The organism is Streptomyces sp. NBC_00433, assembly GCA_036015235.1.
Classification (GTDB): domain Bacteria; phylum Actinomycetota; class Actinomycetes; order Streptomycetales; family Streptomycetaceae; genus Actinacidiphila.
Window position 1 is genome coordinate 1672477 of record CP107926.1, and the last position, 115343, is coordinate 1787819.

87 protein-coding genes, 1 tRNA gene and 14 pseudogenes (1 of these 102 running past the window's edge) are annotated in these 115343 nt (G+C 71.0%); 47 read left to right on the forward strand and 55 right to left on the reverse strand.

The window, feature by feature from the left end; genetic code table 11:
- Positions 1 to 427 precede the first annotated feature (427 nt).
- Positions 428 to 1137 (reverse strand): annotated as a pseudogene (locus OG900_06650) (transposase domain-containing protein).
- Here OG900_06650 and OG900_06655 point away from each other — a divergent pair.
- Positions 1123 to 1599, forward strand: a pseudogene (locus OG900_06655) (transposase). The pseudogenes OG900_06650 and OG900_06655 sit on opposite strands and share 15 nt — an antisense overlap.
- A gap of 76 nt (positions 1600 to 1675) precedes the next feature.
- A complete protein-coding gene (locus tag OG900_06660; GenBank protein WUH89830.1) occupies positions 1676 to 1819 on the forward strand; it encodes a hypothetical protein in 144 nt (47 codons plus the stop codon).
- A gap of 304 nt (positions 1820 to 2123) precedes the next feature.
- On the opposite strand, the gene OG900_06665 is transcribed toward OG900_06660, so the two are convergent.
- Entirely contained in the window at positions 2124 to 3623 is a 1500-nt protein-coding gene (locus OG900_06665) for a hypothetical protein (GenBank protein ID WUH89831.1), read from the reverse strand.
- Between the two features lie 373 nt (positions 3624 to 3996).
- On the opposite strand from OG900_06665, the gene OG900_06670 reads away from it, so the two are divergent.
- Positions 3997 to 5415 (forward strand): glycosyltransferase, encoded by a 1419-nt coding sequence (locus tag OG900_06670; GenBank protein ID WUH89832.1) that lies wholly within the window; start codon positions 3997 to 3999, stop codon positions 5413 to 5415.
- A gap of 46 nt (positions 5416 to 5461) precedes the next feature.
- A complete protein-coding gene (locus OG900_06675) occupies positions 5462 to 6952 on the forward strand; it encodes a DUF6056 family protein (GenBank protein WUH89833.1) in 1491 nt (496 codons plus the stop codon).
- Between the two features lie 165 nt (positions 6953 to 7117).
- Here OG900_06675 and OG900_06680 read toward each other — a convergent pair whose 3' ends face one another.
- Entirely contained in the window at positions 7118 to 7552 is a 435-nt protein-coding gene (locus OG900_06680) for a hypothetical protein (protein ID WUH89834.1), read from the reverse strand.
- A gap of 253 nt (positions 7553 to 7805) precedes the next feature.
- Between OG900_06680 and OG900_06685 the strand changes: the two genes are divergently transcribed.
- The 3 genes from OG900_06685 (at position 7806) to OG900_06695 (ending at position 10229) form a co-directional block, all read left to right on the forward strand.
- A complete protein-coding gene (locus OG900_06685) occupies positions 7806 to 8315 on the forward strand; it encodes a hypothetical protein (protein WUH89835.1) in 510 nt (169 codons plus the stop codon).
- A gap of 57 nt (positions 8316 to 8372) precedes the next feature.
- Positions 8373 to 9610, forward strand: a protein-coding gene (locus OG900_06690) for an IS3 family transposase (GenBank protein ID WUH89836.1) whose coding sequence is annotated in 2 segments (ribosomal slippage) — positions 8373 to 8696 and positions 8699 to 9610 — 1236 coding nt in all. Because the reading frame shifts where the segments join, the coding sequence is not laid out codon by codon here.
- A 220-nt stretch (positions 9611 to 9830) separates the two neighbouring features.
- The gene (locus OG900_06695; protein WUH89837.1) at positions 9831 to 10229 is read left to right on the forward strand and encodes an integrase core domain-containing protein; all 399 of its coding nucleotides are present in this window, start codon (positions 9831 to 9833) and stop codon (positions 10227 to 10229) included.
- A 181-nt stretch (positions 10230 to 10410) separates the two neighbouring features.
- On the opposite strand, the gene OG900_06700 is transcribed toward OG900_06695, so the two are convergent.
- The 4 genes from OG900_06700 to OG900_06715 all read right to left on the reverse strand — a co-directional run bounded on the left by OG900_06700 (position 10411) and on the right by OG900_06715 (position 13282).
- Entirely contained in the window at positions 10411 to 10608 is a 198-nt protein-coding gene (locus OG900_06700; GenBank protein WUH89838.1) for a helix-turn-helix transcriptional regulator, read from the reverse strand.
- On the reverse strand, positions 10605 to 11183 hold the full coding sequence (locus OG900_06705; protein ID WUH89839.1) for a Uma2 family endonuclease: 579 nt from the start codon (positions 11181 to 11183) through the stop codon (positions 10605 to 10607). The genes OG900_06700 and OG900_06705 overlap by 4 nt, the downstream gene beginning before the upstream one ends.
- Before the next feature lie 563 nt (positions 11184 to 11746).
- The gene (locus tag OG900_06710; protein ID WUH89840.1) at positions 11747 to 12400 is read right to left on the reverse strand and encodes a transposase family protein; all 654 of its coding nucleotides are present in this window, start codon (positions 12398 to 12400) and stop codon (positions 11747 to 11749) included.
- A gap of 204 nt (positions 12401 to 12604) precedes the next feature.
- On the reverse strand, positions 12605 to 13282 hold the full coding sequence (locus tag OG900_06715; GenBank protein ID WUH89841.1) for a hypothetical protein: 678 nt from the start codon (positions 13280 to 13282) through the stop codon (positions 12605 to 12607).
- 605 nt (positions 13283 to 13887) lie between these two features.
- Between OG900_06715 and OG900_06720 the strand changes: the two genes are divergently transcribed.
- The 6 genes from OG900_06720 (at position 13888) to OG900_06745 (ending at position 19046) form a co-directional block, all read left to right on the forward strand.
- Entirely contained in the window at positions 13888 to 14196 is a 309-nt protein-coding gene (locus OG900_06720) for a hypothetical protein (protein ID WUH89842.1), read from the forward strand.
- 174 nt (positions 14197 to 14370) lie between these two features.
- Entirely contained in the window at positions 14371 to 16221 is a 1851-nt protein-coding gene (locus OG900_06725; GenBank protein ID WUH89843.1) for an alpha/beta hydrolase family protein, read from the forward strand.
- Positions 16222 to 16229: 8 nt separating this feature from the next.
- Positions 16230 to 16691, forward strand: a complete 462-nt coding sequence (locus OG900_06730) for a hypothetical protein (protein ID WUH89844.1) — start codon at positions 16230 to 16232, stop codon at positions 16689 to 16691.
- Positions 16688 to 17197: a hypothetical protein gene (locus OG900_06735; protein WUH89845.1), complete on the forward strand. Its 510-nt coding sequence runs from the start codon at positions 16688 to 16690 to the stop codon at positions 17195 to 17197. The genes OG900_06730 and OG900_06735 overlap by 4 nt, the downstream gene beginning before the upstream one ends.
- Before the next feature lie 199 nt (positions 17198 to 17396).
- Positions 17397 to 18488, forward strand: a complete 1092-nt coding sequence (locus OG900_06740; GenBank protein WUH89846.1) for an integrase core domain-containing protein — start codon at positions 17397 to 17399, stop codon at positions 18486 to 18488.
- A gap of 105 nt (positions 18489 to 18593) precedes the next feature.
- Positions 18594 to 19046 carry a hypothetical protein gene (locus tag OG900_06745; GenBank protein WUH89847.1) on the forward strand — a complete coding sequence of 151 codons (453 nt, stop codon included), beginning with the start codon at positions 18594 to 18596 and terminating at the stop codon, positions 19044 to 19046.
- Between the two features lie 527 nt (positions 19047 to 19573).
- Here the strand turns inward: OG900_06745 and OG900_06750 are convergent.
- The 3 genes from OG900_06750 to OG900_06760 form a co-directional block, all read right to left on the reverse strand.
- On the reverse strand, positions 19574 to 20950 hold the full coding sequence (locus tag OG900_06750; protein ID WUH89848.1) for an IS1380 family transposase: 1377 nt from the start codon (positions 20948 to 20950) through the stop codon (positions 19574 to 19576).
- Positions 20951 to 21572: 622 nt separating this feature from the next.
- The gene (locus tag OG900_06755) at positions 21573 to 21722 is read right to left on the reverse strand and encodes a hypothetical protein (GenBank protein WUH89849.1); all 150 of its coding nucleotides are present in this window, start codon (positions 21720 to 21722) and stop codon (positions 21573 to 21575) included.
- A gap of 358 nt (positions 21723 to 22080) precedes the next feature.
- Positions 22081 to 22818: a hypothetical protein gene (locus OG900_06760; protein ID WUH89850.1), complete on the reverse strand. Its 738-nt coding sequence runs from the start codon at positions 22816 to 22818 to the stop codon at positions 22081 to 22083.
- A gap of 385 nt (positions 22819 to 23203) precedes the next feature.
- Here OG900_06760 and OG900_06765 point away from each other — a divergent pair.
- Positions 23204 to 23626 (forward strand): annotated as a pseudogene (locus OG900_06765) (IS110 family transposase).
- Between the two features lie 131 nt (positions 23627 to 23757).
- A complete protein-coding gene (locus OG900_06770) occupies positions 23758 to 24846 on the forward strand; it encodes an integrase core domain-containing protein (GenBank protein WUH89851.1) in 1089 nt (362 codons plus the stop codon).
- A gap of 29 nt (positions 24847 to 24875) precedes the next feature.
- Here OG900_06770 and OG900_06775 read toward each other — a convergent pair.
- Positions 24876 to 25166: pseudogene (locus tag OG900_06775) on the reverse strand (transposase).
- Between the two features lie 317 nt (positions 25167 to 25483).
- On the opposite strand from OG900_06775, the gene OG900_06780 reads away from it, so the two are divergent.
- Positions 25484 to 26032 carry a restriction endonuclease gene (locus tag OG900_06780; protein ID WUH89852.1) on the forward strand — a complete coding sequence of 183 codons (549 nt, stop codon included), beginning with the start codon at positions 25484 to 25486 and terminating at the stop codon, positions 26030 to 26032.
- A gap of 10 nt (positions 26033 to 26042) precedes the next feature.
- Here the strand turns inward: OG900_06780 and OG900_06785 are convergent, their stop codons facing one another.
- Positions 26043 to 31634: a CHAT domain-containing protein gene (locus OG900_06785; GenBank protein WUH89853.1), complete on the reverse strand. Its 5592-nt coding sequence runs from the start codon at positions 31632 to 31634 to the stop codon at positions 26043 to 26045.
- 88 nt (positions 31635 to 31722) lie between these two features.
- Positions 31723 to 32067 (reverse strand): hypothetical protein, encoded by a 345-nt coding sequence (locus tag OG900_06790; protein ID WUH89854.1) that lies wholly within the window; start codon positions 32065 to 32067, stop codon positions 31723 to 31725.
- 587 nt (positions 32068 to 32654) lie between these two features.
- Here OG900_06790 and OG900_06795 point away from each other — a divergent pair.
- Both OG900_06795 and OG900_06800 read left to right on the forward strand, forming a co-directional pair.
- Positions 32655 to 33139, forward strand: a pseudogene (locus OG900_06795) (IS3 family transposase).
- Between the two features lie 139 nt (positions 33140 to 33278).
- Positions 33279 to 33458: pseudogene (locus OG900_06800) on the forward strand (transposase).
- Positions 33459 to 33605: 147 nt separating this feature from the next.
- On the opposite strand, the gene OG900_06805 reads toward OG900_06800, so the two are convergent.
- The 6 genes from OG900_06805 to OG900_06830 all read right to left on the reverse strand — a co-directional run bounded on the left by OG900_06805 (position 33606) and on the right by OG900_06830 (position 38754).
- The gene (locus OG900_06805; protein ID WUH89855.1) at positions 33606 to 35162 is read right to left on the reverse strand and encodes an ABC transporter ATP-binding protein/permease; all 1557 of its coding nucleotides are present in this window, start codon (positions 35160 to 35162) and stop codon (positions 33606 to 33608) included.
- On the reverse strand, positions 35159 to 37927 hold the full coding sequence (gene lanKC / locus OG900_06810) for a class III lanthionine synthetase LanKC (GenBank protein WUH89856.1): 2769 nt from the start codon (positions 37925 to 37927) through the stop codon (positions 35159 to 35161). Before lanKC ends, OG900_06805 begins: the two co-directional genes overlap by 4 nt.
- A gap of 145 nt (positions 37928 to 38072) precedes the next feature.
- The gene (locus tag OG900_06815; protein ID WUH89857.1) at positions 38073 to 38192 is read right to left on the reverse strand and encodes a class III lanthipeptide; all 120 of its coding nucleotides are present in this window, start codon (positions 38190 to 38192) and stop codon (positions 38073 to 38075) included.
- 56 nt (positions 38193 to 38248) lie between these two features.
- Positions 38249 to 38368 (reverse strand): class III lanthipeptide, encoded by a 120-nt coding sequence (locus tag OG900_06820; protein WUH89858.1) that lies wholly within the window; start codon positions 38366 to 38368, stop codon positions 38249 to 38251.
- A 70-nt stretch (positions 38369 to 38438) separates the two neighbouring features.
- Complete coding sequence (locus tag OG900_06825; protein WUH89859.1) at positions 38439 to 38561, reverse strand: class III lanthipeptide; 123 nt, start codon at positions 38559 to 38561, stop codon at positions 38439 to 38441.
- 70 nt (positions 38562 to 38631) lie between these two features.
- Positions 38632 to 38754, reverse strand: coding sequence for a class III lanthipeptide (locus OG900_06830; protein ID WUH89860.1), 123 nt, complete (start codon positions 38752 to 38754; stop codon positions 38632 to 38634).
- 656 nt (positions 38755 to 39410) lie between these two features.
- Here OG900_06830 and OG900_06835 point away from each other — a divergent pair.
- Positions 39411 to 42566 carry an AAA family ATPase gene (locus OG900_06835; protein ID WUH89861.1) on the forward strand — a complete coding sequence of 1052 codons (3156 nt, stop codon included), beginning with the start codon at positions 39411 to 39413 and terminating at the stop codon, positions 42564 to 42566.
- A 430-nt stretch (positions 42567 to 42996) separates the two neighbouring features.
- Here the strand turns inward: OG900_06835 and OG900_06840 are convergent, their stop codons facing one another.
- From OG900_06840 to OG900_06855, 4 genes and pseudogenes are all read right to left on the reverse strand, one after another.
- Complete coding sequence (locus tag OG900_06840; GenBank protein ID WUH89862.1) at positions 42997 to 43917, reverse strand: transposase; 921 nt, start codon at positions 43915 to 43917, stop codon at positions 42997 to 42999.
- Between the two features lie 434 nt (positions 43918 to 44351).
- Positions 44352 to 44576: pseudogene (locus tag OG900_06845) on the reverse strand (transposase).
- Between the two features lie 186 nt (positions 44577 to 44762).
- Positions 44763 to 45119 carry an integrase core domain-containing protein gene (locus OG900_06850; protein WUH89863.1) on the reverse strand — a complete coding sequence of 119 codons (357 nt, stop codon included), beginning with the start codon at positions 45117 to 45119 and terminating at the stop codon, positions 44763 to 44765.
- Positions 45120 to 45405: 286 nt separating this feature from the next.
- Positions 45406 to 46884 carry a condensation domain-containing protein gene (locus tag OG900_06855; GenBank protein WUH89864.1) on the reverse strand — a complete coding sequence of 493 codons (1479 nt, stop codon included), beginning with the start codon at positions 46882 to 46884 and terminating at the stop codon, positions 45406 to 45408.
- A gap of 209 nt (positions 46885 to 47093) precedes the next feature.
- Between OG900_06855 and OG900_06860 the strand changes: the two genes are divergently transcribed.
- On the forward strand, positions 47094 to 48191 hold the full coding sequence (locus tag OG900_06860) for an integrase core domain-containing protein (protein ID WUH89865.1): 1098 nt from the start codon (positions 47094 to 47096) through the stop codon (positions 48189 to 48191).
- Between the two features lie 50 nt (positions 48192 to 48241).
- On the forward strand, positions 48242 to 48715 hold the full coding sequence (locus tag OG900_06865; protein ID WUH89866.1) for a hypothetical protein: 474 nt from the start codon (positions 48242 to 48244) through the stop codon (positions 48713 to 48715).
- A 353-nt stretch (positions 48716 to 49068) separates the two neighbouring features.
- On the opposite strand, the gene OG900_06870 is transcribed toward OG900_06865, so the two are convergent.
- On the reverse strand, positions 49069 to 49455 hold the full coding sequence (locus tag OG900_06870; protein ID WUH89867.1) for a hypothetical protein: 387 nt from the start codon (positions 49453 to 49455) through the stop codon (positions 49069 to 49071).
- A 302-nt stretch (positions 49456 to 49757) separates the two neighbouring features.
- Positions 49758 to 49942, reverse strand: a pseudogene (locus OG900_06875) (sensor histidine kinase KdpD).
- Here OG900_06875 and OG900_06880 point away from each other — a divergent pair.
- Positions 49854 to 50738 (forward strand): hypothetical protein, encoded by an 885-nt coding sequence (locus OG900_06880; GenBank protein WUH96086.1) that lies wholly within the window; start codon positions 49854 to 49856, stop codon positions 50736 to 50738. The pseudogene OG900_06875 and the gene OG900_06880 sit on opposite strands and share 89 nt — an antisense overlap.
- 423 nt (positions 50739 to 51161) lie before the next feature.
- On the opposite strand, the gene OG900_06885 is transcribed toward OG900_06880, so the two are convergent.
- The 9 genes from OG900_06885 to OG900_06925 form a co-directional block, all read right to left on the reverse strand.
- Entirely contained in the window at positions 51162 to 52787 is a 1626-nt protein-coding gene (locus tag OG900_06885) for a SagB family peptide dehydrogenase (GenBank protein WUH89868.1), read from the reverse strand.
- A 110-nt stretch (positions 52788 to 52897) separates the two neighbouring features.
- On the reverse strand, positions 52898 to 55339 hold the full coding sequence (locus OG900_06890) for a TOMM precursor leader peptide-binding protein (GenBank protein ID WUH89869.1): 2442 nt from the start codon (positions 55337 to 55339) through the stop codon (positions 52898 to 52900).
- 11 nt (positions 55340 to 55350) lie between these two features.
- Complete coding sequence (locus OG900_06895) at positions 55351 to 58191, reverse strand: type 2 lanthipeptide synthetase LanM (GenBank protein ID WUH89870.1); 2841 nt, start codon at positions 58189 to 58191, stop codon at positions 55351 to 55353.
- Positions 58188 to 60401, reverse strand: coding sequence for an ATP-binding cassette domain-containing protein (locus OG900_06900; GenBank protein WUH89871.1), 2214 nt, complete (start codon positions 60399 to 60401; stop codon positions 58188 to 58190). The genes OG900_06895 and OG900_06900 overlap by 4 nt, the downstream gene beginning before the upstream one ends.
- Complete coding sequence (locus OG900_06905) at positions 60398 to 62599, reverse strand: ATP-binding cassette domain-containing protein (protein ID WUH89872.1); 2202 nt, start codon at positions 62597 to 62599, stop codon at positions 60398 to 60400. The genes OG900_06900 and OG900_06905 overlap by 4 nt, the downstream gene beginning before the upstream one ends.
- The gene (locus OG900_06910; protein WUH89873.1) at positions 62599 to 63645 is read right to left on the reverse strand and encodes a hypothetical protein; all 1047 of its coding nucleotides are present in this window, start codon (positions 63643 to 63645) and stop codon (positions 62599 to 62601) included. Before OG900_06910 ends, OG900_06905 begins: the two co-directional genes overlap by 1 nt.
- Before the next feature lies 1 nt (position 63646).
- Positions 63647 to 65122: a cytochrome P450 gene (locus tag OG900_06915; GenBank protein WUH89874.1), complete on the reverse strand. Its 1476-nt coding sequence runs from the start codon at positions 65120 to 65122 to the stop codon at positions 63647 to 63649.
- A gap of 70 nt (positions 65123 to 65192) precedes the next feature.
- Positions 65193 to 65480: a hypothetical protein gene (locus OG900_06920; GenBank protein ID WUH89875.1), complete on the reverse strand. Its 288-nt coding sequence runs from the start codon at positions 65478 to 65480 to the stop codon at positions 65193 to 65195.
- A gap of 190 nt (positions 65481 to 65670) precedes the next feature.
- Positions 65671 to 65973, reverse strand: a complete 303-nt coding sequence (locus OG900_06925; GenBank protein WUH89876.1) for a hypothetical protein — start codon at positions 65971 to 65973, stop codon at positions 65671 to 65673.
- A gap of 329 nt (positions 65974 to 66302) precedes the next feature.
- Between OG900_06925 and OG900_06930 the strand changes: the two genes are divergently transcribed.
- From OG900_06930 to OG900_06945, 4 genes are all read left to right on the forward strand, one after another.
- Positions 66303 to 69398 (forward strand): type 2 lanthipeptide synthetase LanM family protein, encoded by a 3096-nt coding sequence (locus OG900_06930; protein WUH89877.1) that lies wholly within the window; start codon positions 66303 to 66305, stop codon positions 69396 to 69398.
- Entirely contained in the window at positions 69395 to 69613 is a 219-nt protein-coding gene (locus OG900_06935; GenBank protein WUH89878.1) for a hypothetical protein, read from the forward strand. The genes OG900_06930 and OG900_06935 overlap by 4 nt, the downstream gene beginning before the upstream one ends.
- 52 nt (positions 69614 to 69665) lie before the next feature.
- A complete protein-coding gene (locus tag OG900_06940; protein WUH89879.1) occupies positions 69666 to 72662 on the forward strand; it encodes an AAA family ATPase in 2997 nt (998 codons plus the stop codon).
- Between the two features lie 306 nt (positions 72663 to 72968).
- The gene (locus tag OG900_06945; GenBank protein WUH89880.1) at positions 72969 to 73238 is read left to right on the forward strand and encodes a transposase; all 270 of its coding nucleotides are present in this window, start codon (positions 72969 to 72971) and stop codon (positions 73236 to 73238) included.
- Positions 73239 to 73273: 35 nt separating this feature from the next.
- Here OG900_06945 and OG900_06950 read toward each other — a convergent pair whose 3' ends face one another.
- The 6 genes and pseudogenes from OG900_06950 to OG900_06975 all read right to left on the reverse strand — a co-directional run bounded on the left by OG900_06950 (position 73274) and on the right by OG900_06975 (position 79107).
- A complete protein-coding gene (locus OG900_06950) occupies positions 73274 to 74026 on the reverse strand; it encodes a GIY-YIG nuclease family protein (protein WUH89881.1) in 753 nt (250 codons plus the stop codon).
- A 36-nt stretch (positions 74027 to 74062) separates the two neighbouring features.
- Positions 74063 to 74314: pseudogene (locus OG900_06955) on the reverse strand (integrase core domain-containing protein).
- A gap of 61 nt (positions 74315 to 74375) precedes the next feature.
- Complete coding sequence (locus OG900_06960) at positions 74376 to 75575, reverse strand: IS30 family transposase (GenBank protein WUH95640.1); 1200 nt, start codon at positions 75573 to 75575, stop codon at positions 74376 to 74378.
- Positions 75576 to 75642: 67 nt separating this feature from the next.
- Positions 75643 to 76440, reverse strand: a complete 798-nt coding sequence (locus OG900_06965; GenBank protein WUH89882.1) for an IS3 family transposase — start codon at positions 76438 to 76440, stop codon at positions 75643 to 75645.
- Positions 76437 to 76763 (reverse strand): hypothetical protein, encoded by a 327-nt coding sequence (locus OG900_06970; protein ID WUH89883.1) that lies wholly within the window; start codon positions 76761 to 76763, stop codon positions 76437 to 76439. Before OG900_06970 ends, OG900_06965 begins: the two co-directional genes overlap by 4 nt.
- Before the next feature lie 1105 nt (positions 76764 to 77868).
- Positions 77869 to 79107 (reverse strand): IS256 family transposase, encoded by a 1239-nt coding sequence (locus tag OG900_06975; protein ID WUH89884.1) that lies wholly within the window; start codon positions 79105 to 79107, stop codon positions 77869 to 77871.
- A gap of 140 nt (positions 79108 to 79247) precedes the next feature.
- Between OG900_06975 and OG900_06980 the strand changes: the two are divergent.
- The 4 genes and pseudogenes from OG900_06980 (at position 79248) to OG900_06995 (ending at position 82584) form a co-directional block, all read left to right on the forward strand.
- A pseudogene (locus OG900_06980) lies at positions 79248 to 79757 on the forward strand (ATP-binding protein).
- Positions 79758 to 79877: 120 nt separating this feature from the next.
- Positions 79878 to 80969 (forward strand): integrase core domain-containing protein, encoded by a 1092-nt coding sequence (locus tag OG900_06985; GenBank protein ID WUH89885.1) that lies wholly within the window; start codon positions 79878 to 79880, stop codon positions 80967 to 80969.
- 121 nt (positions 80970 to 81090) lie between these two features.
- Positions 81091 to 81357 (forward strand): helix-turn-helix domain-containing protein, encoded by a 267-nt coding sequence (locus tag OG900_06990; protein ID WUH89886.1) that lies wholly within the window; start codon positions 81091 to 81093, stop codon positions 81355 to 81357.
- A gap of 30 nt (positions 81358 to 81387) precedes the next feature.
- On the forward strand, positions 81388 to 82584 hold the full coding sequence (locus OG900_06995; GenBank protein WUH89887.1) for a site-specific integrase: 1197 nt from the start codon (positions 81388 to 81390) through the stop codon (positions 82582 to 82584).
- A 196-nt stretch (positions 82585 to 82780) separates the two neighbouring features.
- Here OG900_06995 and OG900_07000 read toward each other — a convergent pair.
- Together OG900_07000 and OG900_07005 are read right to left on the reverse strand one after the other, a co-directional pair.
- Positions 82781 to 82854, reverse strand: a tRNA-Pro gene (locus OG900_07000).
- A gap of 98 nt (positions 82855 to 82952) precedes the next feature.
- Positions 82953 to 83513: a hypothetical protein gene (locus OG900_07005; protein ID WUH89888.1), complete on the reverse strand. Its 561-nt coding sequence runs from the start codon at positions 83511 to 83513 to the stop codon at positions 82953 to 82955.
- A 253-nt stretch (positions 83514 to 83766) separates the two neighbouring features.
- Between OG900_07005 and OG900_07010 the strand changes: the two genes are divergently transcribed.
- Both OG900_07010 and OG900_07015 read left to right on the forward strand, forming a co-directional pair.
- The gene (locus OG900_07010) at positions 83767 to 86811 is read left to right on the forward strand and encodes a DUF4981 domain-containing protein (GenBank protein WUH89889.1); all 3045 of its coding nucleotides are present in this window, start codon (positions 83767 to 83769) and stop codon (positions 86809 to 86811) included.
- Positions 86808 to 87425, forward strand: coding sequence for a GNAT family N-acetyltransferase (locus tag OG900_07015; protein ID WUH89890.1), 618 nt, complete (start codon positions 86808 to 86810; stop codon positions 87423 to 87425). The genes OG900_07010 and OG900_07015 overlap by 4 nt, the downstream gene beginning before the upstream one ends.
- A gap of 28 nt (positions 87426 to 87453) precedes the next feature.
- Here the strand turns inward: OG900_07015 and OG900_07020 are convergent.
- Positions 87454 to 87747: pseudogene (locus OG900_07020) on the reverse strand (MBL fold metallo-hydrolase).
- A gap of 1 nt (position 87748) precedes the next feature.
- Here OG900_07020 and OG900_07025 point away from each other — a divergent pair.
- The 5 genes and pseudogenes from OG900_07025 (at position 87749) to OG900_07045 (ending at position 92652) form a co-directional block, all read left to right on the forward strand.
- A pseudogene (locus OG900_07025) lies at positions 87749 to 88247 on the forward strand (transposase).
- 141 nt (positions 88248 to 88388) lie between these two features.
- Positions 88389 to 88986: pseudogene (locus OG900_07030) on the forward strand (transposase).
- Between the two features lie 175 nt (positions 88987 to 89161).
- Positions 89162 to 90640 (forward strand): ISL3 family transposase, encoded by a 1479-nt coding sequence (locus OG900_07035; GenBank protein ID WUH95641.1) that lies wholly within the window; start codon positions 89162 to 89164, stop codon positions 90638 to 90640.
- Between the two features lie 37 nt (positions 90641 to 90677).
- A pseudogene (locus tag OG900_07040) lies at positions 90678 to 91358 on the forward strand (IS256 family transposase).
- Positions 91359 to 91794: 436 nt separating this feature from the next.
- On the forward strand, positions 91795 to 92652 hold the full coding sequence (locus tag OG900_07045) for an alpha/beta hydrolase (GenBank protein WUH89891.1): 858 nt from the start codon (positions 91795 to 91797) through the stop codon (positions 92650 to 92652).
- A gap of 611 nt (positions 92653 to 93263) precedes the next feature.
- On the opposite strand, the gene OG900_07050 is transcribed toward OG900_07045, so the two are convergent.
- Positions 93264 to 93437, reverse strand: a complete 174-nt coding sequence (locus OG900_07050; GenBank protein WUH95642.1) for a transposase — start codon at positions 93435 to 93437, stop codon at positions 93264 to 93266.
- A gap of 189 nt (positions 93438 to 93626) precedes the next feature.
- On the opposite strand from OG900_07050, the gene OG900_07055 reads away from it, so the two are divergent.
- Positions 93627 to 93992 carry a hypothetical protein gene (locus tag OG900_07055; protein ID WUH89892.1) on the forward strand — a complete coding sequence of 122 codons (366 nt, stop codon included), beginning with the start codon at positions 93627 to 93629 and terminating at the stop codon, positions 93990 to 93992.
- Between the two features lie 267 nt (positions 93993 to 94259).
- On the opposite strand, the gene OG900_07060 is transcribed toward OG900_07055, so the two are convergent.
- Positions 94260 to 95507, reverse strand: coding sequence for an MBL fold metallo-hydrolase (locus OG900_07060; protein ID WUH89893.1), 1248 nt, complete (start codon positions 95505 to 95507; stop codon positions 94260 to 94262).
- 374 nt (positions 95508 to 95881) lie between these two features.
- Here OG900_07060 and OG900_07065 point away from each other — a divergent pair, with 374 nt between their 5' ends.
- From OG900_07065 to OG900_07090, 6 genes are read left to right on the forward strand one after another with little or no spacing between them, the layout of a single operon-like run.
- Positions 95882 to 96643, forward strand: coding sequence for a GntR family transcriptional regulator (locus OG900_07065; GenBank protein WUH89894.1), 762 nt, complete (start codon positions 95882 to 95884; stop codon positions 96641 to 96643).
- 42 nt (positions 96644 to 96685) lie between these two features.
- Positions 96686 to 96913, forward strand: coding sequence for a ferredoxin family protein (locus tag OG900_07070; protein WUH89895.1), 228 nt, complete (start codon positions 96686 to 96688; stop codon positions 96911 to 96913).
- Between the two features lie 11 nt (positions 96914 to 96924).
- A complete protein-coding gene (locus OG900_07075; protein ID WUH89896.1) occupies positions 96925 to 98349 on the forward strand; it encodes an ABC transporter substrate-binding protein in 1425 nt (474 codons plus the stop codon).
- Positions 98346 to 99272, forward strand: coding sequence for an ABC transporter permease (locus OG900_07080; GenBank protein ID WUH89897.1), 927 nt, complete (start codon positions 98346 to 98348; stop codon positions 99270 to 99272). The genes OG900_07075 and OG900_07080 overlap by 4 nt, the downstream gene beginning before the upstream one ends.
- Before the next feature lie 5 nt (positions 99273 to 99277).
- Positions 99278 to 100060, forward strand: coding sequence for an ABC transporter ATP-binding protein (locus OG900_07085; GenBank protein WUH89898.1), 783 nt, complete (start codon positions 99278 to 99280; stop codon positions 100058 to 100060).
- A gap of 26 nt (positions 100061 to 100086) precedes the next feature.
- Positions 100087 to 102819: a fumarate reductase/succinate dehydrogenase flavoprotein subunit gene (locus tag OG900_07090; protein ID WUH89899.1), complete on the forward strand. Its 2733-nt coding sequence runs from the start codon at positions 100087 to 100089 to the stop codon at positions 102817 to 102819.
- Positions 102820 to 103485: 666 nt separating this feature from the next.
- On the opposite strand, the gene OG900_07095 is transcribed toward OG900_07090, so the two are convergent.
- A complete protein-coding gene (locus tag OG900_07095; GenBank protein WUH89900.1) occupies positions 103486 to 103740 on the reverse strand; it encodes a DUF5302 domain-containing protein in 255 nt (84 codons plus the stop codon).
- Positions 103741 to 103843: 103 nt separating this feature from the next.
- On the opposite strand from OG900_07095, the gene OG900_07100 reads away from it, so the two are divergent.
- The gene (locus OG900_07100; protein ID WUH89901.1) at positions 103844 to 104878 is read left to right on the forward strand and encodes a saccharopine dehydrogenase NADP-binding domain-containing protein; all 1035 of its coding nucleotides are present in this window, start codon (positions 103844 to 103846) and stop codon (positions 104876 to 104878) included.
- 100 nt (positions 104879 to 104978) lie between these two features.
- Here OG900_07100 and OG900_07105 read toward each other — a convergent pair whose 3' ends face one another.
- The 5 genes from OG900_07105 to OG900_07125 all read right to left on the reverse strand — a co-directional run bounded on the left by OG900_07105 (position 104979) and on the right by OG900_07125 (position 108709).
- Positions 104979 to 105794, reverse strand: a complete 816-nt coding sequence (locus OG900_07105) for an SAM-dependent methyltransferase (protein ID WUH89902.1) — start codon at positions 105792 to 105794, stop codon at positions 104979 to 104981.
- Between the two features lie 77 nt (positions 105795 to 105871).
- Entirely contained in the window at positions 105872 to 106690 is an 819-nt protein-coding gene (locus OG900_07110; protein ID WUH89903.1) for an SAM-dependent methyltransferase, read from the reverse strand.
- A complete protein-coding gene (locus tag OG900_07115) occupies positions 106687 to 107517 on the reverse strand; it encodes an SAM-dependent methyltransferase (protein WUH89904.1) in 831 nt (276 codons plus the stop codon). The genes OG900_07110 and OG900_07115 overlap by 4 nt, the downstream gene beginning before the upstream one ends.
- An 82-nt stretch (positions 107518 to 107599) precedes the next feature.
- Positions 107600 to 107881: a DUF397 domain-containing protein gene (locus OG900_07120; protein ID WUH89905.1), complete on the reverse strand. Its 282-nt coding sequence runs from the start codon at positions 107879 to 107881 to the stop codon at positions 107600 to 107602.
- 3 nt (positions 107882 to 107884) lie between these two features.
- Complete coding sequence (locus OG900_07125) at positions 107885 to 108709, reverse strand: helix-turn-helix transcriptional regulator (protein ID WUH95643.1); 825 nt, start codon at positions 108707 to 108709, stop codon at positions 107885 to 107887.
- Between the two features lie 247 nt (positions 108710 to 108956).
- Here OG900_07125 and OG900_07130 point away from each other — a divergent pair, with 247 nt between their 5' ends.
- Positions 108957 to 109346: an ATP-binding protein gene (locus tag OG900_07130; protein WUH95644.1), complete on the forward strand. Its 390-nt coding sequence runs from the start codon at positions 108957 to 108959 to the stop codon at positions 109344 to 109346.
- A gap of 100 nt (positions 109347 to 109446) precedes the next feature.
- Here OG900_07130 and OG900_07135 read toward each other — a convergent pair whose 3' ends face one another.
- The gene (locus OG900_07135; GenBank protein WUH95645.1) at positions 109447 to 110208 is read right to left on the reverse strand and encodes an SGNH/GDSL hydrolase family protein; all 762 of its coding nucleotides are present in this window, start codon (positions 110206 to 110208) and stop codon (positions 109447 to 109449) included.
- A 139-nt stretch (positions 110209 to 110347) separates the two neighbouring features.
- Positions 110348 to 112450 (reverse strand): alpha-galactosidase, encoded by a 2103-nt coding sequence (locus tag OG900_07140; GenBank protein ID WUH89906.1) that lies wholly within the window; start codon positions 112448 to 112450, stop codon positions 110348 to 110350.
- Positions 112451 to 112646: 196 nt separating this feature from the next.
- Here OG900_07140 and OG900_07145 point away from each other — a divergent pair, with 196 nt between their 5' ends.
- Complete coding sequence (locus OG900_07145) at positions 112647 to 113483, forward strand: tyrosine-protein phosphatase (protein WUH89907.1); 837 nt, start codon at positions 112647 to 112649, stop codon at positions 113481 to 113483.
- Between the two features lie 205 nt (positions 113484 to 113688).
- Here the strand turns inward: OG900_07145 and OG900_07150 are convergent, their stop codons facing one another.
- Both OG900_07150 and dxs read right to left on the reverse strand, forming a co-directional pair.
- The gene (locus OG900_07150) at positions 113689 to 115173 is read right to left on the reverse strand and encodes an aspartate aminotransferase family protein (GenBank protein WUH89908.1); all 1485 of its coding nucleotides are present in this window, start codon (positions 115171 to 115173) and stop codon (positions 113689 to 113691) included.
- Positions 115170 to 115343, reverse strand: partial view of a 1-deoxy-D-xylulose-5-phosphate synthase gene (gene dxs / locus OG900_07155; GenBank protein ID WUH89909.1) — the end only. It continues 1812 nt past the right edge of the window; only the last 174 of its 1986 coding nucleotides appear in the window; its start codon lies beyond the right edge, outside the window; it ends in the stop codon at positions 115170 to 115172. Before dxs ends, OG900_07150 begins: the two co-directional genes overlap by 4 nt.

The window sequence follows — 115343 nt, forward strand, 5'->3', positions numbered from 1 at the left end:
GTGACACTGACCTTGTCGACGGTATGTGATCGGCATGAGTTCGAGACCTTCTACAACGGGCACAGACCCCACCGGGCCCTGAGGCAGGCCGCTCCACTCCGACCACTCCCGGGTTGGGCGTGGGTGCCGGCACCGGCTGCCTGGCCCGTGGTGCGGGGGCCGGGGTTCTCGTGTACTCCCATCTCGGCCGTGGGCGGCGGCGGAGGCGGAGGGGTCATCACGACGTTGCAGCTGCTGTAGCCGAGAGCGAAGGCGAGGCCGAAGCCGAAGTCCATGCTCAGCTCGGTGCCGCTTAGTCCGAAGAGGCTGGCACCGCCGAGGCCGCCGAGGCCCATGTAGCCGGCGCCGTTCCAGCCACCGCCTCCCCGATGACCGAGAGATAGAAGGAGTCGGCGAGAGTTTGAAGGACTGGTGGGCGGCGGCGCTGGCGGATGCGGCCCAGGACCTGTGCGCCGGTGGCGTGCGCGGCGGTGAGGAAGTCGTTGCTGTCGAAGCCCCGGTCCCACAGCACCAGCATCTCGGGGCCCAGATGGTGCAACAGCTTGGTGGCGTAGGAGGTTTCGCCCTCCCGGGTGGGGCCGAAGACCGCCGCGATGACGGCCCGGGTGCCGGTCTCGACCAGCGTCATCAGCTCGACCTGGGGATACCCGCCGTGCGGGCACCGCCCCAGCCAGCCCCGGTTGCGTTCGCTGTCAGGCACCTTGATCGAGCTGCAGCCGTCGAACGACACCGTCCGATACGGGCCGAACCGCACCCCCGGCATGGTTGGCCGAGCCAACGGCCCGGCCAACACCTCGAACAACGCACGCACCGGCGCGCTGCCGAGTCGGGGCGCAGATCACGGAGTGCCTTCGTGCTCGGGCGGACAACCGGCATCCCCGACAGGCCCGCCGTCAGCTTGGCCCACACGAGCCGATAGCCGACCTCGGGGAACATGCACATCGCCAGCAGAAAGTAGACCCCGACCCGTGAGGGAAGATCCCGCAGCCGCCGCTGCACGGTCCGCGTCTCCGACAAGACGGCATCGACCAGCTCGAACGGCACGACCGGCGTCAGCTCTCCCAGACGGCCCGGCGCGAACCGACTCGCGGCCACAGTGACCGTACAGGTGATGGTCGCCTCACCCGGCGCCTGCACATCACCGGCGTCACCGCCAATCCCACACGCGAGTGGACAGCGCAGCAAGCCCGGAACCTTACCGCCGACCTGGGCACGCGCAGGGAGTCTCTGCGCTTCCTATTGCGCGACCGCGACGGCAAATACGGGCGGTCCTTCGACGCCGTCTTCGAAGCTGAGCAGATGGAGATCCTCAAGAGTGCGCCGCGGGCCCCTCGGATCAACGCCCACTGCGAGCGGGTAATCGGCAGCATCCGCCGCGAGGTCCTCGACCACGTCCTCATCATGAACGAGACCCACGCCCGGCACATCCTGGCCGCCTACGAACAGCACTACAACGAGCACCGCCCCCACAGAGCCCGCAACCAACTACCGCCAGGCGCCGACTCACAGCCCACCACCGCCGACGAGATTGAAGACCGCAGACCTCTGCGCACCCGTATCCTCGGCGGCGTCATCAACGAGTACCGTTACACCGCCTGACCTGCAGCGACGACTTTCCGAGCCCCACAGGCGGGAGGACATCCTGCGACCGCGGCTGTGGGGCTCTGGAGCGTTGGTGTTCGGCGCGGGGATGGCGCTGGCCCGCTTTGCCGGCGCTGTGCACGAACTGGCCGTCGCCGACGTCGTCTTTCCTTGCAGCATCTTCATGTTGATCTGCGGTGCGGTGCTTCAGCACGTCGGCCAGCGGGTCGGCCGCTGATCTTCGGCGAGGGCGGGCGGTCGTCCCGGGCGGGGCCAGGCGGGTGCCGGTAGTCCGGCGGAGATGCGGCCAGGCCGGGCCGGGTGGTGAAGGTCGGGAGCGCAACGACCTGCTGGAGCCGACGGCGTGGGTGGCGTGGGACTGCGGGGCGCGTGGCGGTCGCATGCTGGAAGGGGTTGCCGCGGAGCGGTACGCAGCGGCCGATGGGATGGAACCGGGGCAGGACATCCCGGTGATCGGTGCGGGTAGCGGGTGCGGTGGCCGGGTGGCGGCGATGCGCTGGGGCGAGCTGCACGTACCCGCCCTACCGTGCGGGATGGGCCGGGGCAGCGGGGGAGATGTATGCGCGGTGCAGTCGGTCGGCGAGGGGGACGGCGCGCCAGGTGACGGCGTAGGACGGCGGCTGCTGCCCGCGTAGGACGAGGACGGCGACCGGCATGCGACCGGCCAGGGCCAGCACGCCCTGTGTCGTGATGCTGGTATCGGCGCCCCGCGTTTCGCGGGACGAACATCCCGTGTTGTAGGCGACCGGAACCGAGGCGTCCCCGGTGACCGTACAAGGCGGACGCACGCCGGCCCGGCGCAGGGCGGCGGTGACGGCGACGGAGATCCGGCGCTGCTCGCGGTTTTTCTGGACGGTGCTCGCCAGTACGGCGAACTGGACCGTCAGGTGCGCGCCGACCGCACAGGCCGCGAGGGTGACGACAACCGGGCGCGACCAGCCGCGGGGACGGGTGACCAGCCACCTCAGGCAGTCGGCCACCGGCACGGCGAGCAGGATGTATGCGGGCAGCAGGAACCGCGGCGCCGCGTAGTCGATGAGGAAGAGGTACGGCACGGACACGAAGGCGGCCACCAGCAGCGGGAGCAGCGCGGTCGCCCGACGCCTGGCCAGTGTCGCCGCGAAAGCGCCGCCCACGGCGAGAAAGGGCAGCACGAAGAACCACACGCCGGTACCCGGATGCCGCCACGGGATGGAGCAGGGCCGGCACAGGCCACGCCCGTCCAGGGCTCGGATCTGGTCGTCCACTGCGAAGTTCGGTCCCATGCCGCCCTGGATGTCGCTGCCCAGCCGCAGCCGCTCGGCCAGCCCGCCGTAGCGTACGTACGCCTCCACGACCCACTCGCCGCAGCCCAGGACTACCCCGAGCAGCACCACACCCATCAGGTACGGCCGCCGCCATCCGGGCACTGCCAGCGCGGCGGCCAGCAGGGGGGCCGCCAGCCACACCGCGTCCGGCGGTCGCATGAGGCCGGCGATCGTCACTCCGCAGACCAGCCCTGCAAGGGCCGCACGGTCGGTACGGTCCCGGGCAGCCCGCAGGAAGCAGCCGGCAGCGAGCATGACCCCGTATGCGCTCCAGACGTTCGGCATCACCTGCGCGCCGTAGTCGAGCGTGATCCACAGCCCGGCGAAGAGCGCGCCCGCCAGCGCGAGCACTCGTACAGGTACGAGGTTCCGCCATACCCACAGCGCGAGGAGGAGCCCTGCGCCGGACAGCAACGCCATCCACACTCGAAGGGCTGTGGTGGAGGTGGTCAGTTCGGCGACCGGCGCGGCGAGGAAGCTGATGCCGCGAGCTCGCGGCGCGCTGAAGAACGCCGCTGGGATCGTGCCGCTCACCTGACTGGTGTAGATCGTCTCGTCCCACCCGAGCCCCGTCCCCGGTACCGTCAGCATCAGCTGCACCAGCGTGTAGGTGCCGCTGACGGCGATCAGCCACCGCAGTGCACCGGGCCGCGGCTCGGGCCGGATGCTCGGCGCGGCACTTTGGGCGGCCGGGATGATCGTGCGTTCGGACATCCGGGCACCTCTTTGGAATTCGCTGGGACCGGGATGGCCACCCGAAGGAATGCTGTCCCCCCGCCAGGGCGCCGTGCCACTTCGACGCGGCATTTGGCGGAGCCTCGGCAGGGCACACCGCGGGGCGGCCTGGCCACCGCGCCACCCGGCGGGTGCTGGACGAGAGATCCGCCGGCGCAGCGCGCAGTCGGTCCTCGCGGTCCGGCCAGGCCAAACGGGTTGTCCGCGGGCGCGTAGCCCTGTGGTTCCGCACCTCGGCCGACGAATGTGGGTCGAATGCATCTGGGCGCGTCCTTTCCCCTGCCGGGGACGACCACCCCACCACTGAGAGGCAGGCGGCACCGCCCCGGCGTGCTGAGTCAGGAGACTGGTTTTGGCGACTCCTCAGCTTTCCCTGGTCGTACCGTGCTTCAACGAGGCTGCCGTCATCGAGAGGTTCCACACGGCTGTCGGGGAGGTTCTCGGCCGGGCCGGCCTGGACTACGAGATCTGCTATGTGGACGACGGCAGCACCGACCGCACGCGGGACATCATCGGCCACCTCGGTGCCGGTGATCGGCGCGTCAGATACGCGGTACTCAGCAGGAACTTCGGCAAGGAATCCGCGATGCTCGCGGGCCTGCGCATGTCCCGGGGCCAAGCGGTGGTCCTCATGGACGCGGACCTCCAGCACCCTCCCGAACTCATCCCCCGGATGCTGGAACTCCACAGACGCGGGTACGACCAGGTGATTCCTCGGCGGACCCGCGAGGGCGAGGGCCTGGCGCGCACGATACTGAGCCGCGGCTACTACGCGCTGGTGCGCCACCTCATGGATGTGGAGGTACTCGACGGCGCCGGGGATTTCAGGCTGCTGTCGCGTCAGGCGGTCGACACTGTGCTGTCGCTGCCGGAGACCAACCGGTTCTCCAAGGGCATCTTCTCCTGGATCGGCTTCACGACGGCCAGCTTCACGTACCGGAACGCCCAGCGGCTCGCCGGCAGCTCGAAGTGGGGAAGCCGGCGTCTGCTCAACTACGGCATCGACGGGCTGCTCTCCTTCAACAACCGCCCCCTGCGGCTGGCCGTCTACGCGGGCTTCTGGTGTTTTCTCGCCGCACTCGTCTACGCGGTCTGGACCGCCTTCGAAGTGGCCCTCCACGGGGCTGCCGTCCCCGGCTACGCGACGCTTTTGATGACGGTGGTGGGGCTGGGCGGCATCCAGCTCATCACCCTGGGGGTCATCGGTGAATACGTCGGCCGCATCTACCACGAGGTCAAACGCCGCCCGTCCTTCGTGATCCGGGAAACGGACGATCATCCCGCCCCCAGGCCCCCCCGGCCCGCGCCGGTGAATCGCTTGGCGGCCCGCCCCCCGAAACGGCAATTCGCCACCTTCGTGGCGATCGGCGTCGTCAACACCGCCGTCTACCTCGCCATCTACACCGCCCTGAACCCATGGATCCCGTATCTCGCCGCGCATGTTCTCGCATACGCAGTCAGTACCGTCGGTTCCTTCCTGCTCAATTCCTACCTCACCTGCAGGACACGTCCGACCTGGCGCGCGTTTCTCCGGTATCCGTTGTCCAGCGGCTTCAACCTGGTGGCCTCTGGGGCGCTTCTCTACGTAGCCGTCAGCCGATTCGAAATGGACAAGAACGTTGCCGCACTTGCCGCCGGGATCCTGGTCACCCCCATCTCCTTCCTCCTCGCCCGGTGGGCCATCAACTCCGGCCGCCGGCCGGCTGCCACCGCTGCCGTGGCTTCGAACAGTCCTGCGGGGACGGAACAGGACGACCCCTCCCCCGGCTAGCGCCCTCCGCTCGGACGGCGAGACGACCCCGACCCCGGAGCGGCCGGTGGAGCAGACCGACACGGAAACCCCCGAGCGCCGCACCGTGGCAATCCCGGGCCTCGCTTCCCCGCTCCGCGCCAGGACCGATTCGGCTCTGCTGCCGCTCATTCCGCTGGCCCTCTTCGTCGGAGCCGCGTGGTCCGCCCGGTGGGTACGCCCCAGCGGTGACGAGTGGTGCTTCCTGCCCTTCGTGCGCGACCACGGATTCCTGGGCATGGTGAACCGGTTCTACTCCGCGGACAACGGCCGGATCGCCAACGGGGTGCTCGTGTCCGCCTACGCAAGGTTCGGCGTGGCGGGCCAGCAGTGGTACGCGGGGATCAGCGCGGTCGTGATGCTGCTCCTGCTGTGGGCCTGGGCGGCGGCACTGCGGCGGCGCAGCGGGTGGCGGGTACCCCGGGGCGTCCCGCTTTTCTCGGCGGCCACGCTCCTGGCCGTCTTCTGCTTCGCCTCCACCAACACATACAAGACCTTCTTCTGGCCGGCGTCGTCGGTTTCGCACACCTTGCCGCCGGTGCTCGCGGCCGCCGCTACGATCCCGGCCGTGCTCGCGACCTCGCGGCAGGGCAAGGCTTTCGCGATCGCGGTCGCGTGCGCTTCCGGGGCCGTCATGGGCACGCTGTCGGAGGAAACCTCCGTTGTCGTGCTGACCCTCCTCGTACCGGCCCTTCTGCTCGGACGCCGCCTCTTCGCCGCCGGACGGCTCGCATTCGCTCGCATGTGGTGTGCTGCCGCAGCGGCGGGCATCCTCACCGGCACCGCCGTGCTCCTCACCTCAACGGGATCCAGGAACCGGCGCAAACTCCAACATGCGGACGGCATGTTCTCGCGCGAATCGCTCTACGCCTCAGGGCGGGGCTACGCACACGTCGTCCATACCGTGCTGACGAACTACCAGTACATTGGCGCGGTCGGCGTGGGCCTTCTGATCGGCGCACTCGTCCGCCGCCCGGACGGCGGCATTCCGCGGCCCGACCGCAGGGCAACCCTGCTGATGGGTGCCGGCACGGGGGCTCTGCTGCTCTCCGGATACGCCTGTACGGTGATCGCCTATCCGGCTTTCGGCTCCACGGTGGCCAGCGCCAACAGGCTGTGGAACGACTACCTGTTCCTGCTGCTCCTGCTGCTCGTCGCCGCAGGCGGCCTGCTCGGGAACCTGGCGGTACGGCGGTTCCGACGTGGCATCAAGCCGGTGGCCCTGGGCGCGGTATCCATCTGCGTGTGCGTCACCGCCCTACTGGCCCTGTCGCTACACGACCTGGATTCGGACATGCGGGCGCGCGCCACAGCCTGGGACAACCAGGACCGCCAGCTGCGGGAACAGACCGCGGCTGGGGCAACGGTGCTGCCCTACAAACCCCTCGTCATCAGCAAGATGACCGAACCGTTCGGCGGCGGTGGCAATGGGCCGTGGCCCGCCTCATGCGTCGCCCAGTACTACCACCTGAAGAAGGTCACGGACGGAACGGAACATCGGGGTACGGGCGCCGCTTGAGCAGCAGCAGCCCACCGGTCACGGTGGGGCCCTTCGACGTGCGCAGCCTGGACGGTTCCTGCCGGACTCCTCCCCGTTCCCGCGGAGGAGCAAGAACGGGGCCCGCAGCCGCGGCGACGTCGGGCAGGGCCACGGCCAGGAACCAGTCCTCCACTCCCCTGCTGATCAACTCGAACGCCTCACCGGCGTGGCCGTGCCGCACCGGCAGCCACGCTGCGAACTCCATCTGGTGTCGACCGGAGCGGGCCAGGGGACGAACCAGGGCGACCGCCTCTTCGGCCGCCCCCAGCGTTCGAGGAACTCCGCTTCGGTCCGGACAGCGGTCCACCAGCCCGTCGCGACGTAGGGGCAAGCACCTCCAGGGCCTCCGCCTCCCGGGTCGGCCAGCCACGCGAACAACAGGCCGAACAACGCGCTGAGAAGATACTGCTCATGCCCGATCGCCCAGAAGACGACCAGCGGCACCAGCGCCATGTCCAGGAACAACACCCCTCGCGGCCAGTTGAGCCCAGCGGGGTTGAGCTCGAACACCTTCGACAGCCAGCCCACGACCTTCCCCCGGTGAACGGGCTGTTCGTCCCGTGCGCTCGCACTGGCCATGGCCGGTCCTCGCTCACCTCGTCACCAGGTATGTCGCTCCGGTCCCGCATTCTGCGATGCCGCCGAGGTAGGCGCGAAGCGACCCGCAGGCCCCGGTCAAAGACGCCGGGCGCCCACCAGTCGTACGGCGGAGCGAGCCTGTGGGGCTCAAAAACACGAATCGTCGCCTGGTTCTGTAGTCCGTCGCTGTGAGGAACCCGGCCAAGGTCCCTGAGCAGTGGCTCTTCCTCGTCTGGGACCATGTTTCGTGATCTTGTCCACGGTGTACGCCGTCACCCGCCGCCTGCTGTCGCTGCCGGCGTTGCTGCTGCGGCGTGACGTTGCCAAGGACGCGGAGTTGCTGGTGCTGCGGCATGAGAACGCGGTCCTGCGCCGACAGGTCCCGCGCGTGCGCTACGAACCAGCCGACCGCCTGTGGTTCGCCGCGCTCTCGCACCTGATACCGCGCCGCCGCTGGGCCCAGCTCTTCCCCATGGCCCCCGCCACGCTGCTGGCCTGGCACCGCAAACTCGTAGCGAAGAAATGGGACTACAACCGGCGACGCAGACCCGGACGCCCACCCACAGCCGCCGCGGTCAAAACCCTGATCCTCCGCATGGCGGCCGACAACCCGGAATGGGGCCACCGGCGCATCCACGGCGAACTCACCCGCCTCGGCCACAAGACAGCCGCCTCCACTGTGTGGAACATCCTCAACCAGGCCGGCATCGATCCCGCCCCGCGTCGCACCGGACCGACCTGGAAACAGGGGTCCTCCCCCTGAGTGGTGGACACGCTGATACTGGATCTGCTTGATCCGGAGGAAGCGAGAAGACCGCCGATGGCGATGAAGGACTACTCGGACGAGTTCAAGGCCGATGCCGTGGCCCTGTACGAGTCCACACCCGGGGCGATCTACAAGAGCATCGCTGCTGACCTGGGCGTCAACCGGGCGACCCTGCGTGAGTGGGTGCTGCGGGACCGCGAACGCCGTGGCGTCACAGCCGCGGCTGCGACGCCGGGCGCCCGGCCTCGGGAGGCCGTTGCGTCCGCTGATCCGGTCGAGCGTGTGCGGCAGCTGGAGGCGAGGGTGGCCGAACTCGAGGCAAGTGAGCGCAAGCTCGCCACCGAGCGGGACATCCTCCGCAAGGCGGCCAAGTATTTCGCCGGAGAGACGAACTGGTGAGGAGCCGCTTCCAGTTCGTTGACGACCACCGGGACACCTACGAGGTGAAGCGGCTCTGCCAGGTCCTGGACGTGAACCGGTCCAGCTACTACAAGTGGCTCGCCGGCGCCGAGGTCCGGGCTGGCCGGCAGCGGCAGGACCGGGTCCTGGCCGAGGAGATCCGTCAGATCCACGGCGAGTCCGGCGGCGCTTACGGCTCCCCGCGAGTGGCGGCCGAGCTCCGCGAGAAAGGGCAGCGGGTCAACGAGAAGCGGGTCGCCCGGATCATGCGGACGTTCTCCATCACCGGCATCCGCCTGCGCAGACGCGTGCGCACCACCGTCCCGGACCCGGCCGCCTCACCGGTCCCGGACCTGTTCCAGCGGGACTTCACCGCCACCGAGCCGGGGCTCAAACTCATGGGCGACATCACGTATCTCCCGCTCGCGGGCGGGGAGTTCCTCTATCTCGCGACGGTGCTGGACTGCTTCAGCCGCAAGGTCATGGGCTGGTCCATCGCCGACCACATGCGCACCAGTCTGGTCACCGACCCACTGCGGATGGCAGCCTCGACCCGCGGCCGCCTGGACGGCGCAGTGTTCCACTCCGACCACGGAGCGCAATACGGCTCCCGGGCCTACACCGACCTCTGCGACCAGCTCGGGGTCACCCGCTCGATGGGCGCGATCGGCACCAGCGCCGACAACGCGGCCTGCGAAAGCTTCCACGCCTCCCTCAAACGCGAGACCCTCCAGGGCGCCACCGACTACGGCGACTCCGACACCTGCCGCAGAACCGTCTTCGCCTGGCTGACCCGCTACAACACCCGCCGCCGGCACTCCGCCAACGGCCACCTCAGCCCCAACGAATACGAACACCGACACCACACCGCTAAACTCACACTCGCCGCGTGATCAATAACCGCGTGCCCACCTTCACGGGGGAAGGCCCCAGTTCCTCACAGCCCAGGCCGAGCACATCGTCTCTGTCGACTTCCTGCACGTCGACACCATCAACCTCACACGCATCTACGCCCTGGTCCTGCTCGAACACCGGAACCGCCGTGCCCACCTGCTCGGCGTCACCGCCAACCCCACCGGCCCATGGACAACCCAGGCTGCCCGCAACTTTCTCATGGACACCAGGGAAACCCCGAACCGGAAGTTCCTGATCCGCGACCCCGGCAGCCAGTTCACCGACGCCTTCGACGCCGTCTTCACCGACGCCGGCCTGCGCGTCCTGAAAAGCCCGCCCCAGACCCCGAAAGCGAACGCACACTGCGAACGGTTCATCGGCACCCTACGCCGCGAACTCCTCGACCAAACGCTCATCCTCAGCGAACGGCACCTGCGCCGAACCCTCACCCGCTACCTGGAGCACTACAACGAGCACCGGCCCCACCGCGCCCTGAGCCAGCTCTGCCCATCACAAGCCGAGACCGGACCACCACGCCCCATCGACCCCGCCGAGCAACGAGTCCACCGCACGGCAGTCCTCGGCGGACTCATCAACGAGTACCAGATCGCCAGCTGACGATACGACAAACCCGCAGATCAGCGGCCGAATCCTATATTTGAGCCCCACAGCACCGCCCGACCCCGAGCATCGCCGACGCGAGGCCTCTGCACCGGTTGCCGCCGCCTTTCGCCGACCCAGCGAAGATCGCCCGCCTCACGGTACAGAAACGCGACCGACACGACAGCATGTGCGGTGTTCAGCGGGGAGAGAAGGAAAGGCTGAGGTGCGCGTGCATCGCATCGGCCAGTCGGGTCAGCATCTGGACGGTCGGGCTGACCCGGCCCTGCTCGATGCGGGAGATCAATGCCTGCCCGGTGCCCGCGGCCTGGGCGAGTCGGGACTGCGACCAGCCCAGCTCTTCACGACGGCGGCGGACCAGTTCGCCCGGGGTCACGCGCCTGCGCCGCCGTAACGGGGAAGCTCGGCTGTCTCGATGATCAAGCCCCCCACGGGGATCGTGTCCCCGAAGACGTAAGCGACGTGATTGTCGTAGGCGGGGTTCCCGTGCTTGGTGACCACACTCCAGTGGTGGTGCGCGGTCCCGTTGCGGGGGTCGATGATCAGGTAATGAGGGATGCCCATCGCAGGGTAGTCGCGGATCTTGCCCTCGTAGTCGTTCTCAGGATTCGACGGGGAGACGATCTCCACCGCGATCTCGACCGCCTCGGCCGGGAAAGCGTCGTCGGTGTCCGTCGCGGCAAAGGGCAGCACGACCAGATCCGGGCGCCGCAGGATACCCAGGGCGGCGTTCTCCACATCTCCGCCGGTGTGGGCGATGACGCCGTCGGGGAGCTGCGGCTGGAGCTGGTGGGCCAGCATCCAGGCGGCGCGTTCATGCCGGCCCGCGGGGCTCATCATCATGACGATGGTGTTGCCGCTGATCTCGAACCGGTCGGAGAACGGCGGCGGAGGCGTGAGGTGCGCTGCATACTCGCGCAGTTGCCGGTAGACCTCTTCGCGTGTCGTCACACTTCCACCATACATGTCATATCTGTCATAGCCGAGGGAGCGAGGCAAAACGGCCTGTGACAGTCCGCCGCCGAAGAGCCCGGCGCCGTCCCCCTCTACTGAGCTTGTAGCTGGGATGTCGTTGGGGGCAGGCTGACAGTGTGTGATTGTCGCGGTATGCCGTCTGTATGAGGTATCCGCAAGGTGGTGGGCTGACGCCCGAGCGGCAGGCGTTTCGTGAGCGGATTCGGTTGGAGGCCGCCGAGCGGTTCGCCGCGGGAGCCTCCACTGCAGAAGTCGCCAGGGAGGTACGGGGCAGCGTGCGCTCGGTTCAACTGTGGCCGCGGGCCTGCCAGGAGGCGGGCCGGCCTGGGCTGCGTTCGACAGGGTCGGTGTCGCTGCCCAAGCTGAGCGACGCGCTGTTCGCTGTGCTGGAGAAGGAGCTGGACAAGGGCCCGGTGGCGCACGGATGGCGGGATCAGACCTGGACTTTGGCCCTGCGAGTGCCGATAACTCATCCGCGCAGATCAGCGGCCTACGAACGACCTGCATGGGTGCACAAAGAGGGCAAGAATGGAACGCGTTCAGCAATCCATAACTTGATAGCTGAACACGTTCAACAATGCCATCTGCTCAGCACCCAGGTCACCAGCCCGCAGGCTGCTGACCTGCGCGGACGAATTATCGGCACCCACAAGGTCAAGCGGTGCGAGCAGGGGCTGGAAGTGCCGTGTCTCGTTTGTCTTGGACCAGACCTCGGTCTGGGCGAGGGTGACCGGGCGGCCGTGGGTGACGGCGGACAGCAGGTGCCGGCGGGGCCGGCTCAGGCGGGCGGAGCCGCGCAGTGCCTTGCCGTCCACGGCGATCACCCGTCGTCTGCCCGGGACTGCGGCGCTACGGCGGCGAGCCAGCCAGGCTCCGACGGCCGCATCGAGTGCATCGGCGTCAAGGCGGTCCAGGACCCTCCCGATCGCCGACCTGGACGGCGCATGCCGCCAGCGCAGCAGGTGACGGCGCACGCCGAGCGCGGCGAGCAGCCCGGCGTCGGCACGGGCGCCCCACTCGGCGAGCTCGTCGATGGTCCGGGCTCCCGAGACCGCGGCGGCCGCGCAGACCAGCAGGATCGAGGCCAGCGAGTACCAGCGGCCCCGCCGGGAGCGAGGATCGGGCACCGCGTCCAGGAAGAACCGCAGGTCAGCCACGTCGTCCGTGCTGAGCGGACCCAGCTTGGCCAACACGGCAGGGATCGGGGAAGATGAGACAGCGGACACGGGAACCTCTTGATCACTCGGCTTAGACACCTGAATGATCACGGATCCCGTGTCCGCTCTGTCATCCATCCCAACCCGCAGCATCCTCACGCCAGTTGGATGATCCCGGGAACTTGCGCAAGCCCTGACGGCGGGTCCGACCGTCGCCCCCGGCACCGCCAGCAGTCGCCGTCACTCCGTAACCGGGTCGTCGTCCTCATCGGGGCCCGCTACGACTAGCGTGCCAAGCGTGTAGCCCGGCCGATCATCCAAGTACTCATCCTCCGGCCAGAGTTCGACCGCCCTGGCGGCGGCGGCCCGGATCGCGGCTCCGTCGAGTTCCGCGCGCTGCTCGGGCGCTCCGGCATCCGCCCAGACGCTCACGAGGGTTACCGGGCCGTCCGGGGGCAGCGGCGAAACCCAGAACTCCGACTGCCAGGACAACTCGTTCCCGGAGCCGCCGCCTTCGAGCAGCCAGATGCTCTCCGGGCCGGCCGGCTCCACTGGCGACCGGCCGATCCCCTCCCCGGTCGCCGCACGCCGCCCATCGGCGTACTGGATCCCTAGCCGCAGCCCGGTGTTCCCCTCTGCCGACCGGAACGGATCCGGCCGCAGGTCCCACAAGGGCCACCCCTGCCGGACGCCACCGCCCGGCAATTCCCGCCGTACCGCCCGCATCATGAAGGCAAACCCGTTCGGGTACGCCCGCAGCGCACCCACCCACACCGCCGCCGCCTCAGTCCTGACCACCTGCGCATCCCCCGGCACGGACGCAGGCAACACGTGGTCACGCTGATGCCACGGGCGGCGGCGCTCCCGCCGGGGCTCAGGCGCGGGCGGCGGCGTCGCGAAGGCTTCGAAGAAGGTCACGACTTCAACAGTGGCAGACCCCGCCGACCTCCCCGCCCGAAATCCGCCATGCCATTTCAGCCCGTCTCCCGGCAGGCGAAATATGACCAGCTGGTCGACGACCAGCCACGCCCAGGGGCAAGCTCACTGAACCTACCCATCCCCCTTCGGCTCCGGTGCCACACGCCATCCAGCAGCAGCACCCACTCCTCCACATCGGCTCCCCAGCCCCCTCACTCACCCACCAACATCGACCTCACCGACCCATGCCCACTACCCGAGTCGATCAGACCGCCAGCACGCTTATCGCACCTCAAGGTCCCCCGACGAGACCGACTCGGCGGAATTCTCCACAAGTACCACCACGCCGCTTGAACTGCCCGGATGATCAGTCGGCACCCACAGGGCGGCACTGGCACGGGCGACCCGCGGGCTGTCCGGCAGGCAGCGCGCCCTGCTGCTCGCCCTGCTCGCGGTGCTGCGCGAGTCCGCCCCCGACGCACCGCCGACCCCGGCCGAGGGGTGAACTGAGTACGGCTACTCATGCCCCGACCCGTGCGCCGCCCGGTAGCGTGGGGGCGAGGATCACCTGAAGTGACGCGCGTGATCGGGGAGGGGCGGGGGCCGTGACATTCGAAGCGGAATGGGCCGGGATCAAGCAGGAGGTGGCCGACAGGCCGGTGCTGACGCTGGCGCACGCCGACGCCGCCGCTGACGGCGGGGGCACTCCCGACGCCACGGGCGGTGACGCGGGCATGGCCTCGGACATCGCCGCGTGGAAGGCCGCCGCCAAAGGTGTGGGCACGCTGGCGGACAACCTGTCGAAGGCCGGCACCAAGCTCTACGAGGCGCAGCAGGGCATGGACACCAGCCTCCAGTTCTCCGACTGCACCTTCGAAAGCCTCACGGCCCAGGCCGAGTTGCATCCGACCTGAAGCGGCTACGTCAACAGCCTGCTGACCCGGTGCGGGGCACTGCAGAAGCAGCTGGAGGCGGCGGGCGCGACCCTGTGCGTCAGCGACGAGGTGGTCAGGACCGAGTTCGACAAGCTCGACGACGGCTACAACGACACCCCGGCCGTCGGCGGTCAGAACCAGGCGGGCTGACCTGTGGACTTACCCGCTCTGAAGTTCCTCAAGCCCGCCCAGTTCGAAAGCCTCGCCGACGGCTACCGCACGCTCAGCGACATGGCCGACCAGGGTAAGGGCGACATCGAGAACGGCATCAGCGCGAGGATGCGCGTCGCCAAGCTCGCCGGTGTGGGCGCGGACGCAGCGCACCGCCAACTCAGTGAGGTCGCGGAGAACTTCCACTACATCCAGGTCGAATGCGGCCTGGTCAGTACGGCCTTGCGGGCCTTCGTCGCCGACATCACGCCGGCCAAGGCAAAGTTCGACGCGGCCGTCGCGGACGCGGCGGCCCACAAGTTCAGCGTCGGCGACGACGGCTCGGTCACCTATCCCGAGGGCGGCCAGGACAAGGGCAAGCCCGTCCACGGCGGTACGGTCACCGGCGCCGCCGACGCCTCGGTCCGTGCGATCGACCACCAGGCCGCCCACTTCGACCCCAACCCGCACCACGCCGTGGCCCAGGACATCGCCGACCGCATATCCGACGCCCTGCGCGAGGCCACCGCGGCCGACGACAAGTGGGCGCCGCAACTGCGCAAGCTCATGGCCGACGACGACCTCACCGTCTCCGCGGCGGACTGGGCCGACGCCCAGAAGGACATGGCCGGCGTCGACAAGGACGCCGCGTCCTACCTCAGCCACCTCAAACCGCCGCCGAAGCACGGCAAGCCGCAGGACAACGCCGACTGGTGGAAGAGCCTGTCCCCGCAGGACCAGGCCGACTACCTGGCCGCCTACCCCGACCGCATCGGCGCCCTCGACGGCCTGCCCGCGACCGTACGCGACGAGGCCAACCGCACGGTCCTCGCCGAGACCCGCGGCAACTACCAGACGCAGCTGGACTCGATACCCCCGCCGCCCAAGGAGTGGGCGGACATCGCGGACCCCTCGGGGCGCGGGGTCCACACCCCGGAATGGACGGTGTGGAACGCGATGTACGGCGACAAGTACCGGGACACGTCCCACATCAGGGGCCGGCTCAAGGGTATGGACGCCATCCAGGCCCGTTTCGACGCCACCGGCACCGACGGCCTGCCCGAGGCCTACCTCCTGGGCTTCGACCCCGAGGGCAAGGGCGACGGCAAGGTCATCCTGGCCAACGGCAACCCCGACACCGCGGACCACACGGCCATCTACGTGCCCGGCACGACGTCGAAGCTCGACAAGATCGGCGGCGACATCAACCGAGGGGTGAACCTGTGGCAGGCTAGCAACCAGGAGGACTCAGGCTCGAAGATCTCCACCATCACGTGGTTCGACTACAACGCCCCCGACGACATCCCGGCAGCCACCGACGACACGTACGCGCACGCCGGCGCGCCCGAGCTGCGCCAGTTCCTCGACGGCAACGCGGCAGCCCACCAGGCGGCCACCGGAAGCCACGCGCACACCACGCTGATCGGCCACAGCTACGGCAGCACGCTGATCGGCGACACCGCCAAGTACGACTATCCCGACCACCAGGTAGGTGTCGCCGACCCGCTGCCCGTCGACGACATGATCGCCGTCGGCAGCCCGGGCATGCAGGCCAAGCACCCCGGTGACCTCGGCCTGGACCCCACCCACGTGTGGGCGGAGGGCGGCGGCGGCCTCGACCACGTCGTCCGCGACGGCGGCCGCTTCATGGGCCTGGGAGGCGGCGGGAACATTCCGACGGACCCGGCGTTCGGCGGCAACATCATGGCGTCGGACGCGCACGACCACAGTGCGTACTGGAACATGGACAACGGCAAACCGTCGGTCAGCCTGAAGAACCAGGCCGAGGTCGTCGTCGGCCGGTACGACAACATTAAACTGACACACCAGTCGCCCTACGGAGCACCGAGGTAGTGGGGAAAATGAACGACGCGTCCGACCGTCTCGGTTACCAGCCGCGGTTGCTTTCCGCCCGGGACGTGAAAGTCCAGGTCTCCGAACTGTCCAGCGCCGTGCTCGACATGGTGCAGGCCAAGGGAAGGGTGTCCGAAGGCGGCCCCATGGAACTGCCCTGGGACCAGGGCGAGGACCCCGACGCATTCCACAACGTCACGCACCTGTGGTCACTGCACGGCGTGGACGAGTCGGCGTTGGAAGGGGGAATGGCCGCACTCGCCCAACGGCTGCCGGAGAACGGCTGGCACGTGGTGCGCAACGGTCCCGACTCCAGCCGGAACCGCAACCAGGAGATCCTTGCCACGCACCTGGCGACACACGTCCAGCTCGAAGCGACCTTCGAGCGGAACACGGGCCTCGGGGACCCGCGGATCTCCTTCTCCCTCTACTCCCGCTTCTTCGTCTCCGCGCAGGAGCCCGGGCGGTGACGCGGCCCGCCGTTGCCTGGCGGGGTGCGGCCGTCGTGGGCGTCCTCGCCCTGGCCGCGGGTTGCGGGGGCGATGGCACGCCCGAGCGCGACGCGGCGACCGTCAGGAGCGAGGTCATGACCAAGTCCGCCGTCGTCATGGACACGGCCCACGTCACGGGCCGGCAGGTGGGCGCCTTCCCGCCGCGGAGCACCCCGACCGACATGTCGTGCGACGACGACAACGACGACAGCCCCGACCGCGTCCTGTCCCAGATGTGGACCGTGCACTCGAAGGACAACACCACCTTGGGTAAGGGCATGGCCAACCTGGCCGCGAGCCTGCCCGGGCAGGGATGGAAGATCGTCAGGAACGGCCCGGACTCCAGCATGAGCAAGAACCAGGAGATCCTGGCCACCCACCTGGCGACGAAGATCCAGATGAGCGTGACCTGGGAGAAGAACCTCCAGTACGGCGACCCCCTGATCCAGTTCGACGTCTACTCGCCCTGCTTCCGCAGCAAGTAGCCCTACAGGAAGCGACGTCGGCGTCCTCGTGCGGCTGCGCGCCCTGGCCGACGAGGTGGCTGATCGCTTCGGCCGGCGACTCTGCGCGTGCCGATAAATCATCCGTCCAGGTCACGGACTTGATCGCCGATCTCCGGCTGTCCTGCCCTCACCTCAAACTCTTCATCCGCATGGGGCATAGACGGCATCATGATCTGTCGTGCTGCTGCGCCTGGCCTACCTCGCTGCGACCAACGCCTTCGCCCTCCTTCGCCTGCTGCCGATGAGCGACCGCGACAAGGACATCGAGATCCTTGCGCTCCGACACCAGCTCATGGTTCTGCAACGCCAATTCGGCAGACCGGCCTTCACCGAGACCGACCGCGCCATCCTCGCCGGCCTGCTCCACCACCTCCCGATGCACAAGCTGCACCAGCTCCTTCTCCTGGTACGCCCCGACACGGTCCTGCGCTGGCACCGCAACCTGCTCAAGCAGCAGCATGCCGCGACCTGCGCACCGAGACGGCGTGGACGCCCTCCCACCGTCCGCTCGATCCGCGCCCTGATCCTCCGCATCGCCCGCGAGAACCCCCCGTGGGGGTATCGGCGCATCCATGGCGAGCTCGCGGCCCTGGGGATCAAGGTCGCCGCCTCCACCGTGTGGGAGATCCTCAAGGAGCACGGCATCCCACCCGCTCCGGAACGAGCGAGCACGACGTGGGCGGACTTCCTCCGCCACCAGGCCGGCGCCCTGCTCGCCTGCGACTTCTTCGAAAACCGCACCCTCACCGGGGCACGCCTGTACGTCTTCGCCGTCATCGAGCACTCCACCCGCCGCATCCGGATCCTGGGCACCACAGCACACCCCACCGCGCAGTGGGTGGTACAGCTCGGACGCAACCTCGTCATGGACCTCGAAGACGCAGGCAGCAAGGCCAGCTTCCTGATCCGCGACCGCGACTCCAAGTTCACGGCCGCCTTCGACACGCTGCTGACCGACGCCGGACTGGAGGTCGTCACCACCGGCATCCGGGTACCGCGTATGAACTCCATCATGGAGCGCTGGATCCAGACCTGCCGGCGCGAACTCCTCGACACAACACTGATCTGGAACCAAAGCCATCTCCGCCACACACTCAGGGAGTACGAGATCTTCTACAACGGGCATCGGCCGCACCGGGCTCTCGGCCAAGCCGCTCCACTCCGACCACTCCCCCACCCAAGCGATGAGCCAGCCCAGACCAGACGTCTCGAGGTCCGTCGACGAGATCGACTCGGAGGAACCCTCCACGAGTACCACCATGCCGCCTGACCAGGCCGGATGATTAATCGGGCACCCACACCGTAGCGCTGCGGGCCAGGTCGCCGACGAGGCCGCTTGTGGCGCGTCGCCGTCACCGTTCCAGATCCTCTGGGTGTGCAGTACCGCGTCGGTCACGCGGGCCTCGCGGGCTCGGCTGAGGCGCTGGTCGAGGTCGTCCAGGGCAGCCAGCGCGCTGGCCAGGCGCCGAATAGACGCGCCGTTGCGCAGCGCCCATGCCTGTTCGGCGCGCCGCCCGCGCTCCTGCCGCAGGATCTCTACACGCTCGCTCTGGGTTCGCACCGGGGTGCCGTCCGGCCTGCTGACGGCACCGTTCAGCTGCAGGTGCCGGCGCTCGGCGCACTGACGGCTGCTCATCTCCAGAGCTTCGGCGATCCGCTGCCAGGTGATCTTGTTCTGGCGTGCACGGGTGATCAGGATCCGTTCGTCGTGGTCGAGCTTGTCCCGCAGAATCCGGATCACCTTGAGCGTCGCGAGTACTTCCTCGCTGCCCGCATCCTCGATCAGTGTCGTCTGCGCGTGCCGGACTATGCGGTCGTAGGCGTGTGAGATCTCGTACAGCGTGCGGCGGCCGTTGGGCTCACGGTGCCGTCGCAGGCCCGACTCCAGCAGTTGCGCCCACGCCCGATCCCGGTTGATGGAAGGATCGGGGCCCTGCTCCTGTGATGTCGTCCTCATGATGACTCCATCTGTCGACTGTCGGACGACTCCCCCATCGGAGGCTGATCCACCTGCACGCCGCGTGGTCGCTCAGCCTCCCGGCGAGCGTCAGCCGCCCGCCGCGCCAGCTCACGGGATGCCCGGGAGCGACGGGATCTCACAGCCCCTGCGGCGAATGTGGTCAGGGCCACCAGCAAACCGCCCAGGTACTGAGCGAAAGTACTCTGCAGTAAGTCCATGGACATATACGCGCTAGCCTCGATCTTGCATGACGGTCCGTCGGTTTCTGCGGCGGGCCGTTTCTCTGTTGCGGGCTGGTTGTGAGAATGGTGGTGGCCCGGCTGTCGCGTCGGGTAGGCGCCGGGTTCCACTGCTCCGGTGGGGTGATGCTGTCCGCAGGGACTCGAAGGTGCTGGTCAGCCGGGGTTCGGCAGGGCTTGGAGCCGGTCGGCCGCTGCGGTGATCACGTCGGTCCAGGGCCAGTGCGCCGCGAGGCGGAGGTAGCGGCTGCGGCCGGTGGTGACGAGTTGCGCGGCGGCTGAGAACAGGCGGAAGCGAAGCTTCTTGGATTCCCAGCGGCGGGTCTTGCCGGTCAGGGCGAGCATCGGCATCCAGGCCAGCAGGTCCAGGGCGAGCTGGACGATCTCCAGCCAGATCTGGTTCTGGGCGAGGCCGTGGAGCGGGAGGTTGCGCAGGCCGGTGGAGCGGGCGTCTCGGATGCGGTCCTCGCAGCGGGCGCGCTGGCGGTGGCGCAGTTCGAGCCCGGCGATGGCCTCGCCGGGGGTGTTGGTGGCAAAGCAGGTCAAGCGCATGCCGTCGGCGTCGGTGAAGCGCAGTTGGGCTCCGGGGTGTGGGCGTTCCTTGCGGACGATCAGCCGCATTCCCTTCGGCCACCCCTTCAGGCAGTCTCCGCTGATCTCGGCTACCCAGGCGCCGTCGCGGACCTCGCCACCAGGTTCGACGGCCGGGGTCCAGGCCGATGCTGGGACCTTCAGTACGGTCTGGTGGATGGTGTCGGTGATGGTCATGCCGACCGAGTACGACAGCCACCGGCCCCGCGCCGCGAGCCAGTTGACGAACTCGTGGGTGCCGCCGCCGGAGTCGGTGCGGATCAGTGTGCGGCGCCCGCGCCGGAACCTCTTCGGGAGCTGAGCCAAGGCCTGTTGGGTGGCGGTGATGTGGTCGGCGGCGGTGTTGCTGCCCGCGTTCCCCGCTCGCAGCAGGCCCGCCACCGGTTCACCGGCGCCGCCCGCCCCGTGGTCGACGAAGGCCATGATCGGGTGGTGGCCGAAGGTCCGCTTCCAGGTCGCTGCGGCGTCCTGCTTGTCCGAGTGCGCGATCACCAGTACCCCGTCCAGGTCCACGATCACCTGTCCGCCCTGGTCGGGGGCGGTGTCCCCGGCCAACGCCCAGACATGTTCGCGGACCTGGGCGCGGGCCTGGCGGATCGCGGCCAGCGCGCGCTTCCCGCTGCCGGCAAGCGTGTCGACCAGGCGGGAGATGGTCGGGTCGGAGGCCACTGGCCCGAACACCGCCGGCTCGGCCCGCAGCATGGCGACATCGGACAGGCAGTCCCCGCCCAGCGCCACCGCGAGCGCCATATCCAGCAGGATCTTGCCTGGATCGTGCACCGCCCGCTGCTTTCGCCATGGCGCCAAAGCCGCTGATATCGCACTGTCCAGCCCGGTCTTGCGGACCGTCTCCGCCAGCAGCACGGCCCCGGCCTGGGAGACCACTTGCCGGCCACCGCCCTCGACCCGGACACGGGGGTACGACCCGGTAGTCTTCTTCACCTGAGGAGTGCAGCTTTCCTGACGACGACATGGATCCTAGACAAGTCCCATCGTCCCAGGTCAGATGCGCTCCTCGCTTATTTGATCAAGCATCGGACACCCGCAGTCGCGAAAGCGCGAGGCTAGCGCACGGAACGCGTGCGCGGCCTCCTTCATCGCTGCTCAAGGGGTGAGAACAGACCAACTCATCGGAAGGATGGACATTGCTCTCGCCGGTGGACGCCTTCGAAGTCTGCCGGGTGGTCCTGCCGTCACTCGGCCGTAATGGCGGTCCGTACGTAAAGCGCCACGCTTCGCCACCCTGCGACACCGGATTAACTGGGGCATAGCACGCTTCTTCGAAGGACGGATCTGTCGTGCCGATGCGACGTCGTGGTGTGACCGCAGGGGCCCGTTGAGGACCGGCGGCGCGCTGGCCTCGACAAGCGCCTCACCGAGCACAGCCCCCGCCGCGCCCTGGTCACCGAGTCCGCCCGCGCCGGCAACCCCGACGCTGTCGCGGAGAAGCAGGGCGGATGGGCCAGGGGCAGCCCGTCATGCGCAGGTACCGCAAGCTGGACGACGACTTTACCGAGAACGCCCTGCACGGCGTGCTGTAGTCGCGATGCGGAAGAGCGGGTGCCTACCAATTAGCAGCCAGCCGCACCACCGAGCCTGATTGCGGCGGTAGCCCCGTCGGCAGCACGCCCATGCAGCCTTCGAAGTCGACCGTGCCGCCGGAGAACACCGTGCCGCCGAAGTTGAAGAGTGACCCTCGAACAGCGATCCCCATGAACTGATCGCGACGCCACCGCGCAACACAAGCACCAGGCGGGAACGCAGAACCGGTCGCGCCGGCACCTGTGCGGGTCAGCGGAGTCCGCGGCGGCCGCCGTTGGCCGCGCACCTCGGGCACTACCAGGAGCCCCGCCGCCCGGCAGGCCGCAGCCGGTCTCTGCCACGCCCGGTGCTCATCCGTGCCGGGCAGCCGCCCGGCACTGCCGGGGCGCACCGTGTGCGCCCGCCACCGCGCCATGGAGCTGGACGCGGCCGAAAGGCGGCAGCAGCTGCCTCCGGGGACGGGCGCTATCAGGTGCTATGGATGCGTTCGCGTCGTCTGGTGCGGCGTTCGCAGAAGAGAGGCTGGGCGGTTAGCGACGCTTCTTCTTCCGGCCGGAAAGGGTCAGGCCGAGGAAGGTTTCGGCGACTCGGTGTGCGATATAGACACCCAAGAGCACAGCGAAGGCCGCAGAGCCGATGACGGTCTTGTTGAGGTGCGGCCAACTGATCGCTGTGGTGATGAGTGCGGCGCTATACATGATCATGAGACCGATGACAGCTCGGTTCCGGGAGGTGATGGGTTCACCCTGGACGAGCTTGACGTTCTCCATGGAGCGCAGTGGGGCCTTCAGGTCGGGTCCCCCTTCGAGGAGGAGGCGGATAGTCAGGCTGGCGTCGTTGTGGATTAGCGAAGGGCCGAGGTGGATGCGTGTGCCGTCGTACTCGAGAGCGGGTATGAGTTCGATGCCGGCGGAGTAACGGGTGTCGATATCTTTGACGATGGGTGCGCCCACATCAATGACCAAGGGCCCCTGAGAGAACCGTTCCTTGCCAATGTCGCGGCGGCTCTTGACGGCCAGGGTGAGGAGGGTGATGTACGGGTCGTTGAGGGGGGCGTCGCCGTGGTGCATGGTGAGGCTGGCCAGGCGGGCGTTGGGGGTGAGCAACTGGGTTGTCTCGGTGAGGTCGTAGTAGAGGTAGGTGTCGCGCTCGCTAAAACGGCGGGCGGCCCAGACGCTGATGGGTATAGCTAGGAGGGCAAGGATCAGCGCCCAGAAGCCTATGGCCGGGGCATCTCGTTCCATCCACGATTCAGCGAGCAGCAGCATGTCTGGATCCAACCAATGCCAGCGCCGCAGTGTGGCCAGATCGGCGACATCAGCCGCCCTTGAGTACTCCGTACTGCACCTGACCTGCGCTCGACGCGAACCGGCTCGGGACTGCTGGCGGCGCCGCTGCCACGTCTTGCCGCAGAACCGGCCGGATGGGTACTCCGTAAGTTGTTGTGTGGCCCGGGAGGGCCGGATGTGGCTTATGGGTCCTTGCCGTCAGTGGCTTCCCAGGAGTGGCCGTCCGTCCGGCCCTCCGGGGCGCCCTGGCTGCTGATTGAGATGTGCGCGCCTTGAGCGGTCGCTGATTACGGAGATGACAGCGGGGTGTTCCTCGGGCCGACGGCATGCTGTTCGGAACGAGGAGGGGCAAGTGAGCAAGCGGATGGCCCAGGTCTGGGCCGGTGTCGACGCGGGCAAGGGCCACCACTGGGCGGCGGTGGTCGACGAGACCGGCGCGACGCTCTGGTCGAAGAAGATCGACAACGACGAGTCGGTGATCCTGACCGCGCTCGGCGAGATCCTGGCCCTGGCGGACGAAGTCCACTGGGCGGTGGACATCTCCGGTACGTCCTCCGCGCTGCTGCTGGCGCTTCTCGCAGCGCACGGCCAACGGGCCGTCTACGTGCCCGGCCGCACGGTCAACCGCATGTCCGGGGCCTACCGCGGCGAGGCGAAGACCGACGCCCGCGACGCCTACGTCATCGCCGAAACCGCCCGGCACCGCAACGACTTCTCCACGATCGGCGTGCCCGCCCAGCTGGCCGCCGACCTGGCGCTGCTGACCGCCCACCGCGCCGACCTTGTAGGTGCCGAATATTGCATCCGTGCTTGTCGCAGCCCTGGTTCGGGGTCAGCGGTGCGCGCTGGCAGTTGAGCGTCCGATGCAAGGTGGGCTACTCGTGGAGCCGCCTCGGCCGGCTGCGAGGATGCTCGACTGTGCTGCTGCGACTTCCGTACCTCGCCCTGTCGACCGCCGTCAGCTTCATGCGGCTGCTGCCGATGAGCAATCGCGAGAAAGACCTCGAGATCCTGGCCCTGCGCCACCAACTGGTCGTCCTGCAGCGACAGACAGGCAAGCCGCAACTCACCTGGCCCGACCGGGCACTCCTGGCAGCACTGCTACACCGTCTCCCACACGGGCGGCTGCGTCAGCTCCACCTGATCGTCTCCCCCGACACCGTGCTGCGCTGGCACCGCGAGCTGCTCCGACGCCGCCACGCGAAGGCCTCCCGCCCCAAGCGCCCGGGCCGGCCCCGCACCGTCCGGTCCATCCGCGTCCTGGTCCTGCGGCTCGTGCACGAGAACCCCAGCTGGGGGTACAGACGCGTACACGGCGAACTCGCCGCGCTCGGCATCAAGGTCGCCGCCTCCACCGTGTGGAGCATCCTGAAGGACCACGGCATCCCGCCTGCGCCCGACCGGCAGCACACCACCTGGGCGACTTTCCTCCGCTCCCAGGCCGAAGCCATCCTCGCGGCCGACTTCTTCGAGACCAAGACCCTGACCGGCGCGACCCTGACCGTCCTGACGGTGATCGAGCACGCGACCCGACGCGTCCGCATCCTCGGCGCCACGACGCAGCCGACCGCCGCCTGGGTCACCCAACTCGCCCGCAACCTGGCCATGGACATCCAGGACTCCGGAACGAGGATCAAATACCTCATCCGCGACCGCGACGTGCGCTACCCCACCAGCTTCGACGCCGCGCTCGACGATCAAGGCGTCGAGGTCGTGCAGACCGGGGTGAGGATGCCCCGAATAAACGCAATCATGGAACGCTGGATCCGCTCCTGCCGAGCCGAACTACTCGACCGCACCCTCATCTGGGACCAAGCCCACCTCATGCACGCCCTACGCGAATACGAGCAGTTCCACAACGAACACAGACCCCACCGAGCACTCGCCGGCGCCGCTCCCCTACACCCGCTCCCGAAACCCCTCACATCCGACCGGATCACCCACCTCGACATCCGCAGACACGACCGCCTCCGCGGCATCCTCCACGAGTACCATCACGCCGCCTGACCTGCACGGACATAATTCTCGACACCTACAAGGTCCAGCCCCAGCGCGTATGCCCAGGACAACCGGTCACGCACCGCCTCGGCCGCCTGCCGGTCCGTGAGGTTCTCCGCCATCTGGAACACCGTCACCAACGCCAACCGCCCAGGTGACCAGCCCAGCGGCCCCGTCACCCCGAAAGCGCACGCGAACTCCGCGTCGGCGAACAACTCCCCGAACCGGTCACGCACCGCCACCGGCAGCGGCACCTCCCGACCGTGAAAGCTGGCGCGTACCGCCCTGGCGACCTCCGCCGCAGGCTCAGGCCACGGCTGCGGCACCATCGCCATCCCGGCCCCACCCCCGCGACCGGAGGCAGGCAGAAACCGGCCGCACCACGATCATCTCGCAGACAAACAGCCCGACAGCACACCCAGTCAATGACCACCAGGGTCGAGCAGGGACCCAGGCGTGGGCGGTGTCGTCCCAGAACGGGTGATTGGCCGTGGAGCGTGGACGGCTTTCCGTTGCTGCCGCGGACCGTTACGTCCACGGTCAACTCCTGGTCAGGGGCCGGAGAGTGGCAACGTCGGCAGCTTCGAGGGCCGGGCTCCGGCGCTGAGGCGGTCGGCAATGTGACGGCCTGGAGTAATGTCGGCGCGTGACCGAGGACAACCGCACCCTGCGTTACCCGCACCCGGCGATCACCCCTGGGGAGTTCGAGGAATTTGTCGCGGGGGAGCTGCTTGGCGCGGCGGGGTCGGAGGTGGACGACCTCGTGGTCACCGTGCACGAGAAGATCGGTGGCGCCGATGGTGCGTACGACTTCGACGCCACCGTCCGGTACCGGTTCGCGGGGATGGCCTTCCTGGTGGTCGTCGAGGCAAAGCTGCACCGGAATCCGATCAAGCGTGAACTCGTCCAGGTGCTTCACCAGAAGATCCACAGTGTCGGCGCGCATAAGGGTGTAATGGTTGCCACTTCGCCGTACCAAAGTGGTGCTGTCGAGTTCGCGGCGGCGCATGGTATTGCTTTGGTGACGGTCACCGAGGGCCGCTTCGTGTTCGCGACCAGGGACACCGCGACCGCGCGCCCCACGTTCGTGGCGCATTACAGCGGTGGGGCGGGCTCGCGGAGTCTGGTGCTGTCCGCCGACGACGATGATCATGCGGCTTGTGTCGCGACGTTCCTGTTGGGACGGCCTGCCTGACATCCTCCGGCTACGTGCCGACGTGGATGTGCGACGCCCACGCCGATGGGTCATCCGGCCATCGGTCGCGCATTCGGCGGGTCGCGCTGTGGACAGCCTCGGCAACGCCCGCGCCGTCGGCGATCGCCGAGTAGATCAGGTCGGCGACGTCCACCGCCTGCCAGTCGCCGATCCGCCACAGGGTGCCGATCACGTGCCGATAGCCGGCGAGTTGGAAGGCGGAGGCCAGGTGGATCGCCTCGTCGGCCAGCCGACCGCTGGGACGCGCGGTGGAGCACGCGGACAGGAACGCCAGTTCGGCGTCGTCCATCCGGAGCCTGGCCAGGTCCGTCACGGTGAGCGGCCGGTTGTGGTGGTCGGCCAGCACCAGGCGCCCGGCCGACGGATCGGCCAGGTCGCTGCGCCCGTGGCAGGCGAAGTGTGCCCATCGGGCCCCGGTCAGCGCGTCGAGCACGGCGTCGTGGGTGGCGGCCGTGCCCGTGCGCACGTCGACCTCGCCGGGGAAGTGCTGGCGCAGCACCGCCGTTTCGGCTTCGGCACCCGACAGATCTGCGTATCCACCCGGGGTCTTCGGCATCGCCACCACGACCGCCCGACCGGCACGGGGCGGAGGCGAATCCGCTGCGCGCCGGGAGTGGGCGAACGCCCGGAGCGTCGGGGTGACGGAGCACACCACCCGGTCCAGCACCGTGCGCGGCACGGCGTCGGACGCCGTGTCGTGGTGGCCCGCTGCGTGCAGTGGCAGGAACGACAACAGGTCCGACGGGCACCACCACAGTCGGGGCCAGGACTCGCCGTCGCGCGGCGTCCTGGTGATGCCCACGGCGTCGAGGACTGGACCGGCGACCGTGTCCCACAGCCAACCGAGCGTGCGCGTCATCCGATCCTGGGCGGCGGCTCGGGTCCGCGCGGAGTTGGCGGTGGTGTCCTCGACCGCCCGGAGGAAGTCGCGGACCTCGGCCAGCACGGCGTCGGGCGTGAGCGTGGGCAGCGGCACGGCCGTGACCTCGCCGTCGGCGGGCACGATCAGTGCGTAGGAGCCGTACTGGGACACACTGACGATCACCACCTGGCCTTCGTCCGGCGCGAGGTCTGCTATGGCCGGTGGGCCCAGGAAGCGGTCGAACCCGGGCAGCTTCTGGATGTCCGCGACGAGCCGGTCGAACGCCGTGGCCGTCGCACGTCGCGCCACGACATCGTCCGCAGGACCGGGGGAGTCGAGTTCCGCGCACAGCGCGGTGAACCGGTCGGCCAGCTCCGGGTGGTGCTCGGCCAGCGCGGTGAGGTCGGTGCGGCTGTCCAGCGCCTGGCTCAGCAGCAGGCCGCGGCCCTGCTCGAACAGCTCAACGGCCTGGGCGACCGACCCGACCCGCACGCAGCACGCGGCGGCATCCGACCCGGTCCCGTGCGCGCGGTCGAGCAGGAACTCCTGGTCGCGGCGGGTGAGTTGGCGCGGAACGGTCCGGGCCAAGAGATCGATTGTCGCCTGGTATCCGGCCACGGCCTCCCCCCACCGGCCAGCCGCCGCGGCCAGGCTCCCCCACCCCGCCGCCGCCACCGCGCGGACCCGGGGGGGACCCACGTCGGCCGACGCCGCTTCCCGCGCCGCCGCGAGCGCACCGTCGAGATCCGCGTCGGCACCGGTCCGGGCGTGCCGGTCGCGCAGCGCCCCACCCAGGTTGGCCAGGTACGCGGGGCGGTCCGGGTGATCGGCGGGCGCCTCGGCCACTGCGGCGCGTGCGGCCGCCACCGCCGCATCGAGATCCGCCGGTCGGCCGCTGTGCTCGTACCACCCGCGCAGCACCAGGGCGTGGTTCGACCATGCCAGTGCCCGGGCCGGGTGACCGGGTGGATGCGCCGCGACTGCGGACCGGCTGGCCTCCACCGCCTCGTCCAGATCTGTCGCCTCGCCGCCGATCCTGAACCGCGCCTGCAACGTCCCGGCGAGGTTGGACAGACGTGCCGCCCGGCCGGGGTGCTCGAGCGGGGTGGTGCGCACGGCCTTCCGGCAAACGGCGATCGCCTCGTCCAGGTCCTCGGGGTCGCCTACCGAATCGAAGCGGATCTGCAGGGCGCCGCCCAGGTTCGCCAGCATCAACGCCCGGTCCGGGCCGGTGGCCTGCGCGGCGAGCGCCGCTCGCTGCAGCAGATCGACCGACTCGTCCAGGTCGGTCTGGCTGCCGGTACGCCGGAACCGGGCCAGCAGCGCGGCCCCGAGGTTGCCGAGGAACGCCGGGAGGTGGGGGGAATGCTGCGGTGCGGCGTCGATCGCGGCCCGCCCGGCTTCGACCGCTTCGTCGAGATCCGCGAGCCGGTCGGTGCGTTCGAACAGGGTGCGGAGGGTGTCGCACATGTTGGCCAGGTAGTTGGGGCGGTTGAAGTCGCCGACGGGCGTGGCGGCCACCGCGCTTCGGCCGAGCGCGGCCGCCTCCTCCAGGTCGCCGAGGTCGCCGGTGTTCTTGTAGCGCCGACTCAGTGCGTTGCCGAGGTTGGCCTGCCGCCCGCCGAGTTCGGGGTCCCCGGCCGGGGTCGCCGCCACCGCGGCGCGACCGTGCGCTATCGCGTCGGTGAGGTCCGATCTGTTTCCGAAGTGGACGAACCGGACCAGCAGCAGGTCGCAGAGGGCGGATAGGTGCGAGGCCCGTTCGGAATCGTCGACCGCCGTGGCGACCGCGGCCCGGCACGCCTGGATCGCCTCGTCCTGATCAGCCGGATCCCCGGCGCGTTGGAACCGGGCCGCCAGCAGTTCGCTCAGTTCGGCCGCGTCCGGCCCATCGGGTGGGCTCGAACCGGTGCGCGCTTCCTCGATCCTCCGATCCAGCCCGGCCGCCTGGTCGCCGAAGGCGGTCCTGGTCCGCAGTGCGAGGTCGAGATTGGACACCATCGCGGCGTGGTCGGGGTGATCCGGCCAGCCGGTGACCGCGGCCTGGCCGGCCTCGATGGCGGCATCCAGGTCGGCCTCGCTCGCCAGGTGCTCGAACCGGGTCAGCAGCGCGCTGCCCAGGTTGGACAGGTAGGTGGCGCGGGCGGGCTCGTCGGGTCGGCTGGCCCCGACCGCCGCCCGGCAGAACTCGATCGACTCGGTCAAGTCGGCCGGGAGTTCGGCGCATTCGAACCGGGTCAGCAGCGCGCTGCCCAGGGTGGTCAGGTATCGGGCGTAGTCGGGGTGGTCGGATCCGGCCACGGCGATGGCCCGCCGCAGCAGGGCGACGGACCGGTTCAGCGTGACCGCGTCGTAGTTCTCCTGCGTTTCCCGGAACTGCGCCCGGCCGAGTTTGGCCAGCACCGCGGCCCCGTCCGGCTCGGCCGGCGGTTTGTCGTCCCACAGTTCGCCGATCGGCTCGGGAACGGCGCCGTCGCCCAGCGGGTACAAGGGGGCGAGCAGATCCAGCGCGATCATCAGCTCCGGGTCGTCGTCCACCGTGCCACGGGCAGCGAACCGCGACCAGAACAGCCAGCCCGCAGTCTGCGCAATCTCGATGTCCTCGACCGGATCGGGCACCGAACAGAGCAGATCCACCACCTGGCCAATCGCGTCGGAGCCGAGTACGACCTCCGGCGCACGAGTGGTGGTGAACCGGTCGACCCGCCTGCGGACCTGCCGAATCCGATGATCCCTCGCCGAGCCCCGTCCGGGCCCCTCGTCGAGTTCCACCTCCGGGTCCGGATTACGTTTCGAGCCGGTCTCCTCGGCAGGATGCCGCGCGGCCGATTCGAGATCAGACCCGATCACCGAACGGACCGGATCGTCTTCCGCTAAATCATCCAGTGCGCCGACGCCGGTGGCCTCGATGTCTGCCAGAGCCTTCCGGGCATCCGAAAGCGCTTGCGCGTCTTCGGATTTAGTGAACGCGGTCCGCAGAGTGGCGATCAGGCCGTTCACGTGGTCGACCAGTTCCGGGTGGCCGTCGGGCACCTCGGTGACCGCGGCCCGACCTGCCGCAATGGCCTCGCGCAAACTGTCGGGATCACCGGTCCGTCTGAACAGCATGTGCAGGCTGATCCCGAGGTTGGACTGGAATCGAGTGTGCCACGGATGATCGACCGGAATCGCCGCAAGAGCCTTTCGGTTGGCCGAAACGGCGTCGCCCAGCGTCCGCAGATCATCGGTCTCGTCGAACTGGGCCAGCAGCGAGCTCCCGAGGTTGGACAGGCTCGCAGCCCGCAGGGGACGGCCGTCGGGGATCGCCGCGACGGCACGACGACCGGCCGCAACGGCATCGTCCAATGCCTGCCGGTCGCCGGTATGGTCGTACAGCGCGCGCAGCGTGTTCCCAAGGTTGGTCAGGCAGCCGGCTTTGCCGGGATGCCCGTCGGGGATGGCGGCATCGACCTGGCGGTGGGCGACGACCGCCTCGTGGAGCAGGTTCGCGTCTCCGGTGACTTCGAACAGTTCCCGCAGGCTCACGCCGAGGTTGGCCAGGACGTCCCGCCGGGCAGTGTGGTTGGCGGGCAGGAAGGCCGTCGCGGCGCGCCCGATGGCGACCGCCTCCGTCAGCGCAGCGCGATCCCCGGTGTGCTCGTACAACAACTGCAGCCTCCCGCCGAGGCTCGACATGCTCCCCGCCCGACCGGGATCGTCCTCCGGCATGCTCTCCAACGCCGCCCGGCCGACCGTGATCGCCTCCCGCAACATGGCGGTGCCGCCGTTCGCTTCGAACGCGACGCGCAGGGTATTTCCCAGGTTGGACAGGCAGGCGGCCCGGTCGGGATCGCCGACCGGAATCGCGGCGACCGCATCCCGCCCGGCGGTGATCGCCTCGTCGATGGCCCGCTCATCCCCGGCGTGCTCGTGCAGCATTTGGAGCGCGACGCCCAGATTGGACAGGCGACCGGCTCGGATGGCCCCGTCCCCTGGGGTCGCGGCCACTGCGGACCGGGCCAGCTCCACCGACTTACGCAGCATGCTGACGACCCCAGTGCGCTCGAACAGGGACCGCAGCGAAAGCCCGACTTCGCCGGCATGTTCGGGGTACTCGGGATCGCGTTCGTCCATTACCTCGAGCAGTGTCAGGCCCACGCTCACCGCCTCCTGGAGCACGTCCGCGTCGCCGGTCTCGTCGGCCAGCGCGGACGCCGCGTGATGCATGTTCGACAGGCACGGCCCGTACATCGGGTGGTCCTCCGGAACGGCGGACAACGCCATCCGGAACAGGTGAACAGCCTTCTCCAATGCCGCCAGGTCACCGTCGCGTCGGAACCAGCCGACCAATTCCACACCCTGGTCGGTACAGACGGCCGGGTCCACCCGCCCACCCTTGCGCTTACGCTTCTTGGGGCGACGGGCCTGTTCGGCGTACAAGCTGCGCAATTGCTCCGGCACCGCATCCGGGTCGGCCTGGTACACCGGCTGGTAGAGGATCGCAGCCATGCGCAGATCCTCGTCACATTCATCGACCGGCAGCGCCTGAACCCGCAGCCAGTACAGCTCGCCGACGGCCCGCAGCACCTCCAGGTCGGAGTCCTCACCGGACCCGAGCACCCGGGCCAGCAGGGCACCCGCCTCTTCCAACGCTTCCGGCGCCAGCACCCATCGTGTATGACCGGTCTCGACAGCATGCGCGGTCCGCACCCGCACGGCCGCGAGCAACTTCTCCCGCACAAACACCGCCCCCTGCCCCAACCGGCAGCAGTCTACCGAGACCGCCGATCAACGAGGGGGCCTTGGCCCTTGATCGTGGACACCCTGATCATTGGATCGTGAAGATCCATAGGACAGGCACTCGGGATTCCAGACGGACGGCCACCACGGTCTGTGCAATTCTGTCCGCGACAGTGGGTACTCCGAGAATCCTGACTCCCCCACCATGAGCTTTGGGGATTTCCACCGCTCGCACCGGGGGCGGAAAGTAACTGCCCGAGGACATCCGGCTCCAGATCTTGTAGAGATTCCTTTGCAAGTCCTTCTCGAAGTCCTCGATCGAGCAGCCATCCACTCCTGGTGCACCCTTGTTAGCCCTGACCTTCTCCCATGCCTCCCACACTTCCCACTTCGAGATATCAAACGGCTTTTCTGGAGACTTCAGCTCGTCCACGCGACTCTTCCCAGGCACTCTGGTTGATCGAACGAACACAGCCACGGATGACCCGGACCCTTCGCTCCACCCCCGTTACAGGGGCTTCTCCACTACTACGGTCCGGTCCGCCAGCGAGATCCGCCTCGGTACTCAGTCCCTCGCGGTTTCAGCCGTCTCGGGACGCTCCCTCACGCCGCCCATGTGCACGGCGATGCCGGACCTCGCCTTCCCACGTTCCACGTGAAAGCAGCAGACCAGGCTCGCGTCGCCTCCATGCCGGGCACCATCTGGCCAGTAATCGGGTTTCCGCCAGACTCGTCCTGGAGCCATATCCAACACCCCCAGTTTTGATGCCGTCTGTAAGTTTTCGACACGTCAGCAGCGATTCACTTACGTTCGCCTTCCTGGTCCCCACCTGACGCCTCATGGACGCCTTTTCCACATCGCTCACCACGACGGTCTTCAGCCAACGCAGCATGTGGCGGTTTGAAACCTCTCCCCGAAGAGCGGTTCCGAAGGGCCTTCCTTCATCTTCCACGCAGCATTGCTTTCCAAGAGGTTCCTATCTACATTCCGCACCTCTCTTTTCGCATTCGTGGCACACAGATATCACGTACCTCCCGGTGGGCGAGGGCCGGTTCCTCTACCTGGCAACGGTGTTGGACCTGTGCTCCAAGCGCCTGGCGGGTGGTCGATCGCCGACCACATGCGGACCGGGCTGATAACCGATGCCTTGCGGGCGACTGCCGGCACGCGGGGCGGGGACCTGCGCGGAGCGATCTTCCACAGCGACAACGGGGCCCAGTACGCATCGAAGGAATTCGCATTGCTTTGCGGCGAGTTGGGCGTGGTCCGGTCGCGCGGGGCGGTCGGCACGAGCGCGGACAACGCCGCCGCGGAATCGTTCAACGCCAGCCTGAAACGGTAAACGCTCAAGGGCGCGAAACGCTGGCCCGGTGCCCACGCCGCCCGCCTGGACGTCTTCCGCTGGGTCACCCGCTACAACACCCAGCGACGGCACTCCGCCATCGGCCAGCAGAGCCCGATCAGCTACGAACAACGATCAACTACGCTAACCATCGCCGCATGACACCCGGTGTCCACGGTCAAGGGCGAAGCCCCCCCCCCGCAGGGCGGGGGCCGGCGCCGGGAGTACCACCATGCCGCCTGACCAGGCCAGATGATTAATCGGCACCCACAATGCCCCTGACCACACTGGTCCCTTCCCCAAACTCCGCTGGCGCATCGAGCACGACTACCGGGAGATGAAACAGGCTCTGGGATTGGCCCACTTCGAGGGCCGCACCTGGAACGGCTGGCACCACCACGTCACCCTCGTCTCCGCCGCGCACGCCTTCTGCACGCTGCAACGACTGGCACGAGCCCCAAAAGACGCGGCGCGGGTCTGAGCCTCTATCAGGTCGTCCGCGAGCCGCAGACACTCCGCGCCCTCTGGACCGGCGCCTGCCCCACCTGCCACCGCAACACACCCACACCACTACGAACCTGACCAAGCCCTGCTAGCGCTGTGGCCGGTAAGCCGTCGGCGCCGCGGGTCAGGGGCGGGCGGTGGCGGCGGAGAGGGTGGCGACGCGGTCGAAGCGGGTGTCGAGGTCGTCGTCGCCGTGGTGGACGACGAGCAGGCCGCGGCCGGTGGTGCGGGCGAGGAGCGCCCGCAGGACGAGGTCACGGCCGTGCTGGTCGAGGTTGGCGAAGGGCTCGTCGACGAGGTAAACGTCCGCGTCCTCGGTGAGCAGCGCGGCGACTCCGGTGCGCTGGCGCTGGCCGGATGACAGGTCGGTCGGCAACTGGTCTGCCAATGCGGTCAGTTCGAGGATGTCCCGCAGCTTCGTATCGGGGACGAGATCGCGTACCGGCAGTGGTGGCAGGTTGACCGGGGCGGTCAGGCTCGCGACCCTCGGCGGGAGGGTGACGACGCCCGCGTCCGGGGCGAGGGTGCCGGAGATGATGTGCAGCAGCGTCGTCTTGCCGCAGCCGTTGGGGCCGCGCAGCAGCACGTGCTCGCCGGGCCGCAGCTCGAAGTCCTCGATCGCGACGGTTGTCCCGGCGCCACCGTCCCTTTCCTCGCCGCCGGCCTCGGGCGCTCCGTAGCGGACCCGGGCGCCGTGCACGACGATCAAGGGGCCCTCGTCGTGGTACGGCGCCGGGCACGCGCCGCGGAGCGCTTCGATGCGCTTGAGCACCGCGGTGTTCCTGCGCACCTGCGGGATCATGTTGATCAGGTCGAAGATGCCGGTGACGGCCCGCCACAGCGAGTTGACGAAGGCCAGGAAGCTGCCGAAGGTCATCCGCCCGGCGAAGACGAAGTAGGCGCCGACGACCATCGAGGCGGTGTCGGACAGGTTCATCACCAGATTGCTGAGCGTGCTCTGCTTCTGCGTGAGGCGGTAGTTGACGAAGGTGATGTCCAGGAAGCCGCTCAGGGCCCGCTCGTTGGCGGCGCGGGTACCGGGGCGCAGGGCACGCATGCCGCGCAGCGCGTGGAAGGCCTCCAGGGTGCGGGTGAGGGTGTTGATGTAGCGGGCCTCCCCCTCCCGCTCCGGCTCGGTGTTGCCCTCAATGCGCTTGGCGATGCGGTTGCTGACGAGGACCAGCGGCGGCACGATCACCAGCAGGATCAGGCTGGCCTGCCAGGACAGGTAGAGCAGCACGCCGACGAACACCACGGATGCCAGCGCCTGTTTGGCGATGCGCACGCACACGTCGATCGCCGGCAGCACACCCTCGTGGACGTCGTTGTGCACGCGGCTGACGTACGAGGCGCTGCCGGCCGCCGCCAGCCGCCGCCCGTCCTGGCCGAGGGCGCGGTCCAGCAGTTCCATCTCCAGGTGCAGCACAAAGGTGTTCTCGCACCGCTTGCGCCACCGGGAGATCCAGTAGCCCCCGATGTTCAGGGTGAGGCCGAGCAGCAGGTAGAACAGGCCGAGCGTGATGAACTTCGCGAAGTGCCCGGCGACGATGGCCTGGTCGAACAGGGCTTTGACCAGCAGGGGGTGCACCAGCGCCTCGACGCCGCTGACGAGCGCCTCCAGGATGAGGATCGTCGCGAAGCGGGGGCGGTGGCCGCGCAGTGTGCGCCACAGCTCGGTCACCGGGACGCCTCTTCCTGCCGGCCGCGCTCGCCCAACCCGTCCCGCAGTGCGGGCGTGGCCCGCCACGGTAGCCCGTCCGCTTCGTCCAGTTCGTCAAGGAGGAGGTCCGCGGTGCCGCCGGAGGTGAAGCGGTGCAGGACCCGCAGCAAGCCGGCCGAGCCGGTGAGGTAGTCGCACGAGCAGCGCAGCAGCCCCTCGCCGGGCAGCGCGAGCAGCGGCTTGCCCTCCTCCCTCGGCAGGCCGAATTTCTCGGCGGGCTCGAAGACGAAGACTTGCCGGACGAAGTCGATCTGCCGCAGGGCCAGTTGCCGGTAGGCGGCGTCGCCGGTGCGGTCGGCTGCGTCCAGCAGTGCGTCGGCGACCCCGGTGAGGCCGAAGGCGTAACCGGGCAGCACCGACTGGCAGATGTCGAGGGCCCGGGCGATCTCGCGGGCGTCGTCGGTGAGGCCGTAGCGCAGCAGCACCTGGAGCACACCGGCCGAGCCGACCTCGACGTAGGGTTCCATCGTCCCGGCGTGCTTGAACATGACCAGTCCGTCCTCCCCCAGCGGCTCCGCGTGCGCCATCTCCCACGCCAGCGCGCGCCGCCCGAGGTCTGCGTAGCTCTCGTCGCCGGTGACCTGGCTGATCCGCAGCAGGAACAGCGCCACTCCGGCCTGCCCGAAACCGAGCCCGGTGAACGGGTCCTTCTGGGAGAAGGAGTTGACCCAGTAGGTGTGGTCGCCCTCGTGCCGGGCGAGGTCGGTGAGCCTGCGGGCACAGGCGAGGGCGGCGTCGAGGTCGCGCTCGTCGCGGCTGCCGAGGTGGAAGCGCAGGTTGGTCAGGCCGAGACCGGCGAGGCCGTAGTAGAAGGTGTGGTCAGTGCTGTCGATGCCGCGCCGGTTGGCGGTCGCGAGCAGCTTCCTGGCGTGGTCGCCCATGCCCAGCGAGTCGGCCGCCCAGGCGATGCCGGCCAGGCCGTTCATCAGGCCGTCGGGGTACTCGGCGGTGTCGAGGGCGGCGAGCCGCCGGTCCAGCCAGTCCGTCCACTCGGGCCGGATAGTCACGCCGGTGGCCCTCAGCGCCCACAGCACGCCGCTCGCGCCGGTGCCGAGGCTGAGCGGATTGGTGACGTGCGCGAACGGGTCGACGGGGAAGAGGGTTTCCCGGCCGGTGTCGGCGACGGCCTCGACGAAGCGAGCGACGCCCGCCTCGGTCGCGGCGAGTTCGAGCCGCCGCTCGTCCAGTACGGGCGGCGGGGCGTCGGTGACGGCGGCGATCAGCTCCTCCTCGCGGTCGAGGAATTCCAGCACCTGCTGGAGCGTGGCGCGCGCGTCGAGCAGGTCGGTCAGCAGCTCGTGGACGGCGGCCGGCCAGCCCAGCCGCTCGGTGAAGACCGGGTAGAGCCCCAGCACGTCCTCGCGCAGGTACGACATCGCCGCGATCGGGAAGATGAAGTAGGCCATGGTCATCGCCAGGCCGAAGAGGTCGTCCTCGTACTCGGAGGCCTGGAAGCGCCGCCGGGAGTGGCTGAAGCCGGGCGTGAACAGGTCGACGGCAGCGGCCAGATGGGCGTCGCCGGATTCCGCCTCGGCGAGCCGGCAGGACTCCAGGTCGAGCACGGTGACGGTGAAGGTGTCAGCGTCGACCAGCAGGTTCGCCGCGGTGAGGTCGCCGAGGATCACCTGGCGGCTGTGCGCGTCGCGCACCGCGCGGGCCAGTCCGCGGAAGACCGACAGGTAGATGTGCAGGAAGTCGCGCGACCGCTCGGTGGAACGTCCGGGCCTGGCCAGCGGATTGCGTTCCAGCAGCACCGAGCGGATGTCCTTGCCCTCGATGAACTCCTCGGCGATGAAGTGGTGTTCCCAGTGCTGGAAGGAGGTGATCGGGGTCGGGAAGGAGTCGAGGTCGCCGAGCCGGTTGAGGAACGTCCACTCGCGCTTGTGGATGTCGACGGCGTCGTGGTCCAGCCGCGGGTTGAGGTGGGTGTACGGACGGGCCTCCTTGACCACCACGATCCTGTTGCCGCGCGCGGTGTCCTCGGCCTTGTAGACGCCACCGGTGTTGGAGAACTGCATCGCCTCGGTGACCCGGAAGCGGCCGCCGAGCAGGCCGGCGTCGTCGTCGGCGCCGTAGTCGGCGGGCTTCCAGTCGGTGAACGGCCAAGACTGCCAAGGCGGTTGGGCGTATCCGATAGCCCGCTCGTCCGGCACCGGCCCGTCGGGACCGACGATGTGCGGGATCGGCCGGCCCATGACATCCATGATGTGGGTGGGCAGGAACTGGCCGTACCGGAAGTAGAGCGCCTTGCTGTCCCGGTAGCGCATGTCCGAGAGGATGTACGCGCCCTCGACTCCGTCGAGCAGCACCGCCAGGTCGGCGAGGCAGGTGCGGAAGCGGTCCTCGTCGTCGGGGTAGATCGTCACCAGCTTCCCGGCGGCCCCGCGCGACATCGCCTTGGAGTTGAGCATCTCGAAGATGTTCATGTCGAGGGCGATCTTGAAGTCGGTCCGGTGGCTGGTGAGGTAGTCGATGACCGTCGCGGCCACCCGCCGCACGGTCCGCTGGCTCGCCGACACGTGGATCTTCCACCCTTGCGCCGGCAGCTCCTCGTTGTGCCGGTGGCTCCACCAGATGCCGCTGCGTACGAAGCGGGCGCGCAGCCCCTCGTCGAAGGACGCGAGGAAGTGGTCGTCGCGCGGCTCGTAGTAGACATCGAGCGGGTCGAAGAAGAGCGTGTCGTTCCAGGCGAAAAGGAAGCGGTTGACCCAGCGTTCGTCGCGCATGTCTGCCTCTTGGGGTGCGGAGCGGCTGCGGATACGGGCGGGCTGCGGAGTGGTTGCTCGATACCGGTGGGTGGGCGGCGAACGTACGCGGCGGGTGCCGTGCGGGGGCGCGGAGACCGGTCGCGCCGCCGCACGGCGGTGGCCGTCACCGCGGATCTGGATCGACGTCCTCGCAGCACAGCAGGTTGCTGCTGGTCCAACTGATGGCCGCCGCACCGCTCCGGGTGTCCGTCGGCTCCAGTGACTGGAGGTTCAGGACGCTCACGGATCCGTTTCCTCGTGCGGGCCGGACGCCGGTAAGCCGCCGGAGGGCCCTCTGCGTCACTCTCCCGGCTTCTTGGGCGAGCTGCAGCAGTTGCTGCTGCTGCTCGTGGAGCTGATGACCGCCACCACGCTCTGGTCGATGGTCGGCTCCAACCGCTGCATGTTCAAAATGCTCATGGGTTTCACCTCCCCTCACCCGTCGGGACGTGCAGGGTCGGCCGCAGGGCCGCCGGTAACGCCGTCGGCGTCAGCCCGTCGGCTTCTTCACCGGCGACTTGCAGCAGTCGCTGCTGCTGCTCGTGGAGCTGATGACCGCCACCACGCTCTGGTCGATGGTCGGCTCCAACCGCTGCATGTTCAAAATGCTCATGGGTTTCACCTCCCCTCACCCGTCGGGACGTGCAGGGTCGGCCGCAGGGCCGCCGGTAACGCCGTCGGCGTCAGCCCGTCGGCTTCTTCACCGGCGACTTGCAGCAGTCGCTGCCGCTGCTCGTGCAGCTGATGACCGCCACCACGCTCTGGTCGATGGTCGGCTCCAACCGCTGCATGTTCAAAATGCTCATGGGTTTCACCTCCTGCCCGGGTCGGGAGCGCGGTGCGCGCTCGGGGCCGAGGCGGGAACGCCGGTCGGCGTTCGAAGCCAACCGCGAGTTACGGGCCGAGCACATCCGTAGCCGGCCCCCATAATTCGCCGGCGTCGCCGCCCGGCCGATGGTGGGGGCACGGACCGCAGGGGTGGGGTCCGTTCTGGGACCTGTTGACGCGTCGAGGTCGATGCGTCATCGTTGTGCCTGAGCTGAGGGGAATGATGATTCCTGCGTCATTCACATCGGTTGATGATCGCGGGACCGCCCGCCGCCACCGCGGCGCCGCGTCCTTTCCCGCCCGGAGCCGTACCGCCGCCGGGGCCGGCCCACCCACGCCGGGGCTCGTACCGCCGCCCGTGCCGGCCCGCGTCGGCCGGGCTCCCGGCACCGCTGCCGGGGCCGTACCGCCCGTACGGCCGGTGGGCTCCCGCCCGGCGGCCGCCTGTACCGCCTGCACTGCCAGACCTGCCGTTCCGCCAGCCACGCACGCATACCATGCACGTCTTGCCGGCCCCGCAGTCCTGCCAGCCCCGCAGCCGCGCAGCACTCCGTCGTGGCCCCGCCGCACCGGGAGTGCCGATGAGGAACCCGCCGTACGCCCGCAGCAGCTCTTCCGAGCCTGAGGGCCGCCGGTGAGCCTGCTGGCGCCGCCCGCGCCGGTGCGGCCCGCGCCGCTACTCGGACGGCAGGCGGAGATGGAGCGCGTCACGGCGGCGCTGGCCGCGGCGGCGGCCGGCCGCGGCAGCGCCCTCGTCGTCACGGGCGAGCCCGGCGCCGGCAAGTCCCGGTTCGCCGCGGAAGCCCTCGCCGCCGCCACCGCCGCGGGATTGGCCGCCGCCCGGGGCGGCGTGAGCGCCGTGGCCCCGCCGGTGCCGTACCGCCCGCTCATCGAGACCCTGCTCGGCCTCGCCCGCACCGGACCGCTCCCGGACAGCCGCGAGCTGGGGCGTTACGCCCAGGTGCTCGCCGGCCTGCTCCCCGCGCCCGGCGTGCCGCCGTACCCGCCGAATCCGCCGCGGGAGCCCCGGCCCGGCGCCCCCGCGGCGCCGGCGCCCGCCCGCGCGGCCCCCGACCCGCGCCTGGCGGCGGAGTTACCGGGAGCCCTCCGAGCCGGCCCGCCGGACCCGGCCCGCGGGGGCTCCCCCGTCTGTACGGCCACTCAACCGCACGAAGCGGCAGGCCCGGCGGAACGCCTCCGCGCGGCCGCGGCGGAAGCGGCTCCCGGGGGCTTGCCGCAGCACGCGCCGGCCGCCGCGGGCGGGAGCGGGGCGGCACCGCTCGTCGTCGGGGAGGCGTTGCTGCGGGTGATGGGTGCCGTGGGGCGGAGGCGCGGGTGCCTGCTCGTGGTGGACGACCTGGAGGACGCGGACGGGCACACGCTCGCCGCGGTGGAGTACATGCTGGACAACCTCGCCGGGCAGCCTGTCGTGATGCTGCTCACCACGGGGCGGGCCGCGGGCGCCGCGGCGGACCTCGGGGCGCGGGCCTGCCAGCGGGGGACGGCCACGGTGCTGGAGCTGGGGCCGCTGGGGCGGGCGGACGTACGGCGTCTGGTGGCGGCGGAGTTGGGCACCGCGCCGGTCGAGGTCGGCGCCGAACTTCTCGATCAGGTGATCGCGGAGTCAGGCGGGAACGCCTTCCTGGTACGGGAGTTGGCCCGCGACCTCACCGCCCGCAGCTCAACCAGCCTGCGTGCCGAGGCCGTTCCGCCCGGTGTCGCCCGCAGCGTCGCCCGGCGGGTGGAGCGGCTCGGGCCCGGCGCGCGGACGGTGCTCGGGGTCGCGGCGCTGTTCGGGCAGCGCTTCCCGCTGCCGGTGCTGCGCCGCACGGTGGGCCGCGGCGACGGCGACCTGGCCGCGGTTCTCAGCGGCGCCGCCGCATCGTATCTCCTGGAGCCGGACGCCTGCAGCCCCGGTTGGTACGCCTTCCGGCACCCTGTCGCCGCGCGGGCCGCGCACGACGCCCTCACTCCCGGCGAGCGCGTCCGCTACGCGCGTAGGGCCGCCGCCGCGCTGGCCGCGCTGCATCCGGGGCTGCCCGGCGAGTGGTGCGCGCGGGCCGCCGGGCTGTACCGCGTCGCCGGGGACACCGGCGAGGCGGTACGGCTCGCCCACGAGGTCGGGCGGCGGGCCCTCGCGGACGGCACGGTGCGGCAGGCCGTGGTGCTGCTGTCCGCCGCGCACCGGCCGGCCGACACCGCGATCCCCGGCGAACTGCGAGCGAGTGTGCTGGAGTCGCTGCTGCGCGCCGCCGGGTATGCCGCCCGCTACGACCTGCTGCCGGAACTGACCGCCGGGATCGAGGCGTTGGACGCTCCCGAGGTGCCCGCCGCCCGCCGGGCGGTGCTGTGCGCGGGCCTTGCCGAACTCGCCGCGCTCGCCGGACACCCGGTGCAGGCCCTGCACCACCTGGACGTCGCCCGCCGGCTGCTCGGCGACCGTCCCGCCGACGAGCACGCCGCCGAGGTCGACGCGGCCGCCGCCCAGGTCGAGCCGCACCGCCTGGCGCCGGATCGGCTGCGTACCGCCGTAGCGGCCGCCCGCCGCGCGGTGGACGCGGCCCTCCGCGCCGGGCTGCCCGAGACCGAGTGCCGGGCCCTGGTCCTGCTCGGCCGGTTGGCCGCCCCGGAGGACCCGGACATCGCCGCCGGGCACCTGCTCGCCGCGTGCGCGCTGGCCCGCCAGCACCGGCTGCCCGCGCTGCGCGTCACCGCCGAGATCGAGCTGGCGCTGCTCGCCGCCCACCGCGAGGGGCGCTGGGCCTCGCTGGAGCAGGCCCGGCAGGAGGCGGTTCGGCTCGGCGTCCTGCCGCCCGCGCACGACGCCGGCTTCGCCCTCGCCCTCGACGAGATCCGGCGCGGCACGCTCACCTCCGCCGGGGGGCGCCTCACTCAGGCCATGCCCTGCGCGAACCAGCAGGGCATGGGCCGCGACCTGCCGCTGCTGCACCTCGCCGACGCCGTACGGCACGCCCACCACGGCCGGCGGGCCGAGATGGGGGCCGCGCTGGACCGCCTGGCGCCGTACATCGACGACGCGCCGGGCGTACGGGCGATGTCCCACGGCCTCGCGCGGGCCTTCTGCTCGCTGCTGGAAGAGGAACGGGAGGCAGCAGAGCGGGAGTTCGCCCAAGCCCTCGCCTACGACACGGAGAACCCGGCGAGGTGCGACACCGGCCGGCACGGCGCCGGGTTGCTGCTCGGCGTGCTGGCCGGCCGGGTGGGCCGGCAGCACTACGCGCGGGGCGCGGCCGTCGACCGCTGGAATCAGGTCTTCGCCGGCATGGCGCACGCGGTTCTGCTGGGCCGCGAGGGCCGGGCGGCGGAGGCGGACGCCGCCGCCCGTGGCGCGCTCGACGCCGGCACGCCGTACCCGCGGGCCCGCCACCTGGCCGTACGGCTGGCGGCGTGGGAGGCGTACGAGCACGACTGGGGGAACCCGGTGATCTGGCTGCGCGATGCCGAGGAGCACTTCCACTCCGCCGGCCTCTCCGCGGTGGCCGGCGCCTGCCGGGGGCTGCTGCGTGGCATGGGCGCGCAGTTACGGCAGCGGCGCACCGGCATCGAGAGCGTCCCCGCGTCCTTACGCCGGCACGGCGTCACCGTTCGGGAGTTCGAAGTGGCCCGGCTGCTCGCGGCCCGCATAGGCAACAAGGACATCGCCGGGCGCCTGCACATCTCGCCCCGCACGGTGGAGAAGCACGTCGCGAGCCTGCTGCGCAAGACCGGGCACCGCGACCGCGCGGCCTTCGCGAGCGCGGCGGTGGAGCTCGCGGCGGGTTCGAGGTGACGGCGCGCGGCGGCGAAGCCTGTCGGAGTGTGGCCGGCGAGCGCGTGTGCCGCAGGTCGGGACGGCGCAGGTGCTCGTGGCCGGGCTTGCGGCCGGGGCTCGGCACGCGCCTGCTCGCGCGAGGGACCGTTCATACGAGATCAGACCGTCCATGAACGCCCTGGAACGTCTCCGCCGCGGCGCGCGCCGCACCCATCGGCCCGGCCTGCCGTGCCCGAATGTGTCGGGTGTGTCGGGTGTGTCCAGTTAACGGCTCTGTCTCACTTTCGGTGGTAACGCATTGTTGAGCTTGTTCCGCTTTGACGGACACCATTGGTGTGGTGGTCAGGCTGCGAGTGCGGTCTCGTAGTCGGCGGGACTGAGGTAGCCGAGGCTGCTGTGCAGTCGGTGCAAGTTGTACCAGCCCTCGATGACCCCGTTGCCCAATTGTCTATGCGGCGAGGTCGAGGGCGGCGAGGTGTGATGTTCGGGTAGGTGCGAGTGGCTGCCCGGTCCACCAGGCATCGAGGCGGATGAGGTTGACGGCGGTGGCTGTAAGGACGTGTGCGAGGGCGGTCTTTCGCAGTCCTGCGTAGCGGGTGCGGCGAGCGCCGGCGGCCATGACCGCCTGGTGGATCGTGCCCTCCACTCCGGAGCGGAGGGCATAGACCGCCTTCCACTCCTCGGTGGTTTGCTCCGCGCGGACGCGTTCGAGGACGGCGTCTTGATCTTGTGGGCGGACGGTGAGCTGTCGGCCGTAACGTGTTGAGTTGGTGCACTGCCCGCGGGACGGGCAGGGCGCGCAGGTCTCGGTGGCGAAGCGGATGCGGATCGCGGGTCGCTGATTGTTGTCGAGTCCCTCGGTCCAGTAACGACTGTGGGCACCGTCGGGGCAGATCGCCCGATGAGCGTCCCAGTCGATAGTGAAGGATGCCTTGTCGTAGCCGGTTGCCTGGACGGTGCGGCGGGTCATGGGCCGGACCGGGCCGATCACGCGGACACCTCTCTGGGTGGGCGCCGTCAACAGGAGCTCCGCGGAGATGTAGCCGGCATCCATCAGGTGTTCGCCCGGCAGCAGGCCCTTGGCGTCGAGGCGGTCATGGATCTCGTCGACGACCACGGGGTCGCCGACCGTGGCGTCCGTTGTCACCACGTGGGTGATCAGATGCGGTCGGCCGGTCTCCCGGGCGTCGCAGGTCTCGCTGAAGTGGACTTTGTAGCCGTCCCAGGCCGAGCCGCGCTTGACGGCGTTGCGGGAGTCGGGGTCGTAGGGCGAGGTGATCCGTGCTCTGCTGGGCGGGAGATCGTCTTTCCCCGCCAGGACACCTCTTGCACTCCGTCGGTGATCGTGCGCTGGAACTGCTGGAGCCACACCGTCCGCAGGATGCCAACAACCGGGACCTGCCGCAGCCAGGCCGGGGCACTGGCCGCGAAGGACGCATTGAGGAACTGGTAGCCGTCAGCTGCAATACGCCAGGTGAGCTGCGTCCGCTCGCTTTCACCACTCGGCAGCCGGTAGGAGTCCACCCGGGCCCCGTACTGTTGCTGCCAGGCCGGGGGCATCCAGGAGGCGAGCCACTCGGGCGCTGCGACGGCGACCGCCTCCAGCGTGGCCCGCAGCGTCTCGCCGATGAACTCCAGGCGGTTGAGGTCCCTCACCGCGGCAAGCACGTGCGTGGAGTCGGTACGCTGCCGGCCCCGCCCGGACACCAGCCCCAGTTCGTTGAGCCGCTCCAGCAGCAGATCCAGGATCTTCTCCTCCAGACTGTGGGCCAGGAGACGGTCGCGGAACCCCGTCAGCACGGTGAAGTCGAAGCCCGGATCGGCCAGGTCGAGGCCAAGCAGGTACTTCCAGTCGATTCTCGCGCGTACCGCGTGGGCCGCCTGGCGGTCGGTCAGATTCTCCGCGAACTGCAGCACACTGACCAGCGCCAGCTGGCCCGGAGCGACACCGGGGCGGCCACGCACGCCGAACGTGGACTTGAAGACCTCGTCATCGAACAGTGGACCGAGCGCGTCCCGCACCCGCATCGCCAGACACCCCTTGGGAAACGCCGCCCAGGCCACCGCCCGCGTCTCCTCAGGCACCTCCCGACCCGAGTCCGCCCGCATCGACACCCAACCCCTCCGTCCCAAGATCGAGGCGGGCTCGCGACTCAGGCCCCCGACCTCAGGCTCCACCCCTCAACCAACCGCCAAGGCCGAGATCAGAAGCCATCACCCAATTGGGCAACGGGGTCCCTCGATGAAGTCGAAGATGGCGGTGCGTGCGGTGGCCCGGGTGGGCCAGGTCGTCGTGTTGAGGAGTTCGCGTTTGATGGTGGCGAAGAACGACTCGGCGAGTGCGTTGTCCCAGCACTGCCCGGTGCGGCCGACTGACAGGCGAACCCCGAACCGGTTTGCCAGGGCGGCGTATTGCTGGCTGGTGTATCGGGCGAGTTCAACCGGTCGTCGCCACCAGGCAGCGGCAATCGGCCCGGCGAGGCGAGCATGGGCATGATCCGCGGCAGGTTGACCATGGACAAAGCTTCTTCGCAGCATCAGCCCGGGGCACACGCTCCCGCGGCGTGTCATGGGAAGCAGCGTCGCGAACGTCCATCCCGCCTCACAGCGGTGGTTGCCGCGGCTACGTGCAGCTATTCAGTGACCTGGAACACGAACGGCCGTCACCCCGTCCCGCCTCAGTCCGCGACAAGGAGGAAGGACGGCGGCCCGCTTCGCAGAAAGCCGCGCCTTTCGCCGCAGCAGAGCGGTCATGTCCCGTCGCAGCGAAGTCTGAGTGGCGCGGTGAGGTCGAGCTGGCGCACGAGCTTCGGGATCACCTTCGCAGGCGTGTCGCGCCAGGAGACTCCCCAGCGGGTCAGGACCGCCCGTTGCCGTTCCCCTTGTCTTCGGGCTCTGTCCGCGCGGCGGAGTCGACGGCGGCCTCGATCGCGAGGTCTTCGATCCCCCGCAGCAGCGGCTCGAACTGCGCCGGGGGGAAGTGGTGCGTGTCCGCGCTGAGGTTCAGCAGGATGCCCTCGAGCTCGTCCTCGATGGTCAGGAACATGCGCTCGGAGGGCCTGTCGGTCGTGCCTGCCCAGAGGAAGGCGCTGCCGTCGCGTGCGGCGTGCGCCTGCTCCTGGGTGAGCGGCGCGGCTGCCGGGCCGGCGGAGGACTCGTCGCGGCGGTCGTTCACCATGCAGGAGATGTCGAAGCCGGGCCCGCGTTCCGCCGTGACCCGGTCGACCAGCTCGGCGAGCCGCCGCGGGTCGTAGTAGCCGTACTTGTACGCGCTCATCACCGCGCGCTGCATGCGGGCCACTGCCTCGTCGACCGTGGTGTCCGCCACATCGAGCGCGCACAGGCCCGGCTGCGAGAGCATGCACACCACGTCCGCCAGGCCCGGGCGGAACCGGTTGCCCACCAGGGGACGCACCACTACCGGGTTGACTCCGGTGATGCGCGCCAGCGCGACCGCGTACAGCGCCAGCAGCACGGTGGACGCCGTGGCGCCGGTGCGTTGCACGAGGGCCTGGGCCGCGGGCCGCAATGCGCGGGTCCGCAGATCCGCGCTCCAGAAACGGGGGCTGCGCGGGTCCCCCGAGTAAGGCAGGCGGCGCGGCGCGATCGTGGCCAGCACGTTCTCGTGGTAACGCAGCGCCCTGTCGTCCTGGCGCCGGCCGGCCGAGGAGCGCTGCCAGCGGGCCTGCTCCAGTGGCTGCATGCCCACGGGCGGCTCGGTGGCCCCGGCCGCCACCTCGCGCAGCATCACCCGGGCGCCGGCCGCGTCCGTGACCAGATGGCACATGATCGCGACCATGTGCGTCAGGTTTCCCCCGCGCCGGATCACGGCCATGCGGACCGGCCAATCGTCGGCGAGGTGGAAGGGCTCGTGCCGGTAGTTCGCCTCGACGGCCGCGGCCAGTTCGCCGGGGGTCGTTCCGTCGCCGGCGTCATAGACCTCAAGGAATATCTCGCCCGCCCCGAACAGCTCCTGCGCGGGCTCGTCGCCCGCGCCGAAGCGCAACCGGGTGCGCATCGACGGGTACCGGGTCACCAGGTACCGCAGTTCCGCCGCGACGTCCCCGACGGACACGCCGGCCTCCAGCGGCTTGGCACCTCCCAGCGGCATCCACGACCCGTGCCGCGACATCGCCTCCCACAGCGACCACTGCCCCCAGGTCAACACCTCGACACCCGCATCCAGTCCGGCGAAGGCGACGCCCACCCGCTCGGCGGGCCCGGGCAGCGGGTGCCCGTCGCCTTCGCCAGGTAAGCACATCGGGAACGCGCGCCCCGCATCGCTGACCTTCATCGGTGGCGCCTCCAGGATCTCGTCCGCGACGGCGCCTCCCATGTGCGCGCGACCGGATTATCGCCCGAGCGTCCACCGGGGCGAAAGCAGCCCAGGCACTCGGCCGGCGAAGGCCCGCACGACGTTGCCCTTGCCGGTGACCTCATCCACCCTGGTCAGAAGCGGTATGCCGGGATCTCCGTCCCGTCGGATAGGGAGGCTGCGGTAGTGCCCTGGCGGGGATGACGATCGCCTCGGCATGATGATCACTCGTGCTGTCGAAACTCGCCTACCTGAGCGTGTCGAGCGTGTTCGCGATGCTCCGCCTGCTGCCGATGAGCGACCGGGACAAGGACGTGGAGACCCTGGCGCTACGCCATCAGATCACCGTGCTGGAACGGCAACTGAACGGGCAGCGAATCCAGTTCGATCCGGGAGACCGGGTTTTTCTGGCGGCGTTGCTGCACCACCTCCCGAAGGAGGCGCTGCGGCACATGCGGCTGCTGATGCGGCCGGACACAATCCTGCGCTGGCACCGTGACCTGGTCGCACGCCGCCACGCCGCCCGGTCCCGGCCCCACCGCGGAGGCCGGCCGCGCACCGTCCGCTCCATCCGAGCCCTCGTACTGCGCCTGGTCCGCGAAAACCCCAGTTGGGGGTACCGGCGCGTACACGGGGAACTGCTCGTACTCGGAGTGGACGTAGCCGCATCCACCGTCTGGGAAATCCTGCACGACGCCGGCATCCCACCGGCACCGGAGCGGGCATCGAGCACCTGGGCCGACTTCCTGCACTCCCAGGCCTACGCTCTGCTGGCGTGCGACTTCTTCGAGACCGTCACCTTGTCCGGAGCCCGGCTGTACGTGTTCGTGGTGATCGAGCATGCCAGCCGGCGGATCCGGATCCTGGGCGCGACCGCGCACCCCACCGCCGTCTGGGTGACACAGACGGCGAAGAACCTCGTCATGGACCTCGAAGACGCCGACTGCCGGGCACGGTTCCTGATCCGCGATCGCGACGGGAAGTTCCCCGCCCTGTTCGACACCACCCTCGCCGACGCCGGCATCGAGGTGGTCCTCAGCGGCATGCGCATCCCACGCATGAACTCAATCATGGAACGATGGGTGCAGACCTGCCGCCGCGAACTCCTCGACCGCACCCTCATATGGAACCACCACCACTTGCTCCACGCCCTACGGGAGTTCGAGCAGTTCTACAACGGGCACCGCCCCCACCAGGGCATCGCCAACGCCCGCCCTCTTCACCCGTTGCCGCCGCCCATCACCGACCCGGCGCAGATCGGCCGCCTCGACATACGAAAACGCGACCCACTCGGCGGCATTCTCCACGAATACCAACATGCAGCCTGACCTGCACGGACGAAGTTTTCGGCAGGCGCAGCCCGGTGCGCTGGAGCGCGGTGGACCCCCGCCTCGGGCTGGCCGCGCTGATCCGGGCGCAGCGCACCGAACTGGACCGCACCAGCGCGGCGTTGGAGACCTACGCCGCCGACTTCCACGAGCGCATGCTGCGCACCGATCCGCACCGCCTGGTCGAGGTCATCGAGGGGCCGATCGCGATCACGGCACACCTCGCCGAGCTGATGGCCGGGGCGCAGCGCGAGGTCCTCGCATTCGACACCCCGCCGTACGTCACCGTTGACCGGAGCGCCTCGGACTCCGAGCGGCACCTGCTGCGGCGCGGCATCGGCGTCCGCGCTGTCTACTCCACCGAGGTGCTGGCGATCCCGGAACGCGCGGACCGTCTGCGCGGCCTGGTGTCCCTGGGCGAGCAGGCCAGGGTGGCGCCGCGCGTGCCACTGAAGATGGTGCTCGTCGACGACCGCGAGGCCGTGATCCCGCTGACGGCGAGCGCCGAGGGAATCCGCACCTAGGCGGCTCTCGTACGGCGGTCCCGGCTGTGCGACGCGCTGCGCGAACTGTTCGAGGCGCACTGGGCGCAGGCGGTCCCGGTCTTCTCCGGGCCGGCGCCCACCGCGGCCGGGGAGGGCACCCCGGACCTCTCTCCCGCGGACCGTTCCCTTCTGCACCTGCTCAACGCGGGGCTGAAGGACGAGGCGATCCTGCGCCAGCTGGGCGTCAGCGAGCGCACTCTGCGCCGGCGCATCAACGAGTTGACTGCGCGCCTCGGGGCGACGAGCCGCTTCCAGGCTCCGGCAAGGCCGCCCTCATGCTGTTGACAGCGCGAGGCGAGGCTTCAGCGTTGTGCTCCGTGCCCCCCAGCGGATCATGCACCAGGGCGGGCCCGTGTCAGCGAGGCGACCACGGTGGAGAGCACGAGGGTGGCTACGAGGCTTGCCGTCAGGACCAGGCCCACTCCGATCAGGAAGAGGCCGCTGGGATCGTCGGACCAGTCGTAGTAGGCGGCAGCGGTCAGGCCGGCCGTGGTGCCGAGCACGGCGCCCGTGACCTGCCCACAGGAAGCCGCCCAGCTCACCGTTGCCACCAGGGTCAATACCAGTCCGATCACCTGCCACGGCTCGTAGGGGCCCGTCACCGAACCGTCGGCATGCACGTCACGATGCTGGTCCCACCCCAGCCAGGCGGCCCATGCCGCAACCGGAACGAGGAGCAGCGGCAGGAAGGGAGGAACGTTAAGTGGCTTGAAGCGCATGACCCGAGCGTCCCTTGGACTTCGGGGCCAAGGCAGAGCGCCCATACTCACTTCTCCTGAGTACATCCTCCCGATTGGCCCACTCCGACTCGACGGCACCACCAACGTCGCCGCCGGCCCGCGACGCAACGCCCGAGACCGCCACCGGCCCCTCGCCGTCCTCTGGACCACGTGACCAAGGAAAGTCGGCCAGGGCTAGGCTGTTTCGTTCAGATCATCCGATCGTTGGTCCGGGTGTGCCGTTGACTGACGCGCAGTGGGCGCGGATCGAGCCGTTGTTTCCGGACCGGACCGGCCCGGCGCCCCCGGTATTCGCGCAGGTGTTCGTCGACCCGGTCGGCGGTCCACAGCAGCGCCAGCTCGCGCAGCGCGCGGTCAGGTTGCCCGGCCTGAAGTAGTTGGACAGGGCCGCGTCGACCTTGTCGGGGGCCCAGATCGAGCTGGTCGACATGTCGCCGCAGTCCCTGCGCCGCCGGATGGCGCGCGGTAAAACTCCTGTCGGCGGGCTCGGCGCCACGAGGCCGATCGGCACATGGGGGCAAGGTGATGAGCCGGCGATCACCACGGCGAACACCAGCGGCGGGTCCGTCACCCTCGCCCCCGATTGCGTCTACTCCCTGACGGAGGCCGACAACCCGGACGACGGCCTGCCCGAGATCACCGGCAAGGTACAGATCTCCGGAGGGAACCGCACCGTCGTCCAGCGCGCGTCCAGCGCCACCGGAGACTTCCGCATCTTCCACGTGGCGCCGGGCGGCAGCCTCGGCCTCGACTCGCTCACCGTCCGCGGCGGCAACGCCGACGGCACCGGCTACGCCGACGCGGGCGGGGGCACCCTCAACGACCAGGGCACATTGAAGCTGACCGGCGTAACAGTCCGGAGCAACAGGGCCGGCTTCATCGGCGGCGGGATCTGGAACAACCTGGGAACGCTCACGATGAGCAACTCGACGATCCACGACAACGCGTCCCGCATCGGCGGCGGGGTGCCCCCCAGCTTCAAAACAGCCCGGCCGCCGACGCCGCCGACCCGGCCCTGCCCAAGGTGGACCTCATCGACAGCGCCGTCGTCAACAACACCCCGACCAACTGCGCGCCCCCGGAAGCGTCCCCCACTGCGGCGACGCCGGCACCACCTACACAGCGCCGACGGCGGAAACGCCGTAGCAGCAGGGAGAATTGAGCTTGCGGAGCACCCGCTTTGGCAGCGGAAGCCCAGGCTGAAGCCGCACAACTGTGGGCAGCGCTTCCGCGGTGCCCACAAGCACGTACAGCGAGGATGACCACACCGGACAACCGGTACCTCGCTGCGCCTCGCTCACGCCATCAGCCTGGAGGCAGCCCGCTCCCACATGCGGATCGCCAGTGAACCGGCCGCCCGCGGCTACCCCCGGACTTACCCATAAGGCCGCCCAACTCCATGCCCGCTACCAGGCCGATACAGCCCGCCGCTGACTCTCCGCTCCAGAGGCTGTCGCCAGTGCGTGCTGCTGATCTCAACAGCGGCCGCGCCTCGCGCACCGCGCAGCGGCCGCTGTCGCTGTCGCTGTCAGGAAGACGGCATCACATGGAAACCGCTGCCGATAAACCGAAGGGCCCGCTGAACTGGCCAAATGCCAGTCCAGCGGGCCCTTCTAGCACCGTCGGGACGACAGGATCCGAACCTGCGACCCCTTGACCCCCAGCGCAGGGGGCGCCGGCGGGGATCAGGCGGTCCCGGAGGCGTCCGGCGCGGCGATGACCGTACGGCGCACCTGGCACCACTCGGGCGCCTGCCCGCCCTGCCAGCGCGGGTCGCCGCTGGCGGCGCGGTCCCGCTCGGCGTCCAAGAGCGCGCCGGTGGGCAGGCTGCCGAGCGCGAAGTCGCCGACGGCGCCCTCCTCGAACGGGTCCACCCCGATCGCCCGCGCCACCAGGGCGCTGTCGCCGCCGCCGAGCCCGCACGGGGCCAGGCCCATCGCCGTAGCCACCAGGTAGAAAGTCTGGTAAAGCGCGCCGACGTTCCGCAGCGTAGTGGCGTAGGCGATCCGCTCGTACTTCCAGGCGAGTCGGGAGAAGCGCGAGGTGACGGTGACGACCGCGTCGGGGGTCTCGCCGCCCTTGGAGCGGGTGGCGGCGGCGAGCATCGCGTCCACAGTGGCCGCCTCGGCGCAGACCTCCACCAGGACGTGGCGCCACGCGTCGTAGTGGTAGACGGCGCGCTCCAGCCCCTCGACGCGGTGAGCGGTGACGTAGACCTCCAGGTCTTGGGAGCCGCCACCACTGGGCGACGGCCGGTCCGCAGCCTCGTAGGGCATCTGCCGCTCCGGATAGGGGCCGAAGCGGGCTCGGGTCCTGGCGGTGCGGAAGAGGAACTCGCCGAGGCGGCGGACGGTGGGGCCCGCCGGGCCGTAGGAGCGGATCGACTGGCGCGCTTCGAGGATCTCGCTGAAGCGCGGCTCGTCGGGGGCCAGGCGCAGCTCGGCGGGGCGGTACAGCGCGACGGTGCGGCCGGTGTGCGGCGGGCGGACGGCGGGCTGCGGCTCGACCTCGCCGAGCAGGCGGAAGGTGGCGCCGTAGGGGGTGTTCTGCCAGCCGAGGCGGGAGCGGGTGTGCATCAGCAGGTCGACCGGCGACCACTGGCCGAGCACTCCGGTGTCCTCGGCGAACCTCCCGCCGCCGGGCTCCTCCTCGTCGGCGGCGACGACCAGGCCGTACGCGGCGAGCCAGCGGACGAGGTCGCGGGCGGCGGGCTCCGGCAGGAGTGTCTGGTCCGCCGCGTGCCGGGCGAGTGGGGCGGCGGTGGCCAGCGCGCCGAGCAGCGCGGTAGCCCGGGGGTCGGTGAGGACGACCGCGCTGGTGGTGAAGGCCGAGTCGACGACCGTCCGCCCGCCGACCGCGTGCAGGAAGGCGCCGCGCGAAAGCCGTACGAGGGTGCTGTCGGCGAGATCGGCCGGGGCGGCGGGGGCGGCCCCGGTCATGGGCGCGGCCTGGAGGAGTTCGGTGCCGCCGAGGTCGAGGTGGCGCCGCAGCAGGCCGGACAGCGCGCCGGCGAGCCGGTTGAAGCGGGCCAGCCGGTGCGCACAGAGCACCGGGTCGGGATCGTCGAGCAGCGACTCCTCGGCGGCCGTGCGGTCGAGGCCGGACGCGAATCGGGTCAGTGCCTCGGCGAGCACCGGGTCGGCGGAGCCCAGTGGGGCGGAGGCTGTGTCGGTGCGCAGGAAGAGGCGGCCGTCCGCGGCGGCGAGGGTCACGCCGTCGGGGAGGGAGTGGCGCAGCGTGAGATTGGTGGCAGCCGCAGGGTGCACGGCCTGGGACTCGGCCGCCAGAGGTTTCGGGGGTGCGCTGGTCATCGATGTCTCCCGGCTCGTCGCAGAAGGGGGGGCAGATGGTGCGGAGGTCGCTCCGGTGGACGGAACGGCCGCGAGTAGCGGGGCGCTCGTGTGCGGCGGGGCCGGGGACGTCACAGGAACATCGCCACCGGGTTGAGGTCGGCCTCCGCCGTGGGCGCGTCGAGCCAGCCGAGGGCGACCGGCACGTCGTAGAGGCGGCCGGGCGCGAACCGGGCCCAGAAGTGCCGCAGTCCCGGCACGACGGCCTTCATCACGGGCAGCCCGATGTCGGGCCGGGTGAAGTCCAACGCGTACGTCTCCAGGCCCGCCGTCGTGCACACGTCGATCGCGTGCCGCAGATCACGGGCGATGTCGCGGCTCGGCTGGTGGCCGAAGGAGTCGAGCGACACCGCGGACCGCGCCGCGTCCGGTGCGAGGTAGGGGTGGTCGGCGAGGCGAGCGGTGGCCCACCAGCGCAGTTGGGTGGGGTCGGGGAAGCGGTAGCCGCTGCCGTCCGTGGCCACGTCCACCACCGCGGGCAGGAACTGGTTGAGCTCCGACAGCGCGCGGCGCAGCGCGACGCGCGGGTCGAGGTGCGCGCCGAACGCCAGCAGGATGTCTTCGGCTGGCTTGTCGGTACGGCGCGAGGCCGCGACGAAGACGGGGACGCCGAGGTCGTTGGTCACGTCGAGCACCCACAGTTCGCGGCCGACGCTGCAGTACGCCTCGCGGCAGCGCGCCACGAAGGGGTCGTCGGAGGTGTCCAGGTCGACCGCGGGACGCGGCACCCGGTTGTACCACCACATAGCGACCGCGTCGCGTTCGAACAGCTCCATCATGCCCTGGAGCAGGGCGTCGTCCGGGGTCGTACCGGCCGCGCAGCCGTTGGAGTCGGCCCAGGCGTAGATCTTGTCGTGCGGCTTCGGATAGAAGTAATAGTGCTGCATCGTGGGCATGTAGCGGGTCGGGCCGCCGGTGAGGGAGTGGATCGGGGACCACTCCAGCGGCATGTTCTCATCGAACGGCACGCCGACGTACGCGAAGCTGCTGTCCCCGGCGTTCCAGCGGTCGCGTTCGCGGTACTGCCGTTCGCTGAACTGCGCGAGGCTGTTGGGGTGGATCGCCTGCTCCCCCAGCTCCCGGTAGGTGGCGGTGATCCTGGCCTCGTCGCCCTGGAAGAGGCCGGAGTAGCGCTCCACGGCCTCACAGACCGCGCCGACCCGGGCCTGGAGCGCGGTGCTGCCCTTGCCGGACGCACGGCTGCGCAGGCCCTCGCGGAGCGCGTCGAGTCCGACGGCGCCGAGCGCGAAGTTGTGGCCGGCGATGCAGGTGTGCACCACGCCGTCGGGCAGCCGGGTGTCGGCGATCCGCGGTGTCTCGATACCCGCGATCACCCCGGTTATCGGGCTGATGAGCTGCTCCAACTCGGCCATCAGTGCTTCGGGTTGCTTGGTGCGGTAGCCGCCTTCGGTGAAGACCACCGGGAGTTCGGCCGCGAGGGTGACCGGACGTCGGCCGAGGCGTGCCTGCAGGTCCGCCTCGCCGCACTCGGGGCATTGGGCGCGGTGGACCGGCGGGTGCTTCACCGTGGAGGCGGCCAGCGGATGCAGCACCTCCACGTGGCCGTGTCCGGGGTCGAGTTGCTCTCCTGAGCCGCCAGTGGCGCCCGCGCCCGCGACGCCCGCCGCCCAGCGCTGGACCCGCAGCGTGATGGACTGCGCGGCCAGTCGGCTGGTGGACGGGACAGCTGCGGGCACCGGCACCAGCCGCTGGCCGGTGCGCTCCTCGACGTAGGTCTCGACCATGCGGTTGCGGCGCAGGCGGAAGGCCAGGCAGTGCCAGCAGCCGGTGGTACCGGGCTCGAAGAGCGGGCCGATCCAGGTGGAAGTGCCCACAGGGCGGGCGAGCAGCCAGGGCCGGCCGGTGGCCCGTGCCGTGCGGTCGATCTCGGCGAGGGCGGGGTGCAGGTAGTCGTCGGCGAGGACCACGCGGAGGGTACCGGGGGACGGGACCGAGGGTGCGGCGGGGCGGCCCGCGCTCCCCTCGTCACCGGTCCGGGCGGCCTCGGCGGCCTCGGCGGTCCCGGTGTCCTCGGCCGTCCCGGCGCTCACCGCGTTCGGCGCCGCGGACAGGCAGGTGATGCCGGCCTCGGTGAGGGCGTGCCGGACCGGCTCGGTGTCCACGTCACCCACGGCCACGACCTCGCAGGTCAGCGCGGTGACCGCGGCCAGTGCCCGGTCGCCGACGAAACCTCCGCCCTCCCACAGCGCCGCGGCGACGGGGTCGACACGGTCGTCCCACTCGACGACGTAGCCGCGAGCCCGCAGCTTGCCGAGCGTGTGGTAGACGATCTCGGGCGGATGGGTGTCGGCGAGCGCGGCGACGATCTCGTCCTGGGTGTGCTTGCCGGCGAGGTACGGCACCAGGCTCTGGGTCACGGCGCCCGGTACGGCGTAGGTCTCGCCCTCCGCGAACAGGTAGGCAGCCTCGGTGGGCACCACCCCGACGGTCAGGTGCGGCCGGAACCGCAGGACCTTGCGCGCGGGTACGGCCTCGTCGGTGGCGTCATTCATGGGCACACTCCTCATCGGGTCGGGCCGAGCGTGGGTCCGCCCCGGCGCGTGTCATTCGGCGGTCCCGTCAACGGGCGTTGCTGGGTGGGCAGTTCGAGCAGGCTCACGGACGCGTAGGCGTGGCCCGCGCCACGCAGCAGGGCCAGCACGACAGCGGGGATGCCGTCGAACACCGACAGTTGGTGCTCGGGCGCCGCGCGCCGGTCGGGCAGGTAGCCGACGGAGTCGCCCCGCGCGCACAACTCCGCCGCCACCATGGAGAGCTGCCGCCGGGCCCGCCGCCGGTCGGCTTGTCTCGCGGTCTCGGAGCCAGCCACGACGGCGGCGAACTCGCTCTCGGCGAGGAGCCGCGTGCTGTCCAGATCCGCGAGCGCGGCGGAGGGCAGCAGCGCCGGTTCGCCCGGGCGGTTGGGGCCGCGCCAGGCGGCGAGGGCGCCCACGTCGGCGCCGCACGGGCGGAAGTCCCCGAACACCCGTGGGCCGGGCGCTTCGCCCGTGAGCAGGGCGGCTCGCCGGAGGGCGTGGGCGATGCCGGGGGCGGCCGTCGACGGGGACGGCCCGTCGGCCGGGTGCGCCGGGGACCGGCCGGCCAGGTGGAAGGCGATCACGGCGGCGAGTTCGCGGGTGCGCGGGAGCCAGCGGTCGCGGTCGCCGGCGGCGGCGAGGTCGGCGGCGGCGACGAGGAGGCCGGACAGGCCCTCGGCCAGGTCGGGTCCGGCCCCACCCAGCACCTCGATGCCCAGGCCCGGGTCGCGGTGCAGGGCCACCCACCCGGGTCGGCCGTCCGCGTCCCGCAGCGCCCGCCGCCACACCCGGTCGAGCAGACCGCCGGCGCGTGCCACGAGCGCGGCGGGCGCGGCGGCCGGGCGGCGGCCGGGGTGGGGCGGCACCGGGCGCCGGTTGCCGCTGTGCACGTCCACCAGGTGCTGGCAGGAGTAGAGCACGGCGAGGTCGGCGCCGGGCCCGTCCGGCGCGTCGGCTTCCCCGTCCGTACGGCCCTGCGCGGTCGCCGGCTCCCGCGCGAGGCGGCGCAGGCGGCCGGGGAACGACCAGCCGCCCCGCGGCGCAAGCAGCCCGGGGACGCGGGCTCCCGTCGATGTGAGGACGTCCTCCTCGCCGACCACGTGCCTGTACAGCGGCACGTCGAGGCGCCGCAGGTCGTGGATCTCCGCTGCGGTCATCGCCCGTCTGGCGCTCTGCTCGGGCCCGCCGGCCGTGGCCCGGAAGAGGCGCGCGAGGACCGCCTCGCGCCGCCCGGCGTCGGTCAGTACGTTCGGCGAGCCGGCGGCGCGCATCAGCGTGTACGCGTCCCAGGTCCCGGACCACATCACGCGCACCACGGTCCCGGCGAAGGCGTGCGCGGCCCCGTCCTCGGCGAGCAGCCGTTCGGCCCGCGCGGCGAGCACTGCCCCGGCCTCGCGGTAGCCCTCGGCGACCTCGTCGACGTGTTCCCGAGGATCGAGGGTCCGTGTGCCGGACCACGCCATGCTCTCCGGTTGCCAGGTCAACAGCCCGTCGCTGAGGCCGAGATCGCGCCCGGCGGCGGCGAGCCGGGGCACGCCGGGACGGTAGGGCATCCGCTTGCGGTCGGCGGGACTGCACGAGCCGACGTCGACGGCCGGCTCGCCGGGGCCGAGGACCACCGGGGCGGTGACCAGTCCGGTGGGCATCACAGTGCCGTCGAGGAACTCGGCGACCGGGTCGCCGGACGGCGCGAACCTCGGATGCGCCAGCGTCTCCAGGTCCACGAGCACCGGCACGTCGCCGTGCGGCCGGATGTTGTCCTGCCACAGGTCGCGGCCCTGCAAGAGGGTGCAGATCCGGATGAGATGACCCAAGTGGCGTGCGTAGGAGGGGAATTCGGCGGGATCAGCGCACCCGGCGGTGGGGACGTACTCCTCCCACGCGTAGCCGTCACCGAGCACCAGGCCCCTGCGGTGCGGGGGACGGCCGGGGAAGGCGTCCTCGATCTGCGCGAGCAGCGTGAAGTACGCCGCGGCGCACCGCAGATCGCGCGGCTTGTAGACAACGCGGGCGCCGGAGGCAAAGCGCAGGACGGCCACGCTGCGGCCGTCGTCGTGCGGGTCTCCGGCATCGCCCTGGACGTGCGCGAGCGCGCCGGGTGCCCGGCCGCCGAGGAGCTTCGCGCGCAGTCGGGGCAGGTCGCCGGCGAGCCGCAGCAGCATCTCCCGGGTGGCGGCACGCCATTGGCGCACGGCGGTGCCCATCAGGTAGCCGAGAACCGGCAGCGACTCCAGCCGACGGCACCAGTCTCCGCGCGAACCGTCGATCTCGACCGGGCTCAGGAACCGCAGGTCGAAGTCGAGGCTGGGCCCGGCCACCGCGCCCACCCGGTCGGTTCCCTGGGCCGCGAGGTCCGTCACGGCGCTGTCGGACACGTCGAGTGCCGTGCCCTGCGCGGCGATACGGTCCAGGTCGCGCCGAAGCAGGGTCTCCAGCGCGTCGTGCAGGGTCCGTTGCGGCGCGCGCAGCCCCTGGTCTCCCACCGACTGCTCGGGCAGGGCGATCAGCAGCTCGCCCAGCTCGACGGCCCATCGGGGCGGTTCGACGATGCGCCCCGGGTCGAGGTCGGCGAGCGCGGCGAGCGGGTCGGCGCTGCCGAGCACCCCGGTGGCCAGCGCGGCGCGCACCTGTGGCGCGTCCAGGTCGCGGGTGCCGGCCGCGGCGAGCGCCCACTGCTCCGCGCGCCGCCTGGTCCCGGCCGTGCCGGGCGTCGCGGCGGGTGAGCGCAGCCGGTCGTGCGGTGTCGCGCCGGCGGTGGTGACCCGTATCAGCAGGTCGGCCACGTCGGACGGGGGCGCGAGGCACGCCGAGCGGTCCACCTGGGTCATGCGGTGCCTCCTGACGGGGTGGCCACGGGTACAGGAACGGATGCGGGCCGGTGGGCACCGGAGCCGGGGTCGTCCGCAATGGGCTGCGGGGCGGGTTCGGCGGCGGGTCCCGCGCCATGGACGAGGGTCGCGAAGACCGAGCACCCGGCCTGGAGCGTGGCGAAGTCGCCCGTGGCGACGACGCGGCCGGCGTCGAGGACCACGATGCGGTCGGCCGCGCGCAGCGTCTCGACCCGGTGGGTGACCACGACGCGGGTGACGCCGGTGGCGGCGACGCGGTCGAGCAGGGCCTTCTCGGTGGGGCCGTCGAGACCGCTGGTGGCCTCGTCCAGGACCAGCAGCCGGGGGTGACCGGCGAGCGCGCGGGCCATCAGCATCCGCTGGCGCTGGCCGCCGGAGACCATGCGACTGCCGGTTCCGACCGGGGTGAACAGCCCCATCGGCATGGCCCGCACCTCCTGCGCGAGTCCGGCGATGGCCAGCGCCCGCCATATCTCGGCGTCGTCGACAGCCGGGCGACCGCCCGCGACGGTGGCACGGATGTCGCCGCCCGCGGTGGTGGCGTCCTGGAGCACGGCGGCGAGCGAGCGCCGCACCGCGACCGCGTCCAGACCCTCCAGTTCCCTGCCGTCGAACCGGACTTCGCCCTGCGCGCACGGTGCGAGGCCGAGCATGGCGCGCACCAGGGTGGACTTGCCCGCACCGGACGGACCCACCACGCCGACGAGTTCGCCCGCGCCGGCCGTCAGGTCCACCTCGTGCAACAACTCCGCGCCGCCAGGGGCGCGTACGGTCACGCCATGCAGCGAGACGCTGCCCGGGGGATCGGGGACGGCGCCGGACGGCTCCTGTTCCAACCGGACGACCTCGAGGATTCGGTCGACGACGGGCACGGCGCCGTACGCGGCGGTGCCGAGGGTGCCGGCCTGGGCCACGGCCATCACGAACTGCGACAGCGCGATGTTCACGGCCAGCAGCCGGCCGGGGCCGAGGCTGCCGCCGAGCAGGTGCGGGCCCTCGAGCAGGAGGGCGTAGAGCACGGCGGGCAGGGTGCCGAGCAGCCCGGCGGTGGCCGACTGCCATCCGGCGGCGCACAGGTCGGCGCGCTTCTGCTCCGCGAAGACCGCCAGCCAGCGGCGGAAGGCGTGCTCCTCGCGGCCGGCGACACGGATCTTGTCCAGGCCGCGGATGATCTCCAGCAGGGTGCCGGACGCCCGTCCGTACGCGTCGAACACCTGCCGGTCGTAGCGGAGTTGACGGCGGCCGAAGCGGATGACGAACAGCACCGCGAGGAGCACGGCGCCGACGGCGGGGATGCTCGCGAGCGGTTCGAGGACGGCGAGCACCACGAGGCTGGTCACGCCGAAGACGAGGTTGAGCGCGGCGGAGAGGGTGACCGTGCCCAGCATCCGGCGGATCGTGTCCACCCCGGCCAGCCGCACCACCAGGTCGCCGGCGGAGTATTCACCCAGCCGCCAGGCGCGGGCCCGCAGCAGCCGGTCCAGGATCGCCGGTCCCAGGACGGCCTCGGCGTAGGACTCCACCCGGGCGACGGCGAGGTTGCGCAGCAGCACCAGCCCGGCGTAGACGACCAGGCCGAAGCCGCTCAGGACGGCCAGTTCGCGGATGGCACCGGAGCGGTGGCCGAGGACCGCCGTCAGCGCCAGGGACCCGGTCGTCGGCAGCAGCCCGCCGAGCAGGGCGGCGGCGATGCCGGCCGTGATCAGGTACCCGAGGTCGCCGCGGCGCCGGGCATGACCGAGGACGTCGCGCAGTCGGCCGGCCGGCAGCGGCACGGTGACCTCGAACGCCCACGGGGCGAGGTCGGCGGCCGTGGCGTCGTCCCAGTCGGAGAACTCGCCGAACTCCGGATCCACCAGACGGTATCCGCGCCGCCCGCCCGGCAGCAGCACCACGGGGGCGCCGTCCTTCCAGAAGCCGAGCAGCGGGTGCAGGCCGTCGCGGCGCCAGCCCGCGCCGAGGCGGACCGGGCGCCCGCGCAGGCCGTACCGCTCCAAGCGCTGCGCCGCGGCGTCCGCCGCGGCCACGGGCTGCCCGGTGGACGTGGACGGCTGCGCCGGGGAGACGCCGAGGTGTGCCGCGAGCAGGCGGCAGCAGTCGTCGAGCGGGGCCGCGGAGGAGACCGCCGCGGCCCCGGCGGCGGTGAACAGGTCGAGGGGAGCGAAGAGTCCGGCCGTGTCGGTGTTCATCGCACCCCCACCTCGCTCCGGTCCGCGCCGCCATCGTCCGGGCCGCCACCGTCCAGGGCACCGGCCGGCGGCTGCGCCTCCCTCAGCGTGCCACCGCGCACGACCACCTCCCTGTCGCAGACGTCCACTGCCGAGCGGCGATGCGCGAGCATGATCACCGTCACCCCGCGGCGGCGCAGCCGGGCGAACAACTCCCGCTCCACTGCGCGGTCGAGAGCGCCGGTGGCCTCGTCGAGGATCAAGACCGAGGGGTCGGTGAGGAGGGCGCGGGCGACCTCCAGCCGCTGCCGCTCACCGCCGCTGAAGTTGTCCCCGCCCTCGGTCACGACGGCGGCGTGCGGACCGCCGCGGCGGGCGATCACCTCGTCGAGGCAGGCGTCGTGCAGCGCGCGGTCGAGGGCCCCGGGGGCGGTGTCGTCGTCCCACAGCGTGAGGTTGTCGGCGACGGTGCCCGCGAACAGCTCGATGTTCTGGTCGACCCAGGCGACGCTGCGCACGAGCACGCCGCGCGGCCAGCTGCGCGCCGGCCGGCCGTCCAACAGCACCTGTCCGTCCTGGGGTTGGAGCACGCCCGCCAGCAGCCGGGCCAGACTCGTCTTGCCCGCGCCGGTCGGGCCCGTGACGGCCAGCCACTCCCCCGCGCGGACGGTCAGGTCCACGTCGCGCAGGGCGGGCCGGGCGGGGTTGTACCCGGTCGTCACACGCTCCAGCCGCAGGTGTCCGGCGAGCCGTTCCCCGGTGTCCTCACCCACCTCACGGACCGCGCCCACATCGCTGCGCTCACCCAACAGGTCATCCAGGACGTCGAGTTGGGTACGTAGCCCCGGGATCTGGAGCAGTCCGAGCACGACCGCGGACGCCGCGGCGACGAAGGACCCGGTCAGGCTCTGGATGGCGAAGAGGGAGCCGAAGGTCATGTGTGTCGCCAAGATCCGGGGCGCGGAGACGAGGGCCACCGCGCCTGCGGCACCGACCGCGAGGACCGCTGCGGCGCTGTTGATGCCCTGCTGCTGCCGGGTGTGCAGCGCGCTCGCGCGGACCGCGACGGCGTGCCGCGAGGTCCAGTAACCGACCACCTCGGCCTCCCCTCCACTTCCCTTGACCGCGTCGATCGACCGCATCGCAGCGAAGCCGACGGCGTCGCGGCGCATGGTGAGCCGCTGCTCGATCACGGCTGCGGCCGCCTGCCGGCGCCAGCTGAACACCGGGATCGCGACGGCGAGCAGGCCCAGGCCGACCGCGGTCAGACCGACCACCCGGTCCTCGTGCACCATCACCACGCCGATCAGGGTCGCGTTGACCACGGCGGCGAGTCCCGGCACGACCTGGTAGGTCAGGCCCTGCGCGAAGGCGTCCGCGGACTGCACACGGCTGGCCATCGCCCCCGGCTCGCGGCGCAGCAGCGCGGCGCCCTCGATGTGCAGCAGTCGCCACACCAAGTCGACCGACAGCGTCAGCGACTGCCGGATCTGGAACCTGCCGAGTATCTGGTTGAGCGCGGCGGCCACTCCCCCGGACAGCACGCCCGTCGCCAACAGCGCCGCGCCGAGTTGCAGTTGTCCGGCCGAGCCGCCGGCAAGCAGCGCGCCGGCCAGCAGCTTGAGCACCATCGCGAGCGCCAGTCCGGCCGCGCATGCCACCAGGCTGAGCAGGACCGCGACGAGCACCCCGGTCCACTGCCCGGCGAGCAGCCCGGCGATCCGGCGCAGTGTGCCGGCCCGCGCGCCGCCGGGCCGGAAGTGCGGGCCTGGTCCGGCGACCAGCACGATGCCGCTCAGGTCGGGGGCGAGGTCGGCGACCGATCGGCGGTGCCGGCCGAGCGCGGGGTCGACCAGGGTCGCCGTGCCGCCGGACACGCCCTCCAGCACCATGAAATGACGGTCCCTCAGATGAACGATGACCGGCAGCGGGAGGTCGGCAAGGCCGGTGACCTCCGCACGGCCGTCGCGCCACGTGGTGGTCACCCGCACGGCCCGTGCGGCGAGACCGTATCCGCGCGCGGCGCGCACCAGCGTGAGCGCGTCCACGCCGTCCCGTGACGCGCCGGTCGCCTCCCGCAGTTCGCGCAGCGAGACCCGGCGGCCGTGGCAGGCGAGCACGGACGCGAGGCACGCGGGAGCGCAGTCCGTCTCCTCGGTCTGCGGCACGTACGGCACACGGCGGGCGCGGCGGCCGAGCGCGAGGGGCGCAGAGCGCATCAGTGGCCCCCCACCAGCGCGTCGATCGGCCGTACGGACCCGGTGCGCACGTCGGCGACCAGCGGGATGAGCGCGGGGACCTCGGAGGACTCCTGACCGCTCAGCGCGAGGCGCGCGGAGCCGGTCACGCCGAGGGCCCGCATCGACACGGTGACCAGCCGGTACGGTCCGTCACCGGACACGGCGAGCCGAGCGGGCAGGCCGCCGAGCATGCGGCTGATCTCGCTCCCGGTCATCGGATAGCTCCCGATGCCGCTCACCGTGCCGTCCACGGTGACCACGGAGTCGCCCGAGGACAGCCGCGCGGTCACGGAGGAACCGGCGGCAGCCGGGTAGCCCCGGTCGGCCCTGACGAAGAGCCAGCCGGTGAGGCCGCCGTCGCTGAGGTCGACCGACACGACCGGCGTCCCCGGCGCCACCGCCGTGCCGGGCGCGGACACCACGCCGAGCACTGTGCCCTCGGCGGTCGCCGTGACGGGGCTGCGGCGCCCGGACGCGGTCTGCACGACGGCGACCTTCTCGCCGCGCCGCACCGCCTGTCCGGGCTGCACCGCGACGCTGACGACGGTGCCGGCGGCGGGTGCGGGCACCGGGCTCGGGCCGTCGCCGTGCACGAGGACGCCGGTGAGGTGCACGGAGCTGGGCACGGTCCCGAACACCGACCAGCTCACCAGGCCGAACAGCGCGACGAGGATCACGCTCAGGGCCAGGGCGTAGCCGCTCGGCACCAGCCGGATCCGTTCTCCGGCGGTGCGGGCGGCGAGGGCGAGGCGTCCGTCCACTGCGGCATCGGTGTCGTCGTCCAGGTCTTCGTCCGGGTCGCCTGCGAGGTCCGGGCCTGTGTCCGGGTCTGGTTCGGGACGGAGGGTGCCGTCGGCCCCGTCCGCGGCGGTTCGGGGGCGCTCGGCACCGTCGGTCGCGTCGGAGCGGCGGGGCGGCGGCTCCGCCCGTCCTGCCGGTCGTCCGGGCGCTCGGACCCGCCCGGACCGGGCATCGTCCGGCGCGGGTGGGAGGACGGGCAGCCCCTTCTCGGCCGTATCGGCCATATCAGGCACTCCGTTCGCGGGTAAGGGGGTCAGCGGCGTGCGGGACCGGGCGTACGGGGAGGTACGCGTAGCCGTTCACAGGGGCGTGCCGGTGCGGCCTCGCTCCCGGGAGCAGGTCCACCCGGGCGCAGCGGGCGGCGAGATGGCGCAACACGGCCGCCCCGACGAGGTCGGCGTGATGGCGGCCGAGGCAGACGTGCTTGCCGTGCCCGTAGGCCAGCGCGCCGTCCTGCCGGGCCCGGGGGTCCGGTGCTCCGGGCGGGCCCGGCGCGCGCTCGGCGTCCTCGGCGACCGCGGCGGCCAGCAGGACGACGGCGGTCCCGCCGAGGGCCAGTCGGCTGCCGCCGATGGTGACGGGACAGCCGGCCCGCCGGGCCAGCATGCGCAGCGGCGGTTCTGTGCGCAGGGCGGCGCGGAACGCGTCGAGGGCGGTGGCCGGTCGCGCGCGCACGGCCGCGAGCCACGCCGGGTCCGCGGCGACCACGCGTACGGCCTGCACCAGGGCCTGGCTCAGCGTCTCCAGACCATTGACGAGCAGCAGCACGAACAGCCCCACGGCTTCGTGCGGTCGAATGTTTCCCGCGCGCGAGGCCGCCGCGATCGCATGGAGCGGGCCGTCGGCCGCCTCGGCGATGGCGCGCTCGGCGTACCCGCGCAGTCGGGCCGTCCCGGCCACGACGGCCCGCTCGACGTCGGGTGCCACGCCGCCGGTCTGCTGTGGGCTGAGCTGGTCGCGCAACAGCTGTGCCCAAGAGATGAGTTGCGGCTCGTCCTCGACGGGCAGCCCCATCGTCATGCGGGCCAGCCGGATCGGCAGCGGGTCCGCGAAGGCTGCGACGAGGTCGAACCCGGCCGGTGCCGGCATGTGTTCGGCGGCCACCGGGCCGGACGCGCCTTCGGATCCGGAGCCGGTCACGCCCGCCGCGGAAACGGAGCCGGAGCCTGCCGACACGGCCTCATCCCAGGTCCGCTCGACAAGCGCGGTGATCGCGGGTCCCGTCGCCTGCGCCGCTCCACGCGAGAAGTACGGCGCGACCACCTGGCGCAGCCGCGCGTGCGACGTGCCGTCCTGAAGGCTGAACATGGCGTGGTAGAGCGCGTCGATCTCGCCGACGGGGCTGACCCGTACGGCGGGCACGGCGGGTTCGTCGGAGCCGACGAGCAGCCGCGGGTCCGCGAGCAGCGCCCGCGCCTCGCGCGCTGCGGTGACCACGGTCAGACCGGGCGCGACGGCCACCACCGGTGCGACGCGGGCCAGTTCGGCGGGCGTGCGGTGGAAGGTCCCGCCCACCGGGGCGCGGTCTCCCCGCAACCGCGCCATGATCTCGCCGACCGCGTGCAGCCGTTCGGCGTCGTCGCCCGGAAGGACCGTGTTGGCTGCGGCGGCAGGGCCGACAGCCGCACCCGCACCACCGTCCTTACCCGCCCCGTCCTCCGAACTCGCCCGGCTGCCTTCGGTGTTCGCCGTGCCCGCCATCGATCACTCCTAACTGCGCGTGAGGTGGTCGGACGCGGGGGGCCCGCGTCCGACCGTGATGTGCCGCCGGTCAGCAGGCCGTCATGACCGAGCCGATGCAGGCGATGGTCGTCGCCGAGCTGCAGCAGGGGGGCGCGAGACCGCCGACCGTGCTGAGCAGGCCCAGCGCCTCGTCGTCGATCTCCTCCACCGGCGCGGCCGGCACCTCCAACGGCTCCGCCGACGCGATGCCGCGCTCAGCGAGCACCGCCAGCGGCTCGGCCGCGTAGCGCGCCGCGAGGTCGCCGTCGCTCCACACATCGGCCACCAGTGCGCCGAAGCGGCGCCGTTCCTCCGAACTCAGTTGAACCTCGCTCATCGCACATCCCATCTGTGGTGGGGACGCCCGGACCGCGCTCGGTCCGGGCAGGGGGAGGACCAGCGCGCACAGCGAGCGGTGATCCGTGTCCTACGAACCCGCGCCGCCGTGGGCGTCGGGTTTCCGGGGCCTGGGGGTCGGACGGGGAGCACAGGGGCTCCCCGTCCGACCCGCGGCGCAGCGGTGTGACTCAGCAGTTGCCGCAGCCGAAGGTGCTCGCCGTGCAGCCGGGGCACGAGACGGAGCTCGCCGACCCGCAGCAGGCGGGCGCGAGACCGCCGACCGTGCTGAGCAGGCCCAGCGCCTCGTCGTCGATCTCCTCCACCGGCGCGGCCGGCACCTCCAACGGCTCCGCGGACACGATGCCGTGCTCGGCCAGGACGGCCAGCGGCTCGGAGGCGTAGCGCGCCGCGAGGTCGCCGTCGCTCCACACCTGCGCCACCAGGGCACCGAACCGGCGCCGTTCCTCCGAACTCAGTTGAACCTCGCTCATCGCACATCCCATCTGTGACAAGAGGAGCCCGGACCGCATGGTCCGAGCGGGGAAAACGGTCTCCCGCGCGCCCTTCCCCCGGGGCGTGCCCGCGCCGTCCTCAGCAGGGCGTTCCGGGGGCGGCGCCGGGCTCCGGCCGACCGCCTCCGCGCTCGGCCGCACCGAGACCGTCGTCGGGGTGCTCCGAGCATCGGCTGCCGTGCACCGGCTTCCTATGGGGACCGGCCCCCGTATTCCGCCGCGCCGGCCGGCCGCGGGCGCCGCTCCCGCCGGAATATGGGGGCCGGCCCCCATAGGACGCGCGGGCCGCCGGTGGCACGATCGCGGGCATGATGGATCCGCAGACATGGTGGGTGGGCGGCGTGGCTCTCGCCGAGCGTCTGCCGCCGCCTCCGGCACCCGCCGGCACCGCCGACCCGGTCCAGACGTGGCAGTCCGCGTACTCCTCGCCCGCGCTGCTGCGGACCCGGCTGGCGGACACCGGGCTGGACGAGGAGGGGCTGCGCGCCCTGCTCGCCGAGCAGCCCGCGGCCCTGGCCGGAAGGATCGGCAGGCCCGCGTGGGCCGCCACGGTCGAAGACGCGCTGGCTCGGGCTCCACTCGACCCGCCGTTGCCTGCCGCCAGCTCGTGGTCGGCGGGCTTCGCCGCGGTGCTCGCGCCGTTCACCGAGGCGGCGGCCGAGCGGCTGCTGAGGGCCACCGGCCGGCGCGGCGCCGACGGGCCGACCGACCTGGCGGCGGTCATGGACTGTTTCACCGACCGGTTGGGCAGGGCGCTGGTGCAGCTCGCCCGCCGGACCCTGGTGCTGGAACTCAACGTCCTCCGGGAACGCGGGCAGTTGCGCGGCGACACTGCGGAGCTGCGGTTCTGCGACTTCGTCCGACAGGCTTCCGCGCGGTCCGCGCTGCGCGCCCTGGCGACCGAGTACCCGGTCCTGGCAAGGCTGCTGGCGCAGTGCTGCGACCAGGCCGTGAACGCGTGGAGCGAGTTGCTCGAGCGTTTCGCCGACGACCGGGCCGACGTGGTCGAAAAGCTCCTCGCCGGCGCCGACCCCGGCCGGCTGGTCCAGGTGGACACAAGCGCCGGCGACCGGCACCAAGGCGGCCGGGCGGTCGCCGTACTGTCCTTCGAGCACGGCGCCAAAGTCGTGTTCAAGCCCCGACCGCTGAGCGTGCACGAGCACTTCAACGACGCCTGCGGCTGGCTCAACTCCCACCTGGCCGGCCTGGACCTGCGCCGTCTGGCCGTACTCGGCCGACCGGGCTACGGCTGGGTGGAGTACGCCCCCGCCGCGCCGTGCGCGGGCCCGGCCGACGTGAAGCGCTTCTACTGGCGGCTCGGCGCGTTGCTGGCGCTGATCCACACGCTCGGCGCCACCGACATGCACTTCGAGAACCTGGTCGCCAGCGCGGACCAGCCCGTCCTGGTGGACCTGGAGACGCTCTTCCATCCCGATCTGCACCGGCACGCCTACGCGGACCCGGCGCAGGCGGCGCTGACGGCGTCGGTCGCGCGGACCGCGCTCCTGCCGCTCTTCCTGGTCGGCGAACACGGCGCGCTGGACATCTCCGGCCTCGGCGGCGACCGGGACACCCCGCTGCCCGAGGAGGTGACCGGCTGGTCGGCACCGGGAACGGACACCATGCGCCTGGTCAGGACCGTCGGGATGTTCCGCGGCTCGGCGAACCGGCCGCGGCTGCGCGACGCGGAAGCCGATCCCGCGCTCCACGTGGAGCCGCTGGTCGCCGGCTTCCGGGCGGGCTACGACGCGATCGCCGGACACCGTACGGAACTGATCGGCCCCGGCGGCCTGCTCGCCCGCTTCACACGGGACGTGACGCGGGCGGTACTCCGCCCCACCCGCTGGTACGCGACCCTGCTGGACGAGTCCACCCATCCGGACGTACTGCGTGAAGCGCTGGACCGGGAGCGGCTCTTCGACGTGCTGTGGCGCGACTCGGCCGGCCAGGGGCTGCGCACCCTGTCGGGCGCCGAGCTGGCCGAACTGTGGGCGGGTGACGTGCCCGTGGCCGTCTGCTCCCCCGGGGCGACGGACCTGGCGATCGGCCCACTGACGGTCGACGGCCTGGTCGCCGAGTGCGGCCTGGCCCGTGCCGAGCACCGCGTCGCGATGATGGGCGACACGGATCGCTTCGACCAGGAGTGGGTGATCCGCGCGACGCTTGCGACCCGCCGCCGCGGCAACGGACCGCGCGCCTCCGCCGCGCCGCTCGGCCTGCCTGCCGCCACCGTGCCCGACGCCGAGCGGATGCTCTTCGCCGCCTGCGGCATCGCCGACCGCATCCTGGCCCGCGCGCAAGACGACGGCCGACGCGTCAACTGGCTGTGCCTGGAGCCCCTGGACGACCGGATCTGGGCGGTCCAGCCGCAGGGCGCGGGGCTGCCCCACGGCTACTGCGGCACGGCGCTCTTCCTGGCGCAGCTCGCCGACCTCACCGGCACCGAGCGGTACACCTCGTTCGCGCGACGCGCGCTGGCCCCGCTGCCGGACCTGCTCACCTCGCTGGCCGACCGGCCGGCCGACCTGCCCGCCGTCGGCGCGGGCTTCGCGGGCCTGGGCGGCATCGCCTACGCGCTCAGCCTGCTCGGCGGCCTGCTGGACGACGCGGAGGTGGCCCGCTGGGCCGCCACGGCGGTGGACCTGGCCGCCGCGGCCACGGCCGCGGCCGGCGCCAGCCCGCCGCCCGGGGTCCTCGACGGCGACGCCGGCTGCCTGGCGGCGATGCTCGCCGTACAGCAGGCCACGGGGTCGGCGACGGCCGCCCGCACCGCCCGGGCCTGCGCCGACCGGCTCGCCGCCCAGGCACCCGAGGGCCTGCCCGCCGGCGGCTTCAGCACCGGGGCCGCCGGCGTGGGGTGGGCGCTGCTGCGGTTCGCCGCGGCCGGCGGCGGCCCCGGGCACGCTTCAGCCGGCCTGGCGACGCTGCGCACCGCAGCGGCCCGCTGCGCGACGGCTCCGGTCGGGACCGGCTGGTGCGACGAAGCGTCAGGCGCCGCGCTGGCGATCGCCGACAGCGGGGCCGCGGCGGACGTCCCCGAGCTGGCCGGGCTGCTGAATGACGTGGTCGAGCGCTCCGCCGCCCCGACCGCGGGCGACCACAGCCTGTGCCACGGAGAGGCCGGCGCCCTCGACCTGCTCCTCGCCGCGACCGGCCCGGGCAGCGCGGGCCCCGGCGCGGCACTGCCCCGGGCTGCCGCGCTGCTGTCCGCACTGGACCGGTTCGGTCCGCGCTGCGGGACACCCGACTTCGTCAGCAGCCCGGGGCTGCTGACCGGCCTGGCCGGCATCGGGCACGAGTTGCTGCGGCTCGGCTTCGGGCCCCGTGTCCCCTCGGTACTGCTGTTGCAGTCGCCGGCCCCGCATCCGCCGACCCCGACCCCCTCGAAGGAGAACGTCCGATGAGCGACAGCCCCCTCGTGAACGCCTGGAAGAACCCGGCCGCCCGCAACGGGGCCGCCTCTGACCACCCTGCCGGAAGTATCCGGCTGGGCACCGGTGCGGTCGTCGGCCGCCGTGCCCAGCTGCTGGCCGGCCTGGCCACGACGGCAGAGGACCCCGACCATTTCCCCACTTACTCCCTGACGCTCACCTCCTGGGGCCAAACGGGCATATGCTGACGAGTTCTCCCCGCCCCTGGTAGATAGTCAGAACCGGAGATATCCTCCGCTGGTGCTCATAACATCACCAACGGTGATCGGGCGCGGCGCCGAACTCGCCGTGCTCGACGCGGGTCTCGCCGGTGCTCGTGAAGGGGACGGCCGGGCGGTGTTCCTGCTCGGCGAGGCGGGGATCGGCAAGTCGCGGCTGGCCGCGGAGTGCGCGTTCCGCGCGTTCACCCGCGGCCTGGCGGTGCTGCGCGGCAGGCCGGGCGCCACCAGCGGGGGCGCCGCGCCTTTCCGCCCGATCGCGGAGGCACTGCTGTCGTTCGTCCGGCTCGGAGGTCTCCCCGAGGACCCCGGACTCGCCCCGTACCGCTCGGCGCTGGGCGGCCTGCTGCCCGAGTGGCGCACCGCCGGGTACACGGGCGCACCGGCCTCGCCCGTGGAGACGGCCGAGGCGACGCTGCGGCTGCTGGCCACCATCGGCCGCGACCTGACACAGCACCGGCACCCCGGCTGTCTGCTGCTTCTTGAGGACCTGCACGACACCGACACCGAGACGCTCGCCGCCATCGAGTACCTGTGCGACAACATCCGGGAGCAGCCGATCGTCCTGCTGGCCACCCTCCGCCCGGAACACGGGCCGGCCGAGCAACTGGCCCGGCAGCTCGCCCAGCGCCGGTCCGCGGTCCTCAGCGAACCGCGCCCGCTGACCGGCGAGGAGATCCGGATGATGGCCGAAGCGGCGCTGGCGGCCACCGGACCGCCGCCCCACGACACAGCCGTCCTGCTGCCCCAGGAGGTGACCGACCGGCTGGCCAGGGACGCCGACGGCAATCCGTTCGTCGTCGAGGAACTGCTCAGCGGCATGATCACCGCCGATGTACTGCGCCGCGGGCCCGACGGCGCCTGGCACGTCAACGGCGACCTGGACATCGACGTCCCGCGCACGGTGGTGCACAGCGTCGCCCAGCGCGCCGCCCGGCTCAGCCCGGACGGACGGGCGCTCCTCACCAGCGCCGCCGTTCTCGGCCGGCGCTTCTCGCTGGCCGTCCTGCAGGCGGTCAGCGGGCTGCCGGACCGCGACCTGCTGGTGCACCTGCGGGCCGGCATGGACGCCCACCTCATCTCGCCCAGCCGTCCGGTGGGCGACTGGTACGAGTTCCGGCACACGCTGACCGCGGAGGCCCTGGTCGCCGCGATCGTGCCCGCGGAACGCGCCGCGATCGCCGCCAGGGGTGCCGACGCGATCGAACGCGCGCACCCCGGGCTGCCCGGCGAGTGGTGCGTGCTCGTCGCCACCCTGCGGCAGACGGCCGGCGACCCGAGCGCCGCAGCACTGCGCTTCGCGCAGGCCGGCCGGTCCGCGCTGGACGGCGGCGCCGTCAACTCCGCCGTGTCACTGCTCGAACGGGCCCTCGACCTGCTGCCGGGTGCGGACCAGGCCGCCGAACGGGCGCCGCTGGTGGAGCAGTTGGTGTACACCCTGGCCGAGAACGGCCAGCTTGACCGGGCGTGCGCGCTTGCCGACGAGTTGCCCGAAGCCGGTCCGGGCGCACTGGACGCGGTCCGGGCAGCCACCTTGCAGGCCCGCATTGCCTGGGCCGCCGTGACGGCCGCGCGGTTCGAGGACGCCGCGGGGCGGGTGCGCCAGGTCCGCCAACTGCTGCGGCTCGTGCCCGACGGCGCGGGGCCGTCCGCCGGGGCGGCGCTCGGACCGGCGGTGCAGATGGTCGAGGCCCATCTGATCCTCGCCGGGGTGCAGGACAGCGACGGCGACCGGACCGACGAGGCGGAGCGGCTGGCCCGGCAGGCCGCGGACGGCGCGGAGCGCGCCGGACTCCCCGAGATCGCGTGCCAGGCGTGGCAGTTGCTCGCCGTGCTGGCCCGGCGGCACGGATTCGAGCAGGCCGACTCGTACCTGGAGAAGTGCCTCGTGCTCGCCAACGAGCACCGGCTCACCACGTGGCAGCTCGACACCCTCATGTGGCTGGGCGTCAACGACTTCATGTGCACCGGCCGCTCCACCCGGCTGGAGCGGGCCCACCGAGCGGCCCTGGGCCACGGCGCCCTGGCACTGATGTACCGGGCCGAGGCCGCCATGGCCATGCAACAGGTGCTGCGCGGCGACTACGCCGCGGCCCGGGAGCTGGCCGATCGCTGTGCCGAGGGCACCGCGCGGCTCAGGGACGCCGACAACCACCAGTTCGTCCTGCTCATCCGCGTGGCGCTGGCCGCGCACCAGGGGCAGCGCCGGCAGATGGAAAGGGAACTGGCCGAGTTCCGCCGCTGGGGCGGCGAGCGGTCGCTGCAGTCCCCGCAGGCTTTCGGCAGCCGAGCCATCTGCGCGCTGCTGGAGGAGGACCGTGAGCAGGCGCTGCGCGAGCTGGACGAGGCTTTCGCCTGGGAGCAGGGGAACCCTTCCGTCCATTTCCTCAACGGCCGCTACGGGCTGCGTCCACTGCTGCGGGCGCTGACCGGGCAGGCGGACCCCGAGGAGCACGCGGCGACCGTCGCCGACCCCTCCGCGGCGCTGCCGTGGAACCGGCAGTTCGAACGGCTCGCGTTCGCGGTGCACGAAGGCAGGGCCGGACGCGGAGCGCAGGCCGAGGCCGCGGTGGCGCAGGCACAGGAGGCAGGCGAACCGTTCCTGATGGCCCGTCGGCTCGGCCAGCGGCTGGTGGCGCCGGTGGCCCTGGCCGACGGCTGGGGTGATCCGGTGGAGTGGCTGCGCGACGCAGAGGAGTACTTCCACGGGGCGGGCGTGCCGGTCGTGGCCAACAGCTGCCGCGACCTGCTGCGCCGGGCGGGCGCGACCATCCGGCAGCGGCGCCACGGGACTCCGGGCGTTCCGGCCCGGCTGCGCCTTCAGGGCCTGACCGCACGCGAGTACGAGGTGTTCTTGCTGCTCGCGCCGCGCCTGGGAAACCAGGAGATCGCCGAGCGGCTGTACATCTCCCCGCGGACGGTCGAGAAGCACGTGGCCAAGCTGCTCGCCAAGACCGGCCAGCCGCACCGGTCGGCCCTGTGCGACTACGCGACCGAGCTGATCGCCCAACCCGGCTGACCCCGGCGGGCGCACCGGGAAGGCGAACGCGCCGCGCAACGCCCGGTCAGACCCGCCCGGGCCCGGGCCGCCGCTCACCACCACGGCCCGAAGCCCCGCCCCCTCCACGAGCCCGCACGGCAGCCGCAGCCCGAAGTGCCGCTCGACCGAGCCCAGGGACAGCGCCCCGGCGTTACCTCCAGGACGCCGACTGCCGCGCGCGGTTACCTGATCCGGGACCGGGACGGGAAGTTCCCTGCCCTGTTCGACACCATCCTCGCCGAGGCTGGCGTGGAAGTAGTCCTCAGCGGCGTACGGATGCCACGCATGAACTCGATCATGGAACGGTGGGTGCAGACCTGCCGCCGCGAGCTACTGGACCGCACCCTCATATGGAACCACCGCCACCTGCTGCATGCCCTGCGGGAGTTCGAACAGTTCTACAACGGGCACCGACCGCACCAAGGCATCGCCAACGCCCGCCCCCTTCACCCGTTGCCCGCGCCAGTCACTGATCCGGGGCATATCTCCCGCCTCGACATACGAAAACGCGACCGCCTCGGCGGCATCCTCCACGAGTACCGACATGCCGCTTGACCTGCGCGGATGAGGTTTTCGGCAGGGGCAGGCCCTCAGCCAGCTCCGGGCCCGAGGGCTTGTCCGCTCGAATCTCCAGTCCGGCGAGTGGCCACCTCGTCCACGTAGTCATTGATGACCTTCGCAGCAACTGCGAAATCCATGTTGAAGAACTCACGGTCCCTGCGCACACGGAACTGGGCGAGCCTTGCGTGGATCTCAGCCTCCACATCCCGGGCGCTCGGGACCATCCACGCGGCGCGCGCGCCGAACGGCACAATCACACCGGTTGCGCTGTTGATCTCCCGCACCCGAGTAGGCACGTCTCGATCGGTGAAGCCGATCTTGAGCAGGCTGGGCATCTCGCGCGTCGACAGAACATATACAAACCCGTGGCCTGGCTCCCTCGTGTCCTTCTGGTCGATGAAGTTTGCGAGGACAGCGGCCAGATCCTTGTCCGCCAGGGCCCCCGCTGCCATGCGGGCACCACGTTCATCCGCTCCATGGATGGCCCGACGAAGCGCCAGAAGCTCTGCGGCAACCTCGCGAGCGTCTTTGTGAACCGGGAAGCCCAGATGGCTCCAGACGGTGAACCAGTCCCACTGGTCGCGCTTGAACGTCCGGGAGAACAGACCTTTGACGGTCGAGAGATCTTCCAGTCGCCCAAGCGCGGACACGCGCCCGTCCTTGAGGGTTGCGATGACGGTCCGCGCCGCCTCGACTCGCTTCTGCTGGACAGCAGGCTTCACCGGTGCCAGCCCGAAGCCCCACTTCTGCTCAATGTTGCCTATCTGCTTCCCCTGCCCCATGGGGCGAACTGAACCGCTCCGGGTCTGGTGGAGACTCTAGATCTTGACTGTGACCTGGTGTTTCTTGTCGGTCAGGTGGTAGTTGGCTTCGTATTCTGCGGGCGGGATGTGGCCTATTTCACCGTGTAGACGGTGATGGTTGTACCAGTCGACCCACTCGGCGGTGGCCAGTTCGACGTCGGACAGGGTTCGCCACGGCCGGTGGGGCTTGATCAGTTCGGTCTTGAACAGGCCGATCGTGGATTCCATCAGCGCGTTGTCGTATGCGTCGCCGACCGATCCGATGGAGGCCGCGGTGCCCTCCCGCTGAAGGTGCTCGGCGAGGGCGAAAGAGGTGTATTGACTGGACTCAACCGGTCGTTGCAACACCGGCTTGTTGGAGCAAGAGTAGCTGCTCGTTGAATGCCTCGGCCGGGGTCCTCCAACCAAGTGTCTTGCGGGGTCTGGTGTTCAGCGCGTGAGCAACGGCTTCGATTTCTTCGGCGGACCAGCGCGAGAGGTCGGTGCCCTTCGGGAAATACTGGCGCAGGAGTCCGTTGGTGTTCTCGTTCGTTCCTCGCTGCCATGGGCTGTGCGGATCGGCGAAGAACACGGGGATACCGGTCTCGACCCTGAACTGCGTGTGCGCCGACATTTCCTTGCCGCGGTCCCATGTCAGCGACCGCGTCAGTTGCTCGGGGAGCATCGACATCGTGTTGGCGAGTGCCTTCTTCATGGAGATCGCTCCGTAGCCGGCAAGTGCGGGGCCGTTCTTCGTTCGAGGGATCGTGCCGTATCCCTCTTCGCGGGGCAGATGAACCAGCATGGTGAACCGGGTCGACCGCTCGACAACGGTGCCGATCGCGGAACGCTCCAGCCCGATGATCAAATCCCCCTCCCAGTGGCCGGGGACAGCGCGGTCCTCGGCCTCGGCGGGCCTCTCGCTGATCAACGCTTCGGGCGTGACGTGCGCCCAGGTCTTCCGCCGTGAACGCGCCCGAGGCGCACGCAGAGCGCGACCGGTCCGAAGACACAGGATGAGCTCGCGTTTCAGCGCCCCGCGGCCCTGAATGTAGAGGGCCTGGTAGATCGCCTCGTGACTGATGCGCATGGATTCATCATCCGGGAAATCAAGCTTGATCCGGTTCGCGATCTGCTCTGGACTCCATGCCTGAACCCACTCACGATCCTTGCGATGCGGCTTGTTCCGGCCCGTCCACGAGCCCGTCACCGGTCCCGCGATCGGCAGGCCGCCAGATGTGGTGATCTGGCCGGACAGCCTCTCCTGGACGTAGGCGCGCAACCTCGGATTGGCGACCAACTTCGCCGTCTTGGGACGCCGGGCAGCCAAATCTGCTTTCCACTGCGCCACCGACGCCCGGTAGTCGAGCTTCCCACTTCTTGTCGCGGCGTTGCGTCGCAGCTCACGGGAGATCGTGCCCGGATTACGACCCACGTCTCGAGCGATCTCGCGCACTCCCTTGCCCTGTGCCCTGAGCAACGCGATCTCCTCTCGCTCGGAAAACGACAGGTACCTGCCCGAGGGCGGCTTCGAATCGAACGGTCGCATGCCGCCACACTGGCGGTACCAGCGCGTCGCGACCGCCGGCGCCACACCGATGACGGCGGCGGCCTCCTCAGGCAGAAGGCCCTTGGCGATCTCCGTCCAGAACGCCGCCTCGACATGACGCTGATACTTCGGATGCCCCGGAGACTTCAGCTTCGGACGCAGCGCCCGGTCCGCTGCCTGCTGACGACGCACCATCCAACACCTCCCTGTTCACGAGGTGTTGCGACGACCAGTTGAATCCGCCTTGAGACCCGGCATCGCTGTGGTGGACCAACTGGCCGGGCTGGTGGCGGTTGCCTTCGCGGTCGCGCTGCCACAGGCCCATCTCCACGGCGGCCAGGACGAGTTCGGTGTGTTTGGTGGTGGCCGCGGACCAGCCGACGATGCGGCGGGAGAAGGTGTCGACGACGAAGGCGACGTAGACGGTGCCGGCCCAGGCCGCGACGTGGGTGAAGTCGGCGACCCAGGTCCGGTTCGGCGCCTTGGCCACGAAGTCGCGATCGACCAGGTCGGGGGCACGCTCGGCAGCCCGGTCCTGGACGGTGGTGACGACTTTCCTTCCGCGGACGGCGCCGCTGATGCCGAGTTCACGCATCAGCCGTTCGACGGTGCAGCGGGCGACCTGGTGGCCCTGCCGGCGCAGGTGGTGCCAGATTTTCCGGGCACCGTAGACGTGGTAGTTGGCCTCGAACACCTCCTGGACCAGGGCTTTCAGCTCCGTGTCGCGCACGGTTCGGGCCGAGGGCGGGCGGGCCTTGGCGGCGTAGTAGGTGGAGGGGGCGATGCTGATGCCGTGCCCGGTGAGCACGGTGCAGATAGGCTCGACGCCGCCGAAGCGGTCCCGGTGCTCGTTGATGAAAGTCACGAGCGAAGATGTGGCCGGTCGAGCTCGGCCGCGAAGAAAGCCGAGGCCGCCTTGAGGATCTCGTTGGCCCGCTTGAGCTCGGCGACTTCCTTCTTCAGTGCTTTGACCTGGGCTGATTCTTCCGTTGTCGTCCCGGGCCGGGTTCCGGAGTCGATCTGGTCGCGCCGGACCCACTGGCGCACTGTCTCGGCCGTGCCGATGCCGAGATTGGTCGCGACGGCCTTCATCGCGGCCCACTCGGTCTCATAGTCGGGGCGTACCTCGGCGACCATGCGCACCGCACGACGCCGCAGCTCAGCGGGATAGGGGGAGGGACGTGCCATGACTCGATCCTCTCAAAGAATCGAGCCTCCACTGAACCCGGAGCGGTTCAAACTATAGGGCTGGCCTCCGACAGGGAGACCCAGGATCAAACCGGATCGCAGGAGAGCCGCGAGGGGCACCCGGGAGTCACCGGGCCGTAGAACGGCGGCGCCGGCAAAGGTGCATGGCAACCGACGCCGCAAGCGGCATCGCCCGGAATGGCGTACCGGTAGTACCAGCCAGGCCCCGGGATGTGCACCGACGGGTCGGCGGCTGCGTAGTAGGAGCATGGGCCGACAACAGTATCCGGCCAGGCGGCTGACACTGCCTGGCTGCCATCGCACGCCGCCTCAGTGCTGAATCCCCCGGCCACATGGTCCAGAACTGCTGCTGCCTGAGCCGGGCCGGCCGTGGCCCCGGTCATGCCCAGCGCGCCTATCCCTGCGATCAGCAGCGCCGCGAGGCGCATTCCACCACTTGCCATCCGAAGCCTCCGCGTGATTCGTTCACCTGAAATTACTTGTGCTGGCTCAGCAAAACGGTGCAGGAGTATCTTCGCGCTGACGATAGTTGACGACACATTCAATGGACGGCCGCCAGCCGAAAGTGTTCTTGACCCACTGGCCCCGTACAAGTCACTGTCGGCCGCGTCCGCCCCGAACGCTGCGGATGTCGTCGCGCCCTCCTGCCGGATCAGGCTTCCTCGGGTCAGCCACCAGCGAGGCTCGATCCCGCCAGTTGATGCGCCGCCAAGGTACAACACAGCTCTGATTCGGTCCAGTGTCCAGGGATGCGGTCCTAGTTGCACGGAACCGTGACAATCGGACGGTTCAGCTCCGCTTTTCCGTGCTCACCGGCGGGCGATCGGCAGTGTTGTTCGTTGATTTGTCACCGGTTGTGGTTGCGTCCTTGGTTGTACTCACGGCCGAGGGCTTCGGGGCGCGCCTGGGTCAGCCCCGTGAGAGGTCGCCGCCGCTATGTCAAAACACAGACAACTCCACGGCGTGCGTTGTGGACATGTGAACCACCAGGCGTACTGCCAGCACATCGCCACAGCCCGTAAGGGGCTTGGTCACGTCCGCTGGAGTGGTGTATCGACGGCCACTCGGCGATCTTGTTTTGAGGCTATGCGGTGAGTTCGGTGGGCAGGGCGGTCTCGTCGGTTTCTGACCCGATCGAGTGGAGGCGGGCTTTGGCGAGCAGGTCGAGCCCCATGTAGCGGCGGGCTTCGGTCCATTCGTCGTTCTGCTCGGCCAGGACTGCGCCGACCAGGCGGATGAGTGCGGTGCGGTCGGGGAAGATCCCGACGACGTCGGTGCGGCGGCGGATCTCCTTGTTCAGGCGCTCCTGCGGGTTGTTCGACCAGATCTGCCGCCAGATCTCGCGGGGGAAGGCGGTGAAGGCCAGCAGGTCATGCTGGGCGGTGTCCAGGTGTGCGGCGGCCTTGGGGAACTTCGCCTCCAAGGCGTTCAGCACGTGCGTCATCTGGGCTTTCACCGCATCGGTGTCGGGTTGTTCGAAGACCGTCCGCAGCAGGGTGGCCACCCAGGGCTGGGCGGATTTCGGCACTTGGGAGAGCAGGTTGCGGGCGTAGTGGGTGCGGCAGCGCTGCCAGGACGCGCCGGGCAGGACCGCCCCGATCGCATTGACCAGGCCGGTGTGGGCGTCGGAGACGACGAGCTGGACTCCGCTCAGGCCGCGGGCGGTCAGCGAGCGCAGGAACGCCAGCCAGCCGGCGCCGTCTTCTGCGGTGGCGACGTCGATGCCGAGGATCTCGCGGTGCCCGTCGGCGTTGACTCCGACCGCGACGAGGGCGTGGACGTTGACGGTCCGGCCCTGCTCGCGGACCTTCTGGGTGAGGGCGTCGACCCAGACGAAGGCGTACGGGCCTGCGTCCAGGGGCCGGTTGCGGAACGCGGTGACTTGCTCGTCCAGGTGCTTGGACATGGCGCTGACCTGGGATTTCGACAGCTGGGTGACGCCGAGGGACTGGGCGAGTTTCTCGACACGGCGGGTTGAGACGCCGAGGAGGTAGGCGGTGGCGACCACGGAGATGAGGGCTTGTTCGGCCCTGCGGCGCCGTTCCAGCAGCCAGTGCGGGAAGTAGCTGCCTTGCCGCAGCTTGGGGATCGCGAGTTCGACGGTGCCGGCGCGGGTGTCCCACTCCCGCGGGCGATAACCGTTGCGGTGGTTGACGCGCTCGTCGCTGGCCTGCCCGTACTCGGCGTTGCAGAGCGCGTCGGCCTCCGCCGACATCAGCGCGTCGGCGAACGTCTTGATCATCGCGCGCAGCAGGTCAGGACTCGCCGAGGCCAAGTTCTCCTCGGTCAGGGCGTGCAGGGGCAGACTGTCATGTGCGGTCATCGTGCTGATCTCCTTCGAGGCTTAGACACTTCGAAGATCAGCCGGTGGCCGTCTCTCTATGCGGGCACCAACCCGGACGCCGGGACAAACCCCCGGATCAGGTCCAACCCGCTACACCACTTCCAAGGACGCAACCAGGGGCTTTTGAATAATCCTCCCAGGCTCAAGCCATCCAGGCACCGCTTTGGCGGGCGACTCCGACACAGCTCGACAAGTGTCGCTTGGGCGAAAGAACGGCGAATCCGTGCCCCTGCGGGCGTCATTCCCTGCTGGGCGCGGGCTGCGAGTGCTCACCGACGGCGGTGCGCCGCTATCAGGCCAGGCTGTCGGGGCCGCTGCTCGACCGGGTGGACCTGCGGGTGGAGGTCGAGGCGGTCAGCCGCTCCGAGCTGATCGGCCGCGGCCCGGCGGAGAGCACCGCGGTGGTCGCCGCCCGGGTGCGGGAGGCCAGGGAGCGGGCCGCCGTGCGCTATGCCGGCACCCCGTGGCGGGCCAACGGCGACATCCCCGGCCATGAGCTGCGCACCCGCTGGCCGGTCGCCCCCGGCGCGATGCACCCGGCCGAGAGGGACATGGAGCGCGGCCTGCTCACCGCCCGGGGCCTCGACCGGGTGCTGCGCGTCGCCTGGACCCTGGCCGACCTGGCGGGACACTGCGGGTGCCGATAAATCATCCGTCCAGGTCACGGACTTGATCGCCGATCTCCGGCTGTCCTGCCCTCACCTCAAACTCTTCATCCGCATGGGGCATAGACGGCATCATGATCTGTCGTGCTGCTGCGCCTGGCCTACCTCGCTGCGACCAACGCCTTCGCCCTCCTTCGCCTGCTGCCGATGAGCGACCGCGACAAGGACATCGAGATCCTTGCGCTCCGACACCAGCTCATGGTTCTGCAACGCCAATTCGGCAGACCGGCCTTCACCGAGACCGACCGCGCCATCCTCGCCGGCCTGCTCCACCACCTCCCGATCGACAAGCTGCACCAGCTCCTTCTCCTGGTACGCCCCGACACGGTCCTGCGCTGGCACCGCAACCTGCTCAAGCGGCAGCATGCCGCGACCTGCGCACCGAGACGGCGTGGACGCCCTCCCACCGTCCGCTCGATCCGCGCCCTGATCCTGCGCCTCGCCCGTGAGAACTCCTCGTGGGGATATCGGCGCATCCATGGCGAGCTCGCGGCCCTGGGGATCAAGGTCGCTGCCTCCACAGTGTGGGAGATCCTCAAGGAGCACGGCATCCCACCCGCTCCGGAACGAGCGAGCACGACGTGGGCGGACTTCCTCCGCCACCAGGCCGGCGCCCTGCTCGCCTGCGACTTCTTCGAAACCCGCACCCTCACCGGGGCACGCCTGTACGTCTTCGCCGTCATCGAGCACTCCACCCGCCGCATCCGGATCCTGGGCACAACACCACACCCCACCGCGCAGTGGGTCGTACAGCTCGGACGCAACCTCCTCATGGACCTCGAAGACGCAGGCAGCAACGCCAGCTTCCTGATCCGCGACCGCGACTCCAAGTTCACCGCCGCCTTCGACACGCTGCTGACCGACGCCGGACTGAAGGTCGTCACCACCGGCATCCGGATGCCACGCATGAACTCCATCATGGAGCGCTGGATCCAGACCTGCCGGCGCGAACTCCTCGACACAACACTGATCTGGAACCAAAGCCATCTCCGCCACACACTCAGGGAGTACGAGATCTTCTACAACGGGCATCGGCCGCACCGGGCTCTCGGCCAAGCCGCTCCACTCCGACCACTCCCCCACCCAAGCGATGAGCCAGCCCAGACCAGACGTCTCGAGGTCCGTCGACGAGATCGACTCGGAGGAACCCTCCACGAGTACCACCATGCCGCCTGACCAGGCCGGATGATTAATCGGCACCCACAACTCCGTCGGAGTACGCCCCACCCGGCTGCTGGACTTGCGGATTCTCCGACCATTGTTGTGCCTGCCCCCGCAGCCGACGCCAAGGAAGTGCATGCCGCAAGACCCCGCAATACCCGCGACGAACACCGAAACAGCCCCGGCCCACCCACACGCCGCGCGGCTGCTGACCACCGAGGAGATCGCCCGACTGCTGCGCGTCGACCCCTCCTCCGTGCGGCGCTGGCGCGCCGAACGGCCTCCGCAGGGGCCGCCGTTCATCCGCCTGTCCGGGCGCGTCGTCCTCTACGACGCCAACGACCTGCAGGTCTGGCTGGACGAGCGGCGCACCACACCCGGCACCCGGCGAAGGGCGGCTTGAGTGCCCTACCGCCACCAACTCCCCGTCGCTGTGAACTTGTCGGAGGACGTCGAGCACCGGCCGGGGCGGAAGCTCCCCTACAAGGCCCGCGTGCGGTGGACCGACCCGCAGACCAAGCGCCGCCGCTCGGTCGCCCAGATGCACCCGACATCACAGAGCGCGCAGGAGTGGATCGACTCCCTGCTTGCCTCGGCAGCCCGCGGAATCAACCCGGCCACCGCGACGCAGACCCTCGCCGAGTACGGCGATTCCCACATGACGCTGGCCCTGCGGGGTTTGGAGCCCAAGACCACCGGCCCCTACCTGGATGGATGGCGGCTGCGTGTCATCCCCGCGCTCGGACACCTGCCAGTGACCATGATCACCAACGGAGCCGTCGACCGCGCCACCTACGCCTGGATCGCTGACGGCGAGGGCCGCTCCACCGTCAAGAACACCCTGGCAGTGCTGGTGCGCGTCATGGAGCAGGCCGTCCGAGACGGGCTGATCACCACCAACCCCGCCCGCATCAAGGGCTGGCAACGCCAGTACCAGCTCGCCGAGGACGAACTCGACGACCCCCGCTCACTCGCCCTGCCCGACTGGGCCGCCCTGCAAGAACTCGCCACCGCCCTGATCGCCCGCTCCGCCGACCAGTACACCGGCTGGGGCGACGCGATCGTCTTCGCCGCCTGCACCGCCGCCCGCATCGGCGAGGTCTCCGGCGTCCGCGTGAAGGACATCGACCTCACCAACTGGATCTGGACCGTGCGCCGCCAGACCACCCCCTCCCCCGGCGGCCTCGCCGACAAGAACACCAAAGGCAAGTCCGCCCGCCGCGTCCCCCTCATCCAGGAGGTCCGCCCGATGATCGCCCAGCGCGTGCTCGCCGCCGGCAGCCGGCCTGACGCCCGCCTGTTCACCGGACCGCGCGGCGGGCGCATCACCACCGCCGTCCTGCGTGACGCCACCCACTGGGACGAGGTCGTCAACTCGCTCGGCTACGACCACCTGCGCCGCCACGACCTGCGGCACACCGGTCTGACATGGATGGCCGATGCCGGAGTGCCCCTGCACGTCCTGCGGTTGATCGCCGGACACGGCTCCCTGCACACCACCCAGCGCTACCTCCACCCCGACCTGCACACCGTCGTCCGCGCCGGCGACACCCTCAGTACCCACCTCACCGCGAAGCCCGGCCTCCCCCCGCCCCCGCCGAGCCAGGGGCGATCGCTCCGGGGTTTGTAGGAACCCGACAGTCGGGCGTCCCGCAAGAATGATCTGGGATCGGGCTGAAAACACGCTGACCTGCGGTTTTTTCACGCCTGTGGTCCCCAATTGGTCCCCAGACCCCTGACGCCCCATCACATGGAAACCGTTGCCAGCAACGGCGAAGGCCCGCTGACCTGGCTAAATGCCAGTCCAGCGGGCCTTTTGTGCACCGTCGGGACGACAGGATTTGAACCTGCGACCCCCTGACCCCCAGTCAGGTGCGCTACCAAGCTGCGCCACGTCCCGGTGCTTGGCCGGTCCCGGGGAGTGATTCCCGGGGAGGCCGTGCACGAGAACAATACCTCACGTCGGGAGGTGTTCGCTCGCACCCCAGGGGTGGGGGGTCACGCCTCGTGGTCGGGGGGTGACGTGGGCGGGGTCGGGGTGGGGGCGGGTGCCGGCGGGGTGGGCTTCGGCGGGGGTGGGGTGGGCTTCGGGGGGCGGGGGGTGGCCTGGCGGCGGGCGTCCTCCGCGCTGTTCTGGGCGCCCAGGGAGCCGAAGTAGAAGCCGGCGACCGTGGCCAGCACGGTCATCAGGGAGGTCACGATCGTCTTGCGCAGGTCGCCGGAGTCGGGGCCCGAGGAGAGCATCGCGACGGCCAGGGCGAAGCCGACCAGGGCCAGGATGAGGACGGCGATGATGCTGCGGGTCAGGCCGCGGACGCCGCGGGGCTCGCGAAGGTCGCGGAGGAAGTCGCGGACCTCCTGGTCGGTGGCCGCGCGGTCGATCAGCTGGTCGGTGAGCTGGCGGCGCCAGGCGGTGGCCCGGCGGACGTCCATGATCAGCGGTACGACGGCCACCACCGCGACGACCACGACCACGATCGCGATCAGGATGAAGGCCGAGCCGCCTTTGAGGCCGCTGATCGGCTCGGCCGCGGCGGCCGTCGACGTGACCGCCGTCACAGCTGGTGAGTGAGTCATTGAGCTGTCCCCCCAGTCCTTTCGGGCGGGCAGGATCCCAGTGGCCCGGTCGGGCGGTCAAGTCCGGTACGCGGCAGGGGCGTTCGGAATCCGGGGGGCGGTCGGGCGAAATCGATGATCGTTACATCTAGCGGCGGGCCCGCCTCCTCAGCAGAATCGAAGCTGCGGATCAACCGGGCCCGACCGGCCAGGCGCGCGCGACACCAGCGGATCCGGGAACTGAGGAGCAGCGACGATGCACGAGGCGGAGCCGTCCGCGGCCGTTCCGTACTACGAGGACATGGCCCCCGGCTCGGGAGCGCTCCCGCCGCGGGCGTGGTGGGCGGTGTCCGACGCGCGGCGGGTGGGACTCGGCGGGGCGTGGCGCTTCCGGCTGTCGGCGACCGCCGAGGCGGAGGACGACTCCTTCGCGCGGCCGGGCTACGACGCCGCCCACTGGGACGTGCTGCCGGTGCCGTCGCACTGGCCGTTGCAGGGCCACGGGCAGCCCGCATACACCAACGTCCGCTACCCCTTCCCGGTCGACCCGCCGTACGTGCCGACCGAGAACCCGACCGGGGACCACCTGCGGGCCTTCGACCTGCCGGACGACTGGCCGGGCGGGGCGGCGGTGCTGCGCTTCGACGGGGTGGACTCCTGCGCACGGGTGTGGCTGAACGGGACGGAGCTGGGCACCTTCAAGGGCAGCAGGCTGCCGGTGGAATTCGAGGTCGGCGAGCTGCTGGAGCCGCGCGGGAACGTCCTGGCGGTGCGGGTGCACCAGTGGTCGTCGGGCAGCTACCTGGAAGACCAGGACATGTGGTGGCTGCCGGGGATCTTCCGTGAGGTCACGCTGATCGAGCGGCCGGAGGGCGCGGTCACGGACTTCTTCGTGCACTGCGGCTACGACCACACCACCGGCACCGGCACCCTGCGGGTGGACTGCGAGCCGGGCGGCACGGTCACCGTGCCGGAGCTGGGCCTGGACATCCCGACCGGCGAGCCGGTGATCGTCCCCGTCGAGCCGTGGTCGGCGGAGCTGCCGCGGCTGTACGACGCGGAGCTGGCGACCGAGGGAGAGCGCATTCCGCTGCGGATCGGCTTCCGTACCGTCGCTGTCGAAGACGGGGTCCTCAAGGTCAACGGGCGGCGGATCGCCTTCCGCGGGGTGAACCGGCACGAGTTCGACCCGGACCACGGGCGGGCCCTGGACCAGGAGACGATGCGCGACGACCTCCTGCTGATGAAGCGGCACAACATCAACGCGGTCCGCACCAGCCACTACCCGCCGCACCCGGCCTTCCTGGACCTGTGCGACGAGCTGGGCATGTGGGTGATCGACGAGTGCGACCTGGAGACGCACGGCTTCGAGGAGGTCGGCTGGCGCGGCAATCCGGTGGCCGACGAACGCTGGACGCCGGCGCTGCTCGACCGGGCGGCCCGGATGGTGGAGCGGGACAAGAACCACCCGTCGGTGGTGATGTGGTCGCTGGGCAACGAGTGCGGCACCGGCGCGGGCCTGTCCGCGATGGCGGCCTGGATCCGGGAGCGTGACCCGGTCCGGCCGATCCACTACGAAGGCGACCTCAGCTGCGCCGACACCGACGTCTACTCGCGGATGTACGCCGACCACGCCGAATCGGAGCTGATCGGCCGCCGCGCGGAACCACCGCTGGCCGACCCGGAATCGGACAAGCGGCGGCGCAACATGCCCTTCCTGCTGTGCGAGTACGCGCACGCGATGGGCAACGGGCCCGGCGGGCTCGCCGATTACCAGCGGATCTTCGACACGTACGAGCGCTGCCAGGGCGGCTTCGTCTGGGAGTGGATCGACCACGGGCTGCGCCGCAGGACCGCGGACGGGACGTCCTACTTCGCCTACGGCGGGGACTTCGGCGAGGAGCTGCACGACGGGAACTTCGTCTGCGACGGGCTGCTCTTCCCCGACCGCACGCCGTCGCCGGGGCTGGTCGAGTACAAGAAGGTGATCGAGCCGGTGCGGATCGAGGGCGACCCGGTGCGCGGGCTCGTGACGGTCACCAACCGGTATGACTTCGCGGACCTTTCCGGGCTGGCCTTCAGCTGGACCTACGAGGTGGCGGGGACGGTCGGTGACGCGGGCCGGTTCACCCTGCCGCCCACCGGGCCCGGGGAGAGCGCACCGCTGGACCTGCCGCTGATGCCCCGCCACCCCGCCGACGCGGGCGACCCGCCCGACGAGGCCTGGTGGACGGTACGCGCGGTGCTGGCCGAGGACACCGCGTGGGCGCCCGCCGGGCACGAGGTCGCGTGGGCGCAGTTCGCGGCGGCGCCGCGGACCGTCGGCGGGCCGGGCACCGCCACCCGGGTGCGCCGGGACGGCGGGCCGCACTCGCCGCGGCCGGCCGAGGGCGGCATGGTCATCCTCGGCCCCGGCACCTTCGACGCCGCCACCGGCGCTCTGCGCTACCTCGGCGGCAACCTGGTGCAGGCCCCGCGCCTGGACGTATGGCGGGCGCCGACCGACAACGACCGCGGCATGCCCTGGTACGCCGACAGCCAACTCGAGCGCCGGTGGCGGGAGTCGGGCCTGCACCGGATGCAACAGCGGGTGGTGCGGGTCGCGGTCGGCGGCGACGCGCTGACCGTCACCACCCGGGTCGCCGCGGCCGCCGCCGACCGCGCGCTGCTCACCGTCTGCACCTGGCGGGCCACCGGCGACCGGCTGCGGCTGGACGTCGCGGTGACCCCGGAGGGCGAGTGGCGGCTGCCGCTCCCCCGGCTCGGCGTACGGCTCGGGCTGTGCCCGACGCTGGACTCCGTCGAGTGGTACGGCGGCGGGCCGGGCGAGGCGTATCCCGACAGCAGGACCGCGGCCAGGATCGGGCGCTGGCACGCGTCGGTCGACGAGTTGCAGACCCCGTACGTCCGCCCGCAGGAGAACGGCGCCAGGCCCGACGTGCGCTGGGCGGAACTGCGCAGGGCCGACGGTTCCGGCCTGCGGATCGAGGGGTCGCCGGCCTTCTGGCTGACCGCCCGGCCGTGGAGCACCGAGGCGCTGGACGCGGCGGAGCACACGTACGACCTGGTGCGGTCCGAGGTGCTGTGGGTGCACCTGGACCACGCCCTGCACGGCCTGGGCAGCGCGTCCTGCGGCCCCGAGGTGCTGCCCGGCTTCCGGCTGGACGCCGCGGCCGCCGCCTTCTCGTTCACCTTCGTCCCGCTGGGCGCGGTCGAGTCCGACCGGTCTGCGCTGGACCCGACCGGGCCCGACCGGTCCGCCGGGCAGTCCTCCCCGTCCGACGACCTGGAGCAGCAGTGACCCGTACGATCCGCCCTTACCGGCCCGCCGACCTGCCGGCGCTCTACGACATCTGCCTGCGCACCGGGGCCGCCGGCGGCGACGCGACCGCGGACTACCCCGAGGAGGACCGCGACCTGCTCGGGACGCTCTTCGCCGCGCCCTACGCCGTCCTGGAGCCCGAATCGGTCTTCGTGGCGGACGACGGGCACGGGCAGGCGGTCGGCTACGTGCTGGGCACCGCCGACACGGCCGGCTTCGTCAAGCGCTTCCGCGACGAGTGGCTGCCCACCGTCGCCGGCCGCTGGCCCGAGCCGGCGGGCGAACCGGCCACGCCGAGCGAGGTGATGGCCGCGCTGCTGCACATCCCGGAGCGGATGGTGGTGCCCGCGCTGGCCGGCTACCCGGCGCATCTGCACATCGACGTGCTGCCCGCCTACCAGGGCACGGGCAACGGGCGGGCGCTGATGAACGCCTTCCTCGGCTCGCTGGCGGAGCGCGGGGTGCCGGCCGTGCACCTCGGGATGCTCACCGAGAACGTCGCTGCCCGCGCCTTCTACGACCGGCTCGGCTTCCACGAGATCGCGGTGCCGGACGCGGGTGTGCTGACGTATCTGGGCCGGGCGACCTCGTAGGGGCTGTCTGACAGCGTACGGCCGGCGGCTACTCGGGGCGGGCCGCCTCGGAGTCGCCGGCCGGGTGCTCGGTCCGCGTGCGGGCCGGGCCCTCCGGGTGCACGGGCCAGCCGCCCGCCGGGACGACGGCGACCTCGCGCCACCACCAGTCGTCGGGCTGCGGGTCGGCGGGCTCGAAGGGGGCGCCGACCCGTGGCGTGGCGATCTTCGAGCCGGTCTCGCGGGCCGCGGCCACGGTGCCCTCGGCGGGGTCGGACCAGGCGTGCTGGGCGAGGTTGAAGGTGCCCCAGTGGATGGGCAGCAGCACGCCGCGCGGGGTGCCCAAGGTGCACGGCTACCACGGCGGGACGGTTGCGGGACGTGCCGGTCGACGGCCGGCAGGTCGTCATCGACGTCCGGGTGCGACGCCTGGTCTGCCCGGTCCTGGTCTGCCCGGTCCTGGGCTGCCGGCGGCAGACCTTCCGCGAGCAGGTCCCTGGGCTGCTGGAGCGTCTGCAGCGCCGCACCACGCGTCTGACCCGCCAGGTCTCGGAGGTGGTCAAGGAGTTATGCGGCCGGGCGGCTTCGCGCCTGGCGCGGTTCCTGGCCACGCCGATCTCCTATGCCACCGCCTTGCGGCTGCTTCGAGGCATCCCGCCGCCGACAGTGAAAATCCCGAGGGTGATCGGGGTCGACGACTTCGCCCTGCGCCGCCGCCACCGCTACGCCACGATCATCATCGACGCCGAGACCGGTGGACGCCTCGACGTCCTGCCCGACCGCGAGGCCGCCACCCTCATGGCCTGGCTGTGCGGGAAACAGGGGATCGAGGTCGTGTGCCGGGGCATGCGCCAGATGCACGGCCGAGCAGGATTCGACCTCCTCCGCCACCGCATCCTGCTCCGATGACTGCCACCGACCGTCACCACCGACTACGGAACAGAGCCCAGCCAATGGTGTATCTCCTGATCAAGGAAGCACCTGATGAGCGACGTGATCGCCGCTGTCGAGGCGCATGAGGATGGACGCCAGGTCGAGCTGCCGGCGGACGTGTTGGACGAGCGGTTGATCGGGCAGTTGGTCGACCGGGCACGTGCGGGCAGGCTGCAGTTGACCGGTGCGGGCGGGCTGCTGCAGCAGTTGACCAAGCGGGAGTTGGAGTCTGCCCCGGAGGGCGAGATCACCGATCACCTCGGCTACGAGAAGCACGATCCGGCCGGTGCGGGCAGCGGCAACTCCCGCAACGGTATGCGGGCCAAGACGGTGCTGACCGAGGTCGGGCCGGTCGGGATCGAGGTGCCGCGGGATCGGGAGGGAAGTTTCGAGCCGCAGATCGTCAAGAAGCGTCAGCGGCGGCTGACCGGCGTGGACGAGATGGTGCAGTCCCTGTCCGCGCGGGGCCTGACCCACGGCGATATCTCCGCGCACCTGGCCGAGGTCTACGGCGCCAGCGTTTCCAACTCGACGATCTCGACGATCACCGACAAGGTCATGGAGGGCATCGCTGAATGGCAGAACCGACCCCTCGACCCAAGCGGTCCACCCGGTCGTCTTCATCGACTGCGTCCACGTGAAGATCCGGGTTCTGTCGACGATCTTGTGATGCGGACGGCGAAGCGTCAGGCCGTCGTGGTTCGCGATCATGCACCGCGTGTTCTCGTGATCTCTTGCAGCAGTTGTTCCCGCATCTATCCGCGCTTGTCGTCGACGAGGTCGAACGAGGCTCAGCTGCCGTGGTGTTGAGGGCACGGGTGGCTGTGGAGGGCGGCTGGTGCCGGTGCGGGCAGTGGTCTGGTCGGGTCCACGGCCGCTATGTCCGTAGCCTTCGAGACGTTGCAGTGGGCGGCGTCGGTGTGATCGTTGAGCTGCAGGTTCGCCGATTTCGATGCCGGAACCCGGCTTGTCCGGCGGTCACGTTCGCCGAGCAGGTCCAGGGCCTGACCAGGCCGCACAGTCGCTTCACCCCGTTGCTGCTCGGGCTGCTGGCGCGGATCGGGCTCGCCCTCGCCGGCCGTGCTGGAGCCCGGCTGACGGCGGTCTCGGGCATTGCGACCGGCAGGGACACCCTGTTGAGGCTGGTCAAAGCCCTGCCAGAGCCAGACGTGGGAGCCGTGGAGGTGCTCGGCGTCGACGATTTCGCGTTCCGCAAGGGCCGCCACTACGGCACCGTGCTGATCGACATGGCGACCCACCGCCCGCTTCACCTCTTCGACGGCCGGGAGGGTGAGGACCTGGCCGCCTGGCTGCGGCAGCACCCCGAAGTCCGGGTGATCTGCCGGGACCGCTCCAGCGGCTACGGCGAAGGATCGCGCCAGGGCGCCCCGCAGGCCGTGCAGGTCGCCGACCGTTTCCACCTGTGGCAGAACCTGTGCCAGGCGGTCGAGAAGACGGTCAGCGTGCTCCAGCCGCACCTGGCCGAACCGGCCCAGCAACCCGCACCCGACGGACTCGAAGCTGAGCCGGACACCATCAAGCCCCACCCCGAACTGAAGATCGTGGCCAGGCTCGAAGCCCAGCACGCGGCAGCCCACGAGTGGTGGGCTCAGGGGCTGTCCAAGGCAGCGATCGGCCGCAAGCTCGGCCTGCACCAGGCGACGGTCCGCAAGCTCGTCAACGCCGCCACCGTCGAGGAACTGACGGCGAAGACCCTGCAGCGCGCTCACCTGGTCGATCCCTACACCGGCCACCTCCACCGCCGCTGGAACGAGGGCATCCGCAACGCAGCCCAGCTCTTCCGGGAGATCCAGCAACTCGGCCACCCCGGCGGCGAACTGGCGGTCCAGCGGCACCTGCGGCGCTACCGTTCACACCGCGGCCACATGCCGGCCCCAGGCCCCAAGCCCCCGTCGGTCCGCGAGGTCACCACGTGGATCACCACCCACCCCGACCACCTCGACGGCGCGAACGCGGACAGGCTCGCCGTCCTCCGGTCCCGCAACAAGGATCTCGACAGGCTCACCTGCCACGTCCGGGCGTTCGCGATGATGCTGACCCACCGCGAAGGCGACCACCTCGACGAGCGGATCCACACCGTCGAAACCGACAGCCTCACCCCGATCACGTCGTTCGCCCGCAACCTCCGCCGTGACCACGACGCCGTCCGCAACGGGATGACCCTGCCCTACAGCTCCGGCGCAGTCGAAGGGAACATCAACCGTCTCAAGATGCTCAAACGGCAGATGTTCGGACGCGCCGGCCTCGACCTCCTGCGCAAGCGTGTCCTCCTCACCCGATGAACGCACCCAGCCACATCACAAGATCGTCGACAGAACCAAGATCCGCGACGGGCAGGTCGCCAACCGGCCGATCTACGTCGCCCTCGCAGTCACCGTCGACGGCACCCGCGACATCCTCGGCCTGTGGGCCGGCGACGGCGGCGAGGGCGCCAAGTACCGGCTCCAGGTACTGACCGAGATCCGCAACCGCGGAGTCCAGGACGTGTGCATGGTCGTCTGCGACGGGCTGAAAGGCCTGCCCGACGCGATCGGCACGGTCTGGCCGCAGGCAATCACGCAAACCTGCGTCGTTCACCTCATGCGGGCGTCGTTCCGCTACGCGGCCCGCCAGGACTGGGACAATATCTCGAAGGCGCTCAAGCCGATCTACACCGCCCCGACCGCCAGCGCGGCCGAAGAGCGATTCCTGGAATTCCAGGAAGAATGGGGCACCGAATACCCCGCCGTCGTGCGGCTCTGGTCGAACGCCTGGGCCGAGTTCGTGCCCTTCCTCCAGTTCGACGCCGAGATCCGCCGCGTCGTCTGCACCACCAACGCGATCGAGTCGGTCAACGCCCGTATACGCAAGGCCGTCCGCGCCCGTGGACACTTCCCGAACGAGGCCGCCGCCCTGAAGTGCGTCTACATGGCCGTCATGAGCCTGGACCCCACCGGCCAGGGACGCAAACGCTGGACCATGCGCTGGAAGCCCGCACTCCAGGCCTTCGACATCGCCTTCGACGGCCGACTCTCCATCGGCCGCCGCCAACCCATACAAACCCAGTTACACCAGTCGCTGGACAGACCCATTCCCGGCAAGCCCTATGCACCCCGACCCGTCCAGCCACACGACCCCGGAACTTGCAACCGCCCTGCACTCCGAGACGGCAGAGCGCTCGGGTAGCGGTCCGGCGGGCAGCGCATAGCATAGAAGTGTTCGCGACTGTGAGCGGAGGGCCAGCGATGTGACCCAGCGCATATCCCTGAAGCTTTTCAGTATTTCCTTCGGTCTTCCGACTGCTGTCGGCCTTTCCTGATACTGGCAGCTGTCACCGCGCTCATCGCAGGGATTGCCGTAGGAACCGTCATCGCCGTCGCACGCCGAAAACTGCTTCCGCGACCCATGAAGGCTGCGTGAGCGATTCTGCTCTGGACACCATCGCAGGAGAGGCACCATGACTGATGCGCCCACGCAACTCACGGCACCCAACCAGGTGATCGGCGGGCGGTCCGGCATCGATTTCGCGTACCGCCGATTCGGCAACGCCGAAACTGCCGCACTTCCCCTGATTTTCTTCCAGCACTTCCGCGGCAACATCGACAACTGGGACCCGCTCCTGGTCGACACCATCGCTCAAGAACGCGAGGTGATCCTCGTAGACAATGCGGGAGTCGGCAATTCATCAGGACGCGTCCCCAGCACCGTCGAGGCCATGGCCGAAGACGTCACGACCTTCGTAGACGCCCTGAACCTCAAGCGGTACGACGTCTTCGGCTTCTCCCTGGGCGGGTTCGTCGCCCAGCGAGTAGCCCTCATCAGGCCGCACCAGGTGCGAAGGCTCGTGCTGGCCGGCACCGGACCGCAAGGCGGCAAGGACATGCACGTCTACCGCGGCGAACTGCTAGAGGCTGCGATCCGCGACGAGCAGGGTCCCGAAGACGTCATGACGCTCTTCTTCGAACGGACCGAAGGCAGCAAAGAACTCGGCGGCCAGTACATAGCCAGGATCTTTTCGCGCACCGAAGACCGGGACGCGGTTCCCGACCTCGCGGCGCGTGACGCCCAACTGACGGCGATCTTCACCTGGGGGATCGCCGACGAAACGCGCCTGCCCACACTGGCAGGCATCACCCAGCCAACGCTCGTAGCAAACGGCGACAACGACCTCATGGTGCCGACGGAGAACACCCACCTCTTGGCCCGGCATCTTCCGAACGCGAAGCTCTCGATCTACCCAGACACGGGCCACGGCTTCTTGTTCCAGTACCCACGGGAGTTCGCAACCGAGGTGAACCGCTTTCTCGGGACCTGAGCTGACCGACGGATCGAATCCCGAAACGGTGGGCCCGCGCAACGACCCAAGGCCGGCCATTACGTAGCCGACGGTCTCGGGGGTGGCCGGGTCCAGCCAACAGGCGAGGTGGAGCCGGCCCTCCTCGGTCGGCAGGCAGGTGATGTCGCCGACCAGGCGTATGCCGGGTCGGGCCGCGGTGAAGTCGCGGCCGATGAGGTCCGGTGCGGGCCGGGCCTGCTTGTCCGGGCGGGTCAGCGACCGGCGGTGGCGGCGGGTGACTCCGGCGACGCCGCGTTCGCGCATCAGCCGCTCGACCCGCTCGCGGGTTCACGCCGTGGCCCGGCCGCCGCAGCTCGGCACGCACGCGCGGGACGCCGTAGGCGCCCCTGGACGCGAGGTGGACCACCGTGATCTCGTGCGCGAGTGCTTCGTCGGCCGGCGGCGCGCGCGCCAGGTGTCCTCGCCGTCGCTCCAGGCGTAGAAGGAAGAGCGAGGAACACCGGGTACGCGGCAGAGCAGGGTGACCGGGTAGGTGGCCTTCTCCGCCGCGATGAACCGGTAGACCTCGCTCACCGGTCGCTCTCCCGCGCGAGGAAGGCCGTGGCTTTTTTCAGGACCTCGACGGTCTTCTACTGTTCGAGGTCCTGCCGGCGAAGGCGACGCAATTCCTCGTGCTCGGCGCTGGTCAGTTCACCCGGGCCGCCCTCGCCGCGATCGATCCTGTCCTGCTTGACCCAGCTCCGCAGCCCCTCGGGGCTCACTCCCAGGTCTCGGGCCACCTCGGTGACGTTTTGCTGGAGGATCGGGCCGGCGCGACGGCATCACGCTTGGACTCCTCCGAGTACCGCTTGTCCTGCTTGTTGCTCACCTGGCTCTACCTCCTCCGGGGCCACGTCCCAGTCTCCAGGTGTCCACCTCAACGGGGAAGCTTCACCGTCGCGTCAGCCCCCACCGACCGGACGGCCATTCGCCAGGAACGCCTTCACTGGGCGATGCGCCAGTTCCTCGAAACGGAACTGGACACAATAGTGCCCCAGTGGTCCACGACGCACGCCGACATCCCGTGGTCGAACCTCGTTGGCCCGGATCTGTGCATCCTGGACTGGGAGCGATGGGGACTGGCACCGACCGGGTACGACGAGGCGTGCCTGTACATCTCCAGCCTCGCCGTACCCGAGATCGCCGAACAAGTCCATGAAACCTTCAAAGAAGCACTCGACTCCCACGCCGGCCGTTTCTCCCAACTCGTCGTAGCCAGCGAATTCCTTCAAGGGATGCAGCGTGGCAACAATCTGCAGTTGGAGACACCTCTTCGGCGCCAGGTCGACAGCCTTCTTGAACAAGCACGGCGTCAGTGAATGAGTCAATACCCTGACAGGCACAGGCCCGCTCGTTGCCCCTTGCGGCGACTGGGCTTGTGCAGGCCGCTGACTACGCGTCGTCTCGTATGCGAACCACGCGCACGGGCAGACGAAATGCGCCGCTTGATGCGGGCAGCGGGGTGAAGTTGCCACTTGCCACTTGTCCTCCGCGCGAAGGCCCGTCGACGGACTCAACGACCTTCCGCCGCTCGTCTGCTGGCAAGCGCGAAAAAACGTCGGTGATCTGGCGAAGCTCGGCGTCCATCACGCCTCCGCCGCGACTTCAGAGGGCTGTGCAGAGTCTGCCGGGTCTCTGGGCCAGACTGCCCAGCCGTTGTCAGGAGTGACCGCTACGTCCCGCCACCACGGGTCAGACTCGGGACAAGCGGCAGGCTCAAACGGCTGGCCGACGTGAGGGGTCGCGGACTGCTGTCCGGCCCGGTGCGAGGCGAGCATCGTGCGTTCGGCAGGTTCGGCCCACGGGTGGAAGGCGAGGTTGAAAGTGCCCCAGTGGATGGGGAGCAGGACCCCGCCCGGCTGGCCTCCTTGCAGGTCAAGGTGCGCGCGCAAGCCTTCGTCGGGTGTCATGTGAATGTCCGGCCACGAGCCGGGATCGGGCTTGCAGTCGCAGGGCTCGCCCGGCGTACACCCAGTGTGGTTCTTGGGCCAGAACTCGCTGTAGGCGCCGATCTGGATCATCGTGGCGTCGAAGGGGCCGTGCTCGGCGCCGATGTCGGCGAAGCCGGGGAAGTAGCCGGTGTCGCCGCTGTGGAAGATCCGGTGGGTGCCGTCGGTGACCGCCCAGGACGCCCACAGGGTCTGCTGCCGGCCGCGCAGGCCGCGCCCGCAGAAGTGCCGGGCGGGTGTGGCGGTCAGGCGCAGGCCGGCGATCTCGGTGGACTCGTTCCAGTCCAGCTCGTGCACCCGGGCGGGGGACACTCCCCAGTGCTCCAGGTGCGCGCCGACGCCCAGCGGCACGGCGAACACGACGTCGCTCCGTACGAGTTCGACGATGCTCGGCATGTCGAGGTGGTCGTAGTGGTCGTGCGAGATCACCACGACGTCGAGTCCGGTCAGCGAGCCCAGCGGGACCGGCGCCGGGTGCACGCGCCGCGGGCCGCCGAAGGGGAAGGGCGAGCAGCGCTCGCCCCACACCGGGTCGAACAGCACCCGGCGGCCGCCGATCTCGGCCAGCACCGTGGAGTGGCCCATCCAGGTCAGCCGCAGCCCGGACGCGGGCGGCACCGCGATGTCGGCGAGTGTGGTGGGGTGGACGGGAATCGGCCTGGCCGGCTTCCTGGGCACCCGGGCCTCCTTACGGAGGGTCGCGGGCAGTGACTTGAAGAATTCACCACCGGGGCCCATGCGGGCGCCGACGGGGTTCACGAAGGCGCCGTCCGCGTAGTTCGGCGACCGCAGGATACGTTCCAGCCGCGCGCCCGTGGGGTCGGCCCCGAACGCCGCGGGGCGCACTTTCGCGAGGCGGGACGGCTGACGGGCGGCGCCGGTCACGTTTCCTCCAGGTGGTGCATGCTCCGATCGGCGGAATATCCGCCTGTCCCATTATGCGGCCGTACCCGAATCTTCCCGGAGCCCCGCAGATCCCGGCCCCGGACGGCGGGGGACGCGACCCCGAAGGGGCGCGGGGAACCGCGCGACAGGCCACCCACACAGCGCAACTGTCGAGTCCGTGACAGCACCCCGCGGGCAGTGGTGGCGGATCTCGCCACCGTAGAAGCAGACCCGCAGGTCAGAGCTGTGCCGACCGCAGGTCAGATGGCGCAACACACTGGCAACACCACCGGGCCGCACTCGTCGGTATGGTCCGTGCACGGCGGCGACGTCGCCAGGGAGCCGGACGGGACGAGAAGAAGGCGGAGAATCCGATGGCAGCCGACCGCACGCAGGAGCGTCCCGCGGGCGCCGCGCCGCGACGGCTGCGGGCGGATCAGGCACGGCAGTTGGCCGATCTGCTGCGGCAGCAGGTACTCGGGCAGGTGTTCGCCGGCGGTGTGCTGCCGCACGAGGACGCGCTCGGGGCGGAATACGGCGTGTCGCGGAACACCGTGCGGCAGGCGCTCGACCTGCTGCGCGCCGAGTGCCTGGTGGAGCGGGTGCCGGGGCTGGGCACGGTGGCCGTGGGGCAGAAGTATCCGCACGGTCTCGACCGGCTGATGGGGCTGGCGGAGACGCTGCACGGGCACGGGCAGGTCAGCAACGAGGTGCGCGCGCTCGGCCCGGTGCGCGCGCCGGCCGCGGTCGCGTCGCGGCTGCATGTCAGGGAGCACGACGAGGTGCTCTACGTCGAGCGGTTGCGGCGGCTCGACGGCCTTCCGCTGTCGCTCGACCTCACCTACATCCCGATGGACCTCGGTATCGGCCTGCTGACTGCCGATCTGGAGAACAACGACGTCTTCCGGCTGCTCGAACAGGTCGCGGGCCGGCCGCTCGGCACCGCCGAGATCACACTGGAGGCGGTCAGCGCCGACCTGCACTCGGCGACCGTGCTCGAAGCGCCTCGCGGCGCGGCCCTGTTGATGCTGGAACGGCTCACCCACCTGTCCGACGGCCGCCCGGTGGACCTGGAGTTCGTCCGCTTCCGCGGCGACCGGATCACCATGCGCGGACTGCTGCACCGCAGCGCCTGACCACCGGCTGAGCGCCACCACACCCACTTCCTGGAGACAGCCATGCCTGTCGTGCCCCAGCGCGCCGACGTGCCCGTGACCATCGACGAGTCCCTGTGCATCGACGGCTGCACGCTGTGCGTCGACATGTGCCCGCTGGACTCCCTGGCGATCAACCCGGAGAGCGGCAAGGCCTTCATGCACGTCGACGAGTGCTGGTACTGCGGCCCGTGCGCGGCCCGCTGCCCGACCGGTGCGGTCACCGTCAACATGCCCTATCTGCTGCGTTGAGAGGTGCTCGGATGCGCAAGATCCTGGTGGCGGCGGGTGCCGCCGCCCTGCTGCTGCCGCTGGCCGGCTGCGGCTCGGACGCGGGTGGCGGAAGCGGTGGGAAGACCGTGACCGTGCACGTCGGGTATCAGTCCAAGACCATCAACACCGTGACCGCGGGCACCCTGCTGCGCGCGCTCGGCTCTTTCGAGCAGCAGCTCAAGGCGCTCGGGCAGCGTGACGGGACGACGTACAAGGTCGACTGGCAGGACTACGCGACCGGTGCGCCGATCACCGCGCAGATGGTGGCGGGGAAGATCGACGTCGGGTCGATGGGCGACTATCCGCTGCTGATCAACGCGGCCCGCGGGGTGCAGCTGCGGCAGCCCACCGAGCTGGTGTCGGTGACCGGCTACAACCTGCGCGGCGGGCTCAACATGGTGGTGACCGCGCCGGATTCGCAGCTGACCGACCTGGCGGGGCTGCGCGGCGGGAAGGTGTCGACCAGTATCGGTTCCGCGGCCGACGGCACGCTGGTACGGGCGCTGCAGCAGCGCGGCATCGACGCGGACAAGGACCTGCACAAGCTCAACCAGCAGCCCGCGGTGGGGGCTTCGGCGCTCCAGGCGGGCAGCGTGGACGCGCTGTCGCAGTTCGTGGCCTGGCCGGGGCAGTTGGTCTTCGACGGCAAGGCCACAGCGCTCTACGACGGGGCGGCGCTTGATCTGCCGACCTTCCACGGGGTGGCCGTGCGCAAGGCGTTCGCGAAGCAGCGGCCGGCGGTGGTGGACGCCTTCCTGGACGCGCAGATCGAGGCCACCGACTATCTGCACGCCCATCCGCTGGAGGCGGCGCAGAAGGTCGCCACCGCCACCGGGCTGCCGCCCGAGGTGGTCTACCTCTACAACGGTCCGGGCGGCATCGCCACCTTCGACCCGACGCTCAAGAAGCGGCTGCTGGACGCCTTCGCCGAGGATGTGCCGGTGCTGGCCTCGGAGAAGCTCGTCGGGAAGATCGACATCAGCCACTTCGCCGACGACAGCTTCATCCGGCGCGCGGTCGGCGCGGACTACGACCGGCAGGCCGCGTCGGTGGCCAACCCGGCGCCGGTGACGGGGACCGACCCGCTGTGCGGCGGGAAGGTGTCCGACCCGGCGACGGCGAGCGAGGCATGGCCAGCCGGGCAGCAGCGGACGGTGCCCTTCACCACCCCCAGTTGCCTGCTGCGGTATCTGCGGCGGCATCCGGGGGCCGCGGTGCGCGCCGCGTACGTACCCGACGCGCTGACCGGGACACGGTGGTTCGCCGACCGCGCGGTGTGGGCGACCGATCCGGCGGCCGGGGCCGCGGGCCGCTTCCAGCCGTTCACGACGCGGGAGAACGCCGCGAAGTGGCTGGCGGCGCACCCGGGCGCGCACCTGGTGGACTTCGGGCAGGCCGTCGGGGAAGCGTCGTGACCGGCGGGGCGCGGGCCTGGCGCTACCTGCTGCGTACGGCCTCGCTGCTGGCCTTCCTCGGCGCCTGGCAGGCGGTGACGGCGTTGCGGGTCCATCTGTGGGTGCACTTCGAGCAGTTGCCGACGGTGGTGCAGGTCGGCAGGGAGTTCGGGCACCGGCTCGGGACCGGCGCCTACTGGCAGGACCTCGGCGACAGCCTCGGCCGTATCCTCACCGGCTTCGGCCTCGCCGCGGTGCTGGGGGTGGCCTTCGGGGTCGCCATCGGGCGCTCCCGGCTCGCGGAGGACCTGCTCGGGCCGGTCGTCGAACTGCTGCGGCCCATACCCGCGATCGCGCTGGTGCCGGTGGCGATCCTGCTCTTCCCGAGCAACGAGCAGGGCATCGTCTTCATCACCTTCTCGGCCGCCTTCTTCCCGGTCCTGGTCAGCACCCGGCACGCGGTGCGCGCGCTGACCCCGGTGTGGGAGGAGGCCGTGCTGACGATGGGCGGCGGCCGGTGGCGGGTGCTCGCGCAGGTGGTGCTGCCCGGCGCGCTGCCCGGCATCTTCGGCGGCCTGTCGGTCGGTATCGGCGTGGCCTGGATCTGCGTGATCTCCGCGGAGATGATCTCCGGTGAATACGGGGTCGGCTACCGCACATGGCAGGACTACACGGTGGTCGACTACCCGGGTGTGCTGGTCGGCATGGTCACCATCGGGCTGCTGGGCCATCTCACCTCCTCCGCGGTGGAATTCGCGGGCCGCCGGGCCACCCGCTGGCTGCCGCGCACCGAACAGGGCGCGGACCGCGGCGCGATACGCCGCCGGGTCCGCAAGTCCCCCGCGCCGGTGACCGGTTCCGCCATGACGCCGGAAGGCGCGGCCGAGGGCAGGCCGAGGACCGGGCCCGTGTCCGTACCCGACTCCGCAACTCCTGGCAGGTGACCGCGATGACGCTCTCCACCACATCCGCCGCGCCGCATCCGCCCGCCGCGGAGGGCGCCCGGCTCACCCTGCGCGACGCGGTGCTCGGCCGCCGCGGCGCCCCGGTGCTCGCCGGGGTCGGGCTCGACGTGGTGCCCGGCGAGGTGCTGACCGTGGTCGGCGCCTCCGGGTGCGGCAAGTCGACGCTGCTGCGCACCCTCGCCGGGCTGCTGCCGCCGCTGGGCGGCGAGGTGGCCGAGGACGGCCGCGCGCTGACCGGGCCGGGCGGCGGGCGGGCGCTGGTCTTCCAGGAGGACGGGCTGCTGCCCTGGCGCACCGCCCGCGCGAATGTCGAACTCCCGCTGGCCATCGGCAGGATGCCGAGGTCGCAGCGCAGGGCGCGGGCGGTGGAGTGGCTGGGGCGGGTCGGGCTCGCGGGCTGCGAGGACCGGTTGCCGCACCGGCTGTCCGGCGGGCAGCGGCAGCGGGTGCAGCTGGCCAGGGCTCTGGCCGGGCGGCCCAGGGCGCTGCTGATGGACGAGCCTTTCGGGGCGCTGGACGCCCAGACCCGGGCCGGGATGCAGCAGTTGCTCGTCGACGTGCTCCGCTCGACCCGCGCGACGGTCGTCTTCGTCACCCACGACGTGGACGAGGCGCTCTTCCTCGGCGACCGGGTGGCGCTGCTCGGCTCGTCGCCGGCCGTGCCGGTCCGGCTGGTCGCGGTGCCGCGGCCGCGCGACCGGGCCGCGCACGGCACGGCCGCGACCGCCGCAGTACGCCGTGACCTCCTTGAATCGCTGGGCAGTTGACGCCGCCGACCTCCGAAGGGCCTTCGATGGACATCCCCGAGCTGACCGACGCGGAGGAATTCGGCTGCGACGTGCTGGTGATCGGCGGCGGTACGGCCGGGACCATGGCCGCGCTGACCGCCGCGGAGAACGGCGCCGACGTGCTGCTGCTGGAGAAGGCGCACGTACGGCACTCGGGCGCGCTGGCGATGGGCATGGACGGCGTCAACAACGCGGTCGTCCCGGGACGGGCGGAACCCGACGACTACGTCGCGGAGATCACCCGCGCCAACGACGGCGTCGTGAACCAGGCCACCGTCCGGCAGACCGCGACCCGCGGCTTCGCCATGGTGCAGCGGCTGGAGCGCTACGGCGTGAAGTTCGAGAAGGACGAGCACGGGCAGTACGCGGTCCGGCAGGTGCACAGGTCCGGCAGCTACGTGCTGCCGATGCCGGAGGGCAAGGACGTCAAGAAGGTCCTCTACCGGGTGCTGCGGCGGCGCGAGATGCGCGAGCGGATCCGGATCGAGAACCGGGTGATGCCGGTGCGCGTCCTGACCGTCGACGGCCGGGCGGTGGGCGCGGCGGGCTTCAACACCCGCACCGGGCGCTTCGTCACCGTACGGGCGGGCGCGGTGGTCCTGGCCACCGGCGCCGCGGGCCGCCTCGGCCTGCCCGCCAGCGGCTACCTCTACGGGACGTACGAGAACCCCACCAACGCCGGTGACGGGCACGCGATGGCCTACCACGCCGGCGCCGAGCTCAGCGGTATCGAGTGCTTCCAGATCAACCCGCTGATCAAGGACTACAACGGGCCCGCGTGCGCCTATGTCGCGAACCCCTTCGGCGGCTACCAGGTCAACCGGCACGGCGAGCGGTTCGTGGACTCCGACTACTGGTCGGGCCGGATGATGAGCGAATTCGCGGCCGAGGTCGCCTCGGAGCGCGGCCCGGTCTACCTCAAGCTCAGCCACCTGCCGGAGGAGTCGGTGGCGGCCCTGGAGACCATCCTGCACTCCACCGAGCGGCCCACCCGCGGCACCTTCCACGCCGGGCGCGGCCACGACTACCGCACGCACGACGTGGAGATGCACATCTCCGAGATCGGCCTGTGCGGGGGCCACTCGGCGTCCGGGGTGTGGGTGGACGAGCACGCCCGCACCACCGTGCCGGGGCTCTACGCGGCCGGGGACCTGGCCTGCGTGCCGCACAACTACATGATCGGGGCCTTCGTCTACGGCGAGTTGGCGGGCGCCGACGCGGCAGGGCGGCCGCGCTATGAGGGCCCGCTGCCCGCCGGCCAGTTGGCGGCGGCGCACGAGCTGGTCTACCGGCCGCTGCGGCACCCGGAAGGGCCGCCGCAGACGCAGGTCGAGTACAAGCTGCGGCGCTTGGTCAACGACTACGTGGCGCCGCCCAAGAGCGGGGCCAGGCTGTCGCTCGCCGTCGAGTCCTTCGAGCGGATGCGCGACGAGATCGAGGGGATGGGCGGGCACACCCCGCACGAGCTGATGCGGTGCGCGGAGGTGTCCTTCATCCGGGACTGCGCCGAGATGGCGGCGCGGTCGTCGCTGGCCCGCACGGAGAGCCGCTGGGGGCTCTACCACGAGCGGACGGACCACCCCTCGCGGGACGACGCGGGGTGGCTGCACCACCTCAACCTCCGCAAGGGTGAGGGCGGGTCGATGGAATTCCTCACCCGGCCGGTGGCGCCCTACGTGGTGCCCGTCGAGGGCTTCGCGCCGGCCGGCGGCGAGGTGCGGGTCATCGGGGAGGTACGGCCCGAGCAGGTCGCGACGGCGGGTCGGCGGGAGGTCCCGCCGCTCGACCCCGGGGCGGTCGCCCCGCGGCCCGCCGCGTCGGCTTCCGCCCCCTCCCCCGCCTCCGCGGCGGGCGGCTCCCCGCGGATACTCGCGCTGCTCGAACTCGCCGAGCAGGAGCCGGTGCTGGCGGACCTCGCGCCCTATCTCGCCGACGGCGACGCGTCCGTACGGCGTGCCGCCGTCGACGTGCTGACCGAGACGGTCCCCGCCGGCACCGGCCCTGCGCTGGCCGCCGCGCTCGCCGACCCGGACGCCGGTGTGCGGGGCGCCGCGGGCGCCGGGCTGCTGGAACTGGTGGAGGTCCTGCCGCCCACCCCCGAACTGGGCGCCGCCCTGGCCTCGGCGATGAGCCATCCCGACCCTGCCGCCAGGGCCGCCGCCGCGGGCACGCTGCGGGAGCTGCGGCTCGGCGAGGCCGCGCTCTTCGGCGGCGCGCTCGGCGACGCCGAACCGCGGGTGCGGTTGGAGGCGGTGCGCGGGCTCGTCGCGCTGGACGCGGCCGAGGCGCTCGGCGCGGCGGCGGACGACGCTTCGCGCGAGGTGCGGGTGGCGCTCGCCAAGGGGCTGGCGTCGGTGCGGGCCGCCGCCGCGGTCGCCCTGCTCGGGCGGCTGGCGGTGGACCCGGACGCGCTCGTGCGGGCCGCGGCGCTGGAGTCCGCCGGGGCCGTCGGCTGCCCGCCGCCGCTCGACGCGGTCGCCGTCACCGCGAGCGGCGACGCGTCGTGGCGGGTGCGGAAGGGGGCGGCTCTCGCGCTCGCCCCGGCGGGCCGGGAGATCGCTCTCCCGGTCCTGCTGCCGGCCGCGGCCGACCCGCACGCCGATGTGCGGCGGGCCGCCGTCGCCGCGCTCGGCCGGCATGTCGTCCTGCCGGCCGTCCGCGCGATTCTCGCTGACGCGGCCGGCGCTGACCCCGACCCCGACGTCCGCGCCTTCGCCCGCCGGGCGCTCGCCCCCTGAAGCTCCCCTGCGGGGTGCTGCCGCCGACTCCACGGTGCCGCTGGATGGCCGGCTTGTCGCGCAGTTCCCCGCGCCCCCAGGTGACTGCCACTTGCCGTGGCGTCGCTTGCCTGCAGCCGCGTCGTGGTTGCGCGCGCAGTTCCCCGCGCCCCCAGGTGACTGCCACTTGCCGTGGCGTCGCTTGCCTGCGGCCCGGTGGGGGCTTGTCGCGCAGTTCCCGCGCCCCTGGGTGGTTGCCACTTGCGGTGGCGTTCGCATCTTTCCCGCCTCTTTGGCGGGGCGCTCCGTTCTCCCCCAGAGCTTCGCCTGGGGGTACCCCCACCCGCCCCTGAAAACGCTCACCCTCCAGCGCAGAGCCCAGCCCCTACCAGGGGCGACCGCCTGGTCGGCAGAGGACGCAGGACCCAAAGGGGCGCGGGGAACTGCGCGACCAGCCACGACGGCGTCGCAGACAAGCGACGCACCGCAAGGGGCAGCACCTCAGGGGCGCGGGGAACTGCGCGACCGGCCACCCACCCAGCGGCACTGTGAACGCAACAGAACGTGGCACCCGCCCCGGGGCACGGGAAGCGGGCCGCCGCTGGGGACGCGGCAGCGCAGGGCGCGGGGAAGGCGGGCGCCCGCCCGGAGGGTGCCGGGCGGGCGCGGTGGGGGAAAGGCGCGGCGTCAGCCGCTTTTGCGGCGGAACTCGCGAGCCCCGCCTGCGCGCCCGTGGGCGCCGTGGATCTTGGACTGGTCGGGGCCGGTCCCGGTGCCCCCAGCCCCGCGGCGAGCCCCCTGCTTGCGTTCGAGCGCTTCGCGGAACTTCCGCTTCACCTCGTCCTCGTCCGTGTCCGCGGCGGGAGCCGCGACCTCGGGTTCGTCGGTGGAAGGTTCGGCGGCCGCGGGGGCCGCAGCGGGCTGCTGCTGTTGGTCGGTCATGCCACCTAGAGTCGCATGCCGCGGGCCCACCTCCCACCCGATATCGCCGACGCGGGCCGCGCGTGTACGGTTCCGGTCAGGCTGTCGGAGGAGGATCGGACCCATGACCTGGCTGTTGTACGGCGCCACCGGCTACACCGGCCGGCTGATCGCGCGCCGCGCCGTCGCCCTCGGGATGCGTCCCGTCCTGGCGGGCCGGAGCGCCGCGAAGGTGGTGCCGTTGGCGGCCGAACTCGGCCTGGAGCACCGGGTGTTCGGCTTGCAGGAGGCCGCCGCTGTACGCCGCGCGCTGGACGGTGTGGAGAGCGTCGCGCACTGCGCGGGGCCTTTCACCCGGACCGCCTTGCCGATGGCGGCGGCCTGCGTGGAGACCGGCACCGGGTATCTGGACATCACCGGAGAGATCGATGTCTTCGAGTCGCTGTTCGCGCTGGGCGGCCGGGCGGCGGCGGCCGGGGTGACCTTGCTGCCGGGCGCGGGCTTCGACGTCGTGCCGACCGACTGCCTGGCCGCGCTGCTGGCGGCCCGGCTGCCGGACGCGACGCAGCTGGACCTGGCCTTCGTCACCCGCGGCGGGGCGAGCCCCGGCACGGTGCGTACCGCGGTGGAGAGCGCGGGGGACGGCGGGCGGATCAGGTCCGGCGGGGAGATCCGTACCGTGCCGTTCGGGTCGCGGCAGGTGCGGGCGGCCTTCCCCTCGGGGGCGCGGACGGTGGTGTCGGTGCCGTGGGGCGATGTCAGCACGGCCTACCACTCGACGGGCATTCCGGACATCACGACGTACACGGCGGTGCCGGCGCCCGCGCTGGCCGCGACCCGGGTGCTGCGGCTGGGTCCGCTGCGCGGGGTGGTCGGCGGGGCGGTGGGGCGGCTGGTGCGGGGGCCGGGCGAGCGGGCGCTGAACGGTTCGGGTCCGGGCTGCGAGGTGTGGGGCCGGGCCAGGGACGCGGCGGGGAACACGGTGTCGGCGACGCTCACCGGGCCCAACCCGTACAAGCTGACGGTGGACGCGGTGCTGCGGATCGTCGAGCTGCTGCCGGAGCTGCCGGCGGGCTTCCAGACGCCGTCGCGCGCGCTGGGCGCCGACTTCGCGTCCACGCTGGACGGTGTGACGGTCACCATGGCGGCGCTGCGCTGACGGTACAGGGCACCGGTGACGCAAAAGCGCCGGTGTGGCCGGACGGCGGCCGAGCGGCCCGAGACAGCCGCTGCGGCCGCCGTCCTTCCCTTCCCCGGTGTTAGTTGGTCTGTGGTTTGCGGCCGACGCCGCCGTAGACGCCGATCTTCCGCAGCAGCTCCGGCTCGGGCTCCGGTCCGTCCGGGTGCCACAGCGGCACCTGGACCAGGCCGGGGTCGAGCAGGTCGAAGCCGTCGAAGAAGGCCAGGACGTCGTCGTACGACCGCAGGCTGAGGTTCGCGGTGGCCTTGCGGTAGACCGAGACGGCCTCCCCGACGGTGTCGGGGTGGAAGTCGGCCGTGCCGTGCGAGAGCACCAGGTGGCTGCCGGCGGGCAGCGCGTCCCTCAGCAGGGCGATGGTGCCGGCCGGGTCCTCGTCGTCGCTGACGAAGTGCAGGACGGAGACGAGCATGACCGCGACCGGCTGGCTGAAGTCGATCAGGCCGCTGACGGCCGGGTGTTCGAGGATGCTCCGCGGGTTGCGCATGTCGGCGAGCCCGAAGGCGGTGTTGCGGGCCCTGAGCAGCCGGGCCCCCGCGTGGGCGGCGACGATCGGATCGTTGTCGACGTACGCGATCCGGGCGTCGGGGGCCACGGACTGGGCTGTCTCATGGGTGTTCGGCGACGTGGGGATTCCGGTGCCGATGTCGATGAACTGCCGGACACCGGTCTTGGCCAGGTGCCTGACCGCACGCCGCAGGAACTCGCGGTTGGCGACCGCGCTGTCCACGACCTCGGGCGAGGCATCGATGATCTGCTGGGCCGCCTCGCGGTCGACCCAGTAGTTGTCCCTGCCGCCGAGGTAGTAGTCGTACATGCGGGCCGGGTGCGGCCTGCTGGTGTCGATCCCCCCAGCGAGGAATCCCTGTTCGGTCAACTCCGTCCTCCGGCTCCTTCGATGCGGTGCGGGTACGGGTACGGGCATGGGTGTGTTCCGGTGGGTGACAGCGGGGGTCAGGGCTTCACGCCGATACCGCCGTAGGTGCCGACGTGGCTCAGCTCCTCCGCGGTCGGCAGCGCCCCGTCCGGGCGCCACAGCGGGATCTGGACCAGGCCGGGGTCGACCAGGTCGAAGCCGTCGAAGAACGGCAGGACCTGCTCGTACGGCCTGGTGGTGACGGTCGCGGTCGCCTCGCGGTCCTTGTAGACGTCCTTGGCCTCCTCCACGCCCGTCTCCGGGGAGTGGAAGTCGCTGGTGGCGTGGCTGATGACCATCATGCTGCCGGCGGGCAGCACGTCGCGGTACGCGGCGACCAGCGCCGCCGGGTCCTCGTCGTCGCGGACGAAGTGCAGGACGGCCACCAGCATCAGGCCGATCGGCTGGTCGAAGTCGATCAGCTTGCCGATGGTCGGGTGCCCGAGGACGGTCTCGGGTTCGCGCAGGTCGGCGAGGAAGAAGCCGGTGTTGCCCGCGCCCAGCAGATGCGCCCCGGCGTGCGTCGCCACGATCGGGTCGTTGTCGATGTAGGCGACCCGGACGTCGGACGACACCTCGTGGGCGACCTGGTGGGTGTTGGGCGCGGTGGGGATGCCGGTGCCGATGTCGATGATCTGCCGGATACCGCTCTCCGCCAGGTGCCGCACCGACCGGTGCATGAAGCGCCGGTTGGCCCGGGTGGTCGGCACGATGTCCGGGAAGATGTCGACCACCCGCTGGGCGGCCTCCCTGTCGACCTCGTAGTTGTCCCTGCCGCCGAGGAAGAAGTCGTACATACGGGCCGGGTGCGGCCTGCTGGTGTCGATCTCCTTGACGGAGAAGCCCTGCTGGGTCATGCCGTCCTCCCGTTCTTGACGCCGACGCCGCCGTAGAAGCCGACATGTGCGAGTTCCTGCTCGGACGGGACAGGGCCGTCGGGGCGCCACAGCGGCGGTTGGACCAGGCCGGGGTGGACCAGGTCGAATCCGTCGAAGAAGCGCAGCACCTCTTCGTGGGACCGCAGGGTCAAGGTGGCGGTGGCCCGCTTGTCCCGGTAGACGTCCCGGGCCTCGCCCGCGTCGCCGTCCAGCTGGTGGAAGTCGCCGGTGGTGTGGCTGAGGATCAGGTAGCTGCCGTCGGGCAGCGCGTCCCGGTAGGCGGCGACCAGGCCCATCGGGTCCTCGTCGTCCGTGACGAAGTGCAGGATGGCCATCAGCATCAGGCCGACCGGCTGGTCGAAGTCGATCAGCTCGCTGATGGTCGGGTGCCGCAGGATGCTCTCCGGGTCGCGCAGGTCACCGAGGAAGAAGCCGGTGTTCCCGGCGTTCAGCAGGTGCGCCCCGGCGTACGTCGCCACGATCGGGTCGTTGTCCACGTAGGCGACCCGGACGTCGGACGACACCTTCTGCGCGACCTGGTGGGTGTTGGGGGCGGTGGGGATGCCGGTGCCGATGTCGATGATCTGCCGGATACCGCTCTCCGCGACGAACTGCACGGCCCGGTGCATGAAGCGGCGGTTGCCCCGCGCCATGGGCACGATGTCCGGGAAGAGGTCGATCACCTTCTGGGCGGCGTCGCGGTCCACTTCGTAGTTGTCTCTGCCGCCCAGGTAGAAGTCGTACATACGGGCCGGGTGCGGCCTACTGGTGTCTATCTTCCCCGCGGGGAATCCCTGCTCGGTCACGGCCGTCCTCCGGTGCCTCTGCATCATGCGTCATGCGTCGTGCCTCGTGCCTCGTGCGTTGCGCGCCGTGCGGGGTGCTCGCTCAGCCGAGCAGGAAGTCCGCCTCGCCGGCCTTGGCACCCAGGATGAACGTGGTGATCTCGTGGTTGCTGTAGATCAGCGCCGGGCCGTCGGGGTCGGTGGACTGGCGCAGCGCCACCCTGCCGTCGTTGAGCCTCTTGGCCTCGACGCACGAGCCGCCGTTGCCGCCGCTCCACGGTTTCCGCCATCCCTCGAGGCCGAGTTGGTTGGCGGGCATACCGTTGTAGATTCCGTCGTATATGTCCTCGTACCCGCATATGCCGTCATTGCCGACGCGATCCATCGTTCAGATCTCCTTGCGCATGCCATCGAGGATGGCTTTGGTGCTCTGTGCTGGCGCGGCCTGCGCGCACATCCGGTCGAGCGCTTCCAGGAACGTCGACACGTCGTCGCGCTCGTCGAAGTAGACGCCGCCCACCAGGCTTTCCGCGTAGGCGATGTCCGGGATCTCCTGGAGCTGGAACCGGAAGATGTGGAAGGGCCCGTACATGGCCGGATGCGGTCCGGCCGCGAACGGCATGATCTGCAGCCTGATGTTGGGCAGCTCGGTGGCCTCCATCAGGCGTTCCATCTGCTCGCGCATCACTCGCCGGCCGCCGATCGGGCGGCGCATGACGGTCTCGTCCATCACGACCCACAGCAGCGGCGCGTTCTCCCGCGTGACCAGGGCCTGGCGTTCGGTCCGCAGGGTGAGCAGCCGGTCGATCTCCTCGGGTGCCGCGTGCGGCAGCCCGGCCCGCAGCGTGGCCCTGGCGTAGTTGGCGGTCTGGAGCAGGCCGGGCACGTAGGCGGGTTCGTACGCACGGATCACCGCCGCCTCTCCCTCAAGGCTGACGAAGGCGCTGAACCAGTCGGGCAGGACGTCGCGGAAGCTGTGCCACCAGCCGGGCCTGTTGGCCTCCCGGGCCAGCGCGAGGAAGCCGCCGATCTCCTCGGGTGAGGTGATTCCGTACGTGACGAGCAGCTTCTCGACATACGGGATCTTCAGCCCGACTTCGGCCTTTTCCATCCGGCGGACGGTGGCGTGCGTGACGTCCAGCGCCCGGCCGGCCTGTTCGAGGCTGATTCCGGCCTGCTCCCGCAGATCCTGAAGGCGCTTGCCGAGCACCATGCGCAGGACGGTCGGGGCTCCTCCCGGCCGGGGGTCCATCACGTGGCTCCTCCTCCAACTTCCTTGGCTGAGAAGCAGTCTGTCATGTTGTCAGCGCACGCGACAGCATGTAGCAGCGATTCTGTAAATTACAGATCGGACCTTGCCATGTGTCCTGCGCGAGCCTCATAGTTACGGAGTGGTTCCTTCACCTGACGCCCTTCGGCGCGAGCGCCGAGACGGTGTCGGCGACCCCGGCCGCCGTGACGTGTTCAGGCTGCCCGCGATCAGTGCGTCCGTTGCGGACGCCCGCGGGCGGATACGTGCACGTTTGCGGGAATGGGGCGTCGGCGCGGAACTGCGCGATGACGCGAGCCTGGTGGTGACCGAGCTGTTCACCAACGCCGTGAGGCACACCGACAGTGAGAAGATCACCTGTGTGCTGCACGACTGCGGCAGCGTCGTTCGGGTCGAAGTGACCGATCAGGGCCGGGGAACGGGCGTGCCGGCGCCCGGGGTCGCCGGCGCCGATGAGGAAGGCGGGCGGGGGCTGCTGCTGGTCAGCGTGCTCTCGCTGGCATGGGGGTCGGACCCGGCGGAGGACGGCGCGGGCCGGGTGGTGTGGGCGGAACTGGCAGCAGACCGCTCATCCCACTGAAAGCGCCGCCTCCGCCGGGCCCGATGGTCTCGGCGGCCTGACCGGTTGGCCGTGTACGCGTATCCGCGGGCCGACAGGCGGCCCTGCGGCGTGACTCCGCTCAAGGAAGCGGCAGCAGGTCCGGGCGCTTGGGTTCGACGTGGTCGCCCGAGGACTCGCCGCGCAGCCGTCGGCCGATCCACGGCACCAGATACTCCCGCGCCCAGTGGATGTTGTCCCTGCGCACCTCCGAGGGCAGCCGCGGGTCCTGCGGCGGCCAGGGCTGGTCGGGGTCGGCGGGCACTTCGAGGCCGAGCACCTGCGCGGCGCGCAGCGCGACCCGGGTGTGGCCCTCGGGCGACAAGTGGAGCCGGTCGTCGCTCCAGGCCCTGCGGTCCTGGACGCAGCGCAGCGACCACAGGTCGAGAACCGGACACCCGTGGCGGTCGGCGATCGATCGCACATGCGCGGTGTAGGTGGCGATCTTCCCGCGCAGGTGGCGCAGGACGGGCACCCCGCGGGTGTCGAAACCGGTGCAGACGAGCACCGTGCCGACCGCGCCGGTCAGTTCGGCGACGGCTGCCTCGAAGCGCTCCGCGATCGCGTCGGGGTCGCCGCCGGGGCGCAGGATGTCGTTGCCGCCGGCGCAGAAGGTGACCAGGTCGGGGGCCAGTTCGATGGCCCGCGGCACCTGTTCGGCCACGATCTGGTCCAGCAGGCGGCCGCGCACGGCGAGATTGGCGTAGCGGAAGGTGTGTTCGTCGCGCCGGTCGGCGAGCAGCACGGCGAGCCGGTCGGCCCAGCCGACGTGGGCGCCGCCGGGGCCGGGGTCTCCGACGCCCTCGGTGAAGCTGTCCCCCAGCGCGGTGTACGACCCGATCACGCCCCTGTCGAGTCCCCGGTATGCGTCGCGTCCCTGGTTACCCTGCGAATCGTCAGCCACGTCGGGTCATTTTTCTCCTCTTCCTGCGGCTTGCGCGACCGTAACGGGGGGTTGACGCGACGTGATTCATCCCACCAGGTCAAAGTCGGCGCAGATGGAATACCGCGGCGTCCAGGTCGCCGGCCAGTGTGGTGCGCAGGCCGCGCTCCGCCAGCACCGCCCCGCGCTGGACGACGCCGGTGGTCACGTCGCGGTAGGACGCGTCCCGGTCGAGGCCGCGCAGCCGCAGCGGCGGCACGGGCGCGCCGAAGGCCTGCGCGGGCAGCCAGGCCAGCACGACGGTGTCGCCGCCGAGCACGTACTGGACGGCGCTCAGGCCGCCTTCGCCGGGCGGGCGCAGCCGGTAGAGGTCGCCGTGCTGCACGACCGGGCGGACCGTCTTGTAGAGGGCGACCCAACTGGCGGCCTCGGCCCGCTCCCCCGCGCCCCAGTGCAGCAGGTCGCCGCCGATGCCCAGCACGCCGGCCATGGCGCTGACGAAGCGGAAGCGCAGCGAGCTGCGGCGGTGGTTGAGCATCGGGCTGGGGCTGTCGGCGACCCAGGCGGCCATCACCCGGGCGGGGTGCAACTGGCTGAATCCGTGCTGGATGTGCAGCCGGTCGAGCGGGTCGGTGTTGTCGGAGGTCCACACCTGGTCGCTGCGGGCCAGGATGCCCAGGTCGACCCGGCCGCCGCCGCCCGAGCCGGATTCGAGGGCCACGCCGGGGTGCGCGGCCCGCAGGCGGTCGATCAGCTCGTAGAGCCCCTCGACGTGCGCGGTCCACAGCTGCTCGGGACAGCGCTCTCCGGGCCTGCCGGGTTCGGTGGAGCAGCGGTTGAAGTCCCATTTCAGGTAGTCCACGGGCGCGCTGTGCAGCAGGGCGTCGAGCCGCTCCGCGAGGTGCTCGCGTACGTCGGTACGGGCCAGGTCGAGCACCAGCCGGCGGCGGTGTTCCGTGCTGCCGCGGCCCGGGTCGTGCTGGACCCAGTCGGGGTGCGCGCGGTGGAGGTCGCTGTCGGGGTCGACCGTCTCGGGCTCGACCCGGATGCCGAACTGCATACCGAGCGCGTGCACCTCGTCCGAGAGCGGTTTCAAGCCGTTCGGGAAGCGATCACGGCCGGGCGTCCAGTCGCCGGGACCCGCCCGGTCGCCGCACCAGCCGTCGTCCACGACGAAGAGCTCCACGCCCATCGCCGCGGCCCGCCGGGCCAGTTCGCGCTGCTGCCGCTCGCCGGCGTCGAAGCCGGCGGCCTCCCGGGAGTTGTAGAGCACCGGGCGCACCCGGCGCCCTTCGGGCACCACATGGTCCAGCTGGTAGGCGTGCCAGGCCCGGCTGGCGGCGCCGAAGCCGCCGCCGCTCCACAGGCCGGCGAAGACCGGGCTGGTGTAGGAGGCGCCGGGCTCCAGGCGTACGAGCCCCGCCTCGTCGTGGCCCGCGCCGCCGGTGGCCTGGACACGGCCGTCGGGCAGCGCGGCGACCGCGATCCGCCAGGAGCCCGACCAGGCCAGCGCGCCGGTCCACACCTCGCCCTGCTCCTCCCCCGCGTCGCCGGCGTCCAGCGCGAACCACGGCAGGTGCTGGTGGCCGGTGTGGCCGCGGCGGCTGCCGATCACCCGCTCGCCGGGCGTCAGCGGGCCGCGTACCAGCCGGCTCTCGGCGCCCCAGCGCCCGTGCAGCTGGGACATCCGCCAGCCGTCGCGGTGGGGCAGCGTCCAGGTGGCCGCGTCGGCCCGCAGCAGCTCCAGGGGGACGCCGCGGCCGCCGGGCACATGGGTGGCGGTGGTCCAGCGCTCGACGACGTCGCAGCCGGGGCGCAGGCGGTAGTGCAGGGTGAGGTCGAGGTGGTGCGGGGAGTCGTGGAAGTGCAGTCGCAGCTCGTGCCCTGCGGCCGGGTCGGCGGCGGTCTCGTACTCCTCGAAGCACCATTCGGTGCCGCGCGCCTGGCTGGACCGGACGGACAGGGCGGGGCGGACGAAGCGGGGGCCGCCCTCGACCGGGTATTCCTCGTGGCCGTCGAGCGCGGACTCGAAGGGGCGCTCGGCGGGCAGCGGGTCGGCGGCCAGCGCCTCGGCGTCGCGGAGCGCGATCCGGCGGCCCCAGTGCAGGTGCAGCAGCTCATCGCGTTCCGTGACGTGCAGGGCATAGCTGCTGCCCGGCCCGCTGAGCAGCCAGAGCCGGCCGGACCCGCCCGTCTCGATCATCGCGATACGCCCCCTGTCCGATCAGGTCCGGTCATCATCGGCCCAGCCCAGGCGGAGGGCAATGGTTGCACCCCGGGCAGTGGTCCAACGGACACATACCGGTCGGTACGTGGTTTCTCCGGCTGCCGTATCGTCGGAAGTGCCGGAGCATGAATTGCCCGAGCATGAGCCGTGAGCGAGCAATGGAGGAGCGCCGGTGACGCAGGATGTGCGGCAGTCGACCCCGACCGGACCAGAGGCAGAGCCCGAGCTGACCGGCGTACGCAATTTCCGTGACGTCGGAGGCCTGCCCACCGGCGACGGCCGCCGGGTCAGGCACGGTGTGCTCTTCCGCAGCGGCCACCTCGCGCACGCCACCGCCCAGGACGCCGCCTTCCTGGAAGGGCTCGGGCTGCACACGGTCTTCGACTTCCGCAATCCCGACGACATCGCCCTGGAGGGCCCGGACACCGACCTCCCGGGCACCCGCAACCTGAACATGCCGCTCAACGACCCGGCCGACAGCGCCGACTTCTGGCAGACGGTACGGGACGGCGACGTGGTCTCGCTGCGGGCGGTGCTGGGCGAGGGCCGCGGCGCGGCGCGGATGGTCGCCGCCTACCGCAGGCTGATCCTGGAGCGCACCAAGGAGCACACCAGGATGCTCGACCTGCTGACCGAGCCGGGCGATCCCGCCGTCCCCGCCCTGCTGCACTGCGCGGCCGGCAAGGACCGGGCCGGGACGTCGATCGCGATCATCCTGCTGGCGCTGGGGGTGGAGCGGTCCGCGATCGAGGCGGACTACCTGGAGAGCAACGCCAGGCACCGCCGCTACAAGGTGGTGCGCGGCGACGGCAGCACGGGCACCGCCATCGCCCCCGAGGTGCGGGAGCTGCTCAATCCGCTGTTCGAGGCCCGGGTGGAGTATCTGCGGGCGGCCTTCGACACCATCGAGGAGCGCTGGGGCGGCGTCGACCGCTACCTCGCCGAGGGCCTCGGCCTGACCTCGGAGCGCCGGGACCGGCTGCGCGAGCGCCTGCTGACGGCGGCCTGAACCGCGGCGCGGCCCCCCGGCGACGGAGGGCCGCGCCCCCTGTGGGCTGTCCCGTAATCCGCGGTGGACCAGCGCGCGGCGTCAGATGCGGTACATCGCAAGGCGAAAGGTCGCCCTCATACCGGGTCGTATTCACGCGAGCCCGACAACGCGGCGAGGTGCCGTAGCTGTCGTCGCGCGCCCGCCGGGGATTACGGGACAGACCCTAGCGGTTGGCGACCGCCTGCTTGACGAGGGTCTTGCCGAAGTCCCACATCAGGCCCCCGCCGCCGTGCGCGTCGTCCATCACCTCGGTGAAGGCGGCCACGAAGCGGTCGACGTCGGCCTCGTCGAAGACCAGCGGCGGGATCAGCTTGATGATCTCCACATGGTCGCCGGAGACCTGGGTGAGGATGTGGTGCCGCTGGAGCAGCGGCACCACGACCATCTGGGCGAACAGGCCCTTGCGCGCCGCCTGCAGCATCGTCCAGCGGCTGCGCAGGCCGAGCGACTTGGGGCGGCCGAACTCGACGGCGACCATCAGGCCGCGGCCGCGCACCTCCTTGAGCAGTTCGTACCGCTCGGTGAGCGCGGCCAGCCGGGTGCGCAGCAGGTCGCCCATCACCCTGGCGTTCTCGACCAGCCGCTCGTCCTCCACCACGGAGAGGGTGGCCAGGCCCGCGGTCATCGCCTGCGCGTTGGACCCGAAGCTCGCCGAGTGCACCAGCACGCGGTCCATGGAGGAGTAGACCTTCTTGAAGATCCAGTCCCGGCCGAGCGTGGCGCCCACAGGGACGTACCCGCCGGACAGCGTCTTGGCCACCGTGACCAGGTCGGGCTCCACGCCCTCCTCGTGCTGGTAGGCGTAGAAGGCGCCGGTGCGGCCGATGCCGGTCTGCACCTCGTCGCAGATCAGCAGCGCCTTGTGCCGGTGCAGCAACTCCTGGGCGGCGCGCAGGTATCCGGGCGGCGGAATGTAGACGCCGTGGCCCTGGATGGGCTCGATGATCATCGCGGCCACGTCGCCGCGGCCCAGCTCCCTGGCGAGCGCGTCGAGATCGCCGACGTCGATGGCGGTGTCCGGCAGCAGCGGCGCGAAGCCCTCCTGGAATCCGGCCTCGCCGTTGACCGACAGCGAGCCGGTGGTCAGGCCGTGGAAGGAGTGCTTGCAGTACAGGACGCGCTGCTTGCCGGTCGCATAGCGGGCGAATTTCAGCGCCGTCTCGACGGCCTCGGTGCCGCTGTTGCCGAAGAACACCCGGTCCAGGTGCGGAGTGTGGGAGAGCAGCTTCTCCGCGAGCAGGCCGGGCAGCGGCTGGCAGTCGAAGCGGGTGAGGTCGGCGAGCCCGGCGTCCAGCACGTCGTGCAGCGCCTTGCGCACCACCGGGTGGTGCCGGCCCAGGCCCATCACACCGAAGCCGGCCAGCATGTCGAGGTAGTCGTTGCCCTCGGCGTCCCAGAAGTGGGCGCCCTCGGCCCGCTCGTAGACCTTGTCGAAGCCGATGGTGTGCAGCATGCGCGGCAGCTGGTGGTTGAGGTACTTGCTGTGCAGGTCGTAGCGCTCGCCGCCGCGTTCGGCGAGCAGCGTCGCCAGGTCGAAGCCCTTGGCCTGGCCGCCGGGCGCGCCCTGGGCCTCGGGTCCGCCCGCCGGCTCCTTGGCGGCGGGCTCCGCACCGATCGGCTGCTTACCGGTCGGTTCAGACGATGTCATCGCTCAACTGCTCCTTGCTTACGGGGGGTGCCGCTCCCGGCAGTATGCGGCGCGGGGATCGCCAGGGTGCTCTCGGGGTCGGCAATGCCACGGGGGCTTCTGGCGTCGATACGGAGCAGGGCCGCACCGATGCCGCCGGCAATCTCGGCGGGCGTCAGACCGAGGTCGGC

What these genes read in the sequence shown, in the direction of transcription:
- OG900_06885 (WUH89868.1), bottom strand. Translation starts at nt 52,787, where the DNA reads ATGACCAGCGCACCCCCGAAACCTCTGGCGGCCGAGTCCCAGGCCGTG.
- OG900_06970 (WUH89883.1), bottom strand. Translation starts at nt 76,763, where the DNA reads ATGGCACGTCCCTCCCCCTATCCCGCTGAGCTGCGGCGTCGTGCGGTG.
- OG900_07125 (WUH95643.1), bottom strand. Translation starts at nt 108,709, where the DNA reads ATGGTGCTCGGCAAGCGCCTTCAGGATCTGCGGGAGCAGGCCGGAATC.
- OG900_07055 (WUH89892.1), top strand. Translation starts at nt 93,627, where the DNA reads ATGCGCCAGTTCCTCGAAACGGAACTGGACACAATAGTGCCCCAGTGG.
- OG900_06960 (WUH95640.1), bottom strand. Translation starts at nt 75,575, where the DNA reads ATGCGACCGTTCGATTCGAAGCCGCCCTCGGGCAGGTACCTGTCGTTT.
- OG900_06990 (WUH89886.1), top strand. Translation starts at nt 81,091, where the DNA reads ATGCCGCAAGACCCCGCAATACCCGCGACGAACACCGAAACAGCCCCG.
- OG900_06855 (WUH89864.1), bottom strand. Translation starts at nt 46,884, where the DNA reads ATGGGAGGCGCCGTCGCGGACGAGATCCTGGAGGCGCCACCGATGAAG.
- OG900_06755 (WUH89849.1), bottom strand. Translation starts at nt 21,722, where the DNA reads ATGGGGATCGCTGTTCGAGGGTCACTCTTCAACTTCGGCGGCACGGTG.
- OG900_06935 (WUH89878.1), top strand. Translation starts at nt 69,395, where the DNA reads ATGAGCGACAGCCCCCTCGTGAACGCCTGGAAGAACCCGGCCGCCCGC.
- OG900_06825 (WUH89859.1), bottom strand. Translation starts at nt 38,561, where the DNA reads ATGAGCATTTTGAACATGCAGCGGTTGGAGCCGACCATCGACCAGAGC.
- OG900_06945 (WUH89880.1), top strand. Translation starts at nt 72,969, where the DNA reads ATGAACTCGATCATGGAACGGTGGGTGCAGACCTGCCGCCGCGAGCTA.
- OG900_06920 (WUH89875.1), bottom strand. Translation starts at nt 65,480, where the DNA reads ATGAGCGAGGTTCAACTGAGTTCGGAGGAACGGCGCCGCTTCGGCGCA.
- lanKC (WUH89856.1), bottom strand. Translation starts at nt 37,927, where the DNA reads ATGCGCGACGAACGCTGGGTCAACCGCTTCCTTTTCGCCTGGAACGAC.
- OG900_07150 (WUH89908.1), bottom strand. Translation starts at nt 115,173, where the DNA reads ATGACATCGTCTGAACCGACCGGTAAGCAGCCGATCGGTGCGGAGCCC.
- OG900_06950 (WUH89881.1), bottom strand. Translation starts at nt 74,026, where the DNA reads ATGGGGCAGGGGAAGCAGATAGGCAACATTGAGCAGAAGTGGGGCTTC.
- OG900_07100 (WUH89901.1), top strand. Translation starts at nt 103,844, where the DNA reads ATGACCTGGCTGTTGTACGGCGCCACCGGCTACACCGGCCGGCTGATC.
- OG900_06665 (WUH89831.1), bottom strand. Translation starts at nt 3,623, where the DNA reads ATGTCCGAACGCACGATCATCCCGGCCGCCCAAAGTGCCGCGCCGAGC.
- OG900_07110 (WUH89903.1), bottom strand. Translation starts at nt 106,690, where the DNA reads ATGACCCAGCAGGGCTTCTCCGTCAAGGAGATCGACACCAGCAGGCCG.
- OG900_07090 (WUH89899.1), top strand. Translation starts at nt 100,087, where the DNA reads ATGGACATCCCCGAGCTGACCGACGCGGAGGAATTCGGCTGCGACGTG.
- OG900_07085 (WUH89898.1), top strand. Translation starts at nt 99,278, where the DNA reads ATGACGCTCTCCACCACATCCGCCGCGCCGCATCCGCCCGCCGCGGAG.
- OG900_06895 (WUH89870.1), bottom strand. Translation starts at nt 58,191, where the DNA reads ATGACCCAGGTGGACCGCTCGGCGTGCCTCGCGCCCCCGTCCGACGTG.
- OG900_07075 (WUH89896.1), top strand. Translation starts at nt 96,925, where the DNA reads ATGCGCAAGATCCTGGTGGCGGCGGGTGCCGCCGCCCTGCTGCTGCCG.
- OG900_06850 (WUH89863.1), bottom strand. Translation starts at nt 45,119, where the DNA reads ATGACACGCCGCGGGAGCGTGTGCCCCGGGCTGATGCTGCGAAGAAGC.
- OG900_07070 (WUH89895.1), top strand. Translation starts at nt 96,686, where the DNA reads ATGCCTGTCGTGCCCCAGCGCGCCGACGTGCCCGTGACCATCGACGAG.
- OG900_06820 (WUH89858.1), bottom strand. Translation starts at nt 38,368, where the DNA reads ATGAGCATTTTGAACATGCAGCGGTTGGAGCCGACCATCGACCAGAGC.
- OG900_06915 (WUH89874.1), bottom strand. Translation starts at nt 65,122, where the DNA reads ATGGCGGGCACGGCGAACACCGAAGGCAGCCGGGCGAGTTCGGAGGAC.
- OG900_06905 (WUH89872.1), bottom strand. Translation starts at nt 62,599, where the DNA reads ATGCGCTCTGCGCCCCTCGCGCTCGGCCGCCGCGCCCGCCGTGTGCCG.
- OG900_06695 (WUH89837.1), top strand. Translation starts at nt 9,831, where the DNA reads ATGGACACCAGGGAAACCCCGAACCGGAAGTTCCTGATCCGCGACCCC.
- OG900_07140 (WUH89906.1), bottom strand. Translation starts at nt 112,450, where the DNA reads ATGATCGAGACGGGCGGGTCCGGCCGGCTCTGGCTGCTCAGCGGGCCG.
- OG900_06925 (WUH89876.1), bottom strand. Translation starts at nt 65,973, where the DNA reads ATGAGCGAGGTTCAACTGAGTTCGGAGGAACGGCGCCGGTTCGGTGCC.
- OG900_06730 (WUH89844.1), top strand. Translation starts at nt 16,230, where the DNA reads ATGAACGACGCGTCCGACCGTCTCGGTTACCAGCCGCGGTTGCTTTCC.
- OG900_07045 (WUH89891.1), top strand. Translation starts at nt 91,795, where the DNA reads ATGACTGATGCGCCCACGCAACTCACGGCACCCAACCAGGTGATCGGC.
- OG900_06870 (WUH89867.1), bottom strand. Translation starts at nt 49,455, where the DNA reads ATGCGCTTCAAGCCACTTAACGTTCCTCCCTTCCTGCCGCTGCTCCTC.
- OG900_06680 (WUH89834.1), bottom strand. Translation starts at nt 7,552, where the DNA reads ATGGCCAGTGCGAGCGCACGGGACGAACAGCCCGTTCACCGGGGGAAG.
- OG900_06830 (WUH89860.1), bottom strand. Translation starts at nt 38,754, where the DNA reads ATGAGCATTTTGAACATGCAGCGGTTGGAGCCGACCATCGACCAGAGC.
- OG900_07010 (WUH89889.1), top strand. Translation starts at nt 83,767, where the DNA reads ATGCACGAGGCGGAGCCGTCCGCGGCCGTTCCGTACTACGAGGACATG.
- OG900_06930 (WUH89877.1), top strand. Translation starts at nt 66,303, where the DNA reads ATGATGGATCCGCAGACATGGTGGGTGGGCGGCGTGGCTCTCGCCGAG.
- OG900_06975 (WUH89884.1), bottom strand. Translation starts at nt 79,107, where the DNA reads ATGACCGCACATGACAGTCTGCCCCTGCACGCCCTGACCGAGGAGAAC.
- OG900_06890 (WUH89869.1), bottom strand. Translation starts at nt 55,339, where the DNA reads ATGAATGACGCCACCGACGAGGCCGTACCCGCGCGCAAGGTCCTGCGG.
- OG900_07065 (WUH89894.1), top strand. Translation starts at nt 95,882, where the DNA reads ATGGCAGCCGACCGCACGCAGGAGCGTCCCGCGGGCGCCGCGCCGCGA.
- OG900_07095 (WUH89900.1), bottom strand. Translation starts at nt 103,740, where the DNA reads ATGACCGACCAACAGCAGCAGCCCGCTGCGGCCCCCGCGGCCGCCGAA.
- OG900_07120 (WUH89905.1), bottom strand. Translation starts at nt 107,881, where the DNA reads ATGGATCGCGTCGGCAATGACGGCATATGCGGGTACGAGGACATATAC.
- OG900_06910 (WUH89873.1), bottom strand. Translation starts at nt 63,645, where the DNA reads ATGGCCGATACGGCCGAGAAGGGGCTGCCCGTCCTCCCACCCGCGCCG.
- OG900_06760 (WUH89850.1), bottom strand. Translation starts at nt 22,818, where the DNA reads ATGCTGCTGCTCGCTGAATCGTGGATGGAACGAGATGCCCCGGCCATA.
- OG900_06900 (WUH89871.1), bottom strand. Translation starts at nt 60,401, where the DNA reads ATGAACACCGACACGGCCGGACTCTTCGCTCCCCTCGACCTGTTCACC.